Origin of the sequence: Pantoea sp. X85, assembly GCF_029623675.1 — a bacterium.
Taxonomy (GTDB): Bacteria; Pseudomonadota; Gammaproteobacteria; order Enterobacterales; family Enterobacteriaceae; genus Pantoea; species Pantoea leporis.
Genome location: NZ_CP121108.1, coordinates 1,208,098 through 1,323,440, shown reverse-complemented (window position 1 = coordinate 1,323,440; position 115,343 = coordinate 1,208,098). Strand labels below are relative to the sequence as shown.

110 protein-coding genes, 10 tRNA genes, 1 pseudogene and 1 riboswitch (2 of these 122 only partly in view) are annotated in these 115,343 nt (G+C 55.1%); of the genes and pseudogenes, 58 read left to right on the top strand and 63 right to left on the bottom strand.

The window, feature by feature from the left end; all coding sequences use genetic code 11:
* The 3 genes from moaC to moaA form a co-directional block, all read right to left on the bottom strand.
* Nucleotides 1-100 carry the 5' end (the start) of a cyclic pyranopterin monophosphate synthase MoaC gene (moaC, locus tag P6287_RS06130; protein WP_110865768.1) on the bottom strand. It extends 386 nt beyond the left edge of the window, so only the first 100 of its 486 coding nucleotides appear in the window; it begins with the start codon at nt 98-100; its stop codon lies beyond the left edge, outside the window.
* 2 nt (nt 101-102) lie between these two features.
* Entirely contained in the window at nt 103-618 is a 516-nt protein-coding gene (gene moaB / locus P6287_RS06125) for a molybdenum cofactor biosynthesis protein B (protein ID WP_101763177.1), read from the bottom strand.
* A gap of 17 nt (nt 619-635) precedes the next feature.
* A complete protein-coding gene (gene moaA / locus P6287_RS06120; RefSeq protein ID WP_101763178.1) occupies nt 636-1,622 on the bottom strand; it encodes a GTP 3',8-cyclase MoaA in 987 nt (328 codons plus the stop codon).
* A riboswitch (molybdenum cofactor riboswitch) is annotated at nt 1,612-1,747 on the bottom strand. It overlaps the preceding gene by 11 nt.
* A gap of 195 nt (nt 1,748-1,942) precedes the next feature.
* Between moaA and yvcK the strand changes: the two genes are divergently transcribed.
* On the top strand, nt 1,943-2,845 hold the full coding sequence (gene yvcK / locus P6287_RS06115; protein WP_101763179.1) for a uridine diphosphate-N-acetylglucosamine-binding protein YvcK: 903 nt from the start codon (nt 1,943-1,945) through the stop codon (nt 2,843-2,845).
* Nucleotides 2,846-2,960: 115 nt separating this feature from the next.
* On the opposite strand, the gene uvrB is transcribed toward yvcK, so the two are convergent.
* Nucleotides 2,961-4,982, bottom strand: coding sequence for an excinuclease ABC subunit UvrB (gene uvrB / locus P6287_RS06110; RefSeq protein WP_101763180.1), 2,022 nt, complete (start codon nt 4,980-4,982; stop codon nt 2,961-2,963).
* A gap of 901 nt (nt 4,983-5,883) precedes the next feature.
* Between uvrB and P6287_RS06105 the strand changes: the two genes are divergently transcribed.
* Entirely contained in the window at nt 5,884-6,600 is a 717-nt protein-coding gene (locus tag P6287_RS06105) for an ATP-binding cassette domain-containing protein (RefSeq protein ID WP_110865765.1), read from the top strand.
* A gap of 39 nt (nt 6,601-6,639) precedes the next feature.
* On the opposite strand, the gene bioD is transcribed toward P6287_RS06105, so the two are convergent.
* From bioD to bioB, 4 genes are read right to left on the bottom strand one after another with little or no spacing between them, the layout of a single operon-like run.
* Nucleotides 6,640-7,311 carry a dethiobiotin synthase gene (bioD, locus tag P6287_RS06100; RefSeq protein WP_277974662.1) on the bottom strand — a complete coding sequence of 224 codons (672 nt, stop codon included), beginning with the start codon at nt 7,309-7,311 and terminating at the stop codon, nt 6,640-6,642.
* Entirely contained in the window at nt 7,308-8,063 is a 756-nt protein-coding gene (gene bioC / locus P6287_RS06095; RefSeq protein ID WP_277974661.1) for a malonyl-ACP O-methyltransferase BioC, read from the bottom strand. The genes bioD and bioC overlap by 4 nt, the downstream gene beginning before the upstream one ends.
* Entirely contained in the window at nt 8,047-9,198 is a 1,152-nt protein-coding gene (gene bioF, locus P6287_RS06090; RefSeq protein WP_277974660.1) for an 8-amino-7-oxononanoate synthase, read from the bottom strand. Before bioF ends, bioC begins: the two co-directional genes overlap by 17 nt.
* Entirely contained in the window at nt 9,199-10,230 is a 1,032-nt protein-coding gene (bioB, locus tag P6287_RS06085; RefSeq protein ID WP_192414215.1) for a biotin synthase BioB, read from the bottom strand.
* Between the two features lie 87 nt (nt 10,231-10,317).
* On the opposite strand from bioB, the gene bioA reads away from it, so the two are divergent.
* Nucleotides 10,318-11,613: an adenosylmethionine--8-amino-7-oxononanoate transaminase gene (gene bioA / locus P6287_RS06080; RefSeq protein ID WP_192414213.1), complete on the top strand. Its 1,296-nt coding sequence runs from the start codon at nt 10,318-10,320 to the stop codon at nt 11,611-11,613.
* Nucleotides 11,614-11,643: 30 nt separating this feature from the next.
* Nucleotides 11,644-12,120, top strand: a complete 477-nt coding sequence (locus P6287_RS06075; RefSeq protein WP_101763187.1) for a kinase inhibitor — start codon at nt 11,644-11,646, stop codon at nt 12,118-12,120.
* A 60-nt stretch (nt 12,121-12,180) separates the two neighbouring features.
* Here the strand turns inward: P6287_RS06075 and pgl are convergent, their stop codons facing one another.
* A complete protein-coding gene (pgl, locus tag P6287_RS06070) occupies nt 12,181-13,176 on the bottom strand; it encodes a 6-phosphogluconolactonase (RefSeq protein ID WP_192414211.1) in 996 nt (331 codons plus the stop codon).
* Nucleotides 13,177-13,324: 148 nt separating this feature from the next.
* Between pgl and P6287_RS06065 the strand changes: the two genes are divergently transcribed.
* On the top strand, nt 13,325-14,143 hold the full coding sequence (locus tag P6287_RS06065; RefSeq protein ID WP_222181662.1) for a pyridoxal phosphatase: 819 nt from the start codon (nt 13,325-13,327) through the stop codon (nt 14,141-14,143).
* 61 nt (nt 14,144-14,204) lie between these two features.
* Here the strand turns inward: P6287_RS06065 and modC are convergent, their stop codons facing one another.
* From modC to P6287_RS06045, 4 genes are all read right to left on the bottom strand, one after another.
* Nucleotides 14,205-15,263, bottom strand: coding sequence for a molybdenum ABC transporter ATP-binding protein ModC (gene modC, locus P6287_RS06060; RefSeq protein ID WP_277974659.1), 1,059 nt, complete (start codon nt 15,261-15,263; stop codon nt 14,205-14,207).
* Nucleotides 15,263-15,955 carry a molybdate ABC transporter permease subunit gene (gene modB, locus P6287_RS06055; RefSeq protein WP_192236612.1) on the bottom strand — a complete coding sequence of 231 codons (693 nt, stop codon included), beginning with the start codon at nt 15,953-15,955 and terminating at the stop codon, nt 15,263-15,265. Before modB ends, modC begins: the two co-directional genes overlap by 1 nt.
* Nucleotides 15,952-16,725 (bottom strand): molybdate ABC transporter substrate-binding protein, encoded by a 774-nt coding sequence (gene modA / locus P6287_RS06050; RefSeq protein ID WP_217547225.1) that lies wholly within the window; start codon nt 16,723-16,725, stop codon nt 15,952-15,954. Before modA ends, modB begins: the two co-directional genes overlap by 4 nt.
* 128 nt (nt 16,726-16,853) lie before the next feature.
* Nucleotides 16,854-17,012, bottom strand: a complete 159-nt coding sequence (locus tag P6287_RS06045; RefSeq protein WP_007890616.1) for an AcrZ family multidrug efflux pump-associated protein — start codon at nt 17,010-17,012, stop codon at nt 16,854-16,856.
* A 118-nt stretch (nt 17,013-17,130) separates the two neighbouring features.
* Here P6287_RS06045 and modE point away from each other — a divergent pair, with 118 nt between their 5' ends.
* From modE to gpmA, 6 genes are all read left to right on the top strand, one after another.
* Entirely contained in the window at nt 17,131-17,913 is a 783-nt protein-coding gene (modE, locus tag P6287_RS06040) for a molybdenum-dependent transcriptional regulator (RefSeq protein WP_101763193.1), read from the top strand.
* A 76-nt stretch (nt 17,914-17,989) separates the two neighbouring features.
* Nucleotides 17,990-19,462: a molybdate ABC transporter ATP-binding protein ModF gene (gene modF / locus P6287_RS06035; RefSeq protein WP_277974658.1), complete on the top strand. Its 1,473-nt coding sequence runs from the start codon at nt 17,990-17,992 to the stop codon at nt 19,460-19,462.
* 291 nt (nt 19,463-19,753) lie between these two features.
* A complete protein-coding gene (gene galT, locus P6287_RS06030; RefSeq protein WP_192414197.1) occupies nt 19,754-20,797 on the top strand; it encodes a galactose-1-phosphate uridylyltransferase in 1,044 nt (347 codons plus the stop codon).
* On the top strand, nt 20,798-21,946 hold the full coding sequence (gene galK, locus P6287_RS06025; RefSeq protein WP_277974657.1) for a galactokinase: 1,149 nt from the start codon (nt 20,798-20,800) through the stop codon (nt 21,944-21,946).
* Nucleotides 21,940-22,974 carry a galactose-1-epimerase gene (gene galM / locus P6287_RS06020; protein ID WP_217547232.1) on the top strand — a complete coding sequence of 345 codons (1,035 nt, stop codon included), beginning with the start codon at nt 21,940-21,942 and terminating at the stop codon, nt 22,972-22,974. Before galK ends, galM begins: the two co-directional genes overlap by 7 nt.
* Nucleotides 22,975-23,124: 150 nt before the next feature.
* Complete coding sequence (gpmA, locus tag P6287_RS06015; RefSeq protein ID WP_008109047.1) at nt 23,125-23,877, top strand: 2,3-diphosphoglycerate-dependent phosphoglycerate mutase; 753 nt, start codon at nt 23,125-23,127, stop codon at nt 23,875-23,877.
* 61 nt (nt 23,878-23,938) lie between these two features.
* Here the strand turns inward: gpmA and aroG are convergent, their stop codons facing one another.
* Nucleotides 23,939-24,991: a 3-deoxy-7-phosphoheptulonate synthase AroG gene (gene aroG, locus P6287_RS06010; RefSeq protein ID WP_110865751.1), complete on the bottom strand. Its 1,053-nt coding sequence runs from the start codon at nt 24,989-24,991 to the stop codon at nt 23,939-23,941.
* Nucleotides 24,992-25,290: 299 nt separating this feature from the next.
* Between aroG and P6287_RS06005 the strand changes: the two genes are divergently transcribed.
* From P6287_RS06005 to zitB, 4 genes are all read left to right on the top strand, one after another.
* Complete coding sequence (locus P6287_RS06005; RefSeq protein ID WP_192414256.1) at nt 25,291-25,647, top strand: YbgS-like family protein; 357 nt, start codon at nt 25,291-25,293, stop codon at nt 25,645-25,647.
* A 103-nt stretch (nt 25,648-25,750) separates the two neighbouring features.
* Nucleotides 25,751-26,335, top strand: coding sequence for a response regulator transcription factor (locus P6287_RS06000; RefSeq protein ID WP_137385389.1), 585 nt, complete (start codon nt 25,751-25,753; stop codon nt 26,333-26,335).
* Between the two features lie 38 nt (nt 26,336-26,373).
* Nucleotides 26,374-29,403: an ATP-binding protein gene (locus tag P6287_RS05995; RefSeq protein WP_277974909.1), complete on the top strand. Its 3,030-nt coding sequence runs from the start codon at nt 26,374-26,376 to the stop codon at nt 29,401-29,403.
* The gene (gene zitB, locus P6287_RS05990; protein ID WP_277974656.1) at nt 29,372-30,337 is read left to right on the top strand and encodes a CDF family zinc transporter ZitB; all 966 of its coding nucleotides are present in this window, start codon (nt 29,372-29,374) and stop codon (nt 30,335-30,337) included. Before P6287_RS05995 ends, zitB begins: the two co-directional genes overlap by 32 nt.
* Here zitB and pnuC read toward each other — a convergent pair.
* From pnuC to P6287_RS05975, 3 genes are all read right to left on the bottom strand, one after another.
* Nucleotides 30,331-31,053: a nicotinamide riboside transporter PnuC gene (gene pnuC / locus P6287_RS05985; protein ID WP_277974655.1), complete on the bottom strand. Its 723-nt coding sequence runs from the start codon at nt 31,051-31,053 to the stop codon at nt 30,331-30,333. The two genes, zitB and pnuC, sit on opposite strands and share 7 nt — an antisense overlap.
* Before the next feature lie 27 nt (nt 31,054-31,080).
* Nucleotides 31,081-32,142: a quinolinate synthase NadA gene (nadA, locus tag P6287_RS05980; protein ID WP_101763203.1), complete on the bottom strand. Its 1,062-nt coding sequence runs from the start codon at nt 32,140-32,142 to the stop codon at nt 31,081-31,083.
* Nucleotides 32,143-32,277: 135 nt separating this feature from the next.
* A complete protein-coding gene (locus tag P6287_RS05975) occupies nt 32,278-32,784 on the bottom strand; it encodes a methylated-DNA--[protein]-cysteine S-methyltransferase (RefSeq protein WP_110865747.1) in 507 nt (168 codons plus the stop codon).
* Between the two features lie 158 nt (nt 32,785-32,942).
* Here P6287_RS05975 and P6287_RS05970 point away from each other — a divergent pair, with 158 nt between their 5' ends.
* The gene (locus P6287_RS05970) at nt 32,943-34,409 is read left to right on the top strand and encodes an AlkA N-terminal domain-containing protein (protein ID WP_277974908.1); all 1,467 of its coding nucleotides are present in this window, start codon (nt 32,943-32,945) and stop codon (nt 34,407-34,409) included.
* A 440-nt stretch (nt 34,410-34,849) separates the two neighbouring features.
* Here P6287_RS05970 and P6287_RS05965 read toward each other — a convergent pair.
* The 22 genes and pseudogenes from P6287_RS05965 to sdhC all read right to left on the bottom strand — a co-directional run bounded on the left by P6287_RS05965 (nt 34,850) and on the right by sdhC (nt 54,614).
* Nucleotides 34,850-34,925 (bottom strand) — tRNA-Lys (locus tag P6287_RS05965).
* Between the two features lie 27 nt (nt 34,926-34,952).
* Nucleotides 34,953-35,028 (bottom strand) — tRNA-Lys (locus P6287_RS05960).
* A 53-nt stretch (nt 35,029-35,081) separates the two neighbouring features.
* Nucleotides 35,082-35,157: transfer RNA gene (locus P6287_RS05955), tRNA-Lys, on the bottom strand.
* Nucleotides 35,158-35,323: 166 nt separating this feature from the next.
* Nucleotides 35,324-36,141 (bottom strand): annotated as a pseudogene (cpoB, locus tag P6287_RS05950) (cell division protein CpoB).
* Between the two features lie 9 nt (nt 36,142-36,150).
* A complete protein-coding gene (gene pal, locus P6287_RS05945; protein WP_101763207.1) occupies nt 36,151-36,669 on the bottom strand; it encodes a peptidoglycan-associated lipoprotein Pal in 519 nt (172 codons plus the stop codon).
* Nucleotides 36,670-36,733: 64 nt separating this feature from the next.
* Nucleotides 36,734-38,029, bottom strand: a complete 1,296-nt coding sequence (gene tolB / locus P6287_RS05940) for a Tol-Pal system beta propeller repeat protein TolB (RefSeq protein WP_101763208.1) — start codon at nt 38,027-38,029, stop codon at nt 36,734-36,736.
* Between the two features lie 116 nt (nt 38,030-38,145).
* Nucleotides 38,146-39,423, bottom strand: coding sequence for a cell envelope integrity protein TolA (gene tolA, locus P6287_RS05935; protein WP_277974654.1), 1,278 nt, complete (start codon nt 39,421-39,423; stop codon nt 38,146-38,148).
* A gap of 26 nt (nt 39,424-39,449) precedes the next feature.
* Nucleotides 39,450-39,878 (bottom strand): colicin uptake protein TolR, encoded by a 429-nt coding sequence (gene tolR, locus P6287_RS05930; RefSeq protein WP_008107389.1) that lies wholly within the window; start codon nt 39,876-39,878, stop codon nt 39,450-39,452.
* A gap of 13 nt (nt 39,879-39,891) precedes the next feature.
* Nucleotides 39,892-40,578, bottom strand: coding sequence for a Tol-Pal system protein TolQ (gene tolQ / locus P6287_RS05925; protein ID WP_101763210.1), 687 nt, complete (start codon nt 40,576-40,578; stop codon nt 39,892-39,894).
* Nucleotides 40,575-40,979: a tol-pal system-associated acyl-CoA thioesterase gene (ybgC, locus tag P6287_RS05920; protein ID WP_008107385.1), complete on the bottom strand. Its 405-nt coding sequence runs from the start codon at nt 40,977-40,979 to the stop codon at nt 40,575-40,577. Before ybgC ends, tolQ begins: the two co-directional genes overlap by 4 nt.
* A 198-nt stretch (nt 40,980-41,177) precedes the next feature.
* Complete coding sequence (ybgE, locus tag P6287_RS05915) at nt 41,178-41,471, bottom strand: cyd operon protein YbgE (RefSeq protein ID WP_101763211.1); 294 nt, start codon at nt 41,469-41,471, stop codon at nt 41,178-41,180.
* Nucleotides 41,471-41,584 carry a cytochrome bd-I oxidase subunit CydX gene (cydX, locus tag P6287_RS05910; protein WP_007890642.1) on the bottom strand — a complete coding sequence of 38 codons (114 nt, stop codon included), beginning with the start codon at nt 41,582-41,584 and terminating at the stop codon, nt 41,471-41,473. Before cydX ends, ybgE begins: the two co-directional genes overlap by 1 nt.
* 15 nt (nt 41,585-41,599) lie before the next feature.
* Complete coding sequence (cydB, locus tag P6287_RS05905) at nt 41,600-42,739, bottom strand: cytochrome d ubiquinol oxidase subunit II (protein WP_277974653.1); 1,140 nt, start codon at nt 42,737-42,739, stop codon at nt 41,600-41,602.
* 11 nt (nt 42,740-42,750) lie between these two features.
* Nucleotides 42,751-44,322 carry a cytochrome ubiquinol oxidase subunit I gene (cydA, locus tag P6287_RS05900; protein WP_101763213.1) on the bottom strand — a complete coding sequence of 524 codons (1,572 nt, stop codon included), beginning with the start codon at nt 44,320-44,322 and terminating at the stop codon, nt 42,751-42,753.
* 662 nt (nt 44,323-44,984) lie between these two features.
* Complete coding sequence (sucD, locus tag P6287_RS05895; RefSeq protein WP_110865742.1) at nt 44,985-45,860, bottom strand: succinate--CoA ligase subunit alpha; 876 nt, start codon at nt 45,858-45,860, stop codon at nt 44,985-44,987.
* Complete coding sequence (gene sucC / locus P6287_RS05890; RefSeq protein WP_007890646.1) at nt 45,860-47,026, bottom strand: ADP-forming succinate--CoA ligase subunit beta; 1,167 nt, start codon at nt 47,024-47,026, stop codon at nt 45,860-45,862. The genes sucD and sucC overlap by 1 nt, the downstream gene beginning before the upstream one ends.
* Before the next feature lie 60 nt (nt 47,027-47,086).
* On the bottom strand, nt 47,087-48,313 hold the full coding sequence (gene odhB / locus P6287_RS05885; protein ID WP_101763215.1) for a 2-oxoglutarate dehydrogenase complex dihydrolipoyllysine-residue succinyltransferase: 1,227 nt from the start codon (nt 48,311-48,313) through the stop codon (nt 47,087-47,089).
* A gap of 15 nt (nt 48,314-48,328) precedes the next feature.
* Nucleotides 48,329-51,136: a 2-oxoglutarate dehydrogenase E1 component gene (gene sucA, locus P6287_RS05880; protein ID WP_110865741.1), complete on the bottom strand. Its 2,808-nt coding sequence runs from the start codon at nt 51,134-51,136 to the stop codon at nt 48,329-48,331.
* Nucleotides 51,137-51,343: 207 nt separating this feature from the next.
* The gene (locus P6287_RS05875; RefSeq protein ID WP_007890649.1) at nt 51,344-52,060 is read right to left on the bottom strand and encodes a succinate dehydrogenase iron-sulfur subunit; all 717 of its coding nucleotides are present in this window, start codon (nt 52,058-52,060) and stop codon (nt 51,344-51,346) included.
* Nucleotides 52,061-52,074: 14 nt separating this feature from the next.
* Entirely contained in the window at nt 52,075-53,841 is a 1,767-nt protein-coding gene (gene sdhA, locus P6287_RS05870; RefSeq protein WP_101763217.1) for a succinate dehydrogenase flavoprotein subunit, read from the bottom strand.
* Nucleotides 53,842-54,189: a succinate dehydrogenase membrane anchor subunit gene (gene sdhD, locus P6287_RS05865; protein ID WP_049850912.1), complete on the bottom strand. Its 348-nt coding sequence runs from the start codon at nt 54,187-54,189 to the stop codon at nt 53,842-53,844.
* The gene (gene sdhC / locus P6287_RS05860) at nt 54,183-54,614 is read right to left on the bottom strand and encodes a succinate dehydrogenase cytochrome b556 subunit (protein ID WP_168197448.1); all 432 of its coding nucleotides are present in this window, start codon (nt 54,612-54,614) and stop codon (nt 54,183-54,185) included. Before sdhC ends, sdhD begins: the two co-directional genes overlap by 7 nt.
* A 594-nt stretch (nt 54,615-55,208) precedes the next feature.
* Here sdhC and P6287_RS05855 point away from each other — a divergent pair.
* Nucleotides 55,209-56,492 carry a citrate synthase gene (locus P6287_RS05855; protein WP_008107361.1) on the top strand — a complete coding sequence of 428 codons (1,284 nt, stop codon included), beginning with the start codon at nt 55,209-55,211 and terminating at the stop codon, nt 56,490-56,492.
* Between the two features lie 36 nt (nt 56,493-56,528).
* Here the strand turns inward: P6287_RS05855 and nei are convergent, their stop codons facing one another.
* From nei to P6287_RS05800, 11 genes are all read right to left on the bottom strand, one after another.
* Complete coding sequence (gene nei / locus P6287_RS05850) at nt 56,529-57,317, bottom strand: endonuclease VIII (RefSeq protein WP_101763219.1); 789 nt, start codon at nt 57,315-57,317, stop codon at nt 56,529-56,531.
* Nucleotides 57,318-57,328: 11 nt separating this feature from the next.
* A complete protein-coding gene (pcp, locus tag P6287_RS05845) occupies nt 57,329-57,976 on the bottom strand; it encodes a pyroglutamyl-peptidase I (RefSeq protein WP_101763220.1) in 648 nt (215 codons plus the stop codon).
* Between the two features lie 7 nt (nt 57,977-57,983).
* Nucleotides 57,984-59,000, bottom strand: a complete 1,017-nt coding sequence (locus tag P6287_RS05840; protein ID WP_101763221.1) for a DUF979 domain-containing protein — start codon at nt 58,998-59,000, stop codon at nt 57,984-57,986.
* On the bottom strand, nt 59,000-59,728 hold the full coding sequence (locus P6287_RS05835) for a DUF969 domain-containing protein (protein ID WP_137385379.1): 729 nt from the start codon (nt 59,726-59,728) through the stop codon (nt 59,000-59,002). Before P6287_RS05835 ends, P6287_RS05840 begins: the two co-directional genes overlap by 1 nt.
* A gap of 59 nt (nt 59,729-59,787) precedes the next feature.
* Nucleotides 59,788-60,525, bottom strand: coding sequence for a 5-oxoprolinase subunit PxpA (gene pxpA, locus P6287_RS05830; RefSeq protein ID WP_277974652.1), 738 nt, complete (start codon nt 60,523-60,525; stop codon nt 59,788-59,790).
* Nucleotides 60,515-61,447: a 5-oxoprolinase subunit PxpC gene (gene pxpC / locus P6287_RS05825; protein WP_101763224.1), complete on the bottom strand. Its 933-nt coding sequence runs from the start codon at nt 61,445-61,447 to the stop codon at nt 60,515-60,517. The genes pxpA and pxpC overlap by 11 nt, the downstream gene beginning before the upstream one ends.
* Nucleotides 61,441-62,097, bottom strand: a complete 657-nt coding sequence (gene pxpB / locus P6287_RS05820; RefSeq protein ID WP_277974651.1) for a 5-oxoprolinase subunit PxpB — start codon at nt 62,095-62,097, stop codon at nt 61,441-61,443. The genes pxpC and pxpB overlap by 7 nt, the downstream gene beginning before the upstream one ends.
* 174 nt (nt 62,098-62,271) lie before the next feature.
* Complete coding sequence (locus P6287_RS05815; protein WP_110865734.1) at nt 62,272-63,015, bottom strand: type 2 GTP cyclohydrolase I; 744 nt, start codon at nt 63,013-63,015, stop codon at nt 62,272-62,274.
* An 18-nt stretch (nt 63,016-63,033) separates the two neighbouring features.
* Nucleotides 63,034-64,461, bottom strand: coding sequence for a deoxyribodipyrimidine photo-lyase (gene phrB, locus P6287_RS05810; protein WP_277974650.1), 1,428 nt, complete (start codon nt 64,459-64,461; stop codon nt 63,034-63,036).
* A gap of 12 nt (nt 64,462-64,473) precedes the next feature.
* Nucleotides 64,474-65,430: a 2-thiouracil desulfurase family protein gene (locus P6287_RS05805; protein WP_101763228.1), complete on the bottom strand. Its 957-nt coding sequence runs from the start codon at nt 65,428-65,430 to the stop codon at nt 64,474-64,476.
* A 151-nt stretch (nt 65,431-65,581) separates the two neighbouring features.
* Nucleotides 65,582-65,782 (bottom strand): YbfA family protein, encoded by a 201-nt coding sequence (locus P6287_RS05800; protein WP_008107019.1) that lies wholly within the window; start codon nt 65,780-65,782, stop codon nt 65,582-65,584.
* Between the two features lie 246 nt (nt 65,783-66,028).
* Here P6287_RS05800 and kdpE point away from each other — a divergent pair, with 246 nt between their 5' ends.
* On the top strand, nt 66,029-66,703 hold the full coding sequence (kdpE, locus tag P6287_RS05795; protein WP_110865731.1) for a two-component system response regulator KdpE: 675 nt from the start codon (nt 66,029-66,031) through the stop codon (nt 66,701-66,703).
* A 39-nt stretch (nt 66,704-66,742) separates the two neighbouring features.
* On the opposite strand, the gene pgm is transcribed toward kdpE, so the two are convergent.
* The gene (pgm, locus tag P6287_RS05790; RefSeq protein ID WP_101763230.1) at nt 66,743-68,383 is read right to left on the bottom strand and encodes a phosphoglucomutase (alpha-D-glucose-1,6-bisphosphate-dependent); all 1,641 of its coding nucleotides are present in this window, start codon (nt 68,381-68,383) and stop codon (nt 66,743-66,745) included.
* A gap of 24 nt (nt 68,384-68,407) precedes the next feature.
* Entirely contained in the window at nt 68,408-68,947 is a 540-nt protein-coding gene (gene seqA, locus P6287_RS05785; RefSeq protein WP_101763231.1) for a replication initiation negative regulator SeqA, read from the bottom strand.
* A gap of 248 nt (nt 68,948-69,195) precedes the next feature.
* Between seqA and ybfF the strand changes: the two genes are divergently transcribed.
* The 4 genes from ybfF to fur all read left to right on the top strand — a co-directional run bounded on the left by ybfF (nt 69,196) and on the right by fur (nt 71,875).
* Nucleotides 69,196-69,960 (top strand): esterase, encoded by a 765-nt coding sequence (gene ybfF / locus P6287_RS05780; RefSeq protein ID WP_277974649.1) that lies wholly within the window; start codon nt 69,196-69,198, stop codon nt 69,958-69,960.
* A gap of 167 nt (nt 69,961-70,127) precedes the next feature.
* Nucleotides 70,128-70,403, top strand: coding sequence for a LexA regulated protein (gene ybfE, locus P6287_RS05775; RefSeq protein WP_007890670.1), 276 nt, complete (start codon nt 70,128-70,130; stop codon nt 70,401-70,403).
* 137 nt (nt 70,404-70,540) lie between these two features.
* Entirely contained in the window at nt 70,541-71,071 is a 531-nt protein-coding gene (gene fldA / locus P6287_RS05770; RefSeq protein ID WP_110865727.1) for a flavodoxin FldA, read from the top strand.
* A 354-nt stretch (nt 71,072-71,425) separates the two neighbouring features.
* Nucleotides 71,426-71,875, top strand: a complete 450-nt coding sequence (gene fur, locus P6287_RS05765) for a ferric iron uptake transcriptional regulator (RefSeq protein WP_007890672.1) — start codon at nt 71,426-71,428, stop codon at nt 71,873-71,875.
* 60 nt (nt 71,876-71,935) lie between these two features.
* Here the strand turns inward: fur and P6287_RS05760 are convergent, their stop codons facing one another.
* From P6287_RS05760 to nagE, 3 genes are all read right to left on the bottom strand, one after another.
* A complete protein-coding gene (locus P6287_RS05760) occupies nt 71,936-72,331 on the bottom strand; it encodes a hypothetical protein (RefSeq protein ID WP_101763235.1) in 396 nt (131 codons plus the stop codon).
* 236 nt (nt 72,332-72,567) lie between these two features.
* Nucleotides 72,568-74,235: a glutamine--tRNA ligase gene (gene glnS / locus P6287_RS05755; RefSeq protein WP_277974648.1), complete on the bottom strand. Its 1,668-nt coding sequence runs from the start codon at nt 74,233-74,235 to the stop codon at nt 72,568-72,570.
* Between the two features lie 152 nt (nt 74,236-74,387).
* Complete coding sequence (nagE, locus tag P6287_RS05750; protein ID WP_217547564.1) at nt 74,388-76,415, bottom strand: N-acetylglucosamine-specific PTS transporter subunit IIBC; 2,028 nt, start codon at nt 76,413-76,415, stop codon at nt 74,388-74,390.
* A gap of 342 nt (nt 76,416-76,757) precedes the next feature.
* Between nagE and nagB the strand changes: the two genes are divergently transcribed.
* The 12 genes from nagB to P6287_RS05690 all read left to right on the top strand — a co-directional run bounded on the left by nagB (nt 76,758) and on the right by P6287_RS05690 (nt 83,651).
* The gene (gene nagB / locus P6287_RS05745) at nt 76,758-77,558 is read left to right on the top strand and encodes a glucosamine-6-phosphate deaminase (RefSeq protein ID WP_110865725.1); all 801 of its coding nucleotides are present in this window, start codon (nt 76,758-76,760) and stop codon (nt 77,556-77,558) included.
* 61 nt (nt 77,559-77,619) lie between these two features.
* Nucleotides 77,620-78,768, top strand: coding sequence for an N-acetylglucosamine-6-phosphate deacetylase (gene nagA / locus P6287_RS05740; protein WP_137385371.1), 1,149 nt, complete (start codon nt 77,620-77,622; stop codon nt 78,766-78,768).
* A 7-nt stretch (nt 78,769-78,775) separates the two neighbouring features.
* Nucleotides 78,776-79,996, top strand: a complete 1,221-nt coding sequence (locus tag P6287_RS05735) for an N-acetylglucosamine repressor (RefSeq protein WP_137385370.1) — start codon at nt 78,776-78,778, stop codon at nt 79,994-79,996.
* A gap of 41 nt (nt 79,997-80,037) precedes the next feature.
* The gene (locus tag P6287_RS05730) at nt 80,038-80,790 is read left to right on the top strand and encodes an HAD-IIA family hydrolase (RefSeq protein WP_036649098.1); all 753 of its coding nucleotides are present in this window, start codon (nt 80,038-80,040) and stop codon (nt 80,788-80,790) included.
* A 317-nt stretch (nt 80,791-81,107) separates the two neighbouring features.
* A complete protein-coding gene (asnB, locus tag P6287_RS05725) occupies nt 81,108-82,775 on the top strand; it encodes an asparagine synthase B (protein ID WP_277974647.1) in 1,668 nt (555 codons plus the stop codon).
* 215 nt (nt 82,776-82,990) lie between these two features.
* Nucleotides 82,991-83,067: transfer RNA gene (locus tag P6287_RS05720), tRNA-Met, on the top strand.
* 7 nt (nt 83,068-83,074) lie between these two features.
* Nucleotides 83,075-83,159 (top strand) — tRNA-Leu (locus P6287_RS05715).
* A 21-nt stretch (nt 83,160-83,180) separates the two neighbouring features.
* A tRNA-Gln gene (locus tag P6287_RS05710) sits at nt 83,181-83,255 on the top strand.
* Between the two features lie 34 nt (nt 83,256-83,289).
* Nucleotides 83,290-83,364, top strand: a tRNA-Gln gene (locus P6287_RS05705).
* Nucleotides 83,365-83,390: 26 nt separating this feature from the next.
* Nucleotides 83,391-83,467: transfer RNA gene (locus P6287_RS05700), tRNA-Met, on the top strand.
* 6 nt (nt 83,468-83,473) lie between these two features.
* Nucleotides 83,474-83,548, top strand: a tRNA-Gln gene (locus tag P6287_RS05695).
* 28 nt (nt 83,549-83,576) lie between these two features.
* Nucleotides 83,577-83,651 (top strand) — tRNA-Gln (locus tag P6287_RS05690).
* A 103-nt stretch (nt 83,652-83,754) separates the two neighbouring features.
* On the opposite strand, the gene ubiF is transcribed toward P6287_RS05690, so the two are convergent.
* Complete coding sequence (gene ubiF / locus P6287_RS05685; RefSeq protein WP_277974646.1) at nt 83,755-84,927, bottom strand: 3-demethoxyubiquinol 3-hydroxylase; 1,173 nt, start codon at nt 84,925-84,927, stop codon at nt 83,755-83,757.
* 169 nt (nt 84,928-85,096) lie between these two features.
* Between ubiF and miaB the strand changes: the two genes are divergently transcribed.
* From miaB to P6287_RS05640, 9 genes are all read left to right on the top strand, one after another.
* Nucleotides 85,097-86,521: a tRNA (N6-isopentenyl adenosine(37)-C2)-methylthiotransferase MiaB gene (gene miaB, locus P6287_RS05680; protein ID WP_101763242.1), complete on the top strand. Its 1,425-nt coding sequence runs from the start codon at nt 85,097-85,099 to the stop codon at nt 86,519-86,521.
* Between the two features lie 207 nt (nt 86,522-86,728).
* Nucleotides 86,729-87,802 carry a PhoH family protein gene (locus P6287_RS05675; protein WP_101763243.1) on the top strand — a complete coding sequence of 358 codons (1,074 nt, stop codon included), beginning with the start codon at nt 86,729-86,731 and terminating at the stop codon, nt 87,800-87,802.
* Nucleotides 87,799-88,272, top strand: a complete 474-nt coding sequence (gene ybeY / locus P6287_RS05670; protein WP_008103651.1) for an rRNA maturation RNase YbeY — start codon at nt 87,799-87,801, stop codon at nt 88,270-88,272. Before P6287_RS05675 ends, ybeY begins: the two co-directional genes overlap by 4 nt.
* A gap of 82 nt (nt 88,273-88,354) precedes the next feature.
* Entirely contained in the window at nt 88,355-89,236 is an 882-nt protein-coding gene (gene corC / locus P6287_RS05665) for a CNNM family magnesium/cobalt transport protein CorC (RefSeq protein WP_101763244.1), read from the top strand.
* A 4-nt stretch (nt 89,237-89,240) separates the two neighbouring features.
* Entirely contained in the window at nt 89,241-90,767 is a 1,527-nt protein-coding gene (lnt, locus tag P6287_RS05660; protein WP_277974645.1) for an apolipoprotein N-acyltransferase, read from the top strand.
* Nucleotides 90,768-91,204: 437 nt separating this feature from the next.
* On the top strand, nt 91,205-92,098 hold the full coding sequence (locus P6287_RS05655; RefSeq protein WP_101763246.1) for a glutamate/aspartate ABC transporter substrate-binding protein: 894 nt from the start codon (nt 91,205-91,207) through the stop codon (nt 92,096-92,098).
* A gap of 161 nt (nt 92,099-92,259) precedes the next feature.
* Nucleotides 92,260-93,000 carry an amino acid ABC transporter permease gene (locus P6287_RS05650; protein ID WP_061717388.1) on the top strand — a complete coding sequence of 247 codons (741 nt, stop codon included), beginning with the start codon at nt 92,260-92,262 and terminating at the stop codon, nt 92,998-93,000.
* The gene (gltK, locus tag P6287_RS05645; RefSeq protein ID WP_101763247.1) at nt 93,000-93,677 is read left to right on the top strand and encodes a glutamate/aspartate ABC transporter permease GltK; all 678 of its coding nucleotides are present in this window, start codon (nt 93,000-93,002) and stop codon (nt 93,675-93,677) included. The genes P6287_RS05650 and gltK overlap by 1 nt, the downstream gene beginning before the upstream one ends.
* On the top strand, nt 93,678-94,403 hold the full coding sequence (locus P6287_RS05640) for an amino acid ABC transporter ATP-binding protein (protein ID WP_008103661.1): 726 nt from the start codon (nt 93,678-93,680) through the stop codon (nt 94,401-94,403).
* Nucleotides 94,404-94,487: 84 nt separating this feature from the next.
* Here P6287_RS05640 and P6287_RS05635 read toward each other — a convergent pair whose 3' ends face one another.
* The gene (locus P6287_RS05635; protein ID WP_007890691.1) at nt 94,488-94,970 is read right to left on the bottom strand and encodes a zinc ribbon-containing protein; all 483 of its coding nucleotides are present in this window, start codon (nt 94,968-94,970) and stop codon (nt 94,488-94,490) included.
* Between the two features lie 222 nt (nt 94,971-95,192).
* Here P6287_RS05635 and leuS point away from each other — a divergent pair, with 222 nt between their 5' ends.
* The 14 genes from leuS to P6287_RS05565 all read left to right on the top strand — a co-directional run bounded on the left by leuS (nt 95,193) and on the right by P6287_RS05565 (nt 109,827).
* Complete coding sequence (gene leuS, locus P6287_RS05630; RefSeq protein ID WP_277974644.1) at nt 95,193-97,775, top strand: leucine--tRNA ligase; 2,583 nt, start codon at nt 95,193-95,195, stop codon at nt 97,773-97,775.
* Nucleotides 97,776-97,789: 14 nt separating this feature from the next.
* Nucleotides 97,790-98,389 carry an LPS assembly lipoprotein LptE gene (gene lptE / locus P6287_RS05625; protein WP_110865718.1) on the top strand — a complete coding sequence of 200 codons (600 nt, stop codon included), beginning with the start codon at nt 97,790-97,792 and terminating at the stop codon, nt 98,387-98,389.
* The gene (holA, locus tag P6287_RS05620; protein WP_110865717.1) at nt 98,386-99,417 is read left to right on the top strand and encodes a DNA polymerase III subunit delta; all 1,032 of its coding nucleotides are present in this window, start codon (nt 98,386-98,388) and stop codon (nt 99,415-99,417) included. Before lptE ends, holA begins: the two co-directional genes overlap by 4 nt.
* A complete protein-coding gene (gene nadD, locus P6287_RS05615) occupies nt 99,410-100,054 on the top strand; it encodes a nicotinate-nucleotide adenylyltransferase (RefSeq protein WP_277974643.1) in 645 nt (214 codons plus the stop codon). The genes holA and nadD overlap by 8 nt, the downstream gene beginning before the upstream one ends.
* A gap of 91 nt (nt 100,055-100,145) precedes the next feature.
* A complete protein-coding gene (gene rsfS / locus P6287_RS05610) occupies nt 100,146-100,463 on the top strand; it encodes a ribosome silencing factor (protein ID WP_008103673.1) in 318 nt (105 codons plus the stop codon).
* A 3-nt stretch (nt 100,464-100,466) separates the two neighbouring features.
* Complete coding sequence (rlmH, locus tag P6287_RS05605) at nt 100,467-100,937, top strand: 23S rRNA (pseudouridine(1915)-N(3))-methyltransferase RlmH (protein WP_008103678.1); 471 nt, start codon at nt 100,467-100,469, stop codon at nt 100,935-100,937.
* Nucleotides 100,938-100,970: 33 nt separating this feature from the next.
* Nucleotides 100,971-102,875 (top strand): peptidoglycan DD-transpeptidase MrdA, encoded by a 1,905-nt coding sequence (gene mrdA / locus P6287_RS05600; RefSeq protein ID WP_101763251.1) that lies wholly within the window; start codon nt 100,971-100,973, stop codon nt 102,873-102,875.
* 8 nt (nt 102,876-102,883) lie between these two features.
* On the top strand, nt 102,884-103,996 hold the full coding sequence (mrdB, locus tag P6287_RS05595; protein WP_101763316.1) for a peptidoglycan glycosyltransferase MrdB: 1,113 nt from the start codon (nt 102,884-102,886) through the stop codon (nt 103,994-103,996).
* Between the two features lie 10 nt (nt 103,997-104,006).
* On the top strand, nt 104,007-105,101 hold the full coding sequence (gene rlpA / locus P6287_RS05590; RefSeq protein ID WP_277974642.1) for an endolytic peptidoglycan transglycosylase RlpA: 1,095 nt from the start codon (nt 104,007-104,009) through the stop codon (nt 105,099-105,101).
* 117 nt (nt 105,102-105,218) lie between these two features.
* Entirely contained in the window at nt 105,219-106,430 is a 1,212-nt protein-coding gene (dacA, locus tag P6287_RS05585) for a D-alanyl-D-alanine carboxypeptidase DacA (RefSeq protein WP_101763253.1), read from the top strand.
* Nucleotides 106,431-106,526: 96 nt separating this feature from the next.
* A complete protein-coding gene (ybeD, locus tag P6287_RS05580) occupies nt 106,527-106,790 on the top strand; it encodes a DUF493 family protein YbeD (protein ID WP_008103691.1) in 264 nt (87 codons plus the stop codon).
* Between the two features lie 69 nt (nt 106,791-106,859).
* Nucleotides 106,860-107,510, top strand: coding sequence for a lipoyl(octanoyl) transferase LipB (gene lipB, locus P6287_RS05575; RefSeq protein ID WP_192236642.1), 651 nt, complete (start codon nt 106,860-106,862; stop codon nt 107,508-107,510).
* Between the two features lie 176 nt (nt 107,511-107,686).
* Nucleotides 107,687-108,652, top strand: coding sequence for a lipoyl synthase (gene lipA, locus P6287_RS05570; protein WP_101763255.1), 966 nt, complete (start codon nt 107,687-107,689; stop codon nt 108,650-108,652).
* A 146-nt stretch (nt 108,653-108,798) separates the two neighbouring features.
* Entirely contained in the window at nt 108,799-109,827 is a 1,029-nt protein-coding gene (locus P6287_RS05565) for a hypothetical protein (RefSeq protein WP_277974641.1), read from the top strand.
* 88 nt (nt 109,828-109,915) lie between these two features.
* On the opposite strand, the gene tatE is transcribed toward P6287_RS05565, so the two are convergent.
* From tatE to P6287_RS05535, 6 genes are all read right to left on the bottom strand, one after another.
* A complete protein-coding gene (tatE, locus tag P6287_RS05560) occupies nt 109,916-110,119 on the bottom strand; it encodes a twin-arginine translocase subunit TatE (protein WP_064740541.1) in 204 nt (67 codons plus the stop codon).
* A gap of 98 nt (nt 110,120-110,217) precedes the next feature.
* Nucleotides 110,218-110,988, bottom strand: coding sequence for an amino acid ABC transporter ATP-binding protein (locus tag P6287_RS05555; protein WP_101763257.1), 771 nt, complete (start codon nt 110,986-110,988; stop codon nt 110,218-110,220).
* Complete coding sequence (locus P6287_RS05550; RefSeq protein WP_277974640.1) at nt 110,985-111,944, bottom strand: amino acid ABC transporter permease; 960 nt, start codon at nt 111,942-111,944, stop codon at nt 110,985-110,987. The genes P6287_RS05555 and P6287_RS05550 overlap by 4 nt, the downstream gene beginning before the upstream one ends.
* Nucleotides 111,941-112,828 carry an ABC transporter substrate-binding protein gene (locus P6287_RS05545; RefSeq protein WP_277974639.1) on the bottom strand — a complete coding sequence of 296 codons (888 nt, stop codon included), beginning with the start codon at nt 112,826-112,828 and terminating at the stop codon, nt 111,941-111,943. The genes P6287_RS05550 and P6287_RS05545 overlap by 4 nt, the downstream gene beginning before the upstream one ends.
* Nucleotides 112,829-112,847: 19 nt before the next feature.
* Entirely contained in the window at nt 112,848-113,642 is a 795-nt protein-coding gene (locus tag P6287_RS05540; RefSeq protein WP_008103707.1) for a deaminated glutathione amidase, read from the bottom strand.
* A 2-nt stretch (nt 113,643-113,644) separates the two neighbouring features.
* A complete protein-coding gene (locus P6287_RS05535; protein WP_277974638.1) occupies nt 113,645-114,604 on the bottom strand; it encodes an ABC transporter substrate-binding protein in 960 nt (319 codons plus the stop codon).
* A 137-nt stretch (nt 114,605-114,741) separates the two neighbouring features.
* Between P6287_RS05535 and P6287_RS05530 the strand changes: the two genes are divergently transcribed.
* Nucleotides 114,742-115,343, top strand: the beginning of a protein-coding gene (locus tag P6287_RS05530) for an aminotransferase class I/II-fold pyridoxal phosphate-dependent enzyme (RefSeq protein ID WP_277974637.1). 754 nt of this gene lie beyond the right edge of the window; 602 of the gene's 1,356 nt are visible here — the first part of the coding sequence; the start codon lies at nt 114,742-114,744; its stop codon lies beyond the right edge, outside the window.

Genomic DNA, 115,343 nt, shown 5'->3' with positions numbered 1-115,343 from the left:
CCAGCGCTTCGGCCTGCGCTTCGCGCACCGTTTCGGTTTTGCCAGAGACATCCACCATGTGGGCTTCGCCAGCGGCATTGATATGAGTTAACGATGACATGCTTACAACTTCTTCAAATGTGAGACGAAATTACACGGACGCGTACGCGCATCCAGCTGATCTTCGATAATGCGCTCCCAGGCGCTGCGGCAGGCGTTGGTTGATCCCGGCACGGCAAAAATCAGCGTCTGATTGGCTAATCCAGCCACCGCGCGCGACTGCAGCGTTGAGCTGCCGATCTCTTCATAGGAGATCATGCGGAACAGCTCGCCAAAGCCTTCGATTTCGCGGTCCAGTAGCGGCAGCAACGCTTCTGGCGTGCTGTTTTTGCTATTGAAACCGGTGCCGCCGTTAACGATCACCACTTGCACATCGTCGCTGGCAATCCAGCGCGATACCGTGGCGCGAATGCGATAGCGGTTATCTGGCACAATCGCGCGATCAACCACCTGATGCCCGGCTTCCGCCAGCGCTTCACGCAGATAATCGCCCGATGTGTCATTGCTGGCATCGCGGCTATCCGAGACGGTCATCACCGCCACATTTAAGGCGACAAATTCGCCGGAAGGTTTACCCATGGCCGTAACTCCTGTGTTTAGCCACCAATAAAGGAGAGATTTTGCGTGATGCCGGTGTTGCCCTGATGCAGGAAATGCGTCTGCTTTTTCTGTCCAAGGCTGTGCGCAATGCGCGCCTGCAACTCGTCTTGCTGATCGTCAGAGGCCAGCAGATCGCGCAGCGACACGCCGCCGTCACCAAACAGGCACAGATGCAGATTGCCCAGCGCCGAGACGCGCAGGCGATTGCAGCTGGCACAGAAATCTTTCTCGTACGGCATGATCAGGCCGACTTCGCCCTGATAATCGGGATGACGGAACACCTGCGCTGGACCGTCGCTGCGGCCGCGCGACTGGCGTTGCCAGCCTTGCAGGATCAGCTGATCGCGGATTACTTCACCGGAGATGTGATGACGGCGGAACAGATCGCTGCCTTCGCCGGTTTCCATCAGTTCGATAAAGCGCAGTTGAATCGGTCGCAGGCGCAGCCACTCAAGGAAGGTGCTGAGGCTGTGGCTGTTCACATCGCGCATCAGCACGCTGTTGACTTTCACTTTCTCGAAACCGGCATCAAAGGCGGCGTCGATTCCCGCCATCACCTCGGCAAATTTGTCCTGGCCGGTAATGGCGTGAAACTGGCGTGCGTCGAGGCTATCGACGCTGACGTTGATATGGGTGAGACCGGCAGCGCGCCAGGCACCTACGTCACGCGCCATGCGATAACCGTTGGTGGTCATCGCGATCTGGCGAATGGCGGCGTTTTCACGCACTGCAGCGATGATGTCGGTGAAATCACGCCGCATGGAGGGTTCGCCGCCCGTCAGGCGCACTTTTTCCGTGCCCGCCGCCGCAAAGGCACGCGTCACGCGACGAATCTCATCCAACGAGAGAAAACTTTTATTGTGCGTACCGTTCGGCTTATAGCCGTTCGGCAAACAGTAGGTACAACGGAAGTTACACACATCCGTGACCGACAGGCGCAGATAGTAAAAGCTGCGCGCATAGGCATCTGTAAATTGTGGCACCTGAACACCTTTCCAAAGTCGGGAGATGCAGTCATTTCTTTCTGCACCCTGGCAGCTCAAGGCTGCGGCCTGGCTTCCATATCTATAGCGACTTAGGAAACCAGGCTTGGGAGTTTGTTGTCATTATGGACAACACGGTTAAAACGAATGGTAGCGCGATTAACGGTTAGCATCCATGAGTGATTTTCGCTATATACCTTGATGCATAACGTTTTTTCACCGCATTTTCGCGACAGGATACGGTAAAATGCACCACGGATATTGATGCACATCAGTTCAACTACGCCTCAACGCGAGGACGTCAGTGACAAAGGAGAAACATGAATCGAACCCTGGCAGATTTGGATCGCGTAGTGGCATTAGGTGGCGGACACGGTTTGGGCCGCGTGATGTCGGCGCTGGCACCGTTAGGTTCGCGCCTGACCGGCATCGTCACCACCACCGACAACGGCGGATCCACCGGCCGCATTCGCCGCTCGGAAGGCGGCATTGCGTGGGGCGATATGCGTAACTGCATCAATCAGCTGATCACCGAACCGAGCGTCGCCACTGCGATGTTTGAGTATCGCTTCACCGGTAATGGCGAGCTGGCCGGGCATAATCTGGGCAACCTGATGCTGAAGGCGCTTGATCATCTCAGCGTGCGCCCGCTCGAAGCCATCAACATCATCCGCAATCTGCTCAAGGTCGATGCGTTTCTTATCCCGATGTCGGAACAGCCGGTCGATCTGGTGGCGCAGGATGGCGAAGGCAATATGGTGTACGGCGAAACGGCAATTGACGAGATGAAGCAGCCGCCCGAAGAGTTGATGTTACATCCGAATGTGTTGCCAACCCGTGAAGCCATCGAGGCGATTGGCGAAGCGGATTTGATTCTGATTGGCCCCGGCAGCTTCTACACCAGCCTGATGCCTATTCTGCTGATGGAAGAGATGGCGCGCGCGCTGCGCCGTACGCCTGCCACCATGGTGTTTATCGGCAATCTGGGCCGCGAACTGAGCCCAGCGGCAGCTAGCCTGAATGTGGCCGATAAGTTGGCAATTATGGAGAAAGCGATTGGCAAGCGGGTGATTGATGCGGTGGTGGTGAGTCCAGCCGCCGATATTCGCGGCGTGGAAGAGCGTTTAATCATTCGCGAACCGCTGGAGGCCGCCGACATCAAATATCGCCATGACCGCCAGCTGCTGCGCATCGCGCTGGAACACGCGATTCAGGCCGTTTAATTTCCAGGTGCGCATAAATGCGCACCCTATGAAAACCACGCTGAATTCCCGTAGGATCGCCATTTATGGCGACCTGGTTACAACCATCACGATTATGGCGACCTGGATACCACGATCACGAAGCCGCAATAAACAGCTCGCGCAATTGATGCAACTGATCGCGCACGCTGGCAGCCTCTTCAAACTCCAGATTCTGCGCGTGCTGCTGCATCTGCCCTTCCAGCTCGTGAATCTTCTTCTGCATCGCCTGCGGCGTAAGCGCCATATAGTTGGCTTCCGCTTCTGCTGCGGTGCGTGAGGCGGTTTTGCCTTTACCACGCGTTTTCACTACGTTTTTGCCGAGCTCAAGAATATCGGTGATCTTCTTGTTGAGCCCTTGCGGCGTAATGCCATTCTCTTCGTTGTATTTCTGCTGCTTCTCACGACGACGCTCGGTTTCGCCCATCGCGCGCTCCATCGACGGCGTGATTTTATCGGCGTAGAGAATCGCCCGGCCATTGATGTTACGCGCGGCGCGACCAATGGTCTGTATCAGCGAACGCTCCGAACGCAGGAAGCCCTCTTTATCGGCATCGAGAATCGCCACCAGCGACACTTCCGGCATATCCAGACCTTCTCGCAGCAAGTTGATGCCAACCAGCACATCAAATTCGCCAAGACGTAAATCGCGGATGATCTCCATACGTTCCACAGTATCGATATCCGAGTGCAGGTAGCGCACCTTCTCGCCGTGCTCCACCAGGTATTCGGTAAGATCTTCCGCCATACGCTTGGTCAGCACAGTCACCAGCACGCGCTCGTTAATCTCAACACGCTTGCGGATTTCCGACAACAAATCGTCGACCTGCGTCGCCACCGGCCGTACTTCCAGAATCGGATCCAGCAGGCCGGTTGGACGCACCAGCTGATCGATCACCTCACCACCCGATTTTTCCAGCTCGTAATTGCCCGGCGTGGCCGACACGTAAATGGTTTGCGGAGCGGCTGCTTCAAACTCTTCAAACTTCATCGGACGGTTATCCAGCGCCGACGGCAGGCGGAAACCGTACTCCACCAGCGTCTCTTTACGCGCGCGGTCACCACGATACATGCCGCCAATCTGCGGAATGGTGACGTGCGATTCGTCGACCACCAGCAAGCCATCCGCCGGTAAATAGTCGAACAAGGTCGGCGGCGGCTCGCCCGGTCCGCGCCCGGAGAGATAGCGCGAGTAGTTTTCGATGCCGGAGCAGTAACCCAACTCGTTCATCATCTCGAGATCGAACTGCGTACGCTGGGAAATACGCTGCTCTTCCAGCAGCTTATTGTTCTCCAGCAGCACTTTGCGGCGCACCACCAGCTCATCTTTGATCTCTTCCATCGCCTTAAGAATGCGCTCACGCGGCGTCACATAGTGCGTTTTCGGATAGACGGTAAAGCGCGGGATCACCGAATCAATCTGCCCGGTGAGCGGATCAAACAGCGACAGCCGCTCAACTTCTTCATCAAACAGCTCAATACGCAGCGCAATGTCGTCCGATTCCGCCGGGAACACATCAATCACTTCGCCGCGCACGCGGAAGGTGCCGCGCTGGAAGGCCTGATCGTTGCGGCTGTACTGCAGCTCCGCCAGACGACGCAGAATGCTGCGCTGATCGATAATCATGCCGCGCGTCAGATGCAGCATCATTTTCAGGTAGAGATCGGGATCGCCCAAACCGTAGATCGCCGAAACCGAGGCCACGACGATGACATCACGGCGCTCCAGCAGCGCTTTGGTCGCCGACAGACGCATCTGCTCAATGTGCTCATTCACCGAGGCATCTTTTTCGATAAAGGTGTCAGAACTCGGCACATAGGCTTCAGGCTGATAGTAATCGTAATATGAGACGAAAAACTCCACCGCGTTATCCGGGAAGAACTCCTTCATCTCCCCGTAGAGCTGCGCCGCCAGGGTTTTATTTGGCGCCAGCACCATCGTCGGGCGGTTGAGGTCGGCAATCACATTCGCCACGGTAAAGGTTTTACCTGAGCCGGTCACGCCCAACAGCGTTTGATGCGCGAGTCCATCTTCCAGTCCCTCTTCGAGACGGCGAATCGCCTCAGGTTGATCCCCTGAAGGCTTGAAAGCGGAGTTGAGTTTAAAGACTTTGCTCATGTTTTAGCGGTTCCAGCAGATGAAGTCGGCGGGCAGGCTGCTAATTCTACTCTGCTATGGCGAATTTGCCAGAAAAAAATACTGGACATAATCACAGTAACCTTGCACGATAATGGCACCTGACGGCGATTCTCTTCAGTGCAATTTAAGCGGCAGGCGGCAAGTTGTTGTTGCGCAATGTTATCCCCAGGCGGAGGATGCTTTTAACATTTGTCAATAGAGTGTCATTAAATTGCAGTCCGATGACAAGGCAGATAATTCGCATGCTTGATTTTAACTAACCTGCTGTTTTAATTCACTTTGACTCAAAAGCCCAGTTTCTCATCATAATGTAGGAAGGCCGCGAATTTACTCGCTTCCACACGGTTTTCAGTCGCTAATGCACAAGGTTATCCACAGTAATGGTGGATAAGTGAATCCAGCCCCGAGCCCATCAGCTGTGTATAATTTTCTCCCGCCCATTCTTAAGCGTGAAAAAAAATTTTTTCGCATTTATTTTTCCCGCCGTGCGTGTCGCATTCCCCCCCTTTTTCCGGCTTTACCTTCCCGTGCCCGGCGAAAAGTCAGGCGTTAAGGCCATTTATTTCTCCGGTTATTGCCTTACGAACGATCAAATGCACCAGAAACGTTAAGCAGTCAGCACCGTCAAAGTGCAGTCGGTTTATCACCGCTGGCAATTGTTAAGCGTTTCTCAACTTTTAGCCGCTGATTTGTCAGGTTTCCGCCGTAGATGCGCCTGAATTCCTAACCTGGCCTGGGAATTGCAGTGTTAGCACTATGGAGTGACGAGTCCATATCGGCGCTTGCCGACGACAGCGGTGTCCATCAATCGTGCACGACTGTATGCCAGACGACACAGAGCGGGAGCATTCAGGCTAATAATCTGGAAGGAGTATGTCAGATGCTGAGTTTACGTTCGGTGAATCAGTTTTACGGTCAAAATCACATTCTGTGGGATGTCGATCTCGATCTGCCGCCGGGCACCTGTACCGGCGTGCTGGGCAGTCCCGGCATGGGCAAAACCACGTTGGTGAACTGCATTATGGGCCGCCTGCCAATTAACAGTGGCTCAATGACCTGGCAGGAAGATGGCGCGCCGCCGGAAGATTTACTGTTGCAACCGGCCGAACTGCGCGCGCGCACCGGCATTGGTTATGTGCCGCAAGGAAGGCATATTTTCTCGCAAATGAGCGTGGAGGACAACCTGCTGATCGCCCTGATGGCGGCACAGGACGATCGTAGCCGTGCCATTCCGGAAATGGTGTTTGACCTGTTCCCGGCACTCTATTCATTGCGCCATCAGCGCAGCGGCGAGTTGCCAATGGAACAGCAACAACATTTGGCCCTGGCGCGTGCGCTGGTGCTGCAACCCAAGCTGGTGATTCTGGATGAGCCGACAGAAGGGATGTCGCCGTGGCTGGAAGAGGAGATGGGCAATCTGATTCGTCGGTTAAACCGTGAGTATGGTTTAACCATTCTGCTGCTTGAGCAGCACGTCTCGTTTGTCCGCCGCGTCGCCGATTATTTCCTGCTGCTGCATCGCGGACGCAATGTGGCGCACGGCAAAGTGGCGCAGCTGGATGATTTGACGGTGAATAAGTGGCTGACCGCAAGGTGAAGATGTAGCCAGGTCGCCGTGAATGGCGACCCGGGTTATTTATTGCGGCAACGTCAAATAACGCCCGCACTCGGCCTGCTGCGCCTCATCGCGCAGGTGCGGAATCTCACCGAGGAACGGCGCATCAATGCGCTGACGCAGCGTAGCCATATACTCCTGATGGCGTTTGCCCGGCGGCTGAATATCATTGGCAATCCAGCCAGCCAGGCGCAATCCGCGCGCTTTAACCGCTTCGGCGGTGAGCATCGCATGATTGATGCAGCCTAACTTCACGCCCACCACCAGAATCACCGGCAGCTGCTCGGCTTCCACCCAATCGGCATAGGTTTGCGTCTCTGACAGCGGCGTAAACCATCCGCCTGCGCCTTCGACTAACACCCATTCTGCCTGCTGCTCCAGCGCGCGCAAGCCCGCTGACAGCGTGGCAAAGCTAATCGGCCTGCCCTCTTCCGCGCTGATGATATGCGGTGAGGTCGGCTCGACAAACGCCAGCGGGTTCACCTGCTCGTAGCTTAACGACAAGGTGCTGTAGCGCTGCAACGCCAGCGCGTCGCTGTTGCGAATGCCTTGCGGCGTGATTTCGCAGCCGGATGCCACCGGCTTATAGCCTGCGGTGCGTAAACCGGCGGCGCTTGCCGCCTGCAGCAGCGCGCCGCTGGCCACGGTTTTGCCCACTTCGGTATCGGTTCCGGTAATAAACCAGCGGGTCATTTGCTTAAAACTCCATACATCAGGTGATAACTCAGGCGATAACCGGACTCGTCCTGCGGCCAGCGTTGCTCAAGCTGTGCCAGTTGGGAACGCGTTAGCACGCTGGCGCCGCGACCATCGTGCAGGTGCGTGGCCCCAATGCCTTTCAGCGATCGCATAGCGCTGAGCGCGCTGGGAAAATGCAGCGTGATAACCTGCTGCTGCGCAGCGATCGGTAGCGTCGCGGTGGCCGCATGAAACTGGGCAGCGCTGAGGAAACGGTTGGCGTGCCGGCGACCATCCCGCTGCGCCCACGCGTGATGCACTTCGTGCAGCGAACCGTCGAGCAGCGTGGAAAACAGCACCGTGCCGCCCGGCCGCGTGACGCGCAAAAACTGCTGCAGCGCAGTATGCAAGTCGCTGCTCCACTGCACCGCCAGATTGCTCCACACGCCGTCAACGCTGGCGTCCGGCAGCGGCACCGCATCGATATCGCCCAACAGATAGTGCTGCGCCGATTGCTGATCGCGCGCGGTTTGCAGCATGTTGGGCGACAGATCGAGCGCCGTCAGCGTGCGCCCGCGATCGCGCCAGTAGCGGCTATACCAGCCGGTACCGCACCCGGCATCCAGCAGGTGCGGACCAAAACCAGCGGGCGCCAGCGCCAGCAGCGCATCGCCGCTCAGCCGCTGTAACTGCGCGTGCTGCTCGTAATGCGCAGCCGCACGACCAAAAGCCTGCGCCACGGCCTGTTTGTTAACCTGCAGCGTCATACAGAGCCTCCAGCAAACGATCAATGTCATCGGTGTGATGTGCAGCGGTAAGCGTGATGCGTAGCCGCGCGGTGCCCGGCGGCACGGTTGGTGGCCGAATCGCACTGACCCAACAGCCGGCCTGCGCCAGCCGCTGCGACAACGCCATTGCCGCGCTGTTTTCGCCAACGATCAGCGGCTGGATGGCGCTCGCAGAATCGACCAGCTGCCACGGCAAATCCGCCGCAGCGGCGCGGAAACGCGCAATGTGGCTGCGCAGTTTTTCGCGCAGCGCATCACCTTGTTGAATCTGCCGCAGTGCCGCCAGCAGTGCGTAGCACTGCGCCGGTGGCATCGCGGTGGAGTAGATCAGATGGCGGGAAAACTGCTCGACGTAATCAGCGGTGGCGTCATCGCACAGCAGCGCCGCGCCGCTGACGCCAAACCCTTTGCCGAAGGTAACGATCAGCAGTTCCGGTTTGACCTGCTGCTGCCAGCAGCTGCCGCGCCCTTGCGCGCCGGTCACGCCGATACCGTGCGCATCATCCACCAGCAGCCAGCCGTTGCCGCGCCGCGTCTCTGCGGCGATCTGTGTTAGCGGAGCGCTGTCGCCGTCCATGCTGAACACGCCTTCGGTCACCACCAGCGTGCCGCCTTCCGACGGCGTTGCCAGCAGCTTCGCCAGGCTTTCCGGCTGATTATGGGCAAAACGGCGCAGGCTCGCCGGGCTGTGGCTGGCGGCATCCAGCAGTGAAGCGTGCGCCAGCTTATCGGCGAAGATGCGATCCTGCTTTTCCGCCAGCAGATGGATCACCGCCTGATTGGCGGCAAACCCCGAAATAAACAGCAGCGCGCGCGAATAGCCCAGCCAGTCCGCCAGCTCCGCTTCGAGCTGCGCATGGTGGCGGCTGTAGCCGGTCACATGCCCGGATGCACCCGCGCCAGCACCCGTCTCGGCCGCGCCCTGCTGCCACGCGGCAATTACCGCCGGATGCTGGCTCAAGCCAAGATAGTCGTTGCTGGAGAAGTGACGATAACGCTGACCCTCCAGCGTAATTTCCCGCACGCTGTTGTGCTCAACGCGACGCCGTAAACGCCAGCCATCCGCGGCACGCCGCGCCGTCAGCGCCTCGTCGATACGTTGTGACCAGCCCATTTACACCGCCGCGTTGTAGAACTGCTCGGTATCCGCGTGCAGCAGCTGCTCGCTGAGCTGATGCTGCTGCTCATTGTCACCCGCCGTTGTCGCGGTGTGCTCCGGATTCAGGCCCAATTTGCGGAACAGAATCAGATCCTTGTCCTCTTCCGGATTTGGCGTGGTAAGCAGTTTGCAGCCGTAGAAGATGGAGTTAGCGCCGGCCATAAAGCACATCGCCTGCGTTTGCTCGCTCATCTGCTCGCGTCCGGCAGAAAGACGCACATGCGACGAGGGCATCATGATGCGCGCCACCGCGATGGTGCGAATAAAGTCGAAGGGTTCAACATCGTCGTTATCGGCCAGCGGCGTGCCTTTGACCTTTACCAGCATGTTGATCGGTACGCTTTCGGGCGGCGTCGGCAGATTCGCCAGCTGCACCAGCAAGCCCGCACGATCTTTCACCGTTTCACCCAGACCCACGATGCCGCCGGAACACACTTTGATGCCCGCGCCGCGCACTTTATCCAGCGTATCCAGACGTTCCTGATAGCTGCGCGTGGTGATGATGTTGCCGTAAAACTCTGGCGAGGTGTCGAGGTTGTGGTTGTAGAAATCCAGTCCCGCTTCGGCGAGGCGCTGCGCCTGGTCGCCATCCAGCGTGCCAAGCGTCATGCAGGTTTCCATGCCCATCGCTTTCACGCCCTGCACCATCTGCTGAAGGTAAGGCATGTCGCGCTCGTGCGGGTTTTTCCACGCGGCGCCCATGCAGAAACGGCTCGATCCCGCCGCTTTGGCTTTGCGCGCCGATTCCAGCACCGCATCCACTTCCATCAGACGTTCCGATTCCAGCCCGGTTTTGTAACGCGCGCTCTGCGGACAGTATTTACAGTCTTCCGGACAGGCGCCGGTTTTGATTGATAGCAGCGTGCTGACCTGCACCTGGCGTGGATCGAAGTGTTGACGATGCACTTGCTGCGCTTCAAACATCAACTCAAGGAAAGGTTTATCGAAAAGTGCCTGAGCTTGTGCCAGTGTCCAGCGGTTTGCCATTGCTTACTCCAGAAAAAGGGGTTCATCCCGACGATTAACGTGGTTATACTTGTAAACTAAATCTTTTTAAAATGGTTTACAACTCGCATGTTCACTCAGGACGACCTCAACTTTGACCGCCAGCATATCTGGCATCCCTACACGTCGATGCGCGATCCCCTGCCCTGTTATCCGGTTGTGGCGGCGCACGGCTGCCAGCTGCAGTTGGCCGATGGACGTGAACTGGTGGACGGCATGTCGTCGTGGTGGGCGGCGATACACGGCTACAACCATCCGCGTCTCAATCAGGCGCTGCAGCAGCAAATGACGCAGATGTCGCATGTGATGTTTGGCGGCATCACCCATCCGGCGGCGGTGGAACTGAGCCGCCAGCTGGTTGCCATGACGCCTGACGCGCTGGAGTGCGTGTTCCTCGCCGATTCGGGTTCGATCGCCGTCGAAGTGTCGATGAAAATGGCGCTGCAATATTGGCTGGGTCGCAACCAAACGCGACAGAAATTCCTTACGCTGAAGCGCGGCTATCACGGCGATACTTTTGCCGCGATGTCGGTGTGCGATCCGGAAAATTCGATGCACAGCCTGTGGCGCGGCTATCTGCCGGAACATCTGTTCGCCAACGCGCCGCAGTGCGCTTTCGATGACGCGTGGAACGAGGCCGATTTTGCCAATTTTGCGCAGCTGGCGGAAATCCACCATCGGGAGATTGCGGCGGTGATTCTGGAGCCGATTGTGCAAGGCGCTGGCGGAATGCGCTTCTACCATCCGCGCTATCTGCAGCAGGTGCGCGAGCTGTGCGATCGCTACGGTTTGCTGCTGATTGCCGATGAGATCGCCACCGGATTTGGTCGCAGCGGCAAGCTGTTTGCCTGCGACCATGCGGGTATCACGCCGGACATTCTCTGCCTGGGCAAAGCGCTGACCGGCGGCACCATGACGCTCTCCGCCACGCTGACCACGCGTGAAGTCGCCGACACCATTAGCCGCAGCGCAGCGGGATGCTTTATGCACGGCCCTACTTTTATGGGCAATCCGCTGGCCTGCGCGGTGGCGGTGGAAAGTCTGAAGATGATCAATGAAGGCGGCTGGATAACGCAGGTGGCGCACATCGAACAGCAGCTGCGCACCGAGCTGCTGCCGCTGCGCCGTCATCACGCGGTGGTCGATGCGCGCGTGCTGGGTGCGATTGGCGTGATCGAAACCCATCAGGCCGTGAACATGGCGGCGCTGCAGCACTTCTTCGTTGAACGCGGCGTGTGGATTCGTCCGTTTGGGCGCTTGATCTACCTGATGCCACCTTATCTGATTTCTGCCGCCGAACTGACGAAACTAACGCAAGCGGTAGGTGCGGCACTGGATGTTGCGGCGCATTTCCACCATGATTGAGGGTTCTGCACAACCATAAAAGGAGCGATCATGCGCGTAGTTAGCCAGGATTTTAACGACGGCGATAAGATGCCAGAGCGACACGTTTTCAATGGCATGGGTTACCAGGGCGACAATCTGTCACCGCATCTGGCGTGGGATGATGTACCGGCAGGCACCAAAAGCTTTGTTGTCACCTGCTACGATCCTGACGCGCCTACCGGTTCCGGCTGGTGGCATTGGGTGGTAGCGAACATTCCGGCTGACGTTACCGTGTTGCCGCAGGGTGCCGGTTCCGGCGTGGCGGACTTGCCGGAGAGCGCCATTCAGACGCGTACCGATTTTGGCCAAACCGGCTACGGCGGCGCAGCGCCACCGCAGGGCGAATCCCATCGCTACATCTTTACGGTGCATGCGCTGGATACGGATAAAATTGACGTGGATGAAGGCGCGAGCGGCGCGATGGTTGGCTTTAATGTGCATTTCCATGCGCTGGCCAGTGCGTCGATTACGGTGAAGTACGCGTAACAGCTCAGAATCGCGCTGTTAGGGAATATGCCTGCCTGTTTGATCAGGCAGGCATTTCACTTATCCCAACGGGTGGATAACCACCCACATTGGGCCTTGTCCTACCGCGTAACGCGCCAGCGGATTAAGCAGGCCGCGTTCCTGAATCTTATACACTTCGATGTGGTGCGATTTCTGTCCCGCCGCTACCAGATATTGACCGCTGTGATCAATATTGAAGCCGCGCGGCTGGGTTTCAGTTGGCTGGTAGCCTTCAATCGCCAGCACCGAGCCATCTTCACTGATGCTGAACACCGTAATGGTGCTGCTGGTACGGTCGCAGGCATAGAGGAAACGGCCATCCGGCGTGATGTGGATGTCCGCCGCCCAGCGCGTGTCGCTGAAATCTTTCGGCATCATATCAAGGCTCTGCACGCGCTCAACCTGGCCGTGCACATTGTTCAGCGCCCAGACATCCACCGTGCTATCCAGCTCGTTCACCACGTAGCCATATGCGCCGTTCGGATGGAAGGCCATGTGACGCGGACCGGCACCTTCAACGGTGGTGACCTGCGCTTGTTCGCGCGGAGCCAGAGTGCCGTCTGCGTTCAACTGATACAGGCAGATGCGGTCCTGCTTCAGTGCCGGTACAAACAGCGTTTGGTTATTCAGATCGATATTGGCGGAGTGGCAGCCGTCCAAGCCGCTGATCACCTGACTCGGCGCTTGCGGCAAGCCATCGCTGCCAATCGGGCTGATGCTGACGCAGGCATCGTTATACGAGCCGCAGAACAGATAATTGCCCTGACGATCGGTGGAGATGTGGGTTGGGCTACCCGGCAGCGGTGCTTCACCGGCGAGGCTCAGCGTACCGTCGGCCGCAATGCGAAACGCCAGCACGCGAAAATTCGGACGCACACCGACATAGAGAAAATCTTTCTTCGGGCTCACCACCATCGGCTGCACCTGGCCGGCAACATCTGTTACCTGCAATAACGTCAGTGCGCCATCTTCCTGCAACTGCCAGGCATGAATCTGCTGGCTCTCGGGACTGGCGGTATACACGACTTGTTTCATGCGTTTTCCTTATTCGCTGCCTGATGAAAGGGATAACTGTAGCGCGTTTCATTTTGTCGCGCTGGATTCATTTGTGCCCTGTTTTTTGTCTCAGGGCCGTTGCCGGGTGTAGACTCAATGCTTTGCCAACTCCCGGACGGAAAGTGTAATGAGCTACCGCGTAATCGCCCTTGACCTCGACGGCACCCTGCTGACCCCGAACAAAACCATCTTGCCTGAATCCATTGAAGCGCTGGCCCGCGCGCAACAGGCGGGCGTGAAAGTGTTGATCGTTACCGGTCGCCACCACTGCGCTATCCACCCTTTTTATCAGGCACTTAAGCTGGATACACCCGCAATTTGCTGTAATGGCACCTATTTGTATGATTATCCCGCGAAACAGGTGCTGGCCGCCGATCCGCTGGATAAAAGCCGAGCCGCACGTGTGATTGAGATGCTGGATGAAGAGAACATTCACGGTCTGCTGTATGTCGATGATGCGATGCTGTACCAAACGCCAACCGGCCATGTGACGCGTACGCTTAACTGGGCGCAATCGTTGCCGGAAGCGCAGCGTCCGCTGTTCCTGCAGGTGCCAAGCCTGGCGCAGGCGGCGATTGAGGCTGATTCGATCTGGAAATTCGCGCTGTCGCATCCCGACACGCGCGCGCTGCAGCAGTTTGCCGAACGCACCGAAGCCGAACTCGGTCTGGCGTGTGAATGGTCGTGGCACGATCAGGTGGATATCGCCAAAGGCGGCAACAGCAAAGGCAAGCGTCTGGCGCAGTGGGTTGAAAGTCAGGGCTTTAGCATGCAAGACGTGCTGGCGTTTGGCGACAACTACAACGATCTCAGCATGCTGGAACAGGTGGGGTTGGGCGTGGCGATGGGCAATGCCGATGACGCCATCAAAGCGCGCGCCAAAAAGGTGATTGGCACCAATCTGGAGCCGGGCATCGCCGAAGTGATCTATCAAGAGGTTCTGTAACCGTAGGATGTAGCGCGCAATTCATGGCGCGGATTTTTCTCACACCGCGCAATGAATCCATTTACGCTGCTATCGACACGCTCTTGATCTGCGCATACAACCACTGATCCGGTCGAATGCCCAGCTCATCGCGCGCCCACGGCGAAATGCGCGCCCACAGTTCGCTGATGCCAATGCGCAGCTTCACTTCCACCTGATCGTCAATCTCCAGCAGTTCAACCACCTGCGCCGGCAGAATATTACGGATCGAGGTGTTATGCGGCGGCTGCAATGCCAGCGACACATCGGCTGAGGCGATGCGAATACGCAGCGCCGTTTTCAGCGGCTGATTCACCCGGCTCACCCAAATATGCTGATCGCCAAGCGACAGCGCGGTCATCGGGTAATCAGGATGCTGCTCCAGCACCTGCACGCGCAGCACGCTGGTGCGCTCGGCGAGCGGCAGCCACGGACGCATCGCCGAACTGCTCCACACTTTTTCCAGCGGGCCAAAGGCTTTCACCTGGCCGGCATCCAGCACCAGCACGTTATCCGCCAGCTGCAGGATTTCATCGAGGCTGTGCGATACGTAAAGAATGGGAATATCGACCTGCTTCGCCAGCTTTTGCAGATAGGGCATCAGCTCACGTTTGCGCGGCAGATCGAGCGACGCCAGCGGCTCATCCATCAGCAGAATATCGGGCGCCGTCAGCAACGCGCGACCAATCGCTACGCGCTGTTTTTCACCGCCCGAAAGCGACGCAGGAAAACGCGTCAGCAGCGATTCTAAACCCAGCAGCGCCACCAGCGCGTTGAACTGCGGCTTCATTGAGGCCGCCATGCCGTATTGCAGATTGCCGCGCACGCGATAATGTGGAAACAGCCGCGCGTCCTGAAACACATAGCCGATACGGCGCTTTTCCGGCGGCAAATTCACGCGCGTGGCCGAATCGAACAGCAGGCGATCGTTTAACTCAATACGCCCGCTCTGCGGCTGGGTTAATCCGCCAATCGCGTTAATCAACGAGGTTTTGCCCGCACCCGACACGCCGAAAATGGCGGTAATGCCGCTGGCGGGAATATTGATGTTAACGTCGAGCAGGTGCTCGCCCAACTGCTGAGAAAGTTGCAGATTGAGCATTATGCCGCTCCCAGCCGTTTACGGCCCCAGCGCGCCAGCATTTCCGATGCCACTAACGACATCAGCGCCAGCGCAATCGCCACCGCACAGAGGCGCGCGGCGGTGCCTTCCGCGCCCGGCGTTTCAATCAGGGTAAACATCGCCGACGGAATGGTGCGCGTCTCGCCGGGAATGTTGGAGACAAACGTGATGGTGGCACCAAATTCGCCCAGCGAACGGGCAAAGGCCAGCACCGTGCCAACAATAATGCCCGGCAAGGTGAGCGGAAGCGTAATGGTGAAAAATACGCGCCAGCGCCCGGCACCCAGCGTGCGTGCGGCCAGCTCCAGTTTGGTATCCACCGCTTCCAGCGCAAGACGAATTGCACGCACCATCAGCGGAAACGCCATCACCGCCGAAGCGATCACCGCGCCGCGCCAGCTAAAGGCAAAGGTGAAACCGAACCAGTCATACAGCCATTCGCCAATGAAACCGCGCCGGCCTAAGGCGATCAGCAGCAGATAGCCGACCACCACCGGCGGCAGCACCAGCGGCAAGTGAACAATACTATCCAGCAGGGTTTTGCCCGGAAAGCGGCAGCGCGCCAGAATCCAGGCCATCAGGATGCCAAACGGCAAGCTGCATATCACAGCTACACAGGACACTTTCAGGCTGAGAAAAACGGCCTGCCATTCGGGATCGCTCAATATCATTTCTTCGGCGTGAATCCATACTGTTTAAACACGGCAGCGGCATCTGGCCCCTGCAAATAGTTGTAGAAGGCTTCCACCGTTGCGTTCTGATGTTCTTTGACAATCGCCATCGGATATTCCACTGGCTTGTGGCTATCTTCCGGGAATCGTCCCACGACCTGCACTTTCTGGCTGGCTACCGCGTCCGAACCATACACGATGCCGTACGGCGTTTCGTTACGCTCAACCAATGCTAGCGCGGCGCGCACGTTGTTGGCTGGCGCCAGCTGCGGGGATAAAGCGTCCCACGCGCCGAGTTTTTGTAATGCTTCTTTGGCATAAATGCCGGCCGGCACGTGATCCGGATCGCCCACCGCCAGACGCTCGCCTTTCAGCAGGCGTTTCCAGTCGGTTTTGCTATCAAGTGTGACCGCTTTAGCCGCGTCGCTTTTCGGTGCAATCAGCACTAAATCGTTGCCAAGCAGCGTATAGCGCGTGCTGCTCACCACGCTGTTTTTTGCCACCACATCGTCCATCCACTGCTGATCGGCAGAGATGAACAGATCGGCCGGTGCGCCCTGATCGATCTGGCGCGCCAGCACCGAAGAAGAGGCAAAAGAGGATACCACTTCTACACCGCTTTTCTTCTGGTACTGCGTCGCAATGTCCTGCAGCGCATTGGTCAGCGATGCCGCTGCAAACACGGTGATTTTCTCTGCGGCCGCGGCATGACCGGCCAATGAAACGCTTAAAACGGTTGCAGCAGCCCAACGGTACTTGATGGTTCGCATTTGTTGCTCCTTGTTACGTTATATATTTGATAATACAACGTACGCGCAAATGCGTCATGAGCTTTATATCGGCAGGATTTTACGGAAGTTCAGAAACAAAACGCCCGCAGGAAGCGGGCGTTGAGAAATTAGTGTTGTGAGCTGTTGGCAGGACGATCGTCGCGGCGGCCAAATTTTGAGATGACGTTGAAAACTTCACCCAGGCCGTAAATCAAACCGAGCATAATCGCCATCACAATCGGCACCATGATGATAGCCACAGCCAGGCTTTTTAACAGTTCCAGCATGGAAACCTCACGCAGAAAATAAAAAAGTGATTGTAACGGTTAGCGAAAAAAACGCACTGCCCTTTTCGTGCTTTTACTTTTAAGCAGTAAACTGAGCGGATTAACCTAAGGAGCTGACATGCAGGCAGAACTTTCTCTCCATATTCGTCTTCAGCAAAAGCTGTTTGCCGATCCGCGTCGCATCGAATTACTGAAACGCGTGCAGCAAACCGGCTCCATCAGCCAGGGCGCGAAACTGGCGGGCATCAGTTATAAAAGTGCCTGGGATGCGATCAATGAGATGAATCAGCTGGCCGACAAAACGCTGGTGGATCGCGCCACCGGCGGTAAAGGCGGCGGCGGCGCGCAGCTGACGCGTTATGGCGAGCGGCTGATTCAGCTGTTCCAGTTGATGGAGCAGATCCAACAAAAGGCTTTCGATGTGCTGCAAAACGACAGCTTGCCGCTCGACAGTTTGCTGGCGGCGATTGCGCGTTTCTCGCTGCAAACCAGCGCGCGCAATCAGCTGTTTGGTACGGTGCTGGCCAGCGATCATCAGCAGGTGCAGCAGCACCTTGAGGTGCTGCTCGCCGATGGCGTAACGCGCCTGCAGGTGGCGATCACCGCACGCAGTGCCGAACGCTTGCAGCTCGACAGCGGCAAAGAGGTGCTGGTGCTGATTAAAGCACCGTGGATTCACGTCAGTCACGCTGCCGCCAGCAGCGACAATCAACTGGCTGCGCAGATCAGCGCAATTGAGCCCGGCGATCAGCTTAGCGAAGTATTGATGGCGTTGCCGAGTGGCGAAACGCTGTGCGCGACCGTCACCAATGAGGCGGTGAAACAGCAGAATCTGCAGGTTGGCGCCAGCGTCACCGCCAGTTTTAATGCCGAACACGCCATCATCGCCACACTGCTCTGAAATCCACGCCATGATTTGACTTCGTCTGCATCGCTGGCTAAAACTGGACGACACGATGCATAAAACGGAATAGATCATGGCTTCATTGCAAATTTCGCAAGGTACGTTTCACCTTAGCGACACCCGAGCACTGTCCCTTAACGATTTAACCCTCAACAGCGGCGAAAGCTGGGCGTTTGTCGGCGCCAACGGCAGCGGCAAGTCATCGCTGGCGCGCGCCCTTTCCGGCGAGTTGCAGCCCGGTAAAGGCAGCGTGCAGCAGGATTTTCAGCGTCGTACGCGCCTGTCGCTGGAGCAGCTACAGAAACTGGTCAGCGATGAGTGGGAACGTAATAACACCGATCTACTGAGTGAAGGCGAAGACGATACCGGTCGCACCGCCGCACAGATCATTCAGGATGAAGTGCAAGATGCGACGCGTTGTCAGGCGCTGGCGCAGCAGTTTGGCATCACTTATCTGCTCGATCGCCGGTTCAAATATCTCTCCACCGGCGAGACGCGCAAAACGCTGTTGTGTCAGGCGCTAATGGCGCAGCCGGATCTGCTGATCCTTGATGAACCTTTCGATGGGCTGGATGTGGCGTCGCGCGCCAGCCTGGCGCAAACCCTCAACGATCTGCATCAAAGCGGCTATAGCGTGGTGCTGGTGCTCAATCGCTTTGATGATATTCCCGATTTTGTCGAGAAGGTCGGCGTGTTGGCCGAATGCACGTTAACCCACGTGGGCGAACGGCGCGCGATTCTGGCCGAAGCGCTGGTGGCGCAGCTGGCGCATAGCGAGAAGCTTGCTGGCATGGCACTGCCGGAGGCGGATCAACCCGATCAACTGCCGCAGCTGGCCGAAGATGCGCCGCGCGTGATACTGCGCAACGGCGTGGTGTCGTACAACGACAAAGCGGTGATTGATGGCCTGAACTGGCAGGTTAATCCCGGTGAACATTGGCAGATTGTGGGGCCGAACGGCGCGGGTAAATCCACCCTGCTCAGTTTGGTAACCGGCGATCATCCGCAGGGTTACAGCAACGATTTGACGCTGTTTGGCATCCGACGCGGCAGCGGTGAAACCATCTGGGACATCAAGCAGCACATCGGTTACGTCAGCAGCAGCCTGCACCTCGATTATCGCGTCAGCTGTAATGTGCGCACCGTGGTGCTCTCCGGCTTCTTCGATTCGATTGGTCTGTATCAGGCGGTGTCCGATCGGCAAAAAGCGCTGGCGCGTCAGTGGCTGGCGCTGCTCGGTATGGATAATCAGCTGGCGGATGCGCCGTTTCACAGTTTGTCGTGGGGCCAGCAGCGGCTGGTGCTAATTGCGCGCGCGCTGGTGAAACATCCCACGCTACTCATTCTCGATGAACCGTTGCAGGGGCTTGATCCGATTAACCGCCAGTTGGTGCGCCGCTTTGTTGATGTGCTGATTGGCGAAGGCCGTACGCAACTGCTGTTTGTCTCCCACCACGCCGAAGATGCGCCGCAGTGCATCACCCATCGCCTGAGTTTTGTCGCGCAGGAACAGGGATACGGTTTCCTGCAAGAGTCGCTGCGTTAAATAGCGGTTGCCATAAGTGGCAATCCTACAAACATCTAACGTGCATAGCGCCATTGCCAAAATAATTCGAGCTGCGGCAAGCAGCAGCAGTTCGAAGTATGAAGGCAATGTAAGCGTTACCATTTCATCGCCTGGTAATTCAACAAACACACGCAACAACCCCACAAAATGAGAATCGTCACCTTGTGTAAACGATACCATTTATCCAGACTGGATCACGCTTTCACGCTGGTCTTTGTGCTACTTTGATCAAAATCATTTTTATCTGTTTGCCGTTTACCAGGACTCATCATGGAAAAATTTAACCCGGTCGATCACCCGCATCGCCGTTATAACCCATTGATCGATCAATGGGTGCTGGTCTCACCCCATCGCGCTAAGCGCCCGTGGCAAGGTGCGCAGGAAACCCCGGCACTGGAGCAACTGCCAGCGCACGATCCTGACTGCTTCCTTTGTGCTGGAAACACCCGCATTACCGGTGACAAAAACCCCAACTATAAAAGCACTTACGTGTTCACCAATGACTTTGCCGCGCTGATGACTAACACGCCAGACGCACCTCAAAGCGACGATCTGTTGATGCGCTGCGAAAGCGCGCGCGGTACCAGCCGGGTGATCTGCTTCTCGCCGGATCACAGCAAAACTCTGCCGGAACTGCCGCTGAGCGGGCTGGAAGATATCGTGCGGACCTGGCAGGAACAGACTGCCGATCTCGGCCAGCACTATCCTTGGGTGCAGGTGTTTGAAAACAAAGGCGCGGCGATGGGCTGCTCCAACCCGCATCCGCATGGCCAGATTTGGGCCAACAGCTTCCTGCCGAACGAAGCGCAGAAAGAAGATGACAACCAACGTCACTATTTTGCCGAGAAAGGCACGGCGCTGCTGGTCGATTACGCTGCGCGCGAGTTGAGCGATGGCAGCCGTACGGTGGTGGAAACCGAACACTGGCTGGCCGTGGTGCCGTGGTGGGCGGCGTGGCCGTTTGAAACCTTGCTGCTGCCGAAAGCCCATGTGAAACGCATCACCGATCTCTCCGAGCCGCAGCGCACCGATCTGGCGCTGGCGCTTAAGCAGCTCACCAGCCGCTACGACAACCTGTTCCAGTGCTCTTTCCCCTATTCGATGGGCTGGCACGGCGCGCCGTTCAACGGCGAAGCCAACGATCACTGGCAGCTGCACGCACACTTCTATCCGCCGCTGCTGCGTTCAGCCACGGTACGCAAATTTATGGTTGGCTATGAAATGCTGGCCGAAACCCAACGTGATTTAACGGCGGAACAGGCAGCTGAACGTCTGCGTTCTGTCAGCGATGTCCATTTCCGCGAGGCGCAATAAATGTCATTAAAATCCATTACTCAACAGGTTTTCGCTGACACTTTCGGCTATCAGGCGACACACAGCATTCAGGCACCGGGCCGCGTCAATCTGATTGGCGAACACACCGACTACAACGATGGCTTTGTGCTGCCGTGCGCCATCGATTATCAAACCGTGATTGCCTGCGCCAAACGCGACGATCGCCAGGTGCGCGTGATTGCCGTCGATTACGACAATCAGCAGGACAGCTTCTCGCTGGATGCGCCGATTGAGCCGCTGAAAGAGCCAATGTGGGCCAACTACGTGCGCGGCGTGGTGAAACATCTGCAAAAACGCGATGCCTGCTTTGGCGGCGTGGATATGGTGATCAGCGGCAACGTGCCACAAGGCGCGGGCCTGAGTTCTTCGGCGTCGCTGGAAGTGGCGGTCGGTACCGTATTCCAGCAGCTGTATGCATTAAACCTCGATGGCGCAGCGATTGCGGTGAACGGTCAGGAAGCGGAAAACCAGTTTGTCGGCTGCAACTGCGGCATCATGGATCAGCTGATCTCGGCGCTCGGTCAGCCGGATCACGCCATGCTGCTGGATTGTCGTACGCTCGGCACGCGCGCGGTATCAATGCCGGAAGATGTCGCGGTGGTGATCATCAACTCCAACTTCCGTCGTAGCCTGGTGGGCAGCGAATACAATACGCGTCGTGAACAGTGTGAAACTGGCGCACGCTTCTTCAATAAACCGGCGCTGCGCGATGTGACGCTGGAAGAGTTTGAAGCCTCTGCTGGTGAGCTGGATGCGTTGGTGGCAAAACGCGTGCGTCACGTGATTAGCGAAAATGCGCGCACGCTGGAAGCCGCCGATGCGTTAAGCGCGGGCGATCTGAAACGCATGGGCGAACTGATGGCCGAATCGCACGCCTCAATGCGTGACGATTTCGAAATCACCGTGCCGCAAATCGATCAGCTGGTTGAGATTGTGAAAGCAGAAATCGGCCCGCGCGGCGGCGTGCGTATGACCGGCGGCGGTTTCGGTGGCTGCATCGTGGCGCTGATGCCAATCGATCTGGTCGATGCGGTGAAAGCGGTGGTCGCCGAGAAGTATGAAGCGCAAACCGGCATCAAAGAGACCTTCTACGTGTGCAAAGCGTCCGCAGGAGCAGGCCAATGGTAAGTGATGTGAATTCACACGCGCCAGACGGGCAACCGTGGCGCATCACCGTGCTGCGCAATCGCAACGGCATGGTGGCTACTTTTATGGATTGGGGCGCGACCTGGCTGTCAGCGCGCGTGCCAATGTTGGATCACAGCGTGCGTGAAGCGCTGCTCGGCTGTGCCACGCCGTCCGATTATCTGCATCAGGATGCTTATCTTGGCGCGACGATTGGCCGCTACGCGAACCGCATCGCCTCGGCCGAACTGAAGCCACTTAATCTGCTGCTGGCGGCCAATCAGGGCGCACATCAGCTGCACGGCGGGCCGGAAGGTTTCGATAAACGTCGCTGGCAGATTCTCAGTCAGAGCGAAAGCGAGGTGCACTATCGCCTCGATTCGCCGGATGGCGATCAGGGTTATCCCGGCAATGTGATCGCCAATGTCATCTATCAACTTGATGACGATAATTGCCTGTCGATTCGCTATGAAGCGCAAACTGATAAGCCTTGCCCGGTCAATCTCACCAACCATGCTTACTTTAATCTTGATGCGCATCATGGTGATGCGCGCCAGCATCGCTTACAACTGCACGCCGATCGTTACCTGCCGGTGGACAGCGAAGGCATTCCTAACGCGCCGCTGAAAGAGGTGGCGGGAAACAGTTTTGATTTCCGCCAGCCGAAGCGCGTCGCCGATGAGTTCCTCGCCGATGACGATCAAAAAGCGGTGAAAGGCTATGACCACGCCTTTTTGCTTAACACCGCTGGCGACAGCAGCCAGCCCGCCGCCCATTTATGGTCTGCCGATGGCAAGCTGGAGCTGAGCGTGTTTACTGCCGCTCCGGCGCTGCAGTTCTACACCGGCAACTATCTGGCGGGAACACGCGCCCGTGAGCAGGACAGCTATACTGCTTTCCAGGGCATCGCTCTGGAGAGCGAATTTTTACCGGATTCGCCTAACCATGCAGAGTGGCCGCAGCCCGATTGCTGGCTGCAACCCGGCGACAGCTGGCAGTCCGTGACGCGTTATCGCTTCACGCCGCACTGAGCCACCGGATGAAAAACGCGCACTGCGCTGCCGACAGGCTTACGCCGTGCGTTGTTTTCCGCTATGGTATGGCGCTATTAGTGAGCCGCTTCTCAGTGGCCGCAGCCGGTTTCAATACTAATCGTAAATCGAGCATTAAGGAGTAAAGCTATGGCCGTAACTAAGCTGGTACTGGTGCGACACGGCGAAAGCCAGTGGAACCAGGAAAACCGCTTCACCGGATGGTACGACGTTGACCTGTCTGACAAAGGTCGCACTGAAGCCAAAGCAGCCGGTCAGCTGCTGAAGAAAGAAGGTTTCGTGTTTGATTTCGCTTACACCTCAGTGCTGAAGCGCGCTATTCACACCCTGTGGAATGTGCTGGATGAGTTGGATCAGGCTTGGCTGCCGGTTGAAAAAACCTGGCGTCTGAACGAGCGTCACTACGGTGCGCTGCAAGGTCTGGATAAAGCAGAAACCGCCGCTAAATACGGTGACGAGCAAGTGAAACAGTGGCGTCGTGGCTTTGCTATCACGCCACCAGAACTGGATCGCGCTGATGAGCGTTTCCCAGGCCACGATCCGCGTTACGCTTCACTGACTGACGCGCAGCTGCCAACCACCGAAAGCCTGGCGCTGACCATCGAACGCGTGATTCCTTACTGGAACGAAAGCATTCTGCCGCGCATTAAGAGCGGTGAGAAAGTGATCGTTGCTGCACACGGCAACTCACTGCGTGCGCTGGTTAAATACCTCGACAACCTGAGCGAAGACGAGATCCTCGAACTGAACATCCCAACTGGCGTGCCGTTGGTGTATGAGTTCGACGAGAACTTCAAGCCGCTCAAACGTTACTATCTGGGTGATGCTGATGAGATTGCTGCGAAAGCCGCAGCCGTAGCAAACCAGGGTAAAGCGAAGTAAGCGAACGCTGAAACGCAAAAAGGCCAGACGCAAGTCTGGCCTTTTTTATTGCCGCATTGGCTTAGCTGCGGCGCTGTTTGACCGCCTGAGCCAGCTGACGCAACGCCTTCTCAGTGTCTTCCCAGCCGATACAGGCATCGGTCACGCTCTGGCCGTACACCAGCGGTTTGCCGCTTTCGAGGCTCTGATTACCTTCCACCAGATGACTCTCGATCATCACGCCAGTAATCGCCTGCTCACCACCGGCAATTTGCTGTGCCACATCGTCGGCAACCACCATCTGACGTTGGAACTGCTTGCTGCTATTAGCATGGCTGAAGTCGATCATCACTTGCGGACGCAAGCCTGCTTTCTCCAGACCGGTTTTCACGGCCGCCACGTGTTCGGCGCTGTAGTTCGGCTCTTTGCCGCCGCGCAGGATGATGTGGCAGTCTTCGTTACCGCTGGTTTCGACAATCGCCGAGTGACCATATTTGGTGACTGACAGGAAGCAGTGTGGCGCGCTGGCCGCACCGATGGCGTCAATCGCCACTTTGATGGTGCCGTCGGTACCGTTTTTGAAGCCCACCGGGCAAGAGAGGCCGGAAGAGAGTTCGCGATGCACCTGCGATTCGGTGGTACGTGCGCCAATCGCGCCCCAGCTCATCAGGTCGGCCATATATTGTGGCGTGATCATATCGAGGAACTCACCGGCGGCTGGCAACCCGATATCGTTGATATCCACCAGCAGCTTGCGCGCCAGGCGCAGGCCGTCATTGATCTGGAAGCTGCCATCCATAAACGGGTCGTTGATCAGCCCTTTCCAGCCCACCGTGGTGCGCGGTTTTTCAAAGTAAACGCGCATCACCACTTCGAGATCGTCTTTCAGCTCATCACGCAGTGCCAGCAGGCGCGTCGCATACTCTTGCGCAGCCTGGGTATCGTGAATTGAGCACGGACCGATCACCACCAGCAGACGATCGTCTTCGCCATGCAGAATGCGGTGAATCGCCTGACGTGACTGCGCTACGGTTGCAGCCGCTTTATCGGTGGCGGGGAATTTTTCAAGCAAAGCAACAGGAGGCAGTAACTCTTTGATCTCTCTGATGCGTAAATCATCGTTCTGGTAATCCATACACAATTCCATTCAAATTTCTGGCCCAACGTCCGTCGGGCGCAACCCGCCCACTTTAGCCCTTCGCGCGGTGGGTGTAAATTACGCATAGCGCTTAAAATGTACATCTCAAATTTGCATTTATATATCCATGCACTAAGCTTTTTAAATGTAAGCACTAAGGAATGATGTGTTTGCAAAATTAAATTTTTAAGTGAAGCGTATAAGGTGGATTTTATTCCATCGCGGCACGCTATTTTCGTCACTCAACACCAGCGGGTGTTAGACGGCAACTATCCATTAATTACTGGAGCATAATGATGAATAAGTTTGCAATGATCTTTCTGACAGCAGCGATGACCATGGGTAGCGGTGCTGTAATGGCTGCGGATAACAACAATGGTGCGGCCAACGCTTCAGCTGAAGCCGGTGCAGCAGCTGGCGGTGCAAAACAAAATCTGCCACCTAATAATGTTGATAACAGCAAAATTAACAGCGGTAGCACCAATACCAACAGCGCAGCAACGTCAGGCACTGACTCAAGCAATATGTCAGCCAGCCAGGTGCACAAAAACAGCATGTGCAAAGACGGCAAATGCCCGGACATGAATAAAAAAGTCGACACCAAAGAGGGTGGCGGCCACGTGAAACATAAAACAGATGGTACTTCGCAATAAGGTTCCTTCTGTTTGATCAAGGGAGAGCTTCGGCTCTCCCTTTTATTTTGCCTCCCGCCCTTTTCCGCTATGCTGAAGCAATGAAATTCACAGGAACTGTTTCATGGCTTCATTGCTGCTTATTGATGATCACCCGTTAGTTGCCGTCGCACTGGAAGCGGCTTGCGTTAACGCTCCTATCACGTTGAACATTCACGCCGCTGGCGACGAAGCGCAGGCGCGCCAACTGCTTCAACAACATCCCATCGATTTAATTGTGCTGGATATCGGTTTACCCGATTGCGACGGACTCGAACTGCTGCGCCGGTTGCGCGTGCGTAATCAGCACTGCCCGGTGTTGATCTATTCCGCGCAGCAGAGCCGCCACACACTGCTCAGCGCCGTGTCGCTTGGCGCTGCTGGTTACGTGGTGAAAAGCCAAAGCATGGCGCAACTGCTGAGCGCGATTCTGGCGGTGCTCGGCGGCCAGCAGGCTTTTCCGCCGCTGCCGGAACGTATCGAACTGCCGTTAACCGAGAAAGAGCAGCAGATTGTAGCGCTGCTGGTGCGCGGCCTTTCGAATTTGCAGATTGGCGAACAGCTGCATATCAGCAATAAAACCGTTAGCACTCACAAGAAGAACATCCTGGAGAAAACCGGCGTACAGTCGGTGGTTGAGCTGGCTGAGCTGTGGAAAGCGCAGCAGTGAGGATCTGTTTGCTGCTGTGTACGCTGCTGCTGAGTGTGATGGCGAAAGCCGATCTGCAACCCGCCAGCAGCGTGATGTTACCCGCGATGATGCCGGCCCCACACGCCGAGCCGTGGCCTGGCGCAACGTTGCGCGTCGCGGTGCCGGCACAAAACAGCGCACCCTGGGCGATGCGTATTGGCGATCACCTCTGGGGCATCGACGCCGACTATCTCAGCGCCCTAAGCCAGTTGACCGGTACGCATTTCACGCTGCAAAGCTATGCCGATCGCGCGCAGCAACTGGCAGCCTTGCAGCGCGGCGAGGTGGATTTGGTGTTAAGTAATCAACATGCCCAGCTCCCATCCGATGTGCTGCTCAGCGACAGCTGGTACAGCAGCCCGATTCGCATCTATCGCAACCGGGATAATCAGCGCGCGGTGATGTTCAATAGCGAAACCGCGCAGCTCACCATTGCCGAAGCGACGCTGGCGCAGTTGCCCACTGAATTTGTGCAGCAGCATCGCTGGCACACCTTGCCGGGCGATCTGCAGGCGCTGTATGCCCTGCTCAATCAGCAAAGCGATTATCTGGTCGCCGATGAAGCCAGCGCCGGTTTCTTGCTGGGCCAGCTGCAGCAAGGACAAATTTACCAAATCACTGCCGATCCTGGCGCGGGCGAATTAACGCTACGCGCAATGACGCGCAATGCCGCGCTGATCCACTGGCTTAACAGCCAGCTGCGCCTGCTGCCCGCCGAGTTCAGCAGTCGGGTCCAGCAGCGCTGGAGCCCGCCGCTGCTGCGTTATCAGGACACACAAACTCTGATGCTGTCGGCCAGCGAAAAGCAGTGGCTGGCGCAACATACTGAGATTCCGTATGCGGTTGAGGCGGATAACGCGCCTTGGAGTTATCGCGACAGCAGCGGCAACGCGCGCGGCTTCGGCATCGACATGCTGAACGCGCTGAGCCAAAGTACCGGCCTGCGTTTTACCCCGCGCTGGGTCAACAATCCGCAGCAGGCCGCCACGCTACTGCAGCAACAGCAGGTGATGCTCAACCTGTTGCAGCCGCTGTATGGCGACGATCCCGGCAGCAATACTTTGCCGGTATGGCGCGCCATTTGGGGCATTTACACGCTTGCCACGCATCAGCCAATGAACTGGCAATCGCTACAAGGCCAGCGCGTGGGCGTATTACGCGACGATCTCGCCATACGTTTGCTGCCGTCAGGTATTACGCCGCAGCCGTTCGACGATCGGACGCAGCTGTGGCAAGCGCTGAATAACGGTCAGATCGATGCGCTGGTAGATAACGTGCTCTCTGCCCGCTGGCGTATGGCGAGTCACGAAGATAATCGTGTGCATCTGGCGTTTGCTGCCAGCGATATCGCCTGGCCGCTGGCGCCGCAGGTCAGTGCTGAACAGCCTGAGCTGCGCGCCCTGCTCGACCATGCATTGCAGCAAATCCCGCCTGATACGCTCAACCAGATGCGCGTCAGCTGGTCACAGCCGCCGCAGCCCGGCACGACGATGGCGATGCGCAATATTCCGCTGATGATTTTGCTTGCGGCAGGCGTAATTATTCTGTTGCTGTTGGGCTTGCTGGCGCGTCGTTACTGGCAGCAGCGTCGTGACCGATTGCAGCGTGAGCAGGCCGAACGCGCCAATGCCGCCAAAAGCCAGTTTCTTGCCACTGCCAGCCACGAACTGCGCACGCCGATGCAGGCGATACTCGGTTTGCTGGAGCTGGAACAGCAGCAGCATCCGAGTGAACGGCTGGCGCTGATGCACAGCAGCGCGCGGTCGCTGATGGCGCTATTGAACGACTTGCAGGATCACGCGCGTATTGAGAGCCAGAGCTTCCGTCTGGCACCGCGCCCGCTCAATCTGACGCTCTGGCTGCAGCAACAGCAGCAGTTTTATCATCCCTTAATGCGCGATGCCGGGCCGAACCTGATTGCCGAAGCGCTGACGCCGCTGCCTGCCAGCGTGTTGCTGGATGGCGATCGCCTGCAGCAGGTAGTGAATAATCTGGTGGCCAACGCCCTTAAGTTTACCCGCGAAGGCGAAGTGCGCCTGTCGCTGGCGGTCAGTGAGCACATCCAGCTTACGGTCACCGACACCGGCAGCGGCATCCCGCTTAACGAGCAAGCAAAACTGTTTGAGCCGTGGTATCAGGCGCCGTCCGGCAAAAGCCATGCGGTGCAAGGCAGCGGCTTAGGTTTGTTTATCTGTCGCGAGATTGTGCAACGAATGGGCGGTACGCTAACGCTCACTTCAGCATCGGGCAGCGGCACCACGGTCAGCGTGCAGTTGCCATTAGTCGTGAGCCAAGAGCCGTTAACCGAGCGCACAGCCAGCTGGCCTGTTTACCCGCAGCTGCGCGTGGCGATTGTGGACGATCACCCGACCAATCTTTTGGTGATGCAGCAGCAGCTGGCGATATTTGGCGTTGAGGCGCAGGTATTTGAAGAGGGCCGAGCGCTGCTGCGCGCCGATGCTCAGCGCGCCTTCGATATTCTGTTTATCGACCAGATGATGCCGCGCCCGGATGGTTTAACGCTGCTGCGTATTCTGCGCCGTCGTCAGCGCCAGCGCGGCAGCACCTCGCTGCGCGTGCTCTGCTCTGCAGATGTTCAGTTGCTGAAAATCGCCTTGCTGGATGACGAAGCTCTGCTGCTCAAACCCATTGAGCTCGATCATCTGGCACCGCTGCTGGCGCGCGCCGTAAAAGATCCATTGGATGTCTTGCCAAACAGCTTACTGATTCTGGCGCAGGATAATCAGGCATTTATTCCGCGCATCTGTCAAACCTTGCAGCGCACGCTGCAACAGGATCGGGATTTGCTGTTGAACGCGCGCGATACACAAAATTGGACGGCGCTGGAACAGGCTGCACACCGCATGAAGGGCAGCTGGTTGATGCTGGGTATGGATGAGGTTGCCGAGCGCTGTCAGCAGTTGATTGAGCAGGTTAAACAGCAGCAGTTGCCGCTTGATGATCTCAATTTACTGATATCATTAACAAACAGGTTACTTAAACAACTGGATAATTATGGCACACACGCATTCTCACGGGACCGCTAACGGCAACCGCACGCGACTAGCCGCGGCGTTTGGCGTAACGGCGCTGTTTATGGTGGCCGAAGTGATCGGCGGGCTGGTTTCTGGCTCGCTGGCGCTGCTGGCCGATGCCGGACATATGTTGACCGATGCCGCCGCGCTGCTGATGGCGTTACTCGCGGTGCAGTTTGCCCAGCGCAAGCCTAACGCGCGCCATACCTTCGGCTTGCTGCGTCTCACCACCTTAGCGGCGTTCGTCAATGCCATTGCGCTGCTGGTGATTACGGTGCTGATTGTCTGGGAAGCGCTGCGTCGCTTCTATGAACCCCAGCCGATTGCCGGCGGATTGATGCTCGGCATCGCCATTGCCGGTTTGCTGGCCAATCTGCTGTCGTTCTGGCTGCTGCATCGCGGCAGCGAAGAGAAGAATCTCAACGTGCGTGCGGCGGCATTGCATGTGCTGGGCGATTTGCTGGGTTCGGTTGGTGCGATTGTCGCGGCGGTGATCATTATGCTGACCGGCTGGACGCCGATCGATCCGATTCTGTCGCTGCTGGTGTCATTGCTGGTGGTACGCAGCGCCTGGTCGCTGCTGCGCGAGAGTCTGCATGAATTGCTGGAAGGTGCGCCGGGCCATATCAACGCGGATAAACTGTCACGCGAGCTGACGCGCAATATCGATGAAGTACGTAACGTGCATCACGTTCATTTGTGGCAAGTGGGTGAAAAACCGGTGCTGACGCTGCATGTGCAGGTGATTCCGCCATACGATCACGACGGCCTGCTTAAGCGCATTCACCACTATTTGCATGAGCACTATCAGATTGCCCACGCCACGGTGCAGATGGAATATCAGCCGTGCAGCGGGCCGGACTGCGAGTTGGGTTTAGATAACAACGCCGCGCAGCACGATCACCACGATCATGCTGCGCTTGAAGGTCACGCTCATCATCACTGATGGGACAGCGCGCGCGAGCCATGTTCGCGTGCGCTTTGCATCCACAGGCGCGAACCGTTGAGCGCAATCAGCGTCAGAATCGCGTACTCCAGTGACATGGCATAAACGCCCTGACGCGCAAAGATCATCACGCTGATAACGTTGATCACCACCCAAAGCAGCCAGTTCTCAACGTATTTACGCGTCATAAAAATCATCGCCACAATCGACAGCACCATCATGCACGAATCCCAGAACGGGAACGCGTCAGGCTGCAGTTGCGGCATCGCCACGTTAAGCCCCAGACTCTGCATAATGCCGACCGCTGTTTTGGTCAGGAAAGCAAAGACCGGATCGATGTACACCGTCATCAGCGCAATCGCCACCACGCACGCCGCGCCCCAGCCCAATGCTTTCGGCAGCGGCAGCCAGCGAATTCTCAGCTCCGTTTCGTTGTTAGAGGTTTGCCGACTCCACGCGTACCAGCCGTAAACGTTGGCGACGAAGAAGAACAGTTGCAGCAACAAGCTGGCGTAGAGCTGAATCTGGAAGAAAATCACCGCGAACAGCGTGACGTTTATCAGCCCGAAAAAGTAGTTGATGATTTTCTCAAGGCTGGCGAGCCAGATGCACAGCAGGCCCGCAAGGGTGCCAACGGCTTCGATCCATGAGAGATCGTAGCCGCCAACGCCGAGCGGAATGTGAACCAGAATATTTTGCGTGCTAAAGAAGTCCATATAAGGTGCCTGTGTAACGGGAGCCCGTCATGCATTCCCTTTGATTTTAAGTTTGAGATCTGCAGCAAAGGATAGCATGCGGTTGAGCGGTAGCAACGCGGCCTCACGCAACGCGCTATCCACATGGATCTCATGCGCGCTGCCGCCACGCTCCAGTCCTTCGGCAATCGCTTTCAGGCCGTTCATCGCCATCCAAGGACAGTGCGCACAGCTGCGGCAGGTGGCGCCCTCGCCTGCGGTGGGCGCTTCCAGCAACTCTTTGTTCGGCACCGCCTGCTGCATTTTGTAGAAGATGCCGCGATCGGTGGCGACGATCATCTGCGGATGCGGCAAACTTTGCGCCGCCTGAATCAGCTGACTGGTGGATCCCACCGCATCAGCCAGATCGACAATCGCCTGCGGTGATTCAGGATGCACCAGCACAGCCGCATGCGGATAGAGCGCCTTCATGCGTTGCAAAGCCTGTGTTTTGAATTCGTCATGCACAATACAGGCGCCCTGCCAGCACAGCACATCCGCGCCGGATTTTTGCGTGACGTAGCGGCCGAGATGGCGATCCGGTGCCCAGATGATTTTCTCGCCGAGGCTATCGAGATGCTCAATCAGCTCAACCGCGATGCTCGAGGTGACGACCCAATCCGCGCGCGCCTTCACCGCCGCCGAGGTGTTGGCATACACCACCACCGTGCGATCGGGATGCTGATCGCAGAAGCGGTTAAATTCTTCAATTGGGCAACCGAGATCGAGCGAGCATTCCGCCTGCAAGGTGGGCATCAGCACGGTTTTTTCCGGGCTAAGGATTTTTGCGGTTTCACCCATAAAACGCACGCCCGCCACCAGCAAGGTTTTAGCGGGATGAGTACTGCCGAAACGGGCCATTTCCAGTGAGTCCGATACGCAGCCGCCGGTCTCTTCCGCCAGCGCCTGAATTTCGGGATCGGTGTAGTAATGCGCCACCATCACCGCATCGCGTTCTTTCAGCAAGCGTTTTATTTTGTTTTTGTAGTGGGCTTTTTCATCGTCGCTGAGACGTGCCGGTTTCGGCGGGAAAGGATAGATCGCGCTTTCAGGATCGAACATCAGGCTCATGACACGGCTCTCGTTTTCTCAATTTAACAAAATTGCCTGTTACGGCAATGATGCGGCATCAAAACCGCTATCGTGTTTTATATGCTAAACACGATAGCGGAATTGCGCGAGAGTGTCGTCTCTTTTTTGCGCGCTCTACAGCAACAAAGCGCTGCTCAACGTTTTCTGCGGACTTTCCAGCTCCAGCAGGAAGGCTTTAACGGTGAGCCCGCCTGCAAAACCGGTGAGTTTGCCGTTGCTGCCAATCACGCGATGGCAGGGCGCCATAATCGACAGCGGATTTTTACCGTTCGCTGCGCCCACGGCGCGCACCGCTTTCGGATTGCCGATCTGCTCGGCGATTTGCTGGTAGCTGCGCGTTTCACCAAACGGGATGGTGAGCAGCGCCTGCCACACTTTTTTCTGAAACTCGGTGCCGACAGTGTCGTACGGCATATCAAACTGCTGACGCTCACCGGCGAAATATTCGCGCAGCTGGCGTTCGGCCTCACACAAAATTGGATGCTGATCGTTACGGCTGATCGGCTTCAGCGGCACGCGCTGCGCCCCTTCGTTTTCCCACAGAATCGCCGACAATCCTTTATCGGTGGCAACAAGCGTGAGCTCACCAACGGGCGTCGCGATGATTTTGGCATGATACATGGTGCACCTCCGGCATATTCTCTGCTGGCGATTATCGCATTTCCGCCGCAGGAAACTGGCTGTTTTCGGTCATCAGCATAAACTGGTTAGCTGTCCGAAAGCAGCGAGTTTTCCTGTTCAGCTTGCGCGACTATGCCGTTTATTTGCCGGAGACGATGATGTTTGATGCTGAAATTGCGTACCAGGCGCTGACGTCGCGCGATAGCCGCTTCGACGGGCTGTTTTTTGTTGGCGTGACATCCACCGGCATCTATTGCCGCCCCATTTGTCCAGTGAAAGCGCCGATGCAGAAGAACTGCCTGTTTTTTAGCAGCGCAGAGGCCGCCGAGAAAGCGCACTTCCGCCCGTGTTTACGCTGCCGTCCGGAACTGGCACCCGGCTCTGCGCCGGTGGATAGCCATCACCGCATTGCCGATCGTTTGATTCGCCGCATCGAAGAGGGCTTACTGGAAGAGCAGGAGACGCTGGCAGACATCGCTGGCGAGTTTGACCTCAGTGAACGTCAATTACGTCGCGTGGTGCAGCAGGAGCTCGGCGTATCGCCTTTAGAGCTGCGTCAGACACGTCGTATGCTGCTAGCCAAGCAACTTCTGACAGAAACCTCTTTGCCGGTCACGGAAATTGCTTACGCCAGCGGCTTCCGCAGTTTGAGGCGCTTTAACGATGTGTTCCAGGCGCGCTATCGCATGACGCCCTCCCGCCTGCGCAAGCAGAATCAACCCGACGCCGTGAAAACCACGCAGGAGAGCGCCGAACTGCGCCTGAGTTATCGGCCGCCTTACGATTGGGATGCGATGCTCGATTTCCTGCAACAGCGCGTGATGAAGGAGGTGGAATGGGTGAACGAGGGCATGTATCACCGCACCGTGGCGCTGGGCAACTGTCGCGGCTGGGTGCGTGTGAGCCATGTTGCGGGTAAACAGTCGCTGAAGGTGCAATTCACAACATCGCTGACGCCAGTGCTGCCCGCTTTGCTGCGTCGGCTACGCGATCTATTTGATTTGGATGCGCAGCCACAGCGCATAGCAGAACATTTAAGCCACGATCCGTTATTAGCCGAGAGCTTATCGCGCTTTCCCGGCTTACGCGTTCCTGGTGCGTTTGACGGCTTTGAGTTGGGTGTGCGCGCGATACTCGGGCAGCAGGTTACCGTCAAAGCCGCAACCACGCTAAGCAGCCGAATGGCACAGCGCTTTGGTGAGCCGCTGGTGACGCCGTGGTCAGAACTTTCGCGTTTGCCGCCAAATGCGGAGTCGCTAGCGGCGGCGAGCATCGATGATATTGCCAGCCTGGGAATCGTCAGTGCGCGTTCACATGCCATTCAGGCGTTGGCGCAGGCCTGTGCTTCCGGCGCATTACGCTTTAACGGTGCGGTGAATCCGGACGTGGTTCAGCAGCAGTTACTGGTGCTGAAAGGCATTGGGCCGTGGACGGCAAGTTATATCGCGATGCGCGCACTGCGCTGGCCTGATGCGTTTCCCAAAGAGGATATTGCGATTCGTAATAATCTCGGCGGCGTGAGTGCCAAAGTGGCGGAGCAGCTATCGCAGGTTTGGCGGCCGTGGCGCAGCTATGCGGTGCTGCATATCTGGAAAAGTCTGACGCCGGTTAAGTTTAAAAAATAGATTTAGCTTAAAAGCTTGCCAACCAGCCGGAAGGACCGGGCGGTTCCGTAAAGTCGCCGTGGATACATCCCTGTAGGCTCTGCCGGCGCATCCATGCGCCGGAAGCTTTACTCCACCGCCCGGTCCTTTCGTCTTCGTTCAGTATGCGTGTGATTATTTCAAGCAACGACAAAGCATAAGGGCCAGAAAAGGCGGGAGCAGGAGGAGCGAAGCGTCCGAGCCATGGACAAAAACGCCGGGAGCGTTTTTGCACAACGCGAAGCGTTGCCCGCTTGCGGGCGAGCCTCATGGATGAGGCGAGGACTTGCGAGGCCGATCCACAGGGATGTGAGGTTTCTTCGCGATCCGCCCCGCCTTATCTGGCCGGTGCACCATCTCAAAGCAAATCCACCTAGCGTAGAAAAGCAAAAAGGCGCCTTTAGGGCGCCTTTCTACATAACTGGTGGGTCGTGCAGGATTCGAACCTGCGACCAATTGATTAAAAGTCAACTGCTCTACCAACTGAGCTAACGACCCGCTGTGGGGCTTACAACCTTTACTTGATGGTGGGTCGTGCAGGATTCGAACCTGCGACCAATTGATTAAAAGTCAACTGCTCTACCAACTGAGCTAACGACCCATCAAGGTTGTGAAGCTTACTGAAGAAATCATCTCACTTACAACGGGTTGAGATGGTGGGTCGTGCAGGATTCGAACCTGCGACCAATTGATTAAAAGTCAACTGCTCTACCAACTGAGCTAACGACCCATCTTCAGTGCTGCCGATACTTGTTAAGATATGTCCCGGCAACGGCGGCATATATTACTGATTTAGCGGGAGGGCGCAACCCTTATTTTCCACTAAATGTCTCAATTGCTTACCTTTCATGCTGTAAGACCAGAAATCACACGAAATCCGGTCTTTTAGGCACAAATTACAACCCAGCAAGACGTTTTTGCGCCTGCTTAGCAGAATCACTATTTGGGAATTGTTTGATCACTTGCTGGAATTGAGTGACCACCTGCTGGAAGACAGCCTTGGCTTTCGCCGTGTCGCTCTTCTCTTGCATGATCACACCAACCTTAAACAGCGCTTCCGGGGCTTTTGGCGATTTCGCGTAATTTTTTACCACAGTGGCAAAATAATAAGCCGAATCGTCTTTTTTACCCTTGTTGTAATACAGCTGACCCAGCCAGTAATTGGCATTCGGCTGATAGGTAGAATCAGGATATTTCTTCACCCAAGCCTGCAGGGCAGTAATCGCCTGATCGTACTGCTTCTTCTCCAGAATCAGCGCAACCGCAGCATTGTAGTCCGTGTTGGCATCGCCGCTTTGCAGCTGCGCGCGCTGTCGAGGCTGCTAGCTATCCGCCTGAGGCGCAGCCGCTGCACCAGCTGCGCCACTTTGATCGCCTGCGCGGGTTGCGCACCATTACTGCCGGAGCTAAGGCTGTCGATTTGCTGATAGAGCTGCTTCTGGCGCTCAATCACCTGATTAAGCTGATAGCTGTTTTGCTGGATTTGCCCGCGCAGCGAATCGATATCGCTTTGGTTGTCGCTCATCTGCTGCTGCAATTGCTGCAAAAGCTGAGCCTGGGCATTAGAGATACGTTCAAGAGTGGTGACACGGTCTTCGACCGAGCCTGAGCCAACGCTACTGATTGACGCCTGGGCATTAGCGGCCCCCAAAGGAGCCGCTAAACCAACCAGTAACGACAGACTCAACAGATGAAGTCTGAAGTTACTCATCATGATATTTTCTTAGTAAACCAGTACGGCACGACGGTTTTTAGCGTAAGCCGCTTCGTCATGACCCAGTACAGCTGGTTTTTCTTTACCGTAAGAAACGATAGACATCTGGTCAGCAGAAACGCCTTTGCCTTGCAGATACATCTTAACGGCGCTTGCACGACGTTCGCCCAGAGCAATGTTGTATTCTGGGGTACCGCGCTCATCCGCGTGACCTTCGATGGTCACTTTGTATGACGGGTTGCCACGCAGGAATGCAGCGTGCTGATCCAGCATCTGAGCGTAGTCAGAAGCCACGTCATATTTGTCCAGACCGAAGTAAACGATGTTGTTCTGCTGCAGCTGCTGCATCTGCAGGCGCGCTTGCTCATCAGAAGACATGTTACCGCCGTTCTGACCAGCACCGTAAGCACCGTCGTTAGCGCCCATGCCAGTCTGATCGTTGTTGTTGTTTTTGTGTGAGCTACATGCAGCTACTGCGATAACCGGCAGAGCCAGCATCAAACCCTTCAGCACTTTGTTCAGTTGCATTTCTTTATCCTATTATTTTGTTTGCCATACATTTTAATCCCCCGCCGTGCAGGGGACCTATGCATCACAGATACGGCGACCAGGCAGGGAATTTGACCTGTCCATCAGTTGCCGGAAGACGCGCTTTGAAACGCCCGTCGGTTGAGACCAACTGCAACACGGAACCCATCCCCTGAGTAGAGCTATAGATTACCATTGTGCCGTTTGGCGCCAGACTCGGCGTTTCATCCAGGAACGTGTCCGTTATTGTTTGAACGGCTCCCGTTACCAGATCCTGTTTGGCGACGTGCTGAGCGCCACCGGCGCTGCTGATCATCACCATAGTTTTGCCGTCGGTTGACACATCCGCATCCTGGTTTTGCGCACCTTCCCAGGTAATACGTTGTGGCGCACCGCCGTTGATACCAACTTTATAAATCTGGGGCGCACCGGCCTGATCCGAGGTGTAAGCCAGTGTCTGGCTGTCCGGGAACCACGTTGGTTCAGTGCTGTTGTAGCGACCATCGGTCACCTGACGCGTCTGACCAGAAGCCAGATCCATCACATACAGGTTCAGGCTACCGGTTTTCGACAGCGCGAAGGCGAGTTTAGAACCATCTGGTGAGAAGGCTGGCGCACCGTTGTGACGCGGATAAGAAGCCACCTGACGGATTGCACCGTTAGACAGCGTCTGAACCACCAGCGCAGATTTGCCGCTTTCGAAGGTCACGTAAGCCACTTTGCTGCCATCTGGCGACCAGGCCGGAGACATCAATGGCTGCGGTGAACGGTGAACCACAAACTGGTTGTAGCCATCGTAATCCGACACGCGCAACTCATACGGGAACTGACCGCCATTGGTCTGCACCACATAGGCAATGCGGGTACGGAATGCGCCTTTGATGCCGGTCAGCTTTTCGAACACTTCGTCACTGGCGGTGTGCGCTGCGTAACGCAGCCACTGCTTAGTCACTTTATAAGAGTTCTGCGCCAGCACGGTGCCTGGCGCGCCACCGGTGTCCACCAGCTGATAGGCAACTTGATAGCTGCCGTCAGCGTTAGGCGTTACCTGACCAACCACAACCGCATCAATACCCAATGCGCTCCATGCGGCAGGTTGAACTTCCTGCGCGCTGGCTGGCTGTTGTGGCAGACGAGAACGATCGAGCGGATTGAATTTACCGCTGTTACGTAAGTCAGCAGAAACGATCCCGCCGATGTCTTCTGGTGCCGCGCCTGGGCCAGCCCATTGGAACGGAACCACACCAATAGGACGTGCGGTGTTAACGCCCTGCGTAATTTCAATACGGACTTCTGCATGAAGCATTGCTGCCCACAGCAGTACAAAAAAACCTAAGGTTACACGAAGTGCCTGCTTCATTTTTTCTCCCTTACCTGAACCAGAGGTTCATGATAATTCGCACAGTTCCTGAAAAACACGAGTACTCATAGAGTATGGCAAGCTAACCTTAGTTCAACCTGCCGTACGTTACTGCATTATTCTGGTTTGAAACGCATCGGTGCGTTTTTAAACACTTCATACACCGCCTGCGAAGGCGGCTTCGGAATCCGCGCCTGCTTCGCAGCAGCAATTGCCGCCTGACACAAGGCGGGGTCGCCACCTTCCGATTTAACGTCAATCAGCAAACCATCCGGTGCCAGTTTAATACGCAGGTTACACTCTTTACCTTTGTACAAATCTGCATCGTAGAAACGGCTCTGAATCGCCCCGACAACTTGTCCCAGATAATTATTGATATCTGCGCCTGACGCGCCCGCTTTTTTCTGATTGCCCTGCCCTGCAGCGCCACCCGATGCGGTGCCGCTTTTCGGTGCATTCTTACCAGAAGACAAACCACCTAACAGGTCATCAACCGCATTTTCGTTCTTCGCAGCTTCAGCGGCGGCTTTTTTGGCATCCGCAGCCGCTTTCGCTTTTGCATCCGCTTTGGCCTTAGCAGCCGCATCGGCCTTGGCTTTCGCCTCGGCAGCAGCCTTCTCTTTGGCTTCTGCTGCGGCTTTTTCCTTCGCCTCAGCAGCCGCCTGCTCTTTAGCCTCTTTGGCTTCCTGAGCCGCTTTCGCCTTGGCATCGGCAGCAGCCTGCGCTTTGGCTTCAGCATCCGCTTTGGCTTTCGATTCTGCGGCCGCTTTTGCCTGCTGCGCCGCTTTCTCTTTCGCTGCTTCAGCGGCAGCGGCTTTCGCCTGCTCTTCTGCTTTCTTCTTCGCGTCAGCCGCGGCTTGCTTGGCTTCTTCTAGCGCTTTGGCTTTGGCGTCAGCCGCTGCTTTTGCCTGCGCATCAGCTTCCGCTTTGGCATCAGCCTTGGCTTTCGCTGCGGCGGCTTCAGCAGTTTTCTGCTGTTCCTGGGCTTGCTTAGCGGCGGCTTGAGCGGCTTTCTGCTGCTCGGCCTGCTGCTTCGCCTGCTCTTTGGCTTCCTGCTGGGCCTGCAAGCGCTCTTTTTCCATCTCTTTCAGGCGCTGCTGCTCGGCAGCTTGTTTCTGCTGTAACTCTTCGGCCTGCTGCTGCGACTGCTTCTGACGCTGCTGCTCGGCGCGCTGACTGTCTCGTTGCTGATTCTGCTGGCGGTTATACTGCTCAACCACGGCGCCGGAATCGACCATCACTGCGTCAATATCACTGCCACCGCCACCGCCGCTGGATTCGATTTTTTCGTTAAACGAGCTCCAAATCAGTAAGGCGATCAGCACGATGTGCAGAATCACCGAAACGATTATCGCGCGCTTTAACTTGTCGTTCTGCTCGGTTGCCTTCGACACACTCGGTTCCCAAAAAACGGTTCGCTTTAAATCGGCTGCGTCATCAAACCGACAGATTTCACGCCTGCCTGATGTAACAGGTTCAGCGCCTTGATGATTTCGTCGTAAGGGACGTCTTTCGCACCGCCGATCAGGAAGACCGTTTTCGGATTGGCTTCAATCCGGCGCTGCGCTTCGCTCACCACCTGCTCCGGCGGTAACTGCGTCATACGATCGTGATCCACCACCAGGCTGTACTGGCCAACACCAGACACTTCAACAATCACCGGTGGATTATCATCAGTTGAGACGGTTTTTGAATCTGTCGCATCCGGCAGATCCACTTCCACGCTCTGGGTAATAATCGGCGCGGTTGCCATAAAGATGAGCAGCAACACCAACAGCACGTCCAGCAGTGGAACAATGTTGATTTCCGACTTAAGGTCGCGTTTACCGCGACCACGGGTTCTGGCCATCGTAAACCTCGACTTACTTCGTGTTGTCGGTGGAGAAAGCCTGACGATGCAGGATAGCCGTGAACTCTTCCATGAAGTTATCGTAGCCCTGTTCCAGCTTGTTAACGCGCTGGTTCAGACGGTTGTACGCCATAACGGCAGGAATGGCCGCAAACAGACCGATTGCGGTCGCGATCAACGCTTCGGCAATACCCGGTGCAACCATCTGCAGCGTGGCCTGTTTTACCGCACCGAGGGCGATAAAGGCGTGCATGATCCCCCACACCGTACCAAACAGACCGATATACGGACTGATGGAGCCAACGGTGCCAAGGAAAGGAATGTGAGTTTCCAGCGTTTCCAGTTCACGATTGAAGGAGATACGCATCGCACGGCTCGCGCCCTCAACAACCGCTTCAGGCGCATGGTTGTTAGCACGATGCAAACGCGCAAACTCTTTGAAACCCGAATAGAAAATTTGCTCAGATCCGCTCAGTTCATCGCGGCGTCCCTGGCTTTCCTGATACAGGCGTGACAGCTCGATACCCGACCAGAACTTATCTTCAAACGCTTCGGCTTCGCGCCCCGCCGCATTCAAAATGCGCGTACGCTGAATAATGATCGCCCATGAGGCAATAGAAAAGCCGATCAAAATCAACATGATAAGTTTGACCAGAAGGCTCGCCTTCAGGAACAAATCAAGAACATTCATGTCAGTCACTGCTTGAACTCCGCGACAATAGACTTGGGAAGCGCAATTGGCTTCATTAGATGTGGGTTGATGCAGGCAATCAGGACTTCTGCTTCATTTAGCACTTTGCCTTCTGCATTCACGATACGCTGCGAGAACGTCATCGTTGCACGCGTCATTGAGGTCACTTCTGTTTGAATTTCCAAAAGATCGTCCAGACGTGCAGCCGCAACAAAATCGATCGTCATGCGTCGTACCACAAAAGCCACCTGCTCTTCCAACAGGACCTGCTGATTGAAATGGTGCTGGCGCAACATTTCGGTACGTGCTCGTTCATAGAAAGCAAGATAACTGGCGTGGTAAACCACACCACCGGCATCGGTGTCTTCGTAATAGACACGAACCGGCCAGCGAAACAGCGTTGTACTCACTCTACATCCCGGTCTCATTTTAAACGTTGCTACTATACGCAAGAGAGATCGGCTTGGGAATGGTCCGCTGACGCCGCGAGAAAATAATTATCACAGGTTAACAACTGGAAGGATTTATAGGATGTTTCTTGACCGGACGCTGACAAAACCTCACGTCAGCGTCTGAAATTGCGGCGTTTTTAAGTCCTGAGCCTGGACTTAATAGTAGAACCAGAAAATTCCTGCCACTAAAACTATCATCGCGGGCAACGGCGAGAAGAGCGCTTGCCAGCGCAGGCGCTGCGGGCGAAATCCGGTGCCGTGTATCACGCCGGTACAAACGGCCCATATCAGCAGCATTCCGTGCCATATCGCTAAATCACTGGTGCGCGCGGCAAAGCGTGAAGGCTGCCAAATGACACAGCCCGCCAGCCACAACGCGAGGATTAGCGAAAGGGCCCGAAGCGGGCCCTTGTCCATCAGACGATAAAGCGTCTGAATCAGTGTGCGCATCAGACTTGCTCGTCCTTCGCGCTGCTCTCTTCAACGTGCTCCAGCGCCAGCGCCGTAATCACACCGAACGCACAGGCCAGCAAGGTGCCAAGAATCCAGGCAAAATACCACATGCTCAATCTCCTTAATCAGTAAAGGGAGTGCGTATTGCTCTCAATGTGTTCTTTGGTGATACGGCCAAACATCTTGTAATAACACCAGGCGGTGTACGCCAGGATAATCGGTACAAAGATGATGGCGGCGATGGTCATCACTTTCAGCGTCAGCAGGCTAGACGTGGCATCCCACATGGTCAGGCTGATGCCCGGCACGGTGCTGGATGGCATGATGAAGGGGAACATCGCAATCCCGGCCGTCATGATCACGCAAGCTAAGGTCAGTGAAGACGAGATAAACGCCAGAGCGCCCTTCTCGATACGCGAGCAGAGAACGGTCAGCAGCGGCAACACCACGCCCAACAGCGGGAACAGCCACAGCACTGGCATCTGATCGAAGTTCACCATCCACGCACCGGCTTCACGCACCACATCTTTACCCAACGGGTTGGATGCCGCGTGATGATCGATAACGCTTTTCAGCACATAACCGTCGATGCCGTATTTCACCCACACACCCGCGAGAATGAAGCACACCATCATTACCAGCGCCGAGATTTGCGCGGTGCTGCGGCTGCGGACGTGTAACTCACCGGCAGTACGCATCTGCAGATAGGTTGCGCCCTGCGTCAGGATCATCGCCACACTCACCACGCCCGCCAGCAAGCCAAACGGATTCAGCAGCTGGAAGAAATTGCCGGTATAGAAGAGACGCAGATATTCGTCAGCATGGAACGGCACCCCTTGCAGCAGGTTGCCGAACGCCACACCAATCACCAGCGGCGGAACAAAGCTGCCGATGAAAATGCCCCAATCCCACATGCCGCGCCAGCGCATATCTTCAATCTTTGAACGGTAATCAAATCCGACCGGACGGAAGAACAGTGAAGCCAGCACCAGAATCATCGCCACGTAGAAGCCGGAGAACGCGGCGGCATATACCATTGGCCAGGCGGCAAACAGCGCGCCACCGGCAGTGATCAGCCAAACCTGGTTTCCGTCCCAGTGCGGCGCAATGGTATTAATCATGATGCGACGTTCGGTATCAGTACGACCCAGAATGCGCGTCAGCATACCAACGCCCATATCAAAGCCATCGGTGACCGCGAAACCGATCAGCAACACGCCAATCAGCAGCCACCAGACAAAGCGCAATACTTCGTAATCAAACATGGTCGCTCTCCTTATCCACGCGCCGGCTGAGATGATGTCTTCAGCGTTTCATGATGATAGCGGCCGGTTTTCAGGCTGCTTGGACCGAGGCGCGCGAACTTGAACATCAGGTACATTTCCGCCACAAGGAACAAGGTGTAGAGACCGCAAATCAGCGTCATTGAGAACAGCAGATCGCCAACGGTCAATGAGGAGTTAGCGACCGCGGTTGGCAGCACCTCACCAATTGCCCACGGCTGGCGACCATACTCGGCAACGAACCAACCCGCTTCAATCGCAATCCACGGCAATGGAATGCCGTACAACGCGGCTTTCAGTAACCAGCGGGACTTACCGATGCGGTTACGAATCACGCTCCAGAAGGAGAGCGCAATAATGCCCAGCATCAGCACACCGCCCAGCACCATGATGCGGAAGGCGAAGTACAGTGGCGCAACGCGTGGGATCGAATCCTGTGTCGCTTTCTGAATCTGCTCTTCGCTGGCGTTAGCCACATCCGGCGTATAGCGCTTCAGCAGCAGGCCATAACCGAGATCCTGTTTGCTGGCTTCAAACTGGCTGCGCACCTCAGGATCTTTGCTGCCACCACGCAGTTCGTTCAGCAGCGCGTAAGCTTTCATGCCATTACGAATACGCACTTCATGTTGTGCCAGCAGCTCTTTCAAACCGGTGACCGGCGTATCCACTGAACGCGTGGCGATCAGGCCGAGCAGATACGGAATCTGAATCGCATATTTGTTCTCCTGCGTCTCCTGATCCGGAATACCAAACAGCGTAAATGCAGCCGGAGCCGGTTGGGTTTCCCATTCCGCTTCAATTGCCGCCAGTTTGGTTTTCTGCACGTCACCGATTTCATAACCGGATTCGTCACCCAGTACGATCACTGACAGAATCGCCGCCATACCGAAACTGGCTGCGATGGCGAAAGAGCGTTTAGCGAAAGCAATGTCGCGCCCTTTCAGCAGATACCATGCGCTGATACCAAGGATGAACATCGCGCCCGTGGTGTAACCGGCGGCCACGGTATGGACAAACTTCACCTGCGCAACCGGGTTCAGCACCAGCTCGGAGAAACTCAACATCTCCATACGCATGGTTTCGAAATTGAATTCCGATGCAATGGGGTTTTGCATCCAGCCGTTCGCCACCAGAATCCACAGCGCGGACATGTTCGAACCGAGCGCCACCAGCCAGGTCACCGCAAGGTGTTGCACCTTACCGAGGCGATCCCAGCCGAAGAAGAACAGGCCAACAAAGGTGGATTCGAGGAAGAACGCCATTAAACCTTCGATGGCGAGCGGCGCACCGAAGATATCGCCGACATAGTGTGAATAATATGACCAGTTGGTACCGAACTGGAATTCCATGGTCAGGCCGGTAGCCACGCCGAGTGCAAAGTTAATACCAAACAACTTGCCCCAGAACTTGGTCATATCTTTATAAATTTGTTTACCCGTCAGGACATATACCGTTTCCATGATCGCCAATAAAAACGCCATACCCAGCGTTAATGGCACGAACAGGAAATGGTACATCGCCGTCAGGGCAAACTGTAAACGCGACAGCTCGACAATATCTAACATGATGACTCCTTGCTCCTCGCATGAACTTCCCCTGCGGATGACAACGGCAAACAACAGACATTGACGCGCAGAACAAGATTCAGGAACGACTGATTATTGATTCCAGTTTTGTTACTGATAGAACAGAGAAAGCTGTTGCCCGAAGAGAGCGAGTAACAGTGATAAAATTCCCTTAAAAACCGATCTTTTCAGTCAATTTAAAGCAGGAGTAACACGAGGAGGCGGCAGAATTGATATAACAACGCCTGGCACAAACTCCTGATAAATTATGACGAAGACTGAATTGATGCAGCGCAATTTATACCGGTTAGTCGGCCTTTTGCTAGCGGTAAAGTTTCCTATAAGTCGCCAATTATTGATCTAGATTAAGACAATAAATTTCCAGATATGTAGTGTTACAGTGGTTGTTAATTAGATGTCACAACATCATCATATTATTAAGAATATAATTACCTTTTCCGCAATTATTTAACCTCATTTTGGAAAGCCGCACGCCAATTGCTTGACAAAAATCCAGCGCCTTTTCCCTTCTTTACCTTGATGACAGAGTAAGCATAGCCGCAATTTTTTGAAGCCGTTGCGCTTTTTCCCTCTCTTTCAGGCGGGTTATTACCAAAAAAAAGCCACCCGAAGGTGGCTTTTCATTGTCAGTCTGTATTGGCTTATTTGAGTGGTAAAACCGCTTTAACCGCGTCACCAATGTCTGCCAGGCTGCGTACGGTTTTCACACCGGCCGCTTCCAGCGCAGCAAATTTCTCATCAGCGGTACCTTTACCACCGGCAATGATGGCGCCTGCGTGGCCCATACGTTTGCCTTTCGGTGCAGTCACACCGGCGATGTAGCCGACAACCGGCTTGGTCACGTGGGCTTTGATGTAAGCTGCTGCTTCTTCTTCCGCGCTACCACCGATCTCACCGATCATCACGATCGCTTCGGTCTGTGGATCTTCCTGGAACAATTTCAGGATATCGATGAAGTTAGAGCCAGGGATCGGGTCACCACCGATACCTACGCAGGTTGACTGGCCGTAGCCGATGTCAGTGGTCTGCTTAACGGCTTCATAAGTCAGCGTACCTGAACGCGATACGATACCTACGCGGCCTGGCTGGTGAATGTGGCCTGGCATGATACCGATCTTACATTCGCCTGGCGTGATCACGCCTGGGCAGTTCGGGCCGATCATGCGCACGCCAGCTTCATCCAGCTTCACTTTCACGGTCAGCATATCCAGCGTTGGGATACCTTCGGTGATGGTGATGATCAGTTTAATACCCGCATCGATCGCTTCCAGAATACCGTCTTTGCAGAACGGCGCTGGAACGTAAATCACGGTGGCGGTTGCGCCGGTGGCTTCTACTGCTTCACGTACGGTGTTGAACACCGGCAGGCCGAGATGCGTGGTGCCGCCTTTGCCTGGCGTTACACCGCCAACCAGCTGCGTACCGTAAGCCAGCGCCTGCTCAGAGTGGAACGTCCCTTGACCACCGGTGAAACCCTGGCAAATGACTTTGGTGTTTTTGTCGATCAAAATGGACATTATTTACCCTCCGCTGCAGCTACAACACGCTGTGCAGCGTCTGTCAGGCTGGTTGCTGCAATGATGTTCAGACCGCTGTCCGCCAATTTCTTAGCGCCCAGCTCGGCGTTGTTACCTTCCAGACGTACCACAACTGGCACGTTGACACCCACTTCTGCCACGGCACCGATGATGCCGTCTGCGATCAGATCGCAACGCACAATGCCGCCGAAGATGTTAACGAACACAGCTTTCACTGCATCGTCAGACAGGATGATTTTGAAGGCTTCGGTGACGCGCTCTTTGGTTGCGCCGCCGCCAACGTCCAGGAAGTTTGCTGGCTCACCACCGTGATGTTTCACGATGTCCATGGTGCCCATCGCCAGACCGGCGCCGTTCACCATACAGCCGATGTTGCCATCCAGCGCAACATAGTTCAGTTCCCACTGCGTTGCGTGGGCTTCACGTGGATCTTCCTGGCTCGGATCGCGCATTTCACGCAGTTCCGGCTGACGGAACAGTGCGTTACCGTCCGCGCCCAGTTTACCGTCGAGGCAGATCAGATCGCCCTGCTTGGTGATCACCAGCGGGTTAATCTCAACCATCGCCAGATCGCGCTCAAGGAACATGGTCGCCAGGCCCATGAAGATTTTGGTGAACTGGCTAACTTGCTTGCCGGTCAGGCCGAGTTTGAACGCCAACTCGCGCCCCTGATACGGCTGTGGACCCGCTAATGGATCGAGCGCCATCTTGTGGATCAAGTGTGGCGTTTCTTCTGCCACTTTCTCAATCTCAACACCGCCTTCTGTCGAAGCCATGAAGATGACACGACGGGTAGCACGGTCAACAACCGCACCCAGATACAGCTCCTGATCGATATCCGTCGCGGCTTCAACCAGAATCTGGTTTACCGGCTGACCGTGCGCATCAGTTTGATAGGTCACCAGACGTTTGCCCAGCCAGTGTTCAGCAAAAGCACGAATGTCTTCTTTGCTGTTCACCACTTTCACGCCGCCCGCTTTACCGCGGCCACCGGCATGAACCTGACATTTCACTACCCACGGACCTGCGCCAATTTTAGACGCGGCTTCTTCAGCTTCACGTGGCGTGGTGCAGGCGTAGCCTGTCGGTGCTGGCATGCCATAGCGTGCAAACAGCTGCTTCGCCTGGTATTCATGTAAATTCATGATGTTCTATCCATTCAGGTATGAGTTTGGGCGCGCCTTCACACCGCGCGCCCGGCGAAATTAGACGTCCAGCAGCAGGCGAGCTGGATCTTCCAGCATCTCTTTCACCGCCACCAGATAGCCAACGGATTCACGACCATCAATCAAACGGTGATCGTAAGAGAGCGCCAGATACATCATTGGCAGAATCACAACCTGACCATTAACCGCCATTGGGCGATCTTTGATGGCGTGCATGCCGAGAATCGCGCTCTGCGGCGGGTTGATGATTGGCGTAGACATCAGCGAACCAAACACACCACCGTTGGTGATGGTGAAGTTACCGCCGGTCAGCTCTTCAACCGTCAACTTGCCGTCACGGCCTTTCACCGCCAGCTCTTTAATTTTCTTCTCAATGTCGGCCATGCTCAGTGCATCAACATCTTTCAGCACCGGCGTAACCAGACCACGCGGGGTAGAAACCGCAATGCTCACATCGAAATAGTTGTGGTAAACCACATCTTCGCCATCAATAGACGCGTTCACTTCCGGGAAGCGTTTCAGCGCTTCCACTACCGCTTTGATGTAGAAGGACATGAAGCCCAGACGCACGCCGTGACGTTTCTCGAACGCATCGCCGTACTGCTTGCGCAGATCCATGATTGGCTTCATGTTGATTTCGTTGAACGTGGTCAACATCGCGGTGCTGTTTTTCGCTTCCAGCAGACGCTCGGCAACACGCTTACGCAGACGCGTCATCGGTACGCGTTTTTCGCTGCGGTTAGCCACAGCGGCCTGCGGTGCAGCAGCGGCTGGCGCGGCAGCCGGTGCTGCTTTGCCACCGTCAGCTTTCTTCGCCAGATGTTTTTCCACATCTTCACGCGTCAGACGGCCACCAACGCCGGTGCCTTTGATCTGGCTGGCATCGAGGTTGTTTTCAGCAATCAGGCGGCGTACCGCTGGGCTGAGCGCATCGTTGCTCTCTTCTTCCAGCGAAGCGGTCTGGCGCTGTGCCGGTGTAGATTCGTTGCTTTCCGCTTTGGCCGCAGTCTCTTTCCCGCCGCTGTTGCCCTCTTTCAGACGGCCCAGAATCTGACGAGAAGTGACGGTAGCGCCTTCCTCTTCCAGCACGGCTTCCAGGATGCCATCCGCTGAAGCAGGCACTTCCAGAACCACTTTGTCAGTTTCAATCTCTACCAGTACTTCATCGCGGCTCACAGAGTCGCCAGGTTTTTTGTGCCAGGTTGCAACCGTTGCGTCCGCTACGGATTCAGGCAAATCGGGAACGAGAATTTCTACGCTACTCATTTTCTTTCCTTTTTATTAACCAAGGTTCAGCGCGTCATTAACCAGGTCTTGCTGCTGTTTTTGATGTACGGACATGTAGCCCACGGCCGGTGAAGCAGAAGCCGGACGGCCTGCATAACGCAGTGACGCACCAAATGGAACCACTTCGCGGAAATGATGCTGACTGCAATACCATGCGCCCTGATTCAGCGGCTCTTCCTGACACCACACGAAATCCTGCACATGAGCATAGTTTTTCAATACGTCCTGCACGACTTTGTGCGGGAACGGATAGAGTTGTTCGATACGCACGATGGCCACGTCGGTCTGCTCGTTTTTACGACGCTGCTCCAGCAGATCGTAATAAACCTTGCCCGAACACAGCACCACGCGTTTTACCTGTTGTGGATCGAGATCGTCGATCTCACCAATCGCTGGCTGGAAGCTGCCTGTGGCCAACTCTTCCAGGCTGGAAATCGCCAGCGGATGACGCAGCAGTGATTTCGGTGACATGACGATCAGCGGACGGCGCATACCGCGCAGCGCCTGACGACGCAGCATGTGGTAAACCTGCGCTGGCGTAGAAGGCACGCACACCTGCATGTTCTGTTCAGCACAGAGTTGCAGATAACGCTCCAGACGCGCGGAGGAGTGCTCAGGCCCCTGACCTTCATAACCGTGCGGTAGCAACATGACCAGGCCACACATACGGCCCCATTTCTGTTCGCCGGAGCTGATGAACTGGTCGATCACGACCTGCGCGCCATTGGCGAAATCGCCGAACTGCGCTTCCCAGATGGTCAGCACGCGCGGTTCTGCGGTGGCATAACCGTATTCGAAAGCCAGTACCGCTTCTTCAGACAGCACGGAATCCCACACTTTGAACTGACCCTGGCCGTTATGGACATGGTGCAGCGGCGTGTAGGTTGAGCCGTTGGTCTGGTTGTGGATTACCGCATGACGGTGGAAGAAGGTCCCGCGACCGGTATCTTCACCGGAAAGACGCACCGGAATCCCCTCGTCAACCAGCGTGGCATAGGCGAGGTTTTCTGCACCGCCCCAGTCGAACGCTTTGTTGCCTTCGGCCATCTCTTTACGATCGTTGTAGATCTTGGCAACGCGAGACTGCACTTCTACCGATTCCGGTACGCTGCTGATGCGGCGCGCCAGTTCCTGCAGGCGTTTCAGTTCCACGGTTGCCGGGTAGCTTTCGTCCCACTCGTGGTTCAGATACGGCGACCAGGTGAATGAGTGCAGGCTCATCGGACGCCACTCTGGCACCACGCATTCGCCTTCATCCAGCGCGTCGCGATAGAGATTGACCATCTCGGTGGCATCTTCGCTGGTCGCTACGCCTTCGCTTTCCAGCTGATCGGCATAGAGTTTACGCGGCGTCGGATGCTTTTTGATTTTCTGGTACATCAACGGCTGCGTTGCACTTGGCTCGTCGGCTTCGTTGTGGCCGTGACGGCGATAGCACACCAGGTCGATGAAGACATCACGTTTAAAGGTGTTGCGATAATCCAGCGCCAGGCGAGTCACAAAGGCTACGGCTTCCGGATCGTCCGCGTTAACGTGGAAAATCGGTGCCAGCACCATCTTGCCGATATCCGTACAGTACGGCGTAGAGCGCGCATCTTTCGGGTTGGAGGTGGTGAAACCAACCTGGTTGTTGATCACGATGCGAACGGTACCGCCCACTTCGTAGCCACGCGCCTGCGACATGTTCAGGGTTTCCTGCACCACGCCCTGACCAATAACAGCGGCATCACCGTGAATGGTGATAGGCAGAACTTTGTTGCTGCTTGGCTCAGCCAGACGATCCAGACGCGCACGCACCGAACCCATCACTACCGGGCTTACGATTTCCAGATGCGACGGGTTGAACGCCAGCGCCAGGTGCACTAAGCCGCCTTCGGTTTCCACGTCAGACGAGAAGCCCATGTGGTACTTCACGTCGCCGGTGCCGAGGTGTTCTTTGTGCTTGCCGGAGAATTCGTCGAACAGATCCTGCGGCTTCTTACCTAATACGTTGATCAGTACGTTGAGACGACCGCGGTGCGCCATACCCAGCACCACTTCGCGCGTACCGCTCTTGCCCGCGTGACGAATCATCTCGCGCAGCATGGGCACCAGTGCATCGCCGCCTTCCAGCGAGAAGCGCTTCGCACCCGGGAATTTTGCACCCAGATATTTTTCCAGGCCTTCTGCCGCGGTCAGCTCTTTCAGGAAACCTTTTTTCTCGTCACTGCTGAAAGACGCGTGGCCCACCACCGATTCCAGACGCTGCTGAATCCAGCGCTTCTCGTCGGTGTTGTTGATGTGCATGTACTCAGCACCAATCGAGCCACAGTAAGTCTGCTGCAGCGCCGCAAACAGATCGGCCAGCTTCATGGTCTCTTTGCCGATAGCAAAAGAGCCTACGTTAAAGCTTTCCTGAAAATCGGCGTCGGTCAGATCGTGATAAGCCGGATCGAGGTCGGCTACCGTGTCCTGTTTCCACAGGCCAAGCGGATCGAGGTTGGCATGCTGATGGCCGCGGAAGCGGAACGCATTAATCAGCTGCAGCACTTTTACCTGTTTGGAGTTGGTTGCCGGATCGGTCACGGTTGATGTGTAACGCGTGGCGTCTTTAGCCAGGCGGCGGAAGTAGTCACGCGTGGTGGAGTGAAATTGCTCAGGTTTCACGCCAGTGCCCGGCAGCTGTTGGAACAGCTCGCGCCACATGTCATCAACTGAGTCAGGATCGGTCAGGAAATCCTCATAGAGCTGCTCTATGTAAGATTGGTTCGCGCCGGCCAGCCAGGAGGAGTCCAGCCAGGGTTTCATCGCGCTGTTCTGCATTGTGATCCCTTAAGCATTAATCTGCTTTTTATGAGGTTTCATTTTTTACCGCTTACGCGGCTTGCCGTAGTGAGTTCAGCGATACGAACCTGTGCGCTACCGGCGCCTGGCTCGTAAGGGAACCTTTATAAGCGTGGTCAGCACCGCGCTTATAGAGGCTTCCGTAAACATCCGGGAACCCAGGTTCCCGGAGAGTGACTTTTTCTGTTAGGCCCCGCGTTGCAGCAGCATCGACTTAATATGGCCGATGGCGCGCGTTGGGTTTAGGCCTTTCGGGCACACGCTCACACAGTTCATGATGCTGTGACAGCGGAAAACACTGAAAGCATCGTTGAGATTGTCGAGACGCGCATTGGTTTCCGTGTCGCGGCTGTCGATCAGGAAACGGTAAGCGGCCAGCAGGCCAGCCGGACCGACAAACTTGTCCGGATTCCACCAGAACGACGGGCACGACGTTGAGCAACAGGCGCAGAGAATACACTCATACAAACCGTCCAGATGCTCACGCTCGGCTGGGCTCTGTAAATGCTCGCGCGCCGGTGGATTTTCCCCATTATTCAACAGGAAAGGCTTAATCTTCTCATACTGTGCATAGAATTGTCCCATGTCTACCACGAGGTCGCGGATCACCGGCAAACCTGGCAGTGGACGGATAACAATTTTCTTCGAACCGTTGCCCAGCGCAGAGATCGGCGTGATACACGCCAGACCATTTTTACCGTTCATGTTCAGACCATCTGAACCGCACACGCCTTCACGGCAAGAGCGACGAAAAGCCAGCGTAGGGTCTTTCTCTTTCAAACGGATCAGCGCATCCAACAGCATCATGTCGCGACCATCTTCCGACTCCAGGGTGTACTCCTGCATGCGCGGCTTGGCATCGACTTCCGGGTTGTAACGATAGATTGAAAATTCGAGTCTCATGATGATCTCCGCAATTAGTAGGTACGCGCTTTCGGCGGGAAGGCCGCACGCAGTTTCGGTTGCATGTTCACCTCACGGCGCGTCATGCTTTCCGTCTGCGGAACATAGAGACTGTGGCACAGCCAGTTTTCATCATCGCGGTCCGGGAAGTCGAAGCGGCTATGTGCGCCACGGCTTTCGGTACGGAAGTTGGCGGCAACAGCGGTGGCGTAAGCGGTTTCCATCAGGTTATCCAGCTCAAGGCACTCGATACGCTGGGTGTTGAAGTCTGGCGAACGGTCATCAAGACGCGCTGATTTCAGACGCTCACGAATCACTTTCAGCTCTTCCAGACCTTCACGCATCGCATCGCCATCGCGGAACACCGAGAAGTTGTTCTGCATGCAGCGCTGCAGCGCTTTACGGATTTCGACAGGATCTTCACCGGTGGTGTTATTTTCCCAGCGGTTGAAGCGCGCCATCGCTGCATCGATATTTTCCGGCGTGGCTTCACGCAGTTCGCCCTGCTCTTCAATACACTCCAGCAGATGCACACCAGCTGCGCGACCGAACACCACCAGATCGAGCAGCGAGTTGCCGCCGAGGCGGTTAGCGCCATGAACCGATACGCAGGCGATTTCACCGACGGCGAACAGACCCGGAATCACCTCATCCTGGCCCTGCTCATTCACACGCAGCGCCTGGCCGGTCACTTTGGTCGGCACGCCGCCCATCATGTAGTGGCAGGTCGGGATCACCGGAATCGGTTCTTTAATTGGGTCGACGTGGGCAAAGGTACGCGACAGCTCAAGGATGCCCGGCAGACGCGACTCCAGCACTTCGGCACCGAGATGGTCGAGTTTCAGTTTAATGTGCGGACCCCAGGGGCCATCGCAACCGCGACCTTCACGGATTTCCACCATCATCGAACGCGCAACCACATCACGACCCGCCAGATCTTTGGCGTTCGGCGCATAACGTTCCATGAAGCGTTCACCGTGCTTATTCAGCAGGTAACCACCTTCACCACGGCAACCTTCAGTAACCAGCACGCCCGCACCGGCAATACCGGTTGGGTGGAACTGCCACATTTCCATATCCTGCACCGGCACGCCGGCGCGCAGCGCCATGCCAACGCCATCACCGGTGTTGATGTGGGCATTAGTGGTGGACTGGTAAATACGGCCCGCGCCGCCGGTCGCCAGAATAGTTGCCTTGGCTTTGAAATAGACGGTTTCGCCGGTTTCCATGCAGATAGCCGTACAGCCGACAATCGCGCCGTCTTCGTTTTTCACCAGATCCAGCGCATACCATTCGGAGAAGATGGTGGTTTTGTTTTTCAGGTTCTGCTGATACAGCGTATGCAGCAAGGCGTGGCCGGTACGGTCGGCCGCAGCTGCGGTACGCGCCGCCTGCTCACCGCCGAAATTCTTCGACTGACCACCAAACGGACGCTGATAGACGCGGCCATCATCCAGACGGGAGAACGGCAATCCCATGTGTTCCAGTTCCAGAATCGCTTCCGGACCGACATGACACATATATTCGATCGCGTCCTGGTCGCCGATAAAGTCGGAACCTTTGACGGTGTCGTACATGTGCCATTCCCAGTTATCGTCATGGGTGTTACCCAGCGCAACGGTAATACCGCCCTGCGCCGATACGGTATGGGAACGGGTTGGGAATACTTTGGATAACAGGGCACAAGTCTGGCCCGATTGGGAGATTTGCAGAGCGGCGCGCATTCCTGCGCCACCCGCGCCGATCACCACGGCATCAAATTCTCTGACTGGCAAACTCATTTACACACCCCACACAACAACGGTTCCATAAATCGCATATGACAACAGCGCAACCACAATCACAAACTGCAGCAACAAACGGGTTGCAACAGGTTTCACGTAGTCAGTCAGCACCTGCCACATTCCAATCCAGCCGTGGATCAGAATCGAGAACAGCGTCAACATGGTGAACACTTTCGTGAAGGCGGACGAGAAGAAGCCATGCCAGACGTCATACGTCAGCGTGCCTGTCATCACGACAAAACCGAGGATGTAGAGAATATAGAGCGTAATTAAGATTGCAGCAGCACGCAGTAACAGCCAGTCATGGATACCGTTGCGTCCTAATGCAGAAGCATTGCTTACCATACGAGGACTCCAGCCAAAATTGAGAGCACGACAGTGATAACAAAAGCCGCTTGCGCGGAACGGGTTCCCACCTGCAGGGTTTCTGCTGTTACACCAAAATCAGCCAACATATGGCGAATACCGCTCACAGCGTGATACGCCAGCGCAGTTAAAATGCCCCACATGATGAATTTGGCGAAGAAGCTATCCATGATGGATGCCGCTTGCTGGAAACCTTCTGGAGAGGAGAGAGAGAGACCCAGTAACCAGAGCAGAATTCCGAGAGCGACAAAGGTGATCACGCCGGAGACGCGGTGGAGAATGGACGATATTGCAGTAACGGGAAACCGGATCGTCGAGAGATCCAAGTTAACAGGTCTTTGTTTTTTCACGGTTTTGCCCACACAGCTCTTTTTTATTTTGCTTCCTCCGGTCCTGAGTTGCATCAGAGACACAGCGTGTGTTCAGACTGCAACCGCCACCAAAATAGCAACATCCAGTGTTAAATAAAGCGGGTAAAACGCTGGGTGGCTCCTGGTGTCAGGGTGTTCCGGAGACCTGGCCGCAGTATAGGAGGATCACATTCTGATTACAATTCCCCTACAATCTCTTTGGTCACATTTAGGCTGAACAGTGATCACCTTCACGATTTTCACAATTTATACATTTTTAATTATCTGATTTGACAAAGAATCAACATTTCAGTTACAAACAATCGCATTAAAGTCCTATGATGCACAAAAGTTATGGGGATACACTTTCCCCTAAGCTCAAGTTATGTAACATTGCCAATACAAGTAACACAAAGCATCAGGTTATTGGTTACCAAGAAGTTATGTCGTGACAGGAACTTTAACATCCTCGATGTGCAGCATGTCATGCCCCGACGCCACCGAATGGCCCAGTTCAGCATTTACTCTGTAACCCTGCACGACCAACGTTACCGCAGAGTGATGCTGTGAAGATTGTGGTTTTACGTAACAACATGGCTATTCTGGTGTCTAAGATCCTTACCTTAAAGGCGCTATGGAGACGAAATAATGACAGATAAAAAAGTGACGCTAACCCTACAAGATAATACTTCTGTTGAACTGGACGTGATGCAAGGCACGCTGGGACAAGATGTAGTTGATGTCCGCGCCCTTGGCTCACAAGGCCTGTTCACCTTCGATCCCGGCTTCACCTCTACGGCGTCCTGCGAATCTAAAATCACCTTTATTGATGGTGACGAAGGTATTCTGTTACACCGCGGTTTCCCGATTGATCAGCTGGCAACCCACTCTAACTATCTTGAAGTGTGTTACATCCTGTTAAATGGCGAAGCCCCGACCCAAGCCCAGTTTGAAGAGTTCCGCACCACCGTTACCCGCCACACCATGATTCACGAGCAAATCACCCGACTGTTCCACGGCTTCCGCCGCGATTCGCATCCAATGGCAGTAATGTGTGGTGTGACCGGTGCGCTGGCAGCGTTTTATCACGACTCTTTAGACGTCAACATTGAGCGTCACCGTGAAATCGCTGCGTTCCGCCTGCTGTCGAAAATGCCGACCATGGCAGCGATGTGCTACAAGTACTCGATTGGCCAGCCGTTTGTCTATCCGCGCAACGACCTCTCTTATGCCGGTAACTTCCTGCACATGATGTTCGCCACGCCGTGCGAAGAGTACAAAGTGAATCCAGTGCTGGAACGCGCGATGGACCGTATTCTGATTCTGCACGCCGACCATGAGCAGAACGCTTCTACCTCTACCGTGCGTACCGCAGGCTCTTCAGGCGCGAACCCGTTTGCCTGTATCGCCGCCGGTATCGCTTCTCTGTGGGGACCAGCACACGGCGGTGCCAACGAAGCGACACTGCGCATGCTGGAAGAGATCAGCACCGTTGATCACATCCCTGAGTTTGTTAAACGAGCGAAAGATAAGAACGATTCGTTCCGTCTGATGGGCTTCGGCCACCGCGTGTACAAAAACTACGATCCACGTGCCACCGTGATGCGCGATACCTGTCACGAAGTGCTGAACGAACTGGGCATGAAAGATGATCTGCTGGAAGTGGCGATGGAGCTGGAACACATCGCGCTGAACGACCCGTACTTCATCGAGCGTAAACTCTATCCAAACGTCGATTTCTATTCAGGCATCATCCTGAAAGCAATGGGCATTCCGTCTTCCATGTTTACCGTTATCTTCGCCATGGCGCGCACCGTGGGCTGGATTGCACACTGGAAAGAGATGCACGACGAAGGCATGAAAATCGCCCGTCCGCGTCAGCTGTATACCGGTTACACCGAGCGTCCATTCACCTCGGCGCTGGATAAATAAGAGAAAGGCGGCCATCTGGCCGCCTTTTTTATAGCGCTACAACTGGCATCCCGGGCACCAGTAAAACGGCCGCGATGACAGCACGCCCTTCTCAATCACCGCGCCGCACCGCCGACACTTTTTACCCTGCCGATGAAATACCTCGAAGCGAAACGCTGCTTCTTCATGATACTTCTTCATGCTGCCACGCATCTCGTATGACAAACGCGGCACCGCCAGCATCGCCTCACTTAACGCCGTCAGCTGCTGTTCGCTGAGGTCCTGCGCCCGATGCGACGCCAGCAATCCGGCATGCCACAAAATCTCCACGCGCAGATAATTGCCGAGGCCGGCTAAAAAGGCCTGATCAAGCAGCAAGCCGCTGAACTGGCGACGACGAAAACGCGGCGACAGCAAACGCTCGCGCACCTCTTCCACCGTTAAGCTGGCATCCAGCACATCCGGGCCCACGCGCTGCAAAAACGGATGCGCAGCTAAGGTATCAGCGTTGAGCAGCTCAATATCCGAGGCGCTATACAGCAAAATGGTTTTATCCGCCGTTGCGAGCCGAACGCGCAGCTGACGTGTGGTATTCGGTTGCGTACCGGTTGGCACCACGCGCCACACGCCGTACAGCTGATTGTGGCTGTAGAGCGTCAAACCATTGGAGAAGTGGGTGAGCAGCGCTTTACCGCGCGTTTCGAAGGCGTTGATGGTGGCATCCATCAGCGCAGGTTCGTAGGTTTTCAGCTGTGGAAAGGCAAACCACACATCGGTAAGGGGTTTGCCGACCATTGCCTCTGCCAGCTGATCCGCCGCGCGGCGGATCTCCGGTCCCTCAGGCATAACAACTCCTTTTAATGCGTAGCGCCACCGACGACGCGGATATCATTTTCGGTACTCAGGATCACCTGCAGCGAGGTTTCCAGCGCCTGAATCACGCTTGCAGTCGCCATGCTGGCCACGCCGGGATGGTGCACCGCTTGTTCCGGCATATACGGGATATGAACAAAACCGCCGCGCGCCTTGCTGTTGGTGGTGTGGATCCAGTGCAGCAGGCTGTACATCACGTGGTTACAGGTGAAGGTGCCGGCGGTTTGCGATACCGAGGCCGGCACACCCACTTCACGCAGCGCGGCAACCATCGCTTTGATCGGCAGCGTGGAGAAATAAGCCGCCGGGCCATCCGCCTCGATGGGCTGATCGATCGGTTGCTGCTGGTTGTTATCCGGTATGCGCGCGTCATCCACGTTGATCGCAACGCGTTCAACGGTAATATCGGCGCGGCCGCCGGCTTGCCCGACGCACAACACGCGGTCGGGTTGAATCTCCTCCAGCGCGCGCGTCAGCACTTCACCGCAAGTGGCAAATACCACCGGCAGCTGGCGTACCACAATGCGTGCACCGGCGATCTCTTTGCCGTCGAAGGTGCGCACCGCTTCCCACGAAGGGTTGATGTTTTCGCCACCAAAAGGCTCAAACGCCGTCATTAACACCGTTTTCATTGCAACCTCACAAGAACATCAGGAAGTAGAGCAGGAAAATATTCACTACCAACAGTAGCACACCGGTTGGCACCTGAGCCTTGATCACCGCGTTGCGGTCCGGCAGCTCCAGCAGGCGCGCCGGCACGATGTTGAAGTTGGCCGCCATTGGCGTCATCAACGTGCCGCAATAGCCGGAGAACATCCCAATCGCCGCCATTACCGCTGGATTGCCGCCGTGCTGCAGTACCAGAATCGGAATACCAATGCCGGCGGTGACAATCGGGAAGGCAGCAAACGCATTGCCCATCACCATGGTCAGCAATGCCATGCCACCCGCATACACCGCGACGGCAATCAGGCGATTATCTACCGCCAGATACTGTTCGGTGAGATGCGAAATTGCCGTGCCGACACCGGCGCTGGTGAACAGCAGGCCAAGCGTGGCCAGAATCTGCGGCAGAATAAACGCCCAACCGACCGCATCCAGCAGGCGACGGGTTTCCTGCATCGACTGCAGCGGCTTTTCATGGGTGATTTTCAACGCAATCAGCCAGCCCAGCAGGCAGCCAATCATCATGGAGAACAGCGTCACCAGCGTGGCGTGATTGCCGGGACCAAACACCGTATCCTGCAAACCGGGAATATGGTTAAACGCCAGCACGCCAATCACCGTCACCAGTGGAATCGCCAGCGCTGGCAGGAACAGTTTGTTGTGCAGACGTTTAGCACTTTCCTGTTTCTGCTCATCGCTGCGCTGATGATAACGCCCCAGACGCACGCCGCCGAAACCGGCAATCAACGCCATCAACACCACGGCAACACCCACGCCGATATGCAACCCGCGGCGGCCCAGTTCCGCATCGCCCGCCCATTGTCCCATTAGCTGATAAGCACCGTCGCCAATCAGGAAAATCAGGCCATACAGTGCCCAGAACAGACCGGTGGTAAAACGGCGCGGGTTAGCGCTGTCACGCCATGAAAGCACGGCAACCACCAGCAGGATCACCCCTGCCAGCCACATCAAATATTGTTGCTGGAACATTACTTCGCTCCTTTGGCGTTCAGCGCCTGCTGGTTTAACGCGCCCAATTCACGCGACAGCTGGCGATCGAGACGCACCAGACGAGCTGAATGAATGAGGAAAGCACAGAGCGCGGTAGGAATGCCCCACAGCGCGATATGCAGCGGTTCGGTGCTGATACCGGCAGATTCCTGCATAAAATTATGCATGAAGATAATCGCGCCAAAGGCAACGAAGATATCCTCGCCAAAGAACAGGCCAACGTTATCGGTCGCCGCAGACATGGCGCGCAGACGATGGCGCACCTCTGGCGGGACATCACCGTAGCGGTTTTCTGTGGCACCTTCGGCCATCGGCGCCAGCAGCGGACGCACCATCTGCGGATGCCCGCCCAGGCTGGTTAAGCCCAGCGCGGCGGTGGCTTCACGCACAAACAGGTAGACGATCAGCAAGCGGCCGGCGGTGGCGGTTTTGATCTGCGCAATCCAGCTTTGCGCCCGCTCTTTCAGGCCATGACGCTCCAGCAAACCGATAACAGCCAGCGGCAGCAGCAGAATCAGCGGCAGATTACGCGTATTGAGGAAGCCAGAGCCGAGCTTTTCCAGAATGTCTGCCAGCGGCAGATGCGCTGCCAGCCCGGTGACGAAGCCCGCCACAATCACCACCAGCACCGGGTTAAAGCGCAGCACAAAACCCAGAATGATGGCGGCAATGCCCAGCAGCGGCCAGAGGTTTACCACGTTATCCATGTTGTTCCCTTATGTGAAAAGACAAAGCCCGGCGTGATGCCGGGCAATGAGTAAAAACGTTATGCGCTGGTGACCGCAATCTGACTGGTCGCAAATGCCGCGCGCAGCGTGCGGGCGAACTGCAGCGCATGTGCGCCATCACCGTGTAAACAGACGGTTTCGGCGTTAACCTTGACCCATTCTCCGCTGATGCTCTGCACCTGACGCTGCTGCACCATCGCCAGCGTTTGCGCCAGCGCCTGTTCGGCATCTTCAATCATCGCTTGCGGCTGGCTGCGTGGCACTAACGTCCCGCTCGCCAGATAGCCGCGATCGGCAAACACCTCTTCGCGGGTGCGCAGACCATGATGCGCCGCCGCCGCAATCGACGCGCTGCCCGCCAATCCGACCAGAATCAATCCGCTATCCACGGCTTTTACCGCGCGCGCGATGGCATCCGCCAGTTGCGGATCGCCCGCCGCCTGGTTGTACAGCATGCCGTGCGGCTTGACGTGTACCAGCCGTTCGCCTTCGCTCTCGGCAATGCTCTTCAGCGCACCAATCTGGTAGATCATCTGCGCATACACCGTTTCCGGCGGCAGCTGCATGGCGGTACGGCCAAAGTTTTCCCGATCGGGGAAACTTGGATGCGCGCCAATCGCCACGCCAGACGCTTTCGCCCAGCGCACCGATTGCAGCATGGTTTGCGCATCACCAGCGTGGAAGCCGCAGGCGATATTGGCTGAACTCACCAGCGTCAGCAGCTCCCGATCGCTGGCGCTGCCTTCGCCGAGATCGGCGTTAAGATCAATCTTCATGGGCCAATCCCCAGGCTATTTGGTCGAAGGAACGCTGTTGATGCTGTTTGGCGTGAATCGCGTCTTCCAGCGTGCAGTGGATAAAGTGAATCGGTTCGCCGAGACGAATTTGCGCCAGATGATAAAGATCGGCTTCGATGATGCAGGCAATGCGCGGATAGCCGCCGGTGGTTTGTGCATCCGCCATCAACACAATTGGCTGGCCATTGGGCGGCACCTGTACCACGCCGGGCACTAAACCGTGCGACAGCAAATCGCGCGTCGCATCGCGATGCAGTTGACGTCCCTGCAGGCGATAACCCATGCGGTTACTTTGCGGACTGAGCTTCCACGGGCTGCGCCAGAAACCCTGCTGCGCCTCACGCGAGAACTCGTTATATTCCGGGCCCGCTAAGGCGCGGATGCGGTTGCCCCACAGCAGTTGACGCACGCCGGCTTTATCTTTGAAGTCGCGCGTCGGTTTACCCAACGGCAGCTCGTCGCCATCCTGCAATTTACGTCCCTGCCAGCCGCCAAACGCTGCCTTGAGATCGGTACTGACCGAACCGAGCATGTCCGGCACGGCAAAACCACCGTTGACCGCCAGATAACTGCGCATGCCGCGCGTTGGCGTTGCCAGCGTCAGCACCTGCCCTTTTTTCACCGGCAGACGCCAGCCGGTCCAGACCGGTTTGCCATCCAGATCGGCATTGCAGCCCGCGCCCGTCAATGCAAACCAGCCATCGCGCGTAAACTGCGTTTTAAATTGTCCCAGCACGATTTCCAGCACCGCGCTCTGCTCGGGGTTGCCCACCAGCATATTGGCGGTGCGCATTGCCGGTTGATCGAGCGCGCCGCCCACGCTGATGCCATATTGGCGGAAGCCGGTGCGGCCGTGGTCTTGCAGCGAGGTCATCATGCCCGCGCGGAGAATTTTCAACATACGCCCTCCTGCTGCGGCACAAAACGCACGCTATCGCCGGGGCGTAACAGTGTCGGTGGATGCAGAAGCGGGTCGAACAGGCTGAGCGGCGTATGACCAATCAGTTGCCAGCCGCCGGGCGCGGCTAATGGATAGATGCCGGTTTGGCTGCCGCCGATGCCCACCGAGCCGCTCGGCACCAGCACGCGCGGTTCAGCGCGGCGCGGCGTGTGTAAACGCTCATCCAGGCCGCCGAGATAAGGGAAACCAGGCTGGAAGCCGATGAAATAGACCACGTAATCGATGCTGCTGTGCAGTTCTACCGCTTGCCTGGGCGTCATGTTGGCGCGCTCCGCCACCTCCTGCAGATCCGGCCCGCCTGCGCCGCCGTACACAACTGGAATCTCGACGCGGCGCGATTCCGGCAGCTGCGCTTCGCTCTCTTCCCACCAACGCTGCAAACGCTCAATCGCGTCCAATGCATTGCGTTGCGGATCGCGCAGCAGCAACGTCAGGTTGTTCATGCCAGGAATCACTTCCTCAACCTGCTCGTTTTTCTGCAGTCGCTGACACAATCCCCAGATGCGCTGCTGGCTGGTCAACGAAACCGGTGGCTCCAGTTCCAGCACCACCGCGCGCTCACCTAGCAGATAACAACGTGCTCGTTGCAAAAACAACCTCCTGGTAAAAGTCTTACATGTCGCAGAACGAATGTTGCAGGATCGCCATTCATAGCGAACGAACTTCTCGTTTATGCGTAAAGGCCATAAGTTATGCGAAAGTGACAGAGATGTGTCAACAGATTTGCGCCCTTAACGCAGGTTAAGGGCGTGAGAGGGGAGAAATCAGGCCGGATTGTCGATGTCGATAAAGGTCACATCAAGGCCATGATGGGCAGCTAACCATTCGCCCAGCGCCTTGATGCCGCCGCGTTCGGTCGCGTGATGTCCGGCGGCAAAGAAGTGCAAACCTTGTTCGCGCGCGCTGTGGATGGTTTGCTCGGAGACTTCGCCGGTGATAAAGGCATCGACGCCAAAGGCTGCCGCGCTATCGATAAAGCCCTGACCGCCGCCGCTGCACCAGGCAACGCGCTTGATCAATGCCGGCGCGTTATCGCCACAGTGCAGCGGTGTGCGACCTAAACGTTGGGCAATTTTTTCCGCCAGCGCCGCGCCACTCAGTGGTTGTGCCAGCTCGCCCCACGGCACCAGTGGCTGAATCTCGCCTTTCACTGCAATATCAAACAGACGCGCCAGCTGCGCGTTATTACCCAACTCGGGATGCGCATCCAGCGGCAGATGCCAGCCATACAAATTGATATCATTGGCCAGCAGCGTGCGCAAACGCTGGCGCTTCATGCCTTTAATCACCGGCGCTTCGCTTTTCCAAAAGTAACCGTGATGCACCAGCACCGCATCGGCGTTGCGCTTCACCGCCTCGTCCAGCAGCGCCTGACACGCGGTTACGCCAGTGATGATGGTTTTCACCTCGGCGCGCCCTTCCACCTGCAAACCGTTCGGCGCGTAATCGCTGAAGGCGCTGTTATTCAGCTGCTGGTTAACGATCTGTTCTAACTCGACATTATTCATTACGGCTCCCTGACCGCCTCAAGCCGCGCTGCGAGCGCGCTCAAAGGCGTCTAGTGTCTTTTTACGTGCGTCCTTATGTTCCACGATTGGCGCGGGATAATCGAGTTTCTTGTTATTTTTCTGCGCCCACACTTGCGGCTGATGGATATCGCTGTCGGGCACGTCGCTGAGTTCCGGCAGCCACTGACGAATAAACTCGCCCTGTTTATCGAAGCGCTCGCCCTGCGTGGTGGGATTGAAGATACGAAAATAGGGCGCGGCATCGGTGCCAGTTGACGCGGCCCACTGCCAGCCGCCATTGTTGGCGGCCAGATCGCCATCGATCAGCTGCTGCATGAAATAACGCTCACCTTCACGCCAGTCGATCAGCAGATCCTTCACCAGGAAACTGGCGGTAATCATGCGCAAGCGATTATGCATCCAGCCGAACGTGTTGAGCTGGCGCATCGCCGCATCAACAATCGGATAGCCGGTTTTGCCCTGTTGCCAGGCTTTGAGATGCCCGTCGTTTTGCTGCCAATCCACGTTGCGCGTCCAGTCGACAAACGGCTGATGTTTGCACAGCGCCGGAAACGCCACCATCAGATGACGATAGAATTCGCGCCAGATCAGTTCGTTCAGCCAGGTAAAGGCCTTGCCCTCGTTGAGAGCATCGGGATGCTCTTTGAGCACGCGATGAAGACATTGGCGCGGCGACAGCACGCCAGTGGTTAGATAAACCGATAAGCGGCTGGTGCCGTCAATGGCCGGTAAATCACGCTGATCCGGATAATGCTGCACCGCCTGTTTAGCGAAGTGGCGCAGCTGTTTTAACGCCGCCTCTTCTCCCGCCGGGAACAGGCTTTCATCAAAGGCTTCACAAGGATAATCAAAAGCGGGAATCTTCTTTTCGATACTGATGGGCGCACCATCACGCGCTTTCGGTGCCTGATGGCACTCCGGTAAGCCCTGATGTAAACGACGAACAAAGGCTTTGCTGAACGGCGTGAACACTTTGAACATGGTGTTGCTGCCGGTTTGCACGCTGCCCGGCGGCAACAGCAAGCTGTCATCGAATCCCTGACATATTACGCCCTGCGCATCCAGACGTTTCTCCGCCTGCGCATCGCGTTCACGCTCGTTGATTTCATACTGGTAATTGTAGAACAGCGCATCAACCCGCTGCTGCTGGCAAAATTTCGCCAGATATTCAATCGAAGCGGCAAAGTCATCACACTGATGGAAATGCAGAGGAATGCCGCGTTCAGCCAGTGACTTCTGCAACAAGCTGAGATTTTGCTGGATGAACGCCGCCTGCTTTGGCGCCATATGGTGTTGCTGCCACTGCTGCGGTGTGGCGATAAACAGCGCAATCACTTTGGTCTGGCTATCGCGGCAGGCAGCGGCCAACGCCATGTTGTCATTGATGCGCAGATCGTTGCGCAGCCAAACTAAATGGGTGGTCATAAAGCCCCGAAATTATTGGCCGTAGCGCAAACGCAGCGCTTCCGGATAAGGATCAAAATAGCGCTGCTGTGCCAGCCACGGATGCGGGTATTCCGCCATGTAATGTTTCAGCATAGTGATCGGTGCTAACAGCGGCTGCACGCCCTGACGATAACGATCAATCAGTTGCGCCAGCTCCTGACGCTGCGGCGAACTCAACTGCGGACGGAAGTAGCCTTGTACATGCATCAGCACGTTAGTGTGATTGCGTCGTGATGCCTGATGTGACATCAGGTGCATCAGACGACTGCGGTACTCAAAGGCGTAATCCTCCAGCGAATCCCACTGGTCCATCGCCGCGACAAAGCGGCCCATCTCGCGGTATTCGTCCTGCGCATGAGATAGCAGCAATAATTTGTAGCGACTATGGAAGGCCATCAGCTTGTGGCGCGATAATCCGCTGCGCCACATTTCGTTGAATTCGTGTAGCGCATAGACGCGGCCGATAAAGTTTTCGCGGATAGCGTCATCATGCAGACGACCATCCTCTTCCAGCGGCAGCCACGGCATCTCTTTCTGTAAAAATGCGGTAAACATGCCGGTGCCCGCTTTACGATTGTTGTTGGTTTCAGGCTCGTAAACGCGGACACGTTCCAGCCCACAGCTAGGGGATTTGGCACAGAGGATGTAGCCGCACAGATGATGTAGCGACTTCACGCGTTCGGCGGACCAGCGCTGCATCTTTTCCGTCACCTCTTCGCCGCCATCTTTGCTGAAACAGAGATGGATGTTTTCATCGCTCTCTTTTACCAGGCGCAAAGCCGGACGTGGCGTCGGTAAGCCAATCGCCATTTCGGGACATACAGGTTCAAAGCGCACAAATGGCACGAGTTCGTCCGTGGCGAAAGCAAAACGTTTATGGCCACCATCAAATCGGACGTTATCCCCGAGCAGGCAAGCGCTGATACCAACAGGAATTTTCTCGCTCATACTTGTACAACCTCATAAATCTTGTAGAGGTTTTAAGTGTAGCTGAAATGCGCGGAGATAACAGCGGGAACGCGCGGTGGGGGTGAAAATTATCGATAAAAAACCCGGCGCTTCAGGTGAAGTCGCCGGGTTAATAGTGCGTTAAAATCGCTTACCAGTGAATGCCGGCAGCCGCTTCAGACTGCGCCAGCCAGACGGGTTTCGTGCTGGTTTTGCACCACATACGATGCAGGTAACTGTACAAACGTGCGCGATCTGAGCGGAATAACATCACTGGCAACGCCAGCAAACCGATTGCTACCACCAGCACGCGGCGCAGTACGATTTTATACAGTGGATATGCGCGATCCATCTTTGGCCCCCTTGTGGTAAACATTGCGTTGAAATGTGATCTGGTTCAGATATTACCCGTTATTGTGTAATTTTACTACTCATCCGACCACTATATTTGCGCTTTTTTTCAGCAATTTGTGTGGTGGTGAAAGTTAGTTACAAGATTGTGAATTAAACGATCCATTCAAGTTAAAAAATTCGTGACGGACGCCGGGCCGCTTTATTGCTAAAGTGATGCGTTAACTTTTTTGCCGCTGGAGGCAGCGTGACGACCATCTTGATAGTGGAAGATGAAAAAGAGATTCGCCGTTTCGTGCGCCTTGCGCTGGAGAGCGAAGGCCTGAAGATTGTGGAAGCGGAGCAACTGCAGCGCGGCCTGATTGAAGCGGCGACGCGTAAGCCGGATCTGGTGATCCTCGATCTCGGCTTGCCGGATGGTGATGGCAATGACTTTATCCGTGAAGTTCGTCAATGGAGCAGCATGCCGGTTATTGTGCTGTCGGCACGGAGCGATGAGCAGGATAAGATTGATGCGCTGGACGCGGGTGCGGATGATTATCTCACTAAGCCGTTTGGCATAGGTGAACTGCTGGCGCGCGTGCGCGTGGCGCTGCGTCGCCATCAAAGCAACCAGCCAGAACCGGTGGTGAAATTTGGCGAAGTCAGCATAGATTTGGCGGCGCGCCGTGTATTGCGCAACCAACAGGAAGTGCATCTGACACCGACTGAATTCCGTCTGCTGAGTTTGCTGGTGAACAACGCCGGAAAAGTGCTGACCCAGCGTCAATTACTGAATCAGGTTTGGGGGCCCAATGCGGTGGAGCACAGCCATTATTTGCGCATCTATATGGGGCACTTGCGGCAGAAGCTGGAAGCGAATCCCACGCAGCCCAGCCATTTGCTGACCGAAACCGGTATCGGCTATCGATTTATGCCATAAAAAAAGGCCGCGAAGCGGCCTTTTCTCTTCACTGCCCAATCAGGCGTTTTTCAGTACTTCGCTAACAATCTCAACCGCTTCTTTCTCGATTTGCTGACGATGTTCAGCACCCAGGAAGCTTTCGCAGTAGATTTTGTACGCGTCTTCTGTACCTGATGGACGCGCGGCGAACCAGCCGTTTTCCGTCATTACTTTCAGACCGCCGATTGACGCACCGTTACCCGGCGCCGCAGTCAGGCGTGCGGTGATCGGATCACCCGCCAGCGTATCTGCGCTCACCATTTCGGGTGACAGCTTAGACAGCGCGGCTTTCTGTGCAGAAGTCGCCGGAGCCTGCAGACGGTTATAGCTTGGCGCACCAAAGCGTTCGGCCAGCTCGTCATAGTGCTGCTGCGGGTTCTTGCCAGTTACCGCCGTGATTTCAGCAGCCAGCAGGCACAGAATGATGCCGTCTTTATCGGTTGACCAGGCTGAGCCATCGAAACGCAGGAAGGATGCGCCCGCGCTCTCTTCACCGCCGAAACCGAAGCTGCCATCGAACAGACCATCAACGAACCATTTGAAACCAACCGGCACTTCCACCAGCTTACGTCCAATGTCGTTAACCACGCGGTCGATCATCGCGCTGGAAACCAGGGTTTTACCCACAGCAACGTCTTTGCCCCACTGTGGGCGATGCTGGAACAGGTAGTTGATTGCCACCGCCAGATAGTGGTTTGGATTCATCAGACCTGCAGGCGTGACGATGCCGTGACGGTCGTAGTCAGGATCGTTACCAAAGGCCAGATCGAATTTGTCTTTGTACGCCAGCAAACCGGCCATCGCGCACTCGGATGAGCAGTCCATACGCACCACGCCATCTTTATCCAGATGCATGAAGCGGAAAGTCTGATCGATCGCATCGTTCACGATGGTCAGATCCAGTTTGTAGTGCTCAGCAATGCGCTGCCAGTAAGCAATACCGGAACCGCCTAATGGATCGACGCCAATTTTCAGGCCGGCGTTCTGGATGGCGGCGAAGTCAATTACCTGCGCCAGACCTTCAACGTATGGCTGGATCAGATCCTGCTCAACGATGTGGCCGCTCGCCCATGCCTGATCCAGCGGCAGACGTTTCACGTCTTTCAGCTCGCCTTTGATCAGCTGGTTAGCGCGATCTTCCACCACTTTGGTAACGTTGGTATCAGCCGGGCCACCGTTTGGCGGATTGTATTTGATACCACCATCTTCCGGTGGATTATGCGAAGGCGTGATAACGATGCCGTCCGCCTGCGCGCCGCCGCGTTTGTTGTGCTCAAGAATCGCGTTCGAGATTGCAGGCGTTGGCGTGTAGCCATTGTCCTGCTGAACAATCACGTCCACGCCGTTAGCGGCCAGCACTTCCAGCACCGACAGAATCGCCGGCTCAGACAGCGCATGCGTGTCTTTACCGACGTAGCACGGACCGGTGATGCCATTCTTTTTACGCTCTTCAGCAATCGCCTGCGCGATCGCCAAAATGTGCTGTTCATTGAAGCTTTGGCGTCCCGCGCTGCCGCGGTGGCCTGAAGTGCCAAATTTCACCGCATGATCCGGATTCGCCACATCGGGCTTCAGGACGTAATACTGCGAGGTTAATTGTGCAACGTTAATCAAATCGCTCTGCTGGGCAGGCTGCCCGGCACGGGGGTGATTGGCCATTGGCGCTTCTCCCTGACGCTTCAGTTAAATGGTGCCGCGAACTTTCTCTGTCAGTTCCTGTGGGAACTGCATAGCCAGCATGATGTGTTCCACCATGCTGCATTTGCGGCCTGTATTGGTATTCGTGATCACCCAGTACGGCGTGCCGGGAACGTGCTTCGGCTTGGTATGGGTGCCATTTTGCAGCAGCGTGTGCTCGTCGCCCGCAAAGTAGACGCGGGTACGGCCCTGCAGCGAGGCAGTAGCTTCAGCAAACGCAGCCGGATCAAGACGATAGAGCGTTGACAGTACCAACATGAAGCGGTTAACCGCCTTATTCTGCTCGGCATATTCATCGGAAAGCAGCAGCTCACGTACCGCACGGACGCGATCCTGAGGACGCGCTTCACGGCTGGCAGGTTGCGCTTCTTTGATTGATGCACCAGCGGCGGGCGCAGCGGGTGCGCTCTGTCCGGCGGTGAACTTCAACATGCGGCGCAAAATATCTGAGGCGCTTTCACCAATGTGCTGCGTGTGGCTGGCAATATAACGGTAGAGTTCTTCGTCAACTTCAATCGTTTTCATCTTTTTCCGTACGATTCTGGCAAATGACAGAACCACGCATTATTGCAACGGCCTTAGCAAAATCCAGTCGTGCAAAACGTGAGCGGGTTCTAACATAAGGATTATAAAGTTAAATCCGTGGCAGCCGATAGCGTTGGCAACGTTTACGGGCAAAAGTCGGAATATGCCCTAATGCCCACCGGCCTGACTGCTGGACAGGTGAATCCATGATAACCTAAGCCAAGGTCACAACCGTAAGAACTTTAGCCATGATTTTGAACGCCCGTCTGCAAACTGAACAATCTGCCCCCGATGCCACGCCGATTCTGTTGATCCATGGTCTTTTTGGCAGTCTTGATAACCTTGGCGTGCTGGCGCGTGGGGTGCGTGACGCACGTCCTACGCTGCAAGTTGACGTGCGCAATCACGGCTTGTCGGCGCGTAGCGATGAGATGAATTATCACGTGATGGCGCAGGACATTGTCGAAACGCTGGATGCGCACCATATCGATCGCGCGGGAGTGATAGGACACTCGATGGGCGGCAAAATCGCCATGGCGCTCAGTGCCATCGCCCCGGAACGTATCGATAAAATGGTGATGATCGATATCGCGCCCGTTGATTACCAAACGCGCCGCCATGACGATATTTTTGCCGCTATCCGGGCCGTGAGCGCCGCGGGCGTCACGCGCCGCAGCGAAGCCGCTGAAGTAATGCGTCAGCATATTGATGAAGAAGGCGTGATCCAGTTCATCCTCAAATCTTTCGCAGAGGGCGAATGGCGCTTTAATGTGCCGGTGCTGTGGGATAACTACAGCACCATTTCCGGCTGGGAAGAGATTCCTGCGTGGCCGCATCCGGCGCTGTTTATCCGCGGCGGCGACTCGCCTTATCTGGATAATCAGCATCGCGATGCGCTGCTGCGTCAGTTCCCGCAGGCACATGCACATGTGATCAGCGGTGCTGGACACTGGGTGCACGCCGAGAAACCCGATGCGGTGTTACGCGCCGTTCGGCGTTTTTTTAACCTGTAAAAGCAAAAGCTTGCCGCTTGCGCTTTAGGGTTGGCGTCAGGGAAGGCGCTGGAGTATGATGTCGCGCTAAAAATTTGCCACGGATATTTTTTCGCCGTGGTCGGGCCGATAATGTTTTAATCGCGCAGCGCCTTTTCGCCGTTCGCGCCCACTCAGTTTTACAAACCATGGCAAAAGAACAGACAGACCGCACTACGCTTGATCTCTTCGCAGACGAGCGGCGTCCTGGTCGCCCGAAAACCAGCCCGCTGACGCGTGATGAACAGTTACGCATCAACAAACGCAATCAGCTCAAGCGCGATAAAGTGCGTGGGCTGCGTCGTGTTGAGCTGAAGATGTCGAGCGAGGCGGTTGACGCCCTCAGCACGCTGGCCGATCAGCAAAACATCAGTCGCAGCGAATTGATTGAACAAATGCTGCTGGCACAGCTCAAACTGTCGTAACGCGCGAAGACCGCACGCTGGAACACAAAGTCACGGCTTTATACGTTCCGCACTTTTTACCGGTCTGCTATTATTCGCATAACTGTGCAGTCAACTGACTTACTTTCACAATCAGGATTTAAGAGGTTACCTAACCCATGGCAATCGTAGGCATTTTCTTCGGCAGCGATACCGGCAACACTGAAAACATTGCAAAGATGATCCAGAAACAACTGGGTAAAGATGTCGCCGAAGTGCATGACATTGCTAAGAGCACCAAAGAAGATCTCGAAGCGTTCGACATCCTGCTGCTGGGTATCCCAACCTGGTATTACGGCGAAGCGCAGTGTGACTGGGATGATTTCTTCCCGACGCTGGAAGAGATTGATTTCAATGGCAAGCTGGTAGCGCTGTTTGGTTGTGGCGATCAGGAAGATTACGCCGAGTACTTCTGTGATGCGATGGGCACTATCCGTGACATCATTGAGCCGAATGGTGCGGTGATCGTCGGTCACTGGCCAACCGAAGGCTATCACTTTGAAGCCTCTAAAGGCCTGGCCGATGACAAAAACTTCCTTGGTCTGGCCATTGACGAAGACCGTCAGCCGGAATTGACCAACGAACGTGTTGAGAAGTGGGTGAAGCAGATCTTTGATGAGCTGCAGCTGAAAGAGATTATTGAAGCTTAATTCCCTGCTCTGCCCGATGTGCGCACTGCCTCACATCGGGTAACGGAATTTCCTATAAAAATAATAGCTACGGTTTTTTAACTTTTCCCCGCAAATCTGTAGAATACCCGCAATGGTCATCCGCTTATTCTTCTGGCAGTAGAATGAGGCTGAGTGAAATGGAATCCAAAACCCAAGCGTCTTGAAGACGTTAGTGACGATATCCTTACAACCTTTGGTGATTAAGGACGTTGCCTTGGTTTTCATTTCACTGCTTGAGTTCTATAATGAGACGCAAATGAGAATGCGCGTTGACCTAAACATTCAAGGCCCCTGCGCCGCAAGTGACTAGCAAAGTAACAGGACAATATCCGCATGACTGACAACAACTCCGCATTGAAGAAGGCTGGCCTGAAAGTCACGCTACCCAGACTGAAAATTCTGGAAGTGCTTCAGGGACCCGGCCCAGAGTCCCATCACGTCAGTGCGGAAGATTTGTATAAGCGCCTGATTGATATGGGCGAAGAGATTGGTCTGGCAACGGTGTATCGCGTTCTTAACCAGTTTGACGACGCGGGCATCGTAACCCGTCACAACTTTGAAGGCGGCAAATCTGTCTTCGAACTGACTCAGCAGCATCACCACGATCACTTGATCTGCCTGGATTGTGGCAAAGTTATCGAATTCAGCGATGAATCAATCGAAACGCGTCAGCGTGAAATCGCCACTCGCCACGGCATTAAGCTCAGCAACCACAGCCTGTACCTGTACGGTCATTGTGCTCTGGGAGACTGCCGCGAAGACGATACGCTCCACGATAAGTAATTGAGTGTGCTATGCAGTATAAAAAAACCGGCGCTTGAGCCGGTTTTTTTATGCCTGTAATCAGGCGACAAGCGTTTCCTGCAGGTAGCGCCAGCGCGGAATGGCGGTGCTGCAATCCAATACCGCCAGTGAAATGCGGCTCTGATTGATGCCGTTCATCATCTGTAATTCACGATACTGAATCGTCACTTCCTCGCTTTGCTGCGAGATGATGGCGTGCTCACTGGTGGCAATTCGCATGCCTTCACGCTGCCCCTGTAACTGGCGAAACAGCACTTCCATTTCATTGAGGTCCAATCGTTTGCCTTGCGGCGTGACCATTTTGAACTCGGGATGAAAGTGCGATAAAAACAGATCAATGCTGTCGTCACTGCCTTCCGCCTGATTGAAAATACGTTCAATAAGCTGATGTAAAACCACCACGCTATGCCTGGCTTCCTGGGCGAGAGTTGTCATTTTTTTTCCTTAGATAAGCCGCAGAGCACCGTCTGAGAGCGCATAGCCTACCTGAAAAAAAGTTTTTCACACTGCCAAATGGGTTAATTTTTCTAAAGTCAGAATAGTCGCAAATAGGGAATTAATGGCTCGTTGAGGGCGTGCAGCATAAAAGGTCGTACCTTGCCAAATTGAGATAATAAAAAAGGGCGATTGCTCGCCCTTTCATGATCTTATCGTGCTCGCGACTAAAAATATTAATCGCCGATTTTTGCCCAGGTGTCACGCAAACCCACGGTGCGGTTAAACACCAGCCTGGAGGGCTGTGAATAGACGCTATCAGCACAGAAATAGCCTTCGCGTTCGAACTGGTACGGTGCCATCGGATCGGCTGCACGTAAGCCAGGCTCAACGAAGCCCTGTTTGATTTCCAGTGAGTTCGGGTTGATGGTGGTGAGGAAATCCTCAGCCGCGCCCGGATTTGGCACACTGAACAGACGATCGTACAGGCGGAATTCCGCTGGCAGCGCGTGGATTGCAGAAACCCAATGGATAACGCCTTTCACTTTACGGCCATCGGCCGGATCTTTGCTCAGCGTATCAACGTCGCAAGTACAATAGATGCAGGTGATATTGCCTTCAGCATCCTTCGCCACACGTTCTGCACGGATCACGTAAGCATTACGCAGACGCACTTCTTTACCCAGCACCAAACGTTTGTACTGCTTGTTGGCTTCTTCACGGAAGTCAGCGCGATCGATCCACACTTCACGGCTGAATGGCACTTCACGCGTGCCCATCTCCGGTTTGTTTGGATGATTCGGCATAGTGATAATCTCTTCGTGACCTGCAGGCAGGTTCTCGATCACCACTTTCAACGGATCCATTACCGCCATCGCACGCGGTGCGTTTTCATTGAGATCGTCACGAATGCACGATTCCAGTGAAGCCATCTCCACGATATTGTCCTGTTTGGTCACACCAATACGGCGGCAGAACTCACGGATAGAAGCGGCGCTATAACCACGACGACGCAGACCCGAAACGGTCAGCATGCGCGGATCGTCCCAGCCTTCTACCACCTTCTCGCTCACCAGCTGAGTCAGTTTACGCTTCGACATCACCGCATATTCCAGATTCAGGCGTGAGAACTCGTACTGACGCGGATGAACCGGAATGGTGATGTTATCCAGCACCCAATCGTACAGACGACGGTTATCCTGGAACTCCAACGTGCAGAGAGAGTGCGTAATGCCTTCGATCGCATCCGAAATGCAATGAGTGAAGTCGTACATCGGGTAGATGCACCACTTGCTGCCGGTCTGATGGTGATCGGCAAACTTAATGCGGTACAGCACCGGATCGCGCATCACGATAAAGCTGGACGCCATGTCGATTTTGGCACGCAGACAGGCTTTGCCCTCTTCGAAACCGCCATCGCGCATCTTCTCGAACAGCGCCAGGTTTTCTTCCACGCTGCGATCGCGATATGGGCTGTTTTTACCCGGCGCCGTCAGTGAACCGCGATACTCACGGATTTCATCCGCCGACAGTTCATCAACGTAAGCCAGACCTTTGTTGATCAGCTCAACCGCATAGTTGAACAGTTGGTCGAAGTAATCTGAGGAGTAACGAATGTTGCCGCTCCACTCAAAGCCCAGCCATTGCACGTCACGCTTAATGGATTCGACAAACTCCAGATCTTCTTTAACTGGGTTAGTGTCGTCGAAACGCAGATTGCACTGACCTTGATAGTCTTGCGCGATACCAAAGTTCAGGCAGATAGATTTCGCATGGCCAATATGCAGATAACCATTGGGCTCAGGCGGGAAACGGGTATGCACACTGTTGTGCTTACCGCTCGCCAAATCTTCGTCGATGATCTGACGAATAAAGTTCGTTGGGCGGGCTTCAGCCTCACTCATCTCAAAATCCTCAAAAACTATAACGGGTGATTTGTACCACGAAGTAACGGAGTATGATCCACAAAGCGCAGGAGGGAAACAACCGTTTGTTGGTCGTTTTAAAACAAAAAAGGCAGGAATCGCTTCCTGCCTTCTGGCTCAATCACAAGGACTTAGCCTTTAACCTCGTACAGCGGGGTTTCACCTGCAACCACTGAACCGGTTGCCAGTAAATTCAGACCAGCGAAATCATCGCTATTGCTGACCACAACCGGACTAATCATCGAGCGGGCGTTGGCATTGAGGAAGTCCAGATCCATTTCCAGGATTGGCTGACCTGCAGTGACCGTTGCGCCCTCTTCAACCAGACGCGTGAAGCCTTTGCCTTCCAGCGCTACTGTATCCAGCCCCATATGTACCACGATCTCGACGCCGTTTTCCGCCTCAAGGCAGAACGCATGGTTGGTATTGAAGATCTTCACCACGGTTCCGCCGGTTGGCGCAACCACGGTTTTGCCGGTTGGCTTGATGGCCAGACCATCACCGACTGCCTTGCTGGCGAATGCTTCGTCAGGCACATTTTCCAGCGCAACGATGTCACCGGTTACTGGCGCCAGCAGCGTAGCAATCACGGCTTTTTCGCTGTTCAGCACCGCCTGCGGTTTTACTGCAGCAGCAGGAGCAGCCGTTGACGCCGCGGCAGATGCCGCAACTGGACCTTTGCTCAGTACGGTTTTCATTGCTGTTGCAATGCTTTCCGCCTGCGTACCGACAATAACCTGTACGCTCTGCTTGTTCAGACGAATCACACCTGAAGCGCCGAGACGTTTAGCGACACCTTCATTAACCTGCGCGGAATCTTTAACGTTCAGACGTAGACGTGTGATACAGGCATCGATGTTGGTCAGGTTTTCTGAGCCACCTACCGCCGCAATATAACGACGCGCCAGAGATTCAGTTTGGCTTTCACCGTTGCCGCTGTTATCGACATTGACGTCATAACCATCGGTTTCATCGCCCGCAGAGAGTTCGCGGCCCGGCGTCATCAGGTTGAATTTCTGGATGGTGAAGCGGAATACCACGTAGTAGATAACGAAGAACACCAGACCTTGTGGGATCAGCATCCACCAGTGCACCGCCAGCGGGTTGCGCGTTGACAGCACCATATCCACCAGACCCGCACTGAAGCCGAAACCGGCAATCCACTGCATGCTCGCGGCGATGAAAACTGAAAGACCGGTCAGTGCCGCGTGAATCACATACAGCACCGGCGCCACGAACATAAAGGAGAATTCCAGCGGTTCAGTGATACCCGTAAAGAAGGCGGCAAAGGCCGCCGCCAGCATAATGCCGCCGACTTTGGCGCGGTTTTCCGGGCGGGCGCAGTGGTAAATTGCCAGCGCTGCACCTGGAAGACCAAACATCATGATTGGGAAGAAGCCCGCCTGATAACGACCGGTGATGCCAGGGATACCTGTACCTTCAGCGATAGACTGCGCGCCGCCAAGGAATTTAGGAATATCGTTGATACCGGCAACATCGAACCAGAATACCGAGTTCAATGCGTGGTGTAAGCCAACAGGAATCAGCAGACGGTTAAAGAAGGCGTAGATGCCCGCACCGACGGAACCCAGCTTCTGAATATGCTCACCAAAACTTACCAGTCCACCGAAAATGATCGGCCAGATATACATCAGAATGAACGCAACCAGGATCATCAGGAACGATACAAGGATCGGCACCAGACGGCGACCGCTAAAGAAGGACAACGCTTTTGGCAGCTCAACATGACTAAAGCGGTTATAGACTTCAGCAGAAAGAATCCCGACAAGAATGCCAACAAACTGGTTATTAATTTTACCGAAGGCAGCGGGAACTTGCTCCACCGGCATCTTCTGAATCATTGCCACCGCTGCCGGAGAACAGAGTGTGGTCACAACAAGAAAGCCGACAAAACCGGTTAACGCTGCAGCGCCGTCTTTATCTTTTGACATACCGTATGCCACACCAATGGCAAACAGCACTGGCATATTGTCGATGATTGCCGAACCGGATTTGATCAACAGTGCTGCCAGCGCATTGCCTGCGCCCCAGCTATCTGGATCGATCCAGTATCCAACGCCCATCAAGATTGCCGCTGCCGGCAGAGTCGCTACCGGCACCATAAGCGCGCGGCCGACCTTTTGCAGATATCCTAAAATACTCACCTTATTCTCCCCCTATGAGACTGGCGTTTTGCCGTGGCGCAGGTTGATTTTATTATCCCGTCGCCCGGTACCTTGAAGACACTTTTCACCACGAGGCGCAGTGTAAAGATAAATTAATTCGCCTCGCAAATTAAAACCACTACAACTGTGACTTTAATCACCAAAATGGTGGTTTGATAATGCGAAATGCTAGCCAGCACCACAAACTTATTTTATGATAAAAAATATCGAGTCGCACTTATCCCTGGTGGCTACGCTTAAACGCATTACGCTTAAGGGCAAAAACTGTCAGAGAAACGGCAACTCCACATTTCCAATCTTAATTGAGGTGAAGACATGAGACTGATCCCTTTGGCCACACCGACCCAAGTGGGTAAATGGGCTGCACGCCACATTGTTAACCGCATTAATGCGTTTAAGCCTAGCGCAGAACGTCCCTTCGTGCTGGGTCTGCCAACCGGTGGAACACCGCTGGAAGCTTACAAGCACCTGATCGATATGCACAAAGCGGGCCAGGTTAGTTTCAAGCACGTTGTCACCTTCAACATGGATGAGTACGTTGGCCTGCCAAAAGAGCATCCGGAAAGTTACCACAGTTTCATGTACCGTAACTTTTTCGATCATGTTGATATTCAACAGCAAAATATCAATCTTCTGAATGGTAATGCCGAAGATATTGACGCAGAATGTCGCCAATACGAAGAGAAGATCCGCGCTTACGGCAAAATTAACCTGTTTATGGGCGGCGTGGGCAACGATGGTCACATCGCCTTTAACGAACCGGCTTCTTCCCTCTCCTCACGTACCCGCATCAAAACCCTGACGCACGATACGCGTATTGCAAACTCACGCTTCTTTAATGGTGATGTGGATCAGGTGCCGAAATACGCCCTGACGGTTGGTGTCGGTACGCTGCTGGATGCTGAAGAAGTGATGATTCTGGTTACCGGCCACCTGAAAGCGCAAGCGCTGCAGGCTGCGGTTGAAGGTAACGTCAACCACATGTGGACCATCAGCTGCCTGCAGCTGCATGCCAAATCTGTCGTGGTATGTGACGAGCCAGCCACCATGGAACTGAAAGTGAAAACCGTGAAATATTTCCGCGAAATGGAAGCGGAAAATATGAAAGGTGTGTGAAAACACGTTGTAACAAAACCTGCTGCTTTCAGGCAGCAGGCTTAGCCGGGAGAGAGAAACGATGTACGCATTAGTGAACGGCCGGATTTTTACTGGTCATGAAATTCTGGACAATCATGCAGTTGTGATTGCAGATGGCCTGATTGAGCGCGTGTGTCCGCGTGATGCCCTGGACGCGGCAATTGCACAGCAGGATGTGGCTGGTGCGTTTATCGCTCCTGGTTTTATTGATTTGCAGCTTAACGGCTGTGGCGGCGTGCAGTTCAATGATGACATCAATGCGTTAAGCGTTGAAACGCTTGAGATCATGCAGCGCGCCAACGAGAAATCAGGCTGCACCAGCTATTTGCCAACACTGATTACCAGCACCGATGCGCTGATGAGACGCGCAGTCGAAACCATGCGCGCTTACCTGGCCAAGCATCAGAATCAGGCAATCGGCCTGCATCTGGAAGGTCCGTGGCTGAATAAAGCTAAAAAAGGTACACACAATCCTGAATTGATTCGCCTGCCGGATGCCGAGCTGGTGGATTTCCTCTGCGCCAATGCCGACGTCATCACTAAAGTCACGCTGGCACCTGAAAATGCGGGCAGCGAGGTGATTCGTCAGCTGCGCGATGCCGGCATCATCGTGTCAGCGGGTCACTCCAACGCGACCTATGAAGAAGCAAAAATTGGCTTCAGCGCGGGCGTCAGCTTTGCTACGCATCTCTACAATGCCATGCCAACCTTCGCTGGACGTGAGCCAGGTCTGATCGGTGCGCTGTTTGATTCGCCTGATGTATACTGCGGCATCATTGCGGATGGTTTACATGTCCATTACGCTAATGTGCGCAATGCAAAACGCATTAAAGGCGACAAGCTGGTGTTAGTGACGGATGCCACAGCACCGGCGGGCGCATCGATTGATCAATTTATTTTTGCAGGCAAAACAATATACTATCGCGATGGCCTGTGCGTTGACGAGAACGGTACGCTCAGCGGTTCTGCCTTGACCATGATTGAAGCGGTGCAGAACAGCGTTGAACATTGCGGTATCGCTCTTGATGAAGCGCTGCGTATGGCGACGCTCTATCCAGCGCAGGCGATGGGTGTGGAGAAGCAGTTAGGCACGGTCGAAGCAGGAAAAGTCGCCAACCTGACTGTCTTTACCCGCGATTATCAAATCACTAAGACGTTCGTCAACGGAGACAACGTCCTCAGCGAGTAAGCATTGAATGACCACTGGCGGCCAGTCTCAAATAGGAAATGTTGATCTTGTTAAACAACTCAATAGTGCAGCCGTTTATCGGCTAATCGATCAGCAGGGGCCAATTTCGCGCATTCAGATTGCCGAACACAGTCAGCTTGCGCCCGCCAGTGTCACCAAAATTACCCGCCAGCTCATTGAGCGCGGCCTCATCAAAGAGGTGGAGCAACAAGCCTCCACCGGTGGGCGTCGCGCGATCTCCATCATTACTGAAACCCGTCATTTTCATACTATCGGCGTGCGCTTAGGGCGTAATGACGCGACCTTGACGCTGTTTGATCTGAGCGGGAAATCGCTGGCGCAGGAAGATTATCCGCTGCCCGAGCGCACGCAGGAAACGCTGGAGAACGCGCTGTTCAATGCCATCAGCGCCTTTATGGCCGCGCATCAGCGTAAGATTCATGAACTGATTGCTATCTCGGTGATTCTGCCCGGATTGGTCGATCCCATTAACGGCATCATTCGCTACATGCCGCACATCGCGGTAAGTCATTGGCCGCTGGTTTCCAGCCTGAAAAAACGCTTCAACGTCACCAGCTTTGTTGGTCATGACATCCGTAGCCTGGCGCTGGCCGAGCACTACTTCGGTGCAAGTCGCGATTGCGCAGACTCCATTCTGGTGCGTTTGCATCGCGGCACCGGTGCCGGAATCATCGCCAACGGCCACATTTTCCTCGGCAGTAACGGCAACGTGGGCGAGATTGGCCATATTCAGGTTGATCCGCTGGGTGAACGCTGCCACTGCGGTAACTTTGGCTGTCTGGAAACCATTGCGGCTAATGGCGCGATTGAAAACCGCGTACGTCATCTACTGAATCAAGGGTATCCCAGTTCACTAACGTTAAATGATTGCCTGATGCCGCAGATTTGTCGCGCCGCTAATCATGGCGACGCGCTGGCGTGCGAAGTGATTGAATATGTCGGCCGCTATTTAGGCAAGGCGATTGCTATCGCCATCAACCTGTTCAATCCGCAAAAAGTGGTGTTGGCCGGTGAAATCACTGAAGCCGATAAAGTGCTGTTTCCTGCCATTGAAGGGTGTATCAATACGCAGACGCTGCCTGCCTTCCGTAAAAATCTGCCGGTGGTGCGTTCCGAGCTCGATCATCGCTCGGCGATTGGCGCCTTTGCGTTGGCAAAACGCGCAATGCTGAATGGCATTTTGCTGCAACATCTGCTGGAAGAGTAATCACCAGCCTGCTGTCAAGCAGGCCCGACCGGATGCAATCTATGACGATTAAAAGCGTAATCTGTGACATCGACGGCGTGTTGATGCATGACAATACCGCCGTTCCCGGCGCGAACGAATTTCTGCAGCGCATTCTGGCGAAGGATATGCCGTTGGTGGTGTTGACCAACTATCCTTCGCAAACCGCGCTGGATCTGGCGAACCGCTTTGCCAACGCCGGCATTGACGTACCGGATTCGGTGTTTTACACCTCGGCGATGGCCACCGCCGATTTCCTGCGCCGTCAGGAAGGGAAAAAAGCCTACGTAATTGGCGAAGGTGCGCTGATTCATGAGCTGTATAAAGCTGGCTTCACCATCACCGACGTTAATCCAGATTTCGTTATCGTCGGCGAAACCCGCTCCTTCAACTGGGAAATGATGCATAAAGCCGCTTTCTTCGTGGCAAATGGCGCCCGCTTTATCGCCACTAATCCCGATACACATGCACGCGGCTTTGTTCCTGCCTGCGGAGCACTCTGCGCCGGTATCGAAACCATCTCCGGTCGTAAACCGTTTTACGTCGGCAAACCGAGTCCGTACATCATGCGCGCGGCGTTAAACAAAATGCATGCGCATTCGGAAGAGACGGTCATTGTCGGCGATAACCTGCGGACAGACATTCTGGCAGGCTTCCAGGCGGGTCTGGAAACCATTCTGGTGCTCTCTGGCGTTTCCACACTGAGTGATATTGATGCGATGCCTTTCCGCCCGGATTGGATTTATCCATCGGTCGCCGATATCGACCTGTTCTGATCCCAACCATTACCTCTCCTTATGGCCCTGCTTATGCAGGGCTTTTGTTTTTTCTGTGGTTATGCCTTTCTTTACCGCTCGCCACATGCCTACAAAACGAACGATAATGCAGTTTCATTAGATGACATCTAAAATAAACACGTAATAATTGAATAATATTCAATATTAATTGCCCATGAACATTCTTTTTATCAAAGAATCGCAATTTTGCTTGCACTAACACCGCCATTTAGCGCATTTTCTTATACATCACGCAGCCAAGGCTGCCGGACAAACGTAGAAATAACTTCGCCACAAGGTGAGATCAGGAGTCAGTTATGTGTTCAATTTTTGGTGTGCTGGATCTGAAAAGCGATCCTATTGAGCTGCGCAAGAAAGCGCTGGAATCTTCTCGTCTGATGCGTCACCGCGGCCCGGATTGGTCAGGTGTTTATGCGGATGATAAAGCCATTCTGGTGCATGAGCGTCTGTCGATTGTTGACGTTAACAACGGCGCACAGCCGCTGTATAACGCTGACCACACCCACGTACTGGCTGTTAACGGCGAAATTTACAACCATCAGGCGCTGCGTGCTGAGTTGAGCGATCGTTACGCTTTCCAGACCGGTTCTGACTGTGAAGTGATCCTCGCGCTGTATCAGGAAAAAGGCGTCGATTTCCTCGACGAGCTGCAAGGCATGTTCGCCTTCATTCTGTGGGACAGCGTGAAGCAACAATATCTGATTGGTCGCGACCATATCGGCATTATCCCGCTGTATATGGGCAACGACGAGCACGGCAACCTGTATGTCGCTTCCGAGATGAAAGCGCTGGTGCCGGTGTGCCGCAGCATCAAAGAGTTCCCGCCGGGAAGCTACATGTCGAGCGCCGATGGTGAAATCCGTCGTTACTGGCAGCGTGACTGGATGGAATATTCCGCTGTTGAGCACAACACCACGGATGCCGCCGAGCTGAAACATGCGCTGGAAGAGTCAGTAAAAAGTCACCTGATGTCTGACGTGCCTTACGGCGTTCTGCTGTCTGGCGGCCTGGACTCATCCATCATCTCTGCCGTGACCAAACGCTTTGCTGCGAAACGTGTTGAAGATGCGGATAAGAGCGATGCATGGTGGCCGCAGCTGCACTCCTTCGCGGTTGGCCTGGAAGGTTCTCCAGACCTGAAAGCAGCGAAATCAGTCGCAGAACACCTCGGTACCGTGCACCACGAAATCCATTTCACCGTGCAGGAAGGCCTGGATGCGATCCGTGACGTGATTTACCACATCGAAACCTATGATGTGACCACCATTCGCGCCTCTACGCCGATGTATTTAATGTCGCGTAAGATCAAAGCGATGGGCATCAAAATGGTGTTGTCCGGTGAAGGTGCGGATGAAGTCTTTGGCGGCTACCTCTATTTCCATAAGGCGCCGAACGCCAAAGAATTCCATGAAGAGAACGTGCGTAAACTGCTGGCTCTGCACATGTTTGACTGTGCTCGCGCCAACAAAGCGATGTCCGCCTGGGGCGTGGAAGCGCGTGTGCCGTTCCTCGACAAGAAATTCCTCGACGTGGCGATGCGCATCAACCCGGCAGACAAACTGTGCGGCAGCAACGGCAAGATGGAAAAACATATCCTGCGCGAATGCTTCTCTTCTTACCTGCCGGAGAGCGTGGCGTGGCGTCAGAAAGAGCAGTTCTCTGATGGTGTGGGCTACAGCTGGATCGATACGCTGAAAGAAGTGGCGGCGAAGCAAATCAGCGACCAACAGTTGTCGACTGCGCACTTCCGCTTCCCGTACAACACGCCGAATTCGAAAGAAGCGTATCTGTATCGCGAAATCTTTGAGGAATTGTTCCCGATCGCCAGCGCCGCAGAGTGTGTGCCAGGCGGTCCATCAGTGGCCTGTTCTTCGGCTAAAGCGATCGAGTGGGATGAAGCCTTTAAATCCATGGATGACCCTTCTGGTCGCGCCGTTGGTGTGCATCAGTCCGCGTATAAATAAGGTTTTTACTCAACAAGATATGGGGCTCATTCGAGCCCCTTTTTTATGCAATCTATCGTACAACCTTTGAAATTTGCCGAATAAATCACCAGCCTGGTTACAAGCCAGACAAACAGGCGTTTTAAGGCGAAAAACGGCAAAAAAATTGTTGACGCTACAAGACTCAATACGCATAATGCGCCCCGCAACGCCGATGAAGGTTACGCGAAAAAGATGGCTACGTAGCTCAGCTGGTTAGAGCACATCACTCATAATGATGGGGTCACAGGTTCAAATCCCGTCGTAGCCACCATCTTTTTGCGGGAGTGGCGAAATTGGTAGACGCACTAGATTTAGGTTCTAGCGCCGCAAGGTGTGCGAGTTCAAGTCTCGCCTCCCGCACCATTTCAGTCTTCGGCAGCCGGATGGGGTATCGCCAAGCGGTAAGGCACTGGTTTTTGATACCAGCATTCCCAGGTTCGAATCCTGGTACCCCAGCCAATCCGGATTATGTTGTGGATACAAAGTCGACGAATGGGATATCGCCAAGCGGTAAGGCACCGGTTTTTGATACCGGCATTCCCTGGTTCGAATCCAGGTATCCCAGCCATCGTCGGACGCAGTAAGCAGTACAAAGGCTACGTAGCTCAGCTGGTTAGAGCACATCACTCATAATGATGGGGTCACAGGTTCAAATCCCGTCGTAGCCACCAAATTATTGGGGTGTCGCCAAGCGGTAAGGCTCTGGTTTCTGATACCAGCATTCCGGGGTTCGAATCCCTGCACCCCAGCCATAAAAAGACAATTTGATCAAACACCTATTGGGGTGTCGCCAAGCGGTAAGGCACTGGTTTCTGATACCAGCATTCCGGGGTTCGAATCCCTGCACCCCAGCCAAATTGCACAATAAAGCCCGCTTATGCGGGCTTTATTGTTTTCTGCGTTTGGCAAAGAGGTGAGCACACTTTTAACCAGGAGCGCGTCAATGCGCTCCCTACAATCACAAACCTAATGCGTAACGCAGCACCTTACGTTTCAAGGCTCCGGCATTCTCCGCCGCAATCAGCGCCAGGTTTCGCGCAAAACGCAGCGGCGGCAGTTTATTGCTAAACGCGAAGTAGAACAGATCCATTCCGCCCTGCATCAGTAAATTATCTTTGTAACGCTGACGATGATAACGCTGCAGCACAGCATCCGATGACCAGAGCTCCGCCTGGTTGCGCGCCTCGACCAGCGTCGTGATCAACGCATCCACATCCCTATAGCCCAAATTAACGCCCTGCCCGGCCAGCGGATTGATGGTGTGCGCCGCATCCCCCACCAGCGCCAATCCCGGCATCACATAACGCGTAGCATGACGTCGCACCAGCGGGAAAGAGGCCGCAGTTTTGACCTGAATACGGCCAACGCGTGCCGGGAAGTGAGCATAAATCTCTTTCTCCAGTTGCGGGAGCGGCAAACTTTGCAGCTGACGAATTCGTGCTGGCGCGTCGTACCACACCAGCGAAGCACGACGATCAAACAGCGGCAGGAAAGCGCGCGGCCCTTGCGGCGTAAACTGCTGCCAGGTGGCATCGCCCGCCTCCTGCTCGCACTCCACGCTTATCAGCATGCAGGATTGCGCATAGTTCCAGCCGCGCACGCCAATGCCCGCTAACTGACGCACACGCGAGTTAGCACCATCTGCGCCGACCACTAAACGCGCATCCAGCGTTTGGCCATTATCGAGTTGCACCTGCCAGCCGGCGCTGTGCGGCTGCAAACCCTGCAAGCTCGCCGGGCAGATCAATGTGACGCCCTCTTGCTGCATTTTTTCCCACAACGCACGCTGCAGCACGCTGTTTTCCACCATAAAGCCCAGCTCGGGCAACCCAAGCGAGGCCGCATCAAACTTCACATGCGCGTTTTGCCACTCCCAGGTTTCCAGCTGGCGATAGGGCGCACAGCGCATCGCCTGCACACGTTGCCAGACATCCAGTTGCTGCAGCAGCGCCACCGACGACGCACCGATGGCGGAGATACGCACATCTGGCTCGCTGCAGGCATCAAAGCTTGCCGGTTCCGCCCGTTCAATGACCGCTACGCGAAACTGCTGCTGCGCCAGGCCACACGCCAGCGCCGCACCAACCATGCCACCGCCCACGATCACCACATCAAAATGTGAATCCTGCATCGACTCTAATCCTTCTTTTTGCCGTGAAACCTTCCAGCATCACGTTGATAGCTAAAGTGTACCGGAAATTAGCAGCGCGATGCGATGCAGATGCGTGAAGCCTGGTAACAACAGCGTCGAAGCATTACAATACGCGCCCTGCACTTCGCTTGAATCAATGGCTAGTTCGATGACCAAAAAACTGCACATCAAAACCTGGGGCTGTCAGATGAATGAATACGATTCATCGAAGATGGCCGATCTGCTGAACAGCACGCACGGCTACACCCTTACCGAGGAAGCTGAAGAGGCGGACGTTCTGCTGCTCAACACATGCTCCATCCGTGAAAAGGCGCAGGAGAAGGTTTTTGCTCTGTTAGGCCGTTGGAAAAAGCTGAAAGCGAGCAATCCCGATCTGATCATCGGCGTGGGTGGCTGCGTGGCCTCACAAGAAGGTGAACGTCTGCGCCAGCGCGCCAGTTACGTCGATATCGTCTTTGGCCCGCAGACCTTGCATCGTCTGCCGGAGATGATTAACACCGTGCGCGGCAGTAAAAGCCCGGTTGTTGACATCAGCTTCCCTGAAATTGAGAAGTTTGATCGCCTGCCAGAACCGCGCGCCGATGGCCCAACCGCCTTTGTGTCGATCATGGAAGGCTGCAACAAATATTGTACTTTCTGCGTGGTGCCTTACACGCGCGGCGAGGAAGTCAGCCGTCCGAGCGACGATATTCTGCTGGAAATCGCCCAGCTTGCCGCTCAGGGCGTACGTGAAGTTAACCTGTTGGGCCAGAACGTCAACGCCTATCGCGGTGCCACCTTTGATGGCGATATCTGTACCTTTGCTGAGTTGCTGCGCTTAGTGGCGGCGATCGACGGCATTGACCGTATTCGCTTCACCACCAGCCATCCTATTGAATTTACCGATGACATCATCGAGGTTTACCGCGATACACCCGAGCTGGCGAGCTTCCTGCATCTGCCGGTTCAGAGCGGATCAGATCGCATCCTGACGCTGATGAAGCGCGCGCACACCGCACTCGAGTACAAAGCGATTATCCGCAAGCTGAAAGCCGCACGTCCGGATATCCAGCTGAGCTCTGATTTCATCATCGGTTTCCCCGGCGAAACGCAGCAGGATTTTGAGCAGACCATGAAGCTGGTCGGTGAAGTGAATTTCGATGTCAGCTTCAGCTTTATTTACTCGATGCGCCCAGGCACGCCGGCGGCCGATCTGCCCGACGATGTGACGGAAGAGGAGAAAAAGCAGCGTCTTTTCATCCTGCAGGACCGCATCAATCAGCAGGTGATGGCGTGGAGCCGCCGCATGCTGGGCACCACGCAGCGCGTGCTGGTGGAAGGCATTTCGCGTAAGAATGTGATGGAACTGACCGGCCGCACCGATAATAACCGCGTGGTGAACTTCGAAGCACCGGTTGAAATGATCGGTAAGTTTGTTGATGTCGAAATTGTTGATGTCTATGCCAGCTCCCTGCGCGGCGTGCTGGTGCGCACCGAAGATCAAATGGCGCTCCGTGTGGCCGAAAGCCCGGCATCGGTGATTGCGCGTACCCGCAAAGAGAACGACATCGGCGTCGGACTGTTCCAGCCTTGAAACCTCGAACGTTGAGCGACAGCGCACAAAGCGCTGTCGCCTGTTTCATCCCCAGGCCCTTGCTTTCCACAAGTGCTGCCCAAATATCGACTCTGAAGCTTGCGCCAGTGCGCAGCGCCATAAATAATTTCATAAAGATGTGGAGAGATTGCTCTTCGACATCCGGCACACCTTTTCAACTGGCCCTGAGTGACCTTAAGGATTCATTTGAATATCGAAACGCGTGAAATCGCCCTTGAACCGGCAGATAACCAACGACTGATGAGCTTGTGCGGTCCGATGGATGACAATGTGAAACAGCTGGAGCGCCGTTTGGGCCTTGAAATCAAACGCCGTGACAACCAATTCACGCTTACCGGCCGCTCGCTCTGTGTGGACGCTGCCGTCAATATCCTGCGCACGCTGTATGTTGATACCGCCCCAATGCGCGGTCAGATCAAAGATATCGAACCGGACCAGATTCACCTGGCAATCAAAGAGAGCGGCGTTCTGGAACAGAGCGCTGAGAGCGTGCCGGAATTCGGCAAAGCGGTGAACATCAAAACCAAGCGTGGCGTAATCAAACCGCGTACGCCTAACCAGGCCCAATACATCGCCAATATCTTCTCGCATGACATTACCTTTGGTATCGGCCCGGCAGGTACCGGTAAAACCTATCTGGCGGTCGCTGCCGCAGTGGATGCGCTGGAGCGTCAGGAGATTCGCCGTATTCTGCTGACGCGTCCGGCGGTTGAAGCGGGTGAGAAACTCGGCTTCCTGCCCGGCGATCTCAGCCAGAAGGTCGATCCCTACCTGCGCCCGCTTTACGACGCGCTGTTCGAAATGCTCGGCTTTGAGCGCGTAGAGAAACTGATTGAGCGCAACGTGATTGAAGTGGCTCCGCTGGCCTACATGCGCGGACGCACGCTGAACGACGCCTTTGTGATTCTCGATGAGAGCCAGAACACCACAATCGAACAGATGAAGATGTTCCTGACGCGTATCGGCTTTAATTCGAAAGCGGTCATTACCGGCGATATCACGCAGATTGACTTGCCGCGCAGCACCAAATCCGGCCTGCGCCACGCCATTGAAGTGCTGGCAGAAGTCGATGAGATTAGCTTTAACTTTTTCCACAGCGAAGACGTGGTGCGTCATCCGGTTGTCGCACGCATCGTGAATGCTTATGAAGCCTGGGAAACCGCCGACCAGAAACGCCGTGATCAACAGGCAGAAGAGCGCAAACGCGAAGCTATCGCGGCTCAGCTTGCCAGCCAAACCAGCCCGCAGGAGCGTTCATGAGCGCGGTGATTCTTGATTTACAACTGGCCTGCGCCGATGAAAACCATCTGCCAGCGGAGAGTGATTTTCAACGCTGGCTGGAAGCGGCGGTAACGCCGTTTCAACCAGAAAGCGAAGTCACGATTCGTCTGGTGGATGAAGCCGAGAGTAATGAGCTTAATCTGACTTATCGCGGCAAAGATAAGCCGACCAACGTGCTGTCATTCCCGTTTGAAGCACCGCCGGGGATTGAACTGCCACTGCTCGGCGATCTGATTATTTGCCGTCAGGTTGTCGAGCAAGAGGCTGCTGAACAAGGCAAAACCGTCGAAGCCCACTGGGCGCATATGGTGGTGCACGGTACGCTGCATCTGCTGGGTTACGACCATATCGAAGATGAAGAAGCCGAAGAGATGGAGGCGCTGGAGACCGAGATAATGCTTGCTCTTGGTTATCCTGATCCGTACATTTCGGAGAAAGAAGACGCCTGAGCCGCTGGTTCAGGTTATTGCGCTGCTGGCGCGGATGCCAGCAGCCCCAATCCCTCATTAGAGAGAACGAAATAAAAACGCCATGAGCGACGACCATTCTCAAAACAGCGACGCACCCAGTAGTAAAAAGGGATTTTTCTCCCTGTTAATCAACCAACTGTTTCACGGTGAACCTAAAAACCGTGATGAACTGCTGGGGTTAATCCGCGATTCTGAGCAAAAAGAGCTGATTGATCAGGACACCCGCGACATGCTCGAAGGGGTGCTGGACATTGCCGAACAGCGCGTGCGCGACATCATGATCCCTCGCTCGCAAATGATCACCCTGAAACGCAACCAAACGCTGGAAGAGTGCCTTGCGGTGATTATTGAATCCGCCCACTCACGCTTCCCGGTGATCAGCGAAGACAAAGACCACGTCGAAGGCATTTTGATGGCCAAAGACCTGCTGCCGTTTATGGCCAGCGCGTCTGAGCCGTTCAGCATGGAAAAAGTGCTGCGCACCGCCGTGGTGGTTCCTGAAAGCAAGCGCGTCGATCGCATGCTGAAGGAGTTCCGCTCGCAGCGTTATCACATGGCGATTGTCATTGACGAATTTGGTGGCGTCTCTGGTCTGGTGACCATTGAAGATATTCTTGAGCTGATTGTTGGCGAAATTGAAGATGAGTATGACGATGAAGAAGATCGTGATATCCGCCAGCTCAATCGTTACACCTACACCATGCGCGCCTTAACGCCAATTGAAGATTTTAATGAGGTCTTTGGCACCGATTTCAGCGATGACGAAGTCGATACCATTGGCGGATTGGTCATGCAGGGATTCGGCCACCTTCCCGCTCGCGGCGAAAGTATTGTCATTGATGGCTATCAGTTCAAAGTCGCCATGGCTGACAGCCGCCGTATCATCCAGGTGCATGTAAAAATTCCGGAAGACTCACCACAACCGCAACTGGAAGACGAATAACTTTATGGCTTTAGCCTCTCTTTACTCGCAGCAGCGGGTTCGCCTGCTGCTGGCGTTAGTTACGGGTGCCATTGGCACCCTTTCCTTTTCCCCCTACGATTTCTGGCCTGCGGCGATAATTTCGCTGGTTGGTCTGCAACTGTTGCTGCTGGAACGTCGCACTGCGCAGGCTGCGGCAATTGGCTTCGTTTGGGGCTTTGGACTGTTTGGCAGCGGCATCAATTGGGTTTACGTCAGCATCGCCACCTTTGGCGGCATGCCCGGCCCGGTAAACATCTTGCTGGTGATTCTGCTGGCGGCTTATCTGTCGCTTTATCCGATGCTGTTTGCCCTCCTGCTCAACCGTTTCTGGCCGCGCGCCACAATCTGGCGATTGGCTTTAGCGGCACCCGCGCTGTGGCAGATTAGCGAATTCCTGCGCGGTTGGGTGCTCACCGGCTTTCCGTGGCTGCAGTTTGGCTACAGCCAGATTGACGGTCCGCTCAAAGGCCTCGCGCCGCTCGCAGGCGTTGAAACCATTACCTTCCTGTTGATGGTGATCGCCGGCTTGCTGGTGCACGCGCTGCATCATCGTACGGTGAAAAGCTTGATAGCCGCCGCGCTCCTGCTGTTACTGCCGTGGCCGCTGCGCATGATGCAGTGGTATCAGCCGCTGCCGGAACGCAGCGTTGATGTTGCGATGGTGCAAGGCAATATTCCGCAGTCGATGAAGTGGGATCCGCAGCAACTGCTGAACACGCTGCGCGTTTACACCTCCTATAGCCAGCCGTTTATCGGCAAAGCACCGATCATTATCTGGCCCGAATCAGCGATTACCGATCTGGAAAGCAACCAGCAGCCGTTCCTGCGGGCGCTGGATGCTGACCTGCGCGCGCGCGGCAGCTCACTGATTACCGGTATCGTGGATTCTCGCGTGGAAGGCGATAATCGCTATCACGACTATAACTCGGTAATTGTGCTGGGTGGCGAGCAGCCTTACAGCTATCAAAGCCAGAACCGCTATCAGAAGAATCATCTGGTGCCATTTGGTGAGTTTGTGCCGCTGGAAGCGTTGCTGCGTCCGCTGGCGCCGTTCTTCGATTTGCCGATGTCCTCCTTCAGCCGTGGCGCCTATGTCCAGCCGCAGCTGAAAGTAGCGGGTTATCACCTGACCAGCGCTATCTGCTATGAGATCGTGCTGGGCGAACAAGTGCGCGCCAACTTCCGTCCCGATACCAACTTCCTGCTGACCGTCTCCAACGATGCCTGGTTCGGTCACTCCATCGGACCGTGGCAGCATTTCCAGATGGCGCGCATGCGTGCGCTGGAGCTGGGACGTCCGTTACTGCGCTCCACCAATAACGGTGTTACCGCAGTAGTGAATGCCAACGGTGAAGTGGAGAAAGAGCTGCCGCAGTTCATGCGGGATGTATTGGAAGCCAAAGTCACGCCAACCACCGGTGAAACGCCGTATGCCAAAGTGGGCATCTGGCCAGTATGGATGCTTACGCTGTTTGGCATTGTGGTAGCCATTCTGCGCCGCCGCCACTAGTTCAGGCAGCTTTGCAAACAGGCGAAGTGAATACTTCGCCTTTTTTATGCGCTGTTTTCTCTTCCTTCCGTGGTGCTTTCCCCGATTCTCTGCTGGCTTTTTACACTTCTTCATCGTGCTGGCACGATCATTGCTATTTATTTCAGTGATTTTCGCAAACATCGGCTTTTGTCAGCGTAGTGCAACCTTTACGCACTAATTTATGGCAATGATGCGCACTCTATTAGCGCATCGGGGAATTTTTGCCTTTTATTGGTGCGGAGCGGCTCGCAAAAAAGAAACTTTTTTGTTTCATTGCGTTAACAATTCGCTATGTTAATCACTATCCTGCGTGCGGTTGCGCTATGGGATAACAAAAAAAGCAGCACGAAATACACACAACATCACAATCTGCGCAGTTTATGTTCTGCGCGACATCCATACGAAGGAGTTGGAACATGCAGATACGCAAAGTGGCATTATCTCTTTTGCTGTTGGGAGCAGCAGCGGGAGCGGCCCAGGCGGAAGATCTCACCGGTACCCTGAAAAAAATCAATGATAGCGGCGTGATCGTCGTTGGGCATCGTGAATCATCAGTTCCCTTTTCTTATTATGACAACCAGCAAAAAGTGGTTGGCTATTCACAGGATTATTCAAACGCCATCATCGCGGCTATTAAAGCCAAACTGAATAAGCCTGATTTGCAGATCAAAATGCTGCCGATTACTTCGCAGAACCGTATTCCTCTGTTGCAGAACGGAACTTACGATTTTGAGTGCGGTTCTACCACCAACAACCTGGAGCGCCAGAAGCAAGCGGCATTCTCTGACACCGTGTTCATCATCGGTACGCGTCTGCTGGTGAAAAAAGGCGGCGACATCAAAGATTTCCCTGATCTGAAGGGTAAAACCGTTGTCGTGACCTCCGGTACCACTTCAGAAGTTCTGCTGCACAAACTGAACGACGAGCAAAAAATGGATATGCGCATCATCAGCGCGAAAGACCATGGCGATTCTTTCCGTACGCTGGAAACCGGTCGTGCTGTGGCCTTCATGATGGATGACGCGCTGCTGGCAGGTGAACGTGCCAAAGCCAAGAAGCCAGACAACTGGGACATCGTGGGTACACCGCAGTCGAAAGAAGCTTACGGCTGCATGCTGCGTAATCAGGATCCACAGTTCAAACAGCTGATGGATGAAACCATTGCTAAAGCGCAAACCTCTGGCGAAGCCTCAAAATGGTTTGAAACCTGGTTCAAAAAACCGATTCCACCGAAGAATCTGAACCTGAACTTCGAACTCTCAAGCGATATGCAGGCCCTGTTCAAAGCACCGAACGACAAAGCACTCTGAATTAACAACGACAACAAGGGCAGCCCCGCTGCCCTCTCGATTGCTGAACATGCGGTGCGGACAGACAGACTGTAACAGGCCGTTCCCCTGAAGCAGGATGCAAAACACCGCTCAACAATCTTATGGGTAGCCTCGCTACCCTTTTTTTACCGGAGCTCGTTATGGGTATCGATTGGAACTGGGGCATTTTTCTTGAACAGGCCCCGTTCGGCAATACGACTTACCTCGGCTGGCTGTGGTCCGGTTTTCAGGTCACCATTGCGGTGTCCTGCTGCGCCTGGATTATCGCCTTCCTGGTAGGTTCCTTATTTGGCATTCTGCGTACCGTGCCCAACCGCCTGTTGGCGGCAATTGGCACCTGCTACGTGGAGCTATTCCGTAATATCCCGCTGATTGTGCAGTTCTTCTTCTGGTATCTGGTTGCGCCAGAACTGGTGGGCGAAAAGCTGGGCATGTGGTTTAAGTCGGAATTGGATCCCAATATTCAGTTCTTCGTCTCCTCGACGATTTGCCTTGGTTTGTTCACCGCAGCGCGCGTCTGTGAACAGGTACGCGCGGCGATTCAGTCGCTGCCACGCGGTCAGAAAAATGCCGGCCTGGCGATGGGCCTGACGCTGCCGCAAACCTATCGCTATGTGCTGCTGCCGAATGCCTATCGCGTGATTGTGCCGCCGATGACGTCGGAAATGCTTAATCTGGTGAAGAACTCGGCGATCGCCTCAACCATCGGACTGGTGGATATGGCGGCGCAGGCCGGCAAGCTGCTGGATTACTCCGCGCATGCCTATGAATCCTTTACCGCCATCACTCTGGCGTACGTCGGCATTAACCTGGTGATCATGCTGATTATGAGTGTGGTAGAACGCAAAATTCGCCTGCCTGGCAATATGGGAGGCAAATAATGTACGAGTTTGACTGGAGTTCAATTGTTCCCAGCCTGCCTTACTTGTGGAATGGGTTGATCATTACCTTCAAGATCACCGCGATTGCCGTGGTGTTTGGCATTATCTGGGGCACGATTTTGGCGGTGATGCGCTTGTCGCCGATTGCGCCGATACGCTGGTTTGCCAAGCTGTACGTCAACCTGTTCCGCTCCGTACCCTTGGTGATGGTGCTGCTGTGGTTCTATTTGGTGGTGCCCGCCTTCCTGCAACAGGTGCTGGGCTTATCGCCTAAATCAGATATCCGCCTGATTTCTGCCATGGTGGCATTTGCGCTCTTTGAGGCCGCGTACTACTCGGAAATCATCCGCGCCGGTATTCAGAGCATCTCACGCGGGCAGTCCAATGCCGCGCTGGCGCTCGGCATGACGCACTGGCAATCAATGAAACTGATCGTATTGCCGCAGGCGTTCCGCGCCATGGTGCCGCTGCTGCTGACGCAAGGCATCGTGCTGTTCCAGGATACCTCGCTGGTGTATGTACTGAGCTTGGCCGATTTCTTCCGCACCGCTTCAACCATAGGTGAGCGTGACGGAACCCAGGTTGAAATGATTTTGTTTGCTGGTCTGGTCTACTTTGTGATCAGCCTGAGCGCTTCGCTGTTGGTTACCTATCTGAAAAGAAAGAGGACGGTTTAAATGATTAGCCTGAAAAATGTTTCAAAGTGGTATGGGCACTTTCAGGTGCTGACCGACTGCTCCACCGAAGTGAAAAAAGGTGAAGTGGTGGTGGTCTGCGGTCCGTCTGGCTCAGGTAAATCAACGCTGATTAAAACCGTGAATGGCCTGGAGCCGATTCAAAAGGGCAGCATTCAGGTGACCGGCACCGAAGTGAATAACAAAAAAACCAACCTCGCTCAATTGCGTAGCAAAGTGGGCATGGTGTTCCAGCATTTCGAGCTGTTCCCTCATCTCAGCATCATCGAGAACCTGACGCTGGCGCAGGTCAAAGTGCTGAAGCGTGATAAAGCGGCCTCACGTGAGAAAGCGCAGGGCTTGCTAAAACGTGTTGGGCTCTCTGCGCACGCGGATAAGTTTCCAGGCCAGCTTTCCGGCGGCCAGCAGCAGCGCGTGGCAATCGCGCGTGCGTTGTGCATGGATCCGGTGGCGATGCTGTTTGATGAGCCGACGTCAGCGCTTGATCCTGAAATGATCAACGAAGTGTTGGACGTGATGGTTGAGCTGGCGAATGAAGGCATGACCATGATGGTGGTGACGCATGAAATGGGCTTTGCGCGCAAAGTCGCTAACCGCGTGATCTTTATGGATGAAGGGAAAATTATCGAAGACACCAATAAGGATGACTTCTTTAACAATCCGCAATCCGATCGTGCGAAAGACTTCCTGGCGAAGATCCTGCACTGATTAGCGCAATAAATTGCGCCGCTACGATAAGTGCTCGTACCCGTAGCGGCGCGATTCATCGCGCGGGGTTATTCATTCATAAAATCAGGGTTCAAACGGCTGGCGCTGGAACTGATCGTGCCCGCACTCCGGGCAGCGCGTTAAGCTCTCTGGCGTATAAATCGCCCGTGTGAAGCCGCACTTCTCACAGACTAAATTCCCCAGCCCCACCACTTCACCGCTCTGGTAGACGCCGTGATGGCGCAAATCCTGAAACACTTCACGCCACTCGAGCTGACTTTTATCGGTGATATCCGCCAGCTCTTTCCACAGGCTTTCACGAATCACGCGCAAAAACACTGAATCGCCGACCACATCAGAAGACTCCTGATAGCTCAGCGCAAACTCGTGTAAATCGCGCCGCACGGCGCGCATCACTTCATTGACCTCGGCGGGTGACAACGTTTTTTTCGCCAGCAAACTTTGCCGCGCCTCGGCCACCAACGCATCAACATCGCGCTCGCCATGATCCAATCGTTGGGATAATGCTTCAATCGTTGCACGGTATTCCTGCGCCACGTTATTCATTTTATTCTCCTTTCCGCTGCGGATACTGCTGTTAAGTTTAGCGGTTTTGTCACAATTGCATCGGCAGCAACCTAAGAAATCACAAAAGGGTGAAAGCGGCGGCGCATTCGGCAGAAATCCGGCCGGCGAGGGCGTGAAAAGTTGTTGAGGCGCAGCCTTATGGGTATGCTATGCGGATCTAAAAGTATGCTTAGCGATTTTCACAAAGGACCACAGGCAGCCATGCAAGAGCAATACCGCCCGGAAGAGATAGAATCCCGCGTCCAACAACACTGGGACGAAAACGAAACCTTTAAAGTGACCGAGCAGGAAGGCAAAGAGAAATATTATTGCCTTTCGATGCTGCCCTATCCTTCTGGCCGCCTGCACATGGGGCACGTACGTAATTACACCATTGGCGATGTGATTGCGCGTTACCAGCGTATGCTCGGCAAAAACGTTTTGCAGCCAATTGGCTGGGATGCGTTTGGTCTGCCAGCCGAAGGTGCTGCGGTGAAAAACAACACCGCGCCGGCGCCGTGGACGTACGACAACATCGCTTACATGAAGAACCAGTTGAAATTACTGGGCTTTGGCTATGACTGGAGCCGCGAACTGGCGACCTGCCAGCCAGAATACTATCGCTGGGAACAGTGGTTCTTCACTAAGCTGTATGAAAAAGACATGGTCTATAAAAAGACCTCGGCGGTGAACTGGTGCCCGAACGATCAGACCGTGCTGGCCAACGAACAGGTTATCGACGGCTGCTGCTGGCGCTGTGATACCAAAGTTGAGCGCAAAGAGATCCCACAGTGGTTCGTCAAAATTACCGCCTATGCGGAAGAGCTGCTCAACGATCTCGATAAGCTGGAAGATTGGCCGGAGCAGGTCAAAACCATGCAGCGCAACTGGATTGGCCGCTCTGAAGGCGTGGAAATCACCTTTGACGTTGCCAACAGCGCTGAGAAGCTGACCGTTTACACCACCCGTCCAGACACCTTTATGGGTGCAACCTATGTGGCGGTTGCCGCAGGTCACCCACTGGCGCAGCAAGCAGCTGCCACTAATCCTACGCTGGCTGAATTTATCGACGAATGCCGTACCACCAAAGTCGCCGAAGCCGACATGGCAACGATGGAGAAGAAAGGCGTGGCCACCGGCCTGTTCGCTATCCATCCGCTGACCGGTGAAGAAATTCCGGTGTGGGTCGCTAACTTCGTGCTGATGGAATACGGCACCGGCGCGGTAATGGCTGTTCCAGGCCACGATCAGCGTGACTGGGAGTTCGCTACCAAGTACAACCTGAACATTAAGCCGGTGATCCTGAATCTCGACGGTTCTGAACCGGACCTGAGTGCTGCCGCGATGACCGAAAAAGGCGCGCTGTTCAACTCGGGTGAATACAACGGTCTGGATCATCAGGCGGGCTTTAACGCCATCGCCGATGCGCTGGCTGCCAAAGGCGTGGGCGTGCGTAAAGTCAATTACCGTCTGCGCGACTGGGGCGTTTCCCGTCAACGTTACTGGGGCGCGCCAATTCCAATGGTGACGTTGGAAGATGGCACCGTGATGCCAACGCCAGAAGATCAGTTGCCGGTCATCCTGCCAGAAGACGTGGTGATGGATGGTATCACCAGCCCAATCAAAGCTGATCCTGAGTGGGCCAAAACCACCGTTAATGGCCAGCCTGCGCTTCGTGAAACCGACACCTTTGACACCTTTATGGAGTCATCCTGGTACTACGCGCGTTATACCTGCGCCAACTACCATGAAGGCATGCTGGATCCGGCGGCGGCAAACTACTGGTTGCCGGTCGATCAGTATGTTGGCGGTATCGAACACGCCATCATGCACCTGATGTATTTCCGCTTCTATCACAAGCTGCTGCGTGATGCTGGCCTGGTGAACTCTGATGAGCCGGCCAAACGCCTGCTGTGTCAGGGCATGGTGCTGGCTGATGCGTTCTACTACCTCGGCGTGAACGGCGAGCGTAACTGGGTTTCTCCGGTTGACGTGACCGTAGAACGCGACGAGAAAGGCCGCATCATCAAAGCCACCGACAACGAAGGTCGTGAAGTGGTTTACGCCGGCATGAGCAAAATGTCGAAGTCGAAAAACAACGGCATCGATCCCCAGCTGATGGTTGAGCGTTACGGTGCAGATACCGTTCGTCTGTTCATGATGTTTGCTTCGCCAGCAGAGATGACGCTGGAGTGGCAGGAATCGGGCGTTGAAGGTGCTAACCGTTTCCTGAAGCGCGTATGGAAACTGGCTTACGAGCACATTGCGAAAGGCGCGACCGTGGCGCTGGACGTCAATAACCTGAATGACGACCAGAAAGCGCTGCGTCGCGATCTGCACAAAACCATCGCCAAAGTGGCTGATGATGTGGGTCGTCGTCAGACATTCAACACCGCCATCGCTGCCATTATGGAGCTGATGAACAAACTGATCCGTGCCCCACAGGAGAGCGAGCAAGATCGCGCGCTGCTGCAGGAAGCGCTGGTCGCGGTGACGCGTCTGCTCTATCCATTCACCCCGCACGCCAGCTATGTATTGTGGCAAGCGCTGGGCGGCGAAGGCAGCATCGACGAAGCCAGCTGGCCGGTAGCCGATGAAGCGGCCATGGTGGAAGATTCGCTGCTGGTGGTGGTGCAGGTGAATGGCAAAGTGCGCGGCAAGATTACCGTTGCGCCGGATGCCACGCAGGAGCAGGTGCAGGCGCGTGCTGCGCAGGAGCATTTGGTGGCGAAATATCTGGATGGCGTCACCATTCGTAAAGTGATTTATGTCCCTGGCAAACTGCTTAACCTGGTCGTAGGTTAAGTTCAGGAGGAACTGTGCGACAACTGATTATCAGGCTGTTTGTCCTGCTTGCGGTAGTGATTACCGCAGGCTGTGGTTTCCACCCGCGCGGCACCACCTCGGTGCCGAGTGAGATGAAAACCCTTATCGTCCAGAGCGGCGATCCCTATGGCCCACTGGCACGTGCCGTGCGCCAGCAGCTGCGCATCAACAATGTCACCATCATTGAAGACAGCAAAGCGGCCAGCGCCAAATACCCAACGCTGCGTCTGGGTGCTGAAGGCCAGGGACGCGATACCGCATCGGTGTTTATCAGCGGTACCACCGCGGAATACTCGCTGGTGATGACGGTCACCGCACAGGTTCTGCTGCCGGGTAAAGGTATCTACCCGATCAGCACCACCGTGTATCGTTCTTTCTTCGACAACCCGAACGCCGCACTGGCGAAGGATGCCGAGCAAGATATGATCGTGCAGGAGATGCGTCAGCGCGCGTCCGAGCAGTTAGTACGTAAACTGCTGACCGTGCATGCCGCGCAGGAAAGCAACAAAGATACTTTGCCGCAGCCTGAGACGATTGCACCGGGACAGAACTCACCGGAAGTGTCCTCTTCGTCAGCTACCAGTCTGCAATGATCAGGATTTATCCTGAACAACTGAGCGCGCAGCTTCGAGAGGGGCTGCGCGCCTGTTATTTTCTCACCGGTAATGAACCTCTGCTGATTCAGGAAAGCGCGGATGCAATCCGTGCTACCGCCAGCGCACAGGGATTTGAAGAGCACTTCAGCGTTACCATTGATGCGCAAACCGATTGGGATGCGATCTTCGTTAGCTGCCAATCGCTCAGCCTGTTTACCCAACGCCAAACCCTGACGCTGCAACTGCCCGAAAACGGCCCCAATGCCGCTATCGCCGAGCAGTTAGTGAAACTCTCCACGCTGCTGCACAGCGATATTTTGCTGGTGCTGCGCCTGGCGAAACTGACCAAAGCGCAGGAGAACAGCGCCTGGTTCAAAGCGCTGAGTACGCAGGCGGTAATGGTCCCATGCCAGACGCCTGAACAGGCACAGCTGCCGCGCTGGGTGGCGAGTCGCGCCAAAGCGATGAAACTCAGCGTAGATGATGCGGCGATCCAGCTGCTTTGCTACTGCTACGAAGGGAATCTGCTGGCGCTGTCGCAGGCGCTGGAACGCTTATCGCTGCTGTGGCCGGATGGCAAATTAACGCTGCCGCGCGTGGAAGCCGCCGTCAACGATGCCGCGCACTTTACCCCGTTCCATTGGGTGGATGCATTGCTGGCAGGGAAAAGTAAACGCGCCCTGCACATCCTGCATCAGCTGGAGAAAGAGGACAGCGAAGCGGTGATTCTACTGCGCACGCTGCAACGCGATTTACTCACGCTGCTGCACCTGCAGCGGAATCAGGCGAAACAAGCGCTGCGCACGCTGATGGATCAGCAACGTATCTGGCAAAACCGTCGCGCGCTGTTTACCGAAGCTTTGCAGCGCCTTGATGCTCAGCGTTTACAGCGCGCGGTGCATTTGCTGGCAGAGCTGGAACTCAGCATGAAGCAGGATTACGGACAAAACCTGTGGCCGCAGCTGGAAACACTGTCGCTGCTACTGTGTCACCGCGATTTCCCATTGAGCTTTACTGATGTCTAAACTCTACGCTCTGTTTGGCGGCACCTTCGATCCGATTCACTACGGCCATTTGCGCTCGGTAGAAGCGCTGGCACAGCAAGTGGGATTAAAAAAGGTCACGCTGCTGCCGAACAACGTGCCGCCGCATCGCCCGCAGCCGGAAGCCAGTGCGCAACAGCGCGTTGAGATGCTGCGCTGTGCTATTGCCGATCGCCCGCTGTTTGATATCGATACGCGTGAACTGGCGCGTGCAACGCCGTCCTGGACAGTTGCCACGCTGGAAGCACTGCGTGCGGAACGCGGCCCAGAACAGCCCCTCGGGTTTATCATTGGTCAGGATTCTCTGCTAACGTTAGCCAAATGGCATCGCTGGCAGGATCTATTGTCGCTGTGCCATTTGCTGGTGTGTAAGCGTCCAGGTTACGCCGCGCAGATGGAGACGCCAGAGATGCAGCAGTGGCTTGATGAGCATCTCGCCGATGAGGTGCAGCAACTCCATCACGCACCGGCGGGACACATCTGGCTGGCGGATACGCCGCTGTTCGACATTTCCGCCACCGAAATCCGTCAGCGCCGCCATGCAGGCATCTCCTGCGCGGATTTACTGCCAGATGCAGTGATCGGCTACATCGATAGCGTTGGCTTATATCGCAGCTAAAGGCAGCATGCTATACTGCGCCGCTTCATTTTCGGCTACCTTTCTCGCATCGTTAGCCCGTCCGTAATCACCTGTTTTTAAGGGGAACCTTTTGCAAGGTAAAGCACTCCAAGAGTTCGTTATTGATAAGATTGATGATCTCAAAGGCCAGGACATCATTGCTATTGATGTTCAGGGCAAATCCAGCATCACCGATTGCATGATCATTTGCACCGGCACTTCAACACGTCACGTCGCTTCTATCGCCGATCATGTGGTGCAGGAATCGCGCACTGCGGGCCTTAAGCCGCTGGGTGTAGACAGCAAAACCGCCTCCGATTGGGTGGTCGTTGACCTGGGTGACGTGATTGTGCACGTGATGGAAGCAGAGAGCCGCCAGCTGTACGAGCTGGAAAAACTCTGGAGCTAAGACGTGAAACTGCAGCTTGTGGCCGTCGGCACCAAAATGCCCGACTGGGTTCAGACCGGTTTCATGGAGTATCTGCGCCGCTTCCCGAAAGATATGCCGTTTGAACTGATCGAAGTAACTGCCGGCAAACGCGGCAAGAACGCTGACATCAAACGCATTCTGGAAAAAGAAGGTGAAGCGATGCTGGCCGCCGTGGGTAAAGGCAATCGTATTGTCACGCTGGATATTCCCGGACAGCCGTGGGAAACCCCACAGCTGGCGCAGCAGCTTGAACGCTGGAAACTGGATGGCCGCGATGTCAGCCTGTTAATCGGCGGTCCGGAAGGACTGGCGCCCGCGTGCAAAGCCGCTGCTGAACAAAGCTGGTCACTGTCAGCGCTCACGTTGCCACATCCGCTGGTGCGTGTGCTGGTAGCGGAAAGCCTGTATCGTGCGTGGAGCATCACCACGAATCATCCTTATCATCGTGAATAAACGCCTGACAACCCCAGACAATAAATGTAGCGGATGAAATTACAGAGCAACGCCTTTCGCGATTACACTGCCGAACAGAAACTTTTTGTCCGCCGAGCATTGGTGGCTTTTGTTGGCATTCTGCTGCTCTCCAGCATTCTGGTGGTCAACATGTACCACCTGCAAATTCTGCGCTTTGACGACTACAGCACCCGTTCAAATGAAAACCGCATTAAGCTGGTGCCGGTGGCACCGAGCCGCGGCATTATTTTCGATCGTACCGGCGTCCCGCTGGCAGTAAACCGCACGATTTATCAGGCCGAACTGATGCCGGAAAAGGTCGACAACCTGAAGCAGACCTTGCAGGATCTGCGTCCGGTACTGGATCTGACCGACGACGATCTCGATGCGTTTGACAAAGAGCGTAAACGCTCGCGCCGCTTTACCTCGATTCCGGTCAAAATCGGTTTAAACGAAGTGCAGGTGGCGCGTTTCGCCGTCAATCAATACCGTTTTCCTGGCGTGGAAGTAAAAGGCTATCAGCGCCGCTACTATCCGTATGGCCAGACGCTGACGCACGTAGTGGGCTACGTCTCCAAAATCAACGATCGCGACGTTACGCGCCTCGATCAGGAAGGCAAATGGCCGAACTATGCGGCTACACATGATATCGGCAAACTCGGCATCGAAAACTATTATGAAGATGTGCTGCACGGTAAAACCGGTTATGAAGAGGTTGAAGTTAACAACCGTGGCCGCGTCATTCGACAGCTGCACGAGCAATCTCCGCAGGCCGGACGCGATATCTACCTGACGGTTGACCTCAAACTGCAGCAGTACATCGAAACCTTGTTGACCGGCAGCCGCGCGGCAGTGGTGGTGAGCGATCCACGCACCGGCGAAATTCTTGCACTGGTTTCTACCCCCAGCTACGACCCGAACCTGTTTGTCGACGGTATCTCGAGCAAAGATTATAAAGCGCTGTTAAGCGACGAAAACCGTCCACTGTATAACCGTGCGCTGCAGGCCTCCTATCCCCCAGCGTCAACGGTGAAACCTTACGTTGCCGTGTCGGCGCTGAGCGCAGGCGTGATCAACCGCAATACCAGCCTGTTCGATCCCGGCTGGTGGCAACTGCCCGGCTCGGAAAAGCGCTATCGTGACTGGAAAAAATGGGGCCACGGTCGCCTGAACGTCACTAAATCGCTGGAAGAATCGGCGGATACCTTCTTCTATCAGGTTGCCTACGATATGGGCATCGATCGCCTGTCAGAGTGGATGACCAAGTTTGGTTACGGCCATCGCACCGGCATTGATCTGCCGCAGGAGAGCGCGGGCAACATGCCCACGCGCGAATGGAAGCTGAAGCGCTTTAAGAAGCCGTGGTATCAAGGTGACACCATTCCGGTGGGTATAGGCCAGGGTTACTGGACCGCAACCCCCATTCAGATGAACAAAGCGATGATGATTCTGATCAATGACGGTGTGATCAAAGTGCCACACTTACTGCGCGCCACGCGTGAAGGCCAGGTGATGGTCCCCTATCGCCAGGTTCCGGATGCACCGATTGGCGATATTCATTCAGGTTACTGGGAAATTGCCAAAGACGGCATGTATGGCGTAGCCAACCGCGCTAACGGTACCGCACACAAGAGCTTTGCCGATGCGCCCTACAAAATCGCCGCCAAATCCGGTACCGCGCAGGTTTACGGACTGAAAGAAAATGAAGTCTATAACGCGCACAAGATTGCCGAACGTCTGCGTGACCATAAATTAATGACTGCCTACGCGCCTTACGATAAACCGCGCGTGGCCGTCACCATGATTCTGGAAAACGGCGGCGCAGGCCCGGCTGTCGGCACCGTGATGCGCCAGATTCTCGACCACATTATGTTAGGCGACAACAATACCGTGCTGCCAGAAGCCGCACCGACACCGCCCGGCTACGAAGGTGAATGACAATGTCCATGAACGATAGTCCGCAGAAAAGATCGATCTGGACGCGCATCCATATCGACCCCCTGTTTATGCTGATCATTCTCAGCTTGCTGACCTACAGCGCCATCGTCATCTGGAGCGCCAGCGGACAGGATCCAGGCATGACCGAGCGTAAGTTCGGGCAAATTGCCATGGGCATCATCGTTATGCTGGTGCTGGCGCAGGTGCCGCCGCGCGTCTATGAAAGCTGGGCGCCCTATCTCTATATTGTCTGCGTGATATTGCTGATAGCGGTGGACGCGTTTGGTCACATCAGTAAAGGCGCACAGCGCTGGCTCGATCTTGGTTTTGTGCGTTTTCAGCCCTCGGAGATTGCCAAGATTGCCGTGCCACTGATGGTGGCGCGCTTTATTAACCGCGATGTCTGCCCGCCGACGCTGAAAAACACCGGCATCGCGTTGATTTTGATTTTCATGCCGACGCTGCTGGTGGCGGCACAACCCGATCTCGGCACCTCGATTCTGATCGCCGCTTCCGGCCTGTTTGTACTGTTCTTATCCGGCATGAGCTGGAAGCTGATTGGTATCGCGGTATTGCTGGTCGCCGCCTTTATCCCGATTTTGTGGTTCTTCCTGATGCATGACTACCAGCGCGCCCGCGTGATGATGCTGCTGGACCCGGAAAGCGATCCGCTCGGCGCCGGTTATCACATCATTCAGTCGAAGATTGCTATCGGTTCCGGTGGCCTGCGCGGCAAAGGCTGGCTGCACGGTACCCAATCGCAGCTGGAGTTCCTGCCTGAACGCCATACCGACTTTATTTTTGCCGTTTTAGCGGAAGAACTGGGTCTGGTTGGCGTGTTGTTACTGCTGGTACTCTATTTGCTGCTGATCATGCGCGGACTGATTATCGCGGCGCGCGCGCAAACCACCTTTGGTCGCGTGATGGCGGGCGGTTTGATGCTGATTTTATTCGTTTATGTTTTCGTTAACATTGGCATGGTAAGTGGTATCTTACCGGTGGTTGGCGTACCGCTGCCGCTGGTGAGCTACGGCGGATCGGCATTGATTGTGTTAATGGCTGGATTTGGCATCGTGATGTCGATCCATACTCATCGAAAAATGTTATCTAAAAGCGTTTAAGAGGCTGCACATGCGTAAGGACTGGCTTGGGGTTGCACTGGCATCATTGGTACTGGCTGCCTGTTCCACACCGGAACCGCAGAATAATACTGCGCCACCGCAACCGGCCTATAACGGCCCGGTAGTGGAAATTCCTGGCGTGGAACCACGTTATGAACCGATCAATCCTTCCACCAGCCAGGATTACAGCGTCAACGGTAAAAGCTACCGCGTGATCAAAGATCCCTCGAACTACAGCGAAGTGGGTTTAGCCACCTGGTACGGTGACGAAGCGCAGGGGAATCGCACCGCTATCGGTGAATCTTACGATCCGGAAGGCATGACCGCCGCGCATCCAACGCTGCCGCTGCCGAGCTATGTGCGTGTCACTAACCTCGCCAACGGCCGCCAAATTGTGGTACGCGTCAACGATCGTGGCCCTTACACGCCAGGCCGCATTATCGACTTGTCGCGTGCGGCGGGCGATCGCCTGAATATCTCTAACAACACCCGCGTGCGCGTTGATTACATTAAAGTGGCGCCGGATGGTTCCGTTTCCGGTCCCGGCACCATTGGTACCACCGTCGCCAAACAGAGCTACGCCCTGCCCGCGCGTCCCGATCTCGGCAGCGGCATGGTGATTATGGGCGGTAGCGCCAATGCGGCGGCAGCGCCTGCACCGCAGGATGTGCGCGCTGTCGATAACAGCACCTTACAAAGCAATGACAGCATGGGTGCGCCCGTCCAGAGCAGCGGTTTTCTAGGCGCGCCACAGCCGTTAGCCACGGGGGTGCTGGAAGGCAACGAGCCGGTTACCGCGCCAGCCCCAACAATGTCTTCCGCGCCAGCCGCTGCCGCCGCACCAGCTACCAGCCAGAATGCCCATGCCGGCAGCGGTTATGTGGTTCAGGTCGGCGCGATTAACGATCCGGCGCGTGCACGTCAGCTGGCCGAAAGTCTGGGTAAACGCTTTGGCGTGCCGGGCGCGGTTGAAGCCAATGGCAACGTCTATCGCATTCAGTTAGGTGGCTATAAAAGCCGTGCCGAAGCCGCCGCCTTGCAGCAGCGTCTGAACACTGAAGCGCAAATGAGCTCATTTATTACCACTGCCCGTCCATCGATGTAACGGACAGTGACATTTCCTGCTGAAACTGATTTGCAAAGCAAGATGTCGCCCGATCGGACGTTTGCTATAGTTAGGCACTTTTTTCACTCTAAACCCACGGATGTTGTAGTCCTGAACATGAATACGCTGAAACCTTCTCGTTTTCTGAAACGCCTGACAGTGGGATCACTGGTCGCCCTTTCTCTCAGCCATGCCGCATTTGCGGACGATGTTAATCTTAAGACTATGATTCCGGGTGTACCGGACATTGATGCTGAAGCTTATGTGCTGATCGACTATAACTCCGGCAAAGTGCTGGCCGAAAAGAACGCGGATGCACGCCGCGATCCGGCAAGCCTGACCAAGATGATGACCAGCTACGTGATTGGTCAGGCGGTCAAAGCGGGAAAAATCCATAACGATGACATCGTGACCGTGGGTAAAGATGCCTGGGCAACCGGTAATCCGGTATTCAAAGGTTCATCACTGATGTTCCTCAAGCCTGGCGATCGTGTGCCGGTTTCTCAACTGACGCGCGGTATCGTGCTGCAATCAGGTAACGACGCTTGTGTAGCGATGGCGGATTACGTTGCCGGCAGCCAGGACGCATTCGTCAACCTGATGAACAACTACGTTGGCGCGCTGGGTCTGAAAAACACCCACTTCCAGACCGTGCACGGTTTGGATGCCGAAGGCCAATACAGCTCGCCGCGCGATATGGCGTTGATCGGCCAGGCGCTGATCCGTGACGTACCCGATGAGTACGCGGTTTACCGTGAAAAAGATTTCACCTTTAATAACATCAAGCAGACCAACCGTAACGGTTTGCTGTGGGATACCAGCCTGAACGTCGATGGCATTAAAACCGGCCACACAGACGCAGCGGGTTACAACCTGGTCGCCTCGGCAACAGAAGGCCAGATGCGTTTGATCTCCGCGGTGATGGGCGGTCGTACCTTTAAAGGCCGTGAAACCGAGAGCAAGAAGTTGCTGACGTGGGGCTTCCGCTTCTTTGAAACCGTCGCACCGCTGAAAGCGGGCAAAGAGTTTGCCTCTGAGCCTGTGTGGTTCGGTGACAGCGATCGTGTCCAGCTGGGCGTGGAGAAAGATGCCTATCTGACCATTCCGCGTGGCCGCATGAAAGATCTCAAAGCCAGCTATGTGCTGAACAACACTGAACTGCATGCGCCGCTGCAGAAAAATCAGGTAGTGGGCAGCATCAACTTCCAGCTCGACGGCAAAACGGTGGAACAGCGTCCGCTGGTGGTGCTGAATGAAGTGAAAGAAGGTGGTTTCTTCGGCCGCATCATCGATTACATCAAACTGATGTTCCACCACTGGTTCGGCTAAGGCGCGCTTGAAAAAACGCCAATTTGCCCCCAATTAAGTTACTATCTTTGCTCCCGCCTCGGCGGGAGCCTGTTTTTTAAGCACCGGAGTCAATGTATGAAAACCAAATTGAATGAACTGCTCGAATTCCCTACGCCTTTCACTTACAAAGTGATGGGTTTGGCGCAACCGGAGCTGGTTGATCAAGTGGTTGAAGTGGTGCAGCGCCACGCGCCAGGCGATTACAAACCGGACGTTAAGCCAAGCAGCAAAGGCAACTATCACTCTGTTTCCATTACCATCATCGCCACCCACATTGAGCAGGTTGAAACCCTGTATGAAGAGCTAGGCAACATTGAAATCGTGCGCATGGTGCTGTAATTCTGGCGCTGGCAAAGTCCGCTTTGCCAGCGTTATACTCTGCCTTCTACTCTTTACCGGATCTCTGCTTTGTCAGCTAATACGCTTCTTGTTCGTCAACTCGGCCAGCGCGATTGGCAACCCATCTCCGATGCCATGCATCACTTTACCGATCAACGCGACAGCAGCACTGCCGATGAAATCTGGCTGGTGGAACATCATCCGGTGTTTACCCAAGGCCAGGCAGGGAAAGCTGAACATCTGCTGATGCCGGGCGATATTCCGGTGGTACAAAGCGATCGCGGCGGCCAGGTAACCTATCACGGCCCCGGCCAACAGGTAATGTATGTGCTGATTGACGTGAAACGTCGCAAGATGGGCGTGCGCGAGTTAGTGACGGCGTTAGAAGAAACGGTGATCGCCACGCTGGCCGACTATGACATCAGCGCGCGGGCGCGACCGGATGCGCCGGGCGTGTACGTTGGCGATGACAAGATTTGTTCGCTGGGACTGCGCATTCGTAAAGGCTGCTCGTTTCACGGCCTGGCGCTGAATGTGGCGATGGATTTAGCGCCGTTCCTGCGCATCAATCCGTGCGGATATGCCGGGATGCAAATGACGCAGCTTAGCCAGCTGCAGCCGGGCGTCACGCCCGCCGATGTGCGACCACGTCTGGTGCAGCATTTCGCCCATTTAACCGGATTTACCCAACTGGAATGGCATAGTGATGCCGCGGTCTGACCTTGACTGTACGTGCCTATTTACAAAATTGTAACTTTTGCACCGGCGAATCGGCTGCTTATGAGCAGACGAGATGATATAATTTTTGCCATATTTTCAAAAAAAGTTGAAAGCCTGGTTCTCAGTTTGAGTGAGGAAGCTTTCAAATCGCAATCCCGACCGGAACCTGCAGATTTATGAGTAAACCAATTCAGATGGAACGTGGCGTCAAGTATCGCGATGCCGACAAAATGGCGCTGATCCCGGTGAAAACCGTGATGGTTGAGCGTGAAGAAATTCTGCGTAAGCCGGAATGGATGAAGATCAAACTGCCTGCAGACTCCAGCCGCATTCAGGGCATCAAGGCCGCGATGCGTAAAAACGGTCTGCACTCAGTGTGTGAAGAAGCCTCCTGCCCTAACCTCGCAGAGTGTTTCAACCACGGTACCGCGACCTTTATGATCCTCGGCGCGATCTGCACCCGTCGCTGCCCATTCTGCGACGTGGCGCACGGCCGTCCGAATATGCCTGACGCTAACGAACCGCTGAAACTGGCACAAACCATCGCCGATATGGCGCTGCGTTATGTGGTCATCACTTCAGTGGACCGTGATGACCTGCGCGACGGCGGTGCCCAGCACTTTGCTGACTGCATCAGCGCGATTCGCGAAAAAAGCCCAACCATCAAAATTGAAACATTGGTACCGGACTTCCGTGGTCGTATGGATCGCGCGCTGGAAATCCTCACCGCGACGCCACCGGATGTGTTTAACCACAATCTGGAAAACGTGCCGCGCGTGTACCGTCAGGTCCGTCCTGGCGCCAACTACGATTGGTCACTGAAATTGCTGGAGCGTTTCAAAGAAGCGCATCCGGATATCCCGACTAAATCGGGTTTGATGGTCGGCCTTGGCGAAACCAATGCTGAAATCATTGAAGTGATGCGCGATCTGCGTCGCCACGGCGTCACCATGCTGACGCTGGGACAGTATTTGCAGCCGAGCCGTCACCACTTGCCGGTGCAGCGCTACGTTAGCCCGGCCGAGTTTGACGAAATGAAAGAAGAAGCAATGGCAATGGGCTTCACCCATGCCGCCTGCGGCCCGTTTGTGCGCTCTTCTTATCATGCTGATATGCAGGCCAAAGGTCTGGAAGTTAAGTAATATGCTTCGCGATTGCGCTCTTACCAGGGCGCAATCGCAAATATCTCCTTAAAAATCTTAATCCCTGTCTCAAATCTGTCGCTTTAATCGCTGAGGCCATAAGAGCCTATTTCTCTTTTCTCAGTGTTTATTTTGAAGGTCAGATAATGCAAACATCCTCTCACTTAAAGGGGCTCGATTTTCTCCGGGAACCCGATTTGTCAGGTCAATTACCCGATGTGCGGCTCAACAGTGCATCCGGAGAGAGTTTGGATGCGCTTAAAGCGCGCACCACGCCCATAGATAACACCAATCCCTATACTTCATCTCACGCCTCATGTGCCAATGCATTTATCGCTACCGCTATCAGTATTGAGCATCGATACGATGAAATTCATTTAGAGTTGCCACTAAAGGGTCATGAAACTATCGCTGTGATGCCCGAAGTGGTGCGACACATCATGCCTTATGCTGAAGACATCGCTTTTCAAACTTCTCAGGAGAATGTACTTGCTGTGATTAATGAAGAGCCTGAACCTGAATGGAATTTTGATTTGCTGGAAGCGAAATTCAATGCTCCTCTGCCACAACTGTGGCAACCGGCTATCGGCATGCACCACGAGAGTGTGGAAATTGCCACGCTACCTGAACGCGAGAGTGCCAAACCTCAACTTTTAGTACAGGTACAGTCAAAGGTTATCACTGAAAATGAGGTCATTATTGATGATCTGAATGAGGATGAAGGGTCTTTCAGCGGTAATGCGCCAGTTGGTACGACGTTATACTTTTATCTTGATGATGTGTGGGTCGGCAGCTCTGAAATTGATAGCCAAGGCCGTTGGCAGTTTGAACTGCCCACCGAGATTTCTGTCGCTCAGCATGTTTTTAGTGCAGTCCCCATTAATCCGCAAGGCGTAATGGGTGGCAAAATTGATTATCCGTTTTTGACTAAGCCTAAAATAGGCGAAATCATTATGCCAATTGATGAGAGTGAATCAGACAAAATTGAAATAGCACTCATTGATGTTATTACAGCCGAGGAAGAAGAAACAATATCGTTGATACCCTTAATTTTAACTGATGATATGTTGCAGGGCTGGCATACCCAGGATGGGTTGAGCGACTTTGATGGCTTATATGGCTCAACAATATTTGATGTGGATGAGCAGGAAATCATTTACGCCAATTGGCACTAAGACGCAAAAAACAAAAACCAGGCTGGCGACAGTCTGGTTTTTTATCAACGTAATAAATATTTACACTTATTGACGTTCGGCGCAGAGATTACTCTTTGTGGCTGACACGTTCAGCAGGCACTTCTTCAGCGCTGCTTTTGGATGCGCCGGATTCATCATCTTTCATGGCTTTTTTGAAGCCTTTGATTGCGGAACCCAGATCGCCACCCAGTGAACGTAACTTATTGGTGCCAAAAAGCAGTACGATGAGCGCACCGATGATCAGCAGTTTGGCAATACTGATACCTTCCATAATTTACCTTTCAACCAATGTGAAAAACGGACCTGACTATTAACGCGCAGTTTATAAACGGCCTCAACTGCAATCTGTAACAGAGTGAGACCGCCTGCTCAGATAAAGCGGCTGAGAAATGCCTGCGTGCGCGGATGTTGCGGGTTACCAATCACCTGCTCCGGACTGCCCTGCTCCACTACCACGCCGCCATCCATAAACACCACGCGATCGGCCGCCTCACGCGCGAAACCAATTTCATGGGTCACGACAATCATGGTCAGCCCTTGATCGGCTAAGGTGCGCATGGTGGCCAGCACTTCGCCGACTAACTCCGGATCGAGTGCCGAAGTGGGCTCATCGAACAGCATCAGCGCCGGTTTAATCGCCAGCGCACGCGCAATCGCCACGCGCTGCTGCTGACCACCGGACAGATGACGCGGCCAGGCATCGGCTTTGTCACTCAATCCCACGGTCGCCAGCAGCTCACGCGCATGCTTGAGCGCATCCTGCCGTGTAAACTTGTGCACACCTATCGGCGCTTCAATGATGTTTTGCAGCACCGTCATGTGCGGATAGAGGTTGAACTGCTGAAACACCATGCCGATTTTCTGGCGCTGATGAGCAATTTTACGCGCCGACAGACGATGCAAAATACCGCGCTTCAGTTCATAACCGATCTGATCGTCACCGACCACAATCGAACCGGCATTCATGTCTTCCAGATGGTTAATACAGCGTAAAAAGGTGGATTTACCCGAACCCGATGGCCCGAGAATCACCACTACTTCACCGGGAAACACATCGAGATCGATGCCTTTCAGCACTTCATTATCGCCATAACTCTTCTGCACATTACGCGCACGCACCAGTGGCTGAACTTCACTCATACATCCTCCTTCAGACGGTGCGCGACGGCAGGCGCGGCTTCGTTAGCAGCAACGCGACGTTTATTCACCACCGTGCGGGTGGTGCCACGGGCGTAGTAACGCTCGATGGCGGACTGGCCAACGTTAAGAATCGAGGTGATAAGCAGATACCAGATCACCGCAACCATCAGCATCGGGATAATTTCAAAGGTGCGGTTATAAACGGCTTGCACCGAGTACAACAGATCGCCCATAGCGATCACACTTACCAGCGAGGTCGCTTTGATCATGCTAATCAACTGGTTGCCGGTAGGCGGAATAATTGAACGCATCGCCTGTGGAATGATCACGCGGCGCAGCGCACGACTGCGACTCATGCCAAACGCCTGGGTGGTTTCGACCTGACCGTTATCCACTGACAGCAGGCCGGCGCGAATGATCTCGGCCATATAAGCCGCTTCATTGAGCGCCAGTCCGGCAATGGCTGCGGTCAGTGGCGTGATCAGATCGTTGGTGTTCCAGCTGGCAAAAGTGATATCCGTCCACGGAAGAGTGATTGCGATGGTGGGAAACAGCGTCGACAGGTTGTACCAAAAGATCAGCTGTACCAGCAGCGGCGTACCCCGGAAAAACCAGATGTAGAGCGACGATAAGCCGCTCAGCAATTTATTTTCCGAGAGACGCCACACGCCCAACAGCAGCCCGAGCAGCGTGCCGAGAATCATCGACACCACCGTCAAGCCGAGCGTGACCTGCAGGCCTTTCATCACCGAACCTTCGGTGAACCACTGCAGCACCACGTTCCACTCGAAATTGGGGTTGGTCGCCACCAGCCAGATGAAGTTCGCGGCAATAACCAGCACCAAAATCCATGAGATCCAGCGCCCATAAGTGGGCGCACTGCGGGCAAAAGCCACATCGCGCTGCTGCACGTCGGCCTTATCCCTGGCTCGCGAATTGTTGGTGACCGGACTCATTTTGCAGCCCCTTGCGCCAGGTTACGTCCCGGTTGCTGCAACACGTTGCCGTCTAATTTCCACTTCTTCATGATGGCCGCGTAAGTGCCGTTATTGAACAGCTCTTTGTACGCATCCAGCACCACGTTGCCGAGTTCAGAACCCTTGGGTACCACGGTGCCCTGGAAAATGTCGCCAAAGCCGTTTTTCTTGCCTTTGCCCGACAGCTCCAGCTGGCCATTGGCCTGTTCGATGAAGTAAGTCAGCGGCGCCTGCGAGGAGAAGAAAGCATCGGAACGTTTTGAGCGCACGGCTAAAATCGATGATGGTTGGTCGGTGAAGGATTGCACCACCACCGCCGGTTTACCCGCCGCGACACAGGCATCGGACTGCTTGCGAATCACCTGTTCTGCTGAACCGGCCGCCATTACCGCAATGCGTTTACCGCAGGTATCTTCCAGACCGTTAATCTTCGAGGGATTGCCTTTCTGCACGCCAAACACCACGAACTCCTGCACGAAGTCGATAAAATCAACCTTCTGCTGACGATCCGGATAATCGCCAATCGGGCCAATCGCCATCTGGTAGCGGCCGGAATTAATGCCGGTGAGCACGCCCGATAAACCGCTGACGGTGGCATGTTCAATCTTCACGCCCAGCAATTGTGCCAGCGCTTCGGTGAGATCGGCGGAAGCGCCGTCCATTGAGTGCGGACCGTTAACGATCTCATACGGAGGAAAAGATCCGTTGTTCACCGAGATCATTTTACCGCTGCTTTTGATCTCTGCTGGCAGACGATCGTGCAGCGCCTGATCCACTTTTTGCGCAGGAATCACGTCGGCGGCCTGAGCGAAACAGGCCGTGAGGCCCAATGACAGCGCGATGGCAGTAGCAAAAATTTTCATCAGTCAGATTCCCCAGCGATCAAAGTGGTTTAAGTTCGGGACGCGCAAAACAGCGATTTTCCAGCACCGGCAGTACGCTGCGTGCGTAGGCGATGCGCTGTGGATCGAGATCGGCAAACACCAACGCGGCCGATTCCGGCGCTTTGGCAATCGCCACGCCCAAAGGATCGATTACCAGGCTGTTGCCGATATTGCGTGGCCCGCATTCGCCCACCGCCACCATGTAGCAGGTGTTTTCCAGCGCACGCGCGGTGGTCAGCAACTCCCAGTGCATCTCTTTCAGCGGGCCTTTCACCCACGCTGCCGGCAGCACCAGCACATCCGCGCCGTCAAGCACTAAGCGACGCGCCAGCTCCGGAAAGCGCACGTCGTAGCAGGTCATCAACCCGACTTTCATGCCCGCCACGTCAACCAGCGGCGGAATTTCGCGCCCCGGATTCACGCGCTGCGACTCCTGCATGGCGAAGGCATCGTAAAGGTGCAGTTTCACGTACTCGGCGATGATTTCGCCGTTGCGAATGGCGATCAGTACATTGAGCGCCTTCTGCCCTTCTGTCGGCACGTGCACGCTCATCATGGTGGTCAGGTTGTTGCCTTTGCTAACCGCCAGCAGCTGCGTGACGAAAGGACCATCAAGTGGCTGCGCCGCTTTCAATACCAGATCAGGATCGGCGATATCACGCGCCAGCACGCCTTCCGGCAGCACCAGCAGATCAGCACCGCCCGCCAATGCCTGGTTCATCAATCCGATGCAGATATCGGTGTTTTCCTGCCATTCGCGGCTGACGGCAAATTGTCCCATTGCTACTTTCATGGTTATTCTCCTTGCGCCGCAGCCGGGAAAATCGCTTCCGGCGTCAGCAATGTTTGGGTTAGGCCTTGCTGAAACAGCTCATTCGCAAAGTCGGCAATCATCTTTTTGTTAACGGAAAATCCGTTCTGATTCCAGTTGGCCGGTAATTCCTGCGCGGTGCGCCGCAAATCGTCCAGCAGCCACGGCGTAGTGTCGGCGTATTTCTCGCGCTTCTTCATCCACATCTGGTACGAACGATCGATGATGTCGCTCAGCGCCTGAGGCAGCCAAGGATGCGCCTCGGCTAAGGCAGGCTTCAGAGCCAGTAAGTGAATGCCAGGCACATAACCGACGCGATTAAAGTAGTCACGCTCGGCAGCAGCAAAATCCACCTGCAGCTGGCGCAAACCTGAATCGGCGAGGAAAAAACCTTCCGGCATAAAAGGGGTAAACACAGCATCCAGCTCGCCCGCTTTCAGCAACGCGATCAGTGGACGCTCACCTGGTGCCGGTTCAATACGCCCCGGACGACCAAAACCGGCCAGACGATCAACAATCGGGTGATCCTCAGTCAAACGCCCGGCAAACCAGTACGCATCATCAATCTCTACGCCTGCTTCACGCAGCACGGTGCGCGTCCAGGTGTTGCCCGAATCCTGCCAGCCGGTAACGCCGATCTTTTTACCTTTCAGCTGCGCTGGCGAAGTCATCGGGCTGTCGCTGCGCGTAATGATGCAGCGCTGACGGAAACCGCGCATCAGAAAGTGTGGCAGTCCCAACAGTGAAGTGTCACCTTTTGCCCGGGCCTGAGCAAAGCGGCTAAACGACACTTCACCGGCATCGTATTTATCGCTGGTGGCGAGGTTATCCACCAGCGTGCCAACACGATCGATCTCCAGCGAGAAACCTTCCGGTTTGATATCGCCAAGTGCCAGCGGTGTGAAGTAATCCCAGTCACGTACCGCCAGTCTGATGGTTACCATAGTTTTGCCTTCCCCGTCTGTTCTGCCAGCCCTGCGGCTGTGATTATTTATGCAGCAAATAGTGCTTGAATTTGAGTCTAAATCGCGAATACTAATCTGAACAATCTATTATTTGTTACTGAACAAAGGATTTTCTTATGACGCAAAGTGTGGATTTGGAGTGGCTCAGCCAGCAGATCACGGATGCTTCGGTGAAAGGCATCACGCATGCGGCATCCACGCTGATTCGCGATGGGCAGATTGCGGTGGGCATGCAGATGCCGGCGGTACGCGAGTTGGCTGAGCGATTAGGCGTGAGCCCGGCAACCGTTTCGGCTGCCTGGGCGCAACTGAAGAAGCAGAAAGTGCTGGCGGGTAAAGGTCGCAGCGGCGTGTGGGTGAGCGGTAACAGCGTGATGCCGCGTCCGATTCGCTTCGAGAAGATCGGCAATTACGGCGAGAATGTTCAGGCGTCACTGGCGATGGCCTCACCGGATCCAACGTTATTGCCGGATCTGCGTCGGGCGATGCTGGCGGGCATTGCATCGCCGCAACTGAATAGTTATCAGCGTGAGGCGATTTCACCGCAATTGCAGGATGCCGTAACGCCACGTTGGCCCTATCCCGCCGAAGCCTGGTTGGCAACCGATGGCGGCTTCGATGCCATGAACCTGATCGTGCAGACGTTGCTGTCACCAGGCGATCGTGTGGTGATCGAAGATCCTACCGCCACGCGATTACTGGATATTTTAGACAACAT

Bases quoted from the DNA above. Each gene is read 5' to 3' on its own strand.
- moaB (WP_101763177.1), bottom strand. From the start codon at position 618: ATGGGTAAACCTTCCGGCGAATTTGTCGCCTTAAATGTGGCGGTGATG.
- yvcK (WP_101763179.1), top strand. From the start codon at position 1,943: ATGAATCGAACCCTGGCAGATTTGGATCGCGTAGTGGCATTAGGTGGC.
- uvrB (WP_101763180.1), bottom strand. From the start codon at position 4,982: ATGAGCAAAGTCTTTAAACTCAACTCCGCTTTCAAGCCTTCAGGGGAT.
- P6287_RS06105 (WP_110865765.1), top strand. From the start codon at position 5,884: ATGCTGAGTTTACGTTCGGTGAATCAGTTTTACGGTCAAAATCACATT.
- bioD (WP_277974662.1), bottom strand. From the start codon at position 7,311: ATGACCCGCTGGTTTATTACCGGAACCGATACCGAAGTGGGCAAAACC.
- bioC (WP_277974661.1), bottom strand. From the start codon at position 8,063: ATGACGCTGCAGGTTAACAAACAGGCCGTGGCGCAGGCTTTTGGTCGT.
- bioF (WP_277974660.1), bottom strand. From the start codon at position 9,198: ATGGGCTGGTCACAACGTATCGACGAGGCGCTGACGGCGCGGCGTGCC.
- bioB (WP_192414215.1), bottom strand. From the start codon at position 10,230: ATGGCAAACCGCTGGACACTGGCACAAGCTCAGGCACTTTTCGATAAA.
- bioA (WP_192414213.1), top strand. From the start codon at position 10,318: ATGTTCACTCAGGACGACCTCAACTTTGACCGCCAGCATATCTGGCAT.
- P6287_RS06075 (WP_101763187.1), top strand. From the start codon at position 11,644: ATGCGCGTAGTTAGCCAGGATTTTAACGACGGCGATAAGATGCCAGAG.
- pgl (WP_192414211.1), bottom strand. From the start codon at position 13,176: ATGAAACAAGTCGTGTATACCGCCAGTCCCGAGAGCCAGCAGATTCAT.
- P6287_RS06065 (WP_222181662.1), top strand. From the start codon at position 13,325: ATGAGCTACCGCGTAATCGCCCTTGACCTCGACGGCACCCTGCTGACC.
- modC (WP_277974659.1), bottom strand. From the start codon at position 15,263: ATGCTCAATCTGCAACTTTCTCAGCAGTTGGGCGAGCACCTGCTCGAC.
- modB (WP_192236612.1), bottom strand. From the start codon at position 15,955: ATGATATTGAGCGATCCCGAATGGCAGGCCGTTTTTCTCAGCCTGAAA.
- modA (WP_217547225.1), bottom strand. From the start codon at position 16,725: ATGCGAACCATCAAGTACCGTTGGGCTGCTGCAACCGTTTTAAGCGTT.
- P6287_RS06045 (WP_007890616.1), bottom strand. From the start codon at position 17,012: ATGCTGGAACTGTTAAAAAGCCTGGCTGTGGCTATCATCATGGTGCCG.
- modE (WP_101763193.1), top strand. From the start codon at position 17,131: ATGCAGGCAGAACTTTCTCTCCATATTCGTCTTCAGCAAAAGCTGTTT.
- modF (WP_277974658.1), top strand. From the start codon at position 17,990: ATGGCTTCATTGCAAATTTCGCAAGGTACGTTTCACCTTAGCGACACC.
- galT (WP_192414197.1), top strand. From the start codon at position 19,754: ATGGAAAAATTTAACCCGGTCGATCACCCGCATCGCCGTTATAACCCA.
- galK (WP_277974657.1), top strand. From the start codon at position 20,798: ATGTCATTAAAATCCATTACTCAACAGGTTTTCGCTGACACTTTCGGC.
- galM (WP_217547232.1), top strand. From the start codon at position 21,940: ATGGTAAGTGATGTGAATTCACACGCGCCAGACGGGCAACCGTGGCGC.
- gpmA (WP_008109047.1), top strand. From the start codon at position 23,125: ATGGCCGTAACTAAGCTGGTACTGGTGCGACACGGCGAAAGCCAGTGG.
- aroG (WP_110865751.1), bottom strand. From the start codon at position 24,991: ATGGATTACCAGAACGATGATTTACGCATCAGAGAGATCAAAGAGTTA.
- P6287_RS06005 (WP_192414256.1), top strand. From the start codon at position 25,291: ATGAATAAGTTTGCAATGATCTTTCTGACAGCAGCGATGACCATGGGT.
- P6287_RS06000 (WP_137385389.1), top strand. From the start codon at position 25,751: ATGGCTTCATTGCTGCTTATTGATGATCACCCGTTAGTTGCCGTCGCA.
- P6287_RS05995 (WP_277974909.1), top strand. From the start codon at position 26,374: ATGGCGAAAGCCGATCTGCAACCCGCCAGCAGCGTGATGTTACCCGCG.
- zitB (WP_277974656.1), top strand. From the start codon at position 29,372: ATGGCACACACGCATTCTCACGGGACCGCTAACGGCAACCGCACGCGA.
- pnuC (WP_277974655.1), bottom strand. From the start codon at position 31,053: ATGGACTTCTTTAGCACGCAAAATATTCTGGTTCACATTCCGCTCGGC.
- nadA (WP_101763203.1), bottom strand. From the start codon at position 32,142: ATGAGCCTGATGTTCGATCCTGAAAGCGCGATCTATCCTTTCCCGCCG.
- P6287_RS05975 (WP_110865747.1), bottom strand. From the start codon at position 32,784: ATGTATCATGCCAAAATCATCGCGACGCCCGTTGGTGAGCTCACGCTT.
- P6287_RS05970 (WP_277974908.1), top strand. From the start codon at position 32,943: ATGTTTGATGCTGAAATTGCGTACCAGGCGCTGACGTCGCGCGATAGC.
- pal (WP_101763207.1), bottom strand. From the start codon at position 36,669: ATGCAACTGAACAAAGTGCTGAAGGGTTTGATGCTGGCTCTGCCGGTT.
- tolB (WP_101763208.1), bottom strand. From the start codon at position 38,029: ATGAAGCAGGCACTTCGTGTAACCTTAGGTTTTTTTGTACTGCTGTGG.
- tolR (WP_008107389.1), bottom strand. From the start codon at position 39,878: ATGGCCAGAACCCGTGGTCGCGGTAAACGCGACCTTAAGTCGGAAATC.
- ybgE (WP_101763211.1), bottom strand. From the start codon at position 41,471: ATGCGCACACTGATTCAGACGCTTTATCGTCTGATGGACAAGGGCCCG.
- cydX (WP_007890642.1), bottom strand. From the start codon at position 41,584: ATGTGGTATTTTGCCTGGATTCTTGGCACCTTGCTGGCCTGTGCGTTC.
- cydB (WP_277974653.1), bottom strand. From the start codon at position 42,739: ATGTTTGATTACGAAGTATTGCGCTTTGTCTGGTGGCTGCTGATTGGC.
- cydA (WP_101763213.1), bottom strand. From the start codon at position 44,322: ATGTTAGATATTGTCGAGCTGTCGCGTTTACAGTTTGCCCTGACGGCG.
- sucD (WP_110865742.1), bottom strand. From the start codon at position 45,860: ATGTCCATTTTGATCGACAAAAACACCAAAGTCATTTGCCAGGGTTTC.
- sucC (WP_007890646.1), bottom strand. From the start codon at position 47,026: ATGAATTTACATGAATACCAGGCGAAGCAGCTGTTTGCACGCTATGGC.
- odhB (WP_101763215.1), bottom strand. From the start codon at position 48,313: ATGAGTAGCGTAGAAATTCTCGTTCCCGATTTGCCTGAATCCGTAGCG.
- sucA (WP_110865741.1), bottom strand. From the start codon at position 51,136: ATGCAGAACAGCGCGATGAAACCCTGGCTGGACTCCTCCTGGCTGGCC.
- P6287_RS05875 (WP_007890649.1), bottom strand. From the start codon at position 52,060: ATGAGACTCGAATTTTCAATCTATCGTTACAACCCGGAAGTCGATGCC.
- sdhA (WP_101763217.1), bottom strand. From the start codon at position 53,841: ATGAGTTTGCCAGTCAGAGAATTTGATGCCGTGGTGATCGGCGCGGGT.
- sdhD (WP_049850912.1), bottom strand. From the start codon at position 54,189: ATGGTAAGCAATGCTTCTGCATTAGGACGCAACGGTATCCATGACTGG.
- sdhC (WP_168197448.1), bottom strand. From the start codon at position 54,614: ATGCAACTCAGGACCGGAGGAAGCAAAATAAAAAAGAGCTGTGTGGGC.
- P6287_RS05855 (WP_008107361.1), top strand. From the start codon at position 55,209: ATGACAGATAAAAAAGTGACGCTAACCCTACAAGATAATACTTCTGTT.
- nei (WP_101763219.1), bottom strand. From the start codon at position 57,317: ATGCCTGAGGGACCGGAGATCCGCCGCGCGGCGGATCAGCTGGCAGAG.
- pcp (WP_101763220.1), bottom strand. From the start codon at position 57,976: ATGAAAACGGTGTTAATGACGGCGTTTGAGCCTTTTGGTGGCGAAAAC.
- P6287_RS05840 (WP_101763221.1), bottom strand. From the start codon at position 59,000: ATGTTCCAGCAACAATATTTGATGTGGCTGGCAGGGGTGATCCTGCTG.
- P6287_RS05835 (WP_137385379.1), bottom strand. From the start codon at position 59,728: ATGGATAACGTGGTAAACCTCTGGCCGCTGCTGGGCATTGCCGCCATC.
- pxpA (WP_277974652.1), bottom strand. From the start codon at position 60,525: ATGAAGATTGATCTTAACGCCGATCTCGGCGAAGGCAGCGCCAGCGAT.
- pxpC (WP_101763224.1), bottom strand. From the start codon at position 61,447: ATGTTGAAAATTCTCCGCGCGGGCATGATGACCTCGCTGCAAGACCAC.
- P6287_RS05815 (WP_110865734.1), bottom strand. From the start codon at position 63,015: ATGAATAATGTCGAGTTAGAACAGATCGTTAACCAGCAGCTGAATAAC.
- phrB (WP_277974650.1), bottom strand. From the start codon at position 64,461: ATGACCACCCATTTAGTTTGGCTGCGCAACGATCTGCGCATCAATGAC.
- P6287_RS05805 (WP_101763228.1), bottom strand. From the start codon at position 65,430: ATGAGCGAGAAAATTCCTGTTGGTATCAGCGCTTGCCTGCTCGGGGAT.
- P6287_RS05800 (WP_008107019.1), bottom strand. From the start codon at position 65,782: ATGGATCGCGCATATCCACTGTATAAAATCGTACTGCGCCGCGTGCTG.
- pgm (WP_101763230.1), bottom strand. From the start codon at position 68,383: ATGGCCAATCACCCCCGTGCCGGGCAGCCTGCCCAGCAGAGCGATTTG.
- seqA (WP_101763231.1), bottom strand. From the start codon at position 68,947: ATGAAAACGATTGAAGTTGACGAAGAACTCTACCGTTATATTGCCAGC.
- ybfF (WP_277974649.1), top strand. From the start codon at position 69,196: ATGATTTTGAACGCCCGTCTGCAAACTGAACAATCTGCCCCCGATGCC.
- ybfE (WP_007890670.1), top strand. From the start codon at position 70,128: ATGGCAAAAGAACAGACAGACCGCACTACGCTTGATCTCTTCGCAGAC.
- fldA (WP_110865727.1), top strand. From the start codon at position 70,541: ATGGCAATCGTAGGCATTTTCTTCGGCAGCGATACCGGCAACACTGAA.
- fur (WP_007890672.1), top strand. From the start codon at position 71,426: ATGACTGACAACAACTCCGCATTGAAGAAGGCTGGCCTGAAAGTCACG.
- P6287_RS05760 (WP_101763235.1), bottom strand. From the start codon at position 72,331: ATGACAACTCTCGCCCAGGAAGCCAGGCATAGCGTGGTGGTTTTACAT.
- glnS (WP_277974648.1), bottom strand. From the start codon at position 74,235: ATGAGTGAGGCTGAAGCCCGCCCAACGAACTTTATTCGTCAGATCATC.
- nagB (WP_110865725.1), top strand. From the start codon at position 76,758: ATGAGACTGATCCCTTTGGCCACACCGACCCAAGTGGGTAAATGGGCT.
- nagA (WP_137385371.1), top strand. From the start codon at position 77,620: ATGTACGCATTAGTGAACGGCCGGATTTTTACTGGTCATGAAATTCTG.
- P6287_RS05735 (WP_137385370.1), top strand. From the start codon at position 78,776: ATGACCACTGGCGGCCAGTCTCAAATAGGAAATGTTGATCTTGTTAAA.
- P6287_RS05730 (WP_036649098.1), top strand. From the start codon at position 80,038: ATGACGATTAAAAGCGTAATCTGTGACATCGACGGCGTGTTGATGCAT.
- asnB (WP_277974647.1), top strand. From the start codon at position 81,108: ATGTGTTCAATTTTTGGTGTGCTGGATCTGAAAAGCGATCCTATTGAG.
- ubiF (WP_277974646.1), bottom strand. From the start codon at position 84,927: ATGCAGGATTCACATTTTGATGTGGTGATCGTGGGCGGTGGCATGGTT.
- miaB (WP_101763242.1), top strand. From the start codon at position 85,097: ATGACCAAAAAACTGCACATCAAAACCTGGGGCTGTCAGATGAATGAA.
- ybeY (WP_008103651.1), top strand. From the start codon at position 87,799: ATGAGCGCGGTGATTCTTGATTTACAACTGGCCTGCGCCGATGAAAAC.
- corC (WP_101763244.1), top strand. From the start codon at position 88,355: ATGAGCGACGACCATTCTCAAAACAGCGACGCACCCAGTAGTAAAAAG.
- lnt (WP_277974645.1), top strand. From the start codon at position 89,241: ATGGCTTTAGCCTCTCTTTACTCGCAGCAGCGGGTTCGCCTGCTGCTG.
- P6287_RS05655 (WP_101763246.1), top strand. From the start codon at position 91,205: ATGCAGATACGCAAAGTGGCATTATCTCTTTTGCTGTTGGGAGCAGCA.
- P6287_RS05650 (WP_061717388.1), top strand. From the start codon at position 92,260: ATGGGTATCGATTGGAACTGGGGCATTTTTCTTGAACAGGCCCCGTTC.
- gltK (WP_101763247.1), top strand. From the start codon at position 93,000: ATGTACGAGTTTGACTGGAGTTCAATTGTTCCCAGCCTGCCTTACTTG.
- P6287_RS05640 (WP_008103661.1), top strand. From the start codon at position 93,678: ATGATTAGCCTGAAAAATGTTTCAAAGTGGTATGGGCACTTTCAGGTG.
- P6287_RS05635 (WP_007890691.1), bottom strand. From the start codon at position 94,970: ATGAATAACGTGGCGCAGGAATACCGTGCAACGATTGAAGCATTATCC.
- leuS (WP_277974644.1), top strand. From the start codon at position 95,193: ATGCAAGAGCAATACCGCCCGGAAGAGATAGAATCCCGCGTCCAACAA.
- holA (WP_110865717.1), top strand. From the start codon at position 98,386: ATGATCAGGATTTATCCTGAACAACTGAGCGCGCAGCTTCGAGAGGGG.
- nadD (WP_277974643.1), top strand. From the start codon at position 99,410: ATGTCTAAACTCTACGCTCTGTTTGGCGGCACCTTCGATCCGATTCAC.
- mrdA (WP_101763251.1), top strand. From the start codon at position 100,971: ATGAAATTACAGAGCAACGCCTTTCGCGATTACACTGCCGAACAGAAA.
- mrdB (WP_101763316.1), top strand. From the start codon at position 102,884: ATGAACGATAGTCCGCAGAAAAGATCGATCTGGACGCGCATCCATATC.
- rlpA (WP_277974642.1), top strand. From the start codon at position 104,007: ATGCGTAAGGACTGGCTTGGGGTTGCACTGGCATCATTGGTACTGGCT.
- dacA (WP_101763253.1), top strand. From the start codon at position 105,219: ATGAATACGCTGAAACCTTCTCGTTTTCTGAAACGCCTGACAGTGGGA.
- ybeD (WP_008103691.1), top strand. From the start codon at position 106,527: ATGAAAACCAAATTGAATGAACTGCTCGAATTCCCTACGCCTTTCACT.
- lipA (WP_101763255.1), top strand. From the start codon at position 107,687: ATGAGTAAACCAATTCAGATGGAACGTGGCGTCAAGTATCGCGATGCC.
- P6287_RS05565 (WP_277974641.1), top strand. From the start codon at position 108,799: ATGCAAACATCCTCTCACTTAAAGGGGCTCGATTTTCTCCGGGAACCC.
- tatE (WP_064740541.1), bottom strand. From the start codon at position 110,119: ATGGAAGGTATCAGTATTGCCAAACTGCTGATCATCGGTGCGCTCATC.
- P6287_RS05555 (WP_101763257.1), bottom strand. From the start codon at position 110,988: ATGAGTGAAGTTCAGCCACTGGTGCGTGCGCGTAATGTGCAGAAGAGT.
- P6287_RS05550 (WP_277974640.1), bottom strand. From the start codon at position 111,944: ATGAGTCCGGTCACCAACAATTCGCGAGCCAGGGATAAGGCCGACGTG.
- P6287_RS05545 (WP_277974639.1), bottom strand. From the start codon at position 112,828: ATGAAAATTTTTGCTACTGCCATCGCGCTGTCATTGGGCCTCACGGCC.
- P6287_RS05540 (WP_008103707.1), bottom strand. From the start codon at position 113,642: ATGAAAGTAGCAATGGGACAATTTGCCGTCAGCCGCGAATGGCAGGAA.
- P6287_RS05535 (WP_277974638.1), bottom strand. From the start codon at position 114,604: ATGGTAACCATCAGACTGGCGGTACGTGACTGGGATTACTTCACACCG.